The organism is Corynebacterium timonense (assembly GCF_900105305.1).
Taxonomy (GTDB): Bacteria; Actinomycetota; Actinomycetes; order Mycobacteriales; family Mycobacteriaceae; genus Corynebacterium; species Corynebacterium timonense.
In genome coordinates, this window is record NZ_LT629765.1 from 2,329,415 (window position 1) to 2,441,519 (window position 112,105).

At 66.5% G+C, this 112,105-nt stretch carries 98 protein-coding genes, 3 rRNA genes and 6 pseudogenes (2 of these 107 cut by a window edge); 59 read left to right on the forward strand and 48 right to left on the reverse strand.

Annotated features, from left to right (window positions below):
* The 3 genes in view from BLT81_RS11070 to BLT81_RS11080 are tightly spaced (each overlapping or abutting the next) and all read right to left on the reverse strand, a layout consistent with a single transcriptional unit that may run on beyond the window.
* Positions 1–1,997, reverse strand: partial view of an ATP-binding protein gene (locus tag BLT81_RS11070; protein ID WP_019193522.1) — the 5' portion only. Its footprint begins 1,354 nt before the window's first position; 1,997 of the gene's 3,351 nt are visible here — the first part of the coding sequence; it begins with the start codon at positions 1,995–1,997; the stop codon falls past the left edge of the window.
* Positions 1,994–2,581, reverse strand: coding sequence for a DUF4194 domain-containing protein (locus BLT81_RS11075; RefSeq protein WP_019193521.1), 588 nt, complete (start codon positions 2,579–2,581; stop codon positions 1,994–1,996). The genes BLT81_RS11070 and BLT81_RS11075 overlap by 4 nt, the downstream gene beginning before the upstream one ends.
* A complete protein-coding gene (locus BLT81_RS11080) occupies positions 2,582–4,054 on the reverse strand; it encodes a DUF3375 domain-containing protein (RefSeq protein ID WP_019193520.1) in 1,473 nt (490 codons plus the stop codon).
* 169 nt (positions 4,055–4,223) lie between these two features.
* Here BLT81_RS11080 and BLT81_RS13435 point away from each other — a divergent pair.
* A pseudogene (locus BLT81_RS13435) lies at positions 4,224–4,439 on the forward strand (hypothetical protein); the annotation flags it as partial.
* A 74-nt stretch (positions 4,440–4,513) separates the two neighbouring features.
* On the opposite strand, the gene BLT81_RS11090 reads toward BLT81_RS13435, so the two are convergent.
* On the reverse strand, positions 4,514–5,365 hold the full coding sequence (locus tag BLT81_RS11090) for a GDSL-type esterase/lipase family protein (protein WP_019193519.1): 852 nt from the start codon (positions 5,363–5,365) through the stop codon (positions 4,514–4,516).
* 138 nt (positions 5,366–5,503) lie between these two features.
* Between BLT81_RS11090 and BLT81_RS11095 the strand changes: the two genes are divergently transcribed.
* Positions 5,504–6,715 (forward strand): amidohydrolase, encoded by a 1,212-nt coding sequence (locus BLT81_RS11095; protein WP_019193518.1) that lies wholly within the window; start codon positions 5,504–5,506, stop codon positions 6,713–6,715.
* A 9-nt stretch (positions 6,716–6,724) separates the two neighbouring features.
* Here BLT81_RS11095 and dcuC read toward each other — a convergent pair whose 3' ends face one another.
* The gene (gene dcuC / locus BLT81_RS11100) at positions 6,725–8,134 is read right to left on the reverse strand and encodes a C4-dicarboxylate transporter DcuC (RefSeq protein WP_019193517.1); all 1,410 of its coding nucleotides are present in this window, start codon (positions 8,132–8,134) and stop codon (positions 6,725–6,727) included.
* 172 nt (positions 8,135–8,306) lie between these two features.
* On the opposite strand from dcuC, the gene BLT81_RS11105 reads away from it, so the two are divergent.
* On the forward strand, positions 8,307–8,681 hold the full coding sequence (locus BLT81_RS11105) for an ectoine synthase (RefSeq protein ID WP_019193516.1): 375 nt from the start codon (positions 8,307–8,309) through the stop codon (positions 8,679–8,681).
* Positions 8,682–8,713: 32 nt separating this feature from the next.
* Here BLT81_RS11105 and BLT81_RS11110 read toward each other — a convergent pair whose 3' ends face one another.
* Positions 8,714–9,955, reverse strand: coding sequence for an Nramp family divalent metal transporter (locus BLT81_RS11110; RefSeq protein WP_040420955.1), 1,242 nt, complete (start codon positions 9,953–9,955; stop codon positions 8,714–8,716).
* 136 nt (positions 9,956–10,091) lie between these two features.
* On the opposite strand from BLT81_RS11110, the gene BLT81_RS11115 reads away from it, so the two are divergent.
* Positions 10,092–10,655 carry a TetR/AcrR family transcriptional regulator gene (locus BLT81_RS11115; protein ID WP_019193514.1) on the forward strand — a complete coding sequence of 188 codons (564 nt, stop codon included), beginning with the start codon at positions 10,092–10,094 and terminating at the stop codon, positions 10,653–10,655.
* A 610-nt stretch (positions 10,656–11,265) separates the two neighbouring features.
* Here the strand turns inward: BLT81_RS11115 and BLT81_RS11120 are convergent.
* The 6 genes and pseudogenes from BLT81_RS11120 to BLT81_RS12965 all read right to left on the reverse strand — a co-directional run.
* On the reverse strand, positions 11,266–11,487 hold the full coding sequence (locus tag BLT81_RS11120) for a hypothetical protein (protein WP_081582889.1): 222 nt from the start codon (positions 11,485–11,487) through the stop codon (positions 11,266–11,268).
* Between the two features lie 11 nt (positions 11,488–11,498).
* The gene (locus BLT81_RS12815) at positions 11,499–12,062 is read right to left on the reverse strand and encodes a hypothetical protein (RefSeq protein WP_155860784.1); all 564 of its coding nucleotides are present in this window, start codon (positions 12,060–12,062) and stop codon (positions 11,499–11,501) included.
* Positions 12,063–12,408: 346 nt separating this feature from the next.
* Positions 12,409–12,630, reverse strand: a complete 222-nt coding sequence (locus BLT81_RS11125; RefSeq protein WP_040420953.1) for a hypothetical protein — start codon at positions 12,628–12,630, stop codon at positions 12,409–12,411.
* An 18-nt stretch (positions 12,631–12,648) separates the two neighbouring features.
* Positions 12,649–12,816 (reverse strand): annotated as a pseudogene (locus tag BLT81_RS11130) (transposase); the annotation flags it as partial.
* Positions 12,817–12,842: 26 nt separating this feature from the next.
* On the reverse strand, positions 12,843–13,178 hold the full coding sequence (locus BLT81_RS11135) for a DUF6968 family protein (RefSeq protein WP_081582855.1): 336 nt from the start codon (positions 13,176–13,178) through the stop codon (positions 12,843–12,845).
* A 399-nt stretch (positions 13,179–13,577) separates the two neighbouring features.
* A pseudogene (locus tag BLT81_RS12965) lies at positions 13,578–14,223 on the reverse strand (helix-turn-helix domain-containing protein); the annotation flags it as partial.
* 193 nt (positions 14,224–14,416) lie between these two features.
* On the opposite strand from BLT81_RS12965, the gene BLT81_RS11145 reads away from it, so the two are divergent.
* Positions 14,417–14,698 carry a hypothetical protein gene (locus BLT81_RS11145; RefSeq protein WP_019193512.1) on the forward strand — a complete coding sequence of 94 codons (282 nt, stop codon included), beginning with the start codon at positions 14,417–14,419 and terminating at the stop codon, positions 14,696–14,698.
* Here the strand turns inward: BLT81_RS11145 and BLT81_RS11150 are convergent.
* A complete protein-coding gene (locus BLT81_RS11150) occupies positions 14,695–15,816 on the reverse strand; it encodes a glycerol dehydrogenase (RefSeq protein ID WP_019193511.1) in 1,122 nt (373 codons plus the stop codon). The two genes, BLT81_RS11145 and BLT81_RS11150, sit on opposite strands and share 4 nt — an antisense overlap.
* 97 nt (positions 15,817–15,913) lie before the next feature.
* Between BLT81_RS11150 and BLT81_RS11155 the strand changes: the two genes are divergently transcribed.
* The 3 genes from BLT81_RS11155 to BLT81_RS11165 all read left to right on the forward strand — a co-directional run bounded on the left by BLT81_RS11155 (position 15,914) and on the right by BLT81_RS11165 (position 21,499).
* On the forward strand, positions 15,914–17,605 hold the full coding sequence (locus tag BLT81_RS11155) for a dihydroxyacetone kinase family protein (RefSeq protein ID WP_019193510.1): 1,692 nt from the start codon (positions 15,914–15,916) through the stop codon (positions 17,603–17,605).
* Complete coding sequence (gene leuS / locus BLT81_RS11160) at positions 17,598–20,426, forward strand: leucine--tRNA ligase (RefSeq protein ID WP_019193509.1); 2,829 nt, start codon at positions 17,598–17,600, stop codon at positions 20,424–20,426. The genes BLT81_RS11155 and leuS overlap by 8 nt, the downstream gene beginning before the upstream one ends.
* A 104-nt stretch (positions 20,427–20,530) precedes the next feature.
* Complete coding sequence (locus tag BLT81_RS11165; RefSeq protein WP_019193508.1) at positions 20,531–21,499, forward strand: hypothetical protein; 969 nt, start codon at positions 20,531–20,533, stop codon at positions 21,497–21,499.
* 7 nt (positions 21,500–21,506) lie between these two features.
* On the opposite strand, the gene BLT81_RS11170 is transcribed toward BLT81_RS11165, so the two are convergent.
* Complete coding sequence (locus tag BLT81_RS11170) at positions 21,507–22,484, reverse strand: acrylyl-CoA reductase family protein (protein ID WP_019193507.1); 978 nt, start codon at positions 22,482–22,484, stop codon at positions 21,507–21,509.
* 53 nt (positions 22,485–22,537) lie between these two features.
* On the opposite strand from BLT81_RS11170, the gene BLT81_RS11175 reads away from it, so the two are divergent.
* Genes BLT81_RS11175 through BLT81_RS11185 form a run of 3 tightly spaced genes read left to right on the forward strand, consistent with a single transcriptional unit; the run spans position 22,538 to position 23,669 of the window.
* Positions 22,538–23,002, forward strand: a complete 465-nt coding sequence (locus tag BLT81_RS11175; protein WP_172812400.1) for a VanZ family protein — start codon at positions 22,538–22,540, stop codon at positions 23,000–23,002.
* 20 nt (positions 23,003–23,022) lie between these two features.
* On the forward strand, positions 23,023–23,391 hold the full coding sequence (locus BLT81_RS11180; protein WP_019193505.1) for a YidH family protein: 369 nt from the start codon (positions 23,023–23,025) through the stop codon (positions 23,389–23,391).
* A gap of 2 nt (positions 23,392–23,393) precedes the next feature.
* The gene (locus tag BLT81_RS11185) at positions 23,394–23,669 is read left to right on the forward strand and encodes a DUF202 domain-containing protein (protein ID WP_019193504.1); all 276 of its coding nucleotides are present in this window, start codon (positions 23,394–23,396) and stop codon (positions 23,667–23,669) included.
* Positions 23,670–23,680: 11 nt separating this feature from the next.
* Here BLT81_RS11185 and BLT81_RS11190 read toward each other — a convergent pair whose 3' ends face one another.
* Positions 23,681–24,970 carry an IS1096 element passenger TnpR family protein gene (locus BLT81_RS11190; protein WP_019193503.1) on the reverse strand — a complete coding sequence of 430 codons (1,290 nt, stop codon included), beginning with the start codon at positions 24,968–24,970 and terminating at the stop codon, positions 23,681–23,683.
* A gap of 73 nt (positions 24,971–25,043) precedes the next feature.
* Between BLT81_RS11190 and BLT81_RS11195 the strand changes: the two genes are divergently transcribed.
* On the forward strand, positions 25,044–26,231 hold the full coding sequence (locus tag BLT81_RS11195) for a multidrug effflux MFS transporter (protein WP_019193502.1): 1,188 nt from the start codon (positions 25,044–25,046) through the stop codon (positions 26,229–26,231).
* Between the two features lie 740 nt (positions 26,232–26,971).
* On the opposite strand, the gene BLT81_RS11205 is transcribed toward BLT81_RS11195, so the two are convergent.
* The 3 genes from BLT81_RS11205 to BLT81_RS11215 are packed head-to-tail and all read right to left on the reverse strand — an operon-like array spanning position 26,972 to position 29,588.
* Positions 26,972–27,868 (reverse strand): ribokinase, encoded by an 897-nt coding sequence (locus tag BLT81_RS11205; protein WP_019193501.1) that lies wholly within the window; start codon positions 27,866–27,868, stop codon positions 26,972–26,974.
* A 10-nt stretch (positions 27,869–27,878) separates the two neighbouring features.
* Complete coding sequence (locus BLT81_RS11210) at positions 27,879–28,478, reverse strand: response regulator (protein WP_019193500.1); 600 nt, start codon at positions 28,476–28,478, stop codon at positions 27,879–27,881.
* Positions 28,479–29,588, reverse strand: coding sequence for a sensor histidine kinase (locus tag BLT81_RS11215; protein WP_019193499.1), 1,110 nt, complete (start codon positions 29,586–29,588; stop codon positions 28,479–28,481). It abuts the gene before it with no gap.
* A gap of 142 nt (positions 29,589–29,730) precedes the next feature.
* On the opposite strand from BLT81_RS11215, the gene BLT81_RS13440 reads away from it, so the two are divergent.
* From BLT81_RS13440 to BLT81_RS11230, 3 genes are all read left to right on the forward strand, one after another.
* Positions 29,731–29,937: a transposase gene (locus tag BLT81_RS13440; RefSeq protein ID WP_172812401.1), complete on the forward strand. Its 207-nt coding sequence runs from the start codon at positions 29,731–29,733 to the stop codon at positions 29,935–29,937.
* 752 nt (positions 29,938–30,689) lie between these two features.
* Positions 30,690–31,661, forward strand: coding sequence for an ABC transporter permease (locus BLT81_RS11225; protein WP_019193498.1), 972 nt, complete (start codon positions 30,690–30,692; stop codon positions 31,659–31,661).
* Positions 31,662–32,321, forward strand: coding sequence for an ABC transporter ATP-binding protein (locus BLT81_RS11230; RefSeq protein ID WP_019193497.1), 660 nt, complete (start codon positions 31,662–31,664; stop codon positions 32,319–32,321).
* On the opposite strand, the gene BLT81_RS11235 is transcribed toward BLT81_RS11230, so the two are convergent.
* Together BLT81_RS11235 and BLT81_RS11240 are read right to left on the reverse strand one after the other, a co-directional pair.
* Entirely contained in the window at positions 32,318–33,481 is a 1,164-nt protein-coding gene (locus tag BLT81_RS11235) for an LLM class flavin-dependent oxidoreductase (protein ID WP_019193496.1), read from the reverse strand. The genes BLT81_RS11230 and BLT81_RS11235 overlap by 4 nt on opposite strands.
* Positions 33,482–33,583: 102 nt before the next feature.
* Positions 33,584–34,705 (reverse strand): MFS transporter, encoded by a 1,122-nt coding sequence (locus BLT81_RS11240; protein ID WP_019193495.1) that lies wholly within the window; start codon positions 34,703–34,705, stop codon positions 33,584–33,586.
* Between the two features lie 187 nt (positions 34,706–34,892).
* Between BLT81_RS11240 and BLT81_RS11245 the strand changes: the two genes are divergently transcribed.
* Positions 34,893–35,633 (forward strand): YwaF family protein, encoded by a 741-nt coding sequence (locus BLT81_RS11245; RefSeq protein WP_040420949.1) that lies wholly within the window; start codon positions 34,893–34,895, stop codon positions 35,631–35,633.
* Here the strand turns inward: BLT81_RS11245 and BLT81_RS11250 are convergent.
* The 4 genes from BLT81_RS11250 to aceA form a co-directional block, all read right to left on the reverse strand.
* The gene (locus BLT81_RS11250; protein ID WP_019193493.1) at positions 35,587–37,074 is read right to left on the reverse strand and encodes a bifunctional ADP-dependent NAD(P)H-hydrate dehydratase/NAD(P)H-hydrate epimerase; all 1,488 of its coding nucleotides are present in this window, start codon (positions 37,072–37,074) and stop codon (positions 35,587–35,589) included. The two genes, BLT81_RS11245 and BLT81_RS11250, sit on opposite strands and share 47 nt — an antisense overlap.
* 9 nt (positions 37,075–37,083) lie before the next feature.
* Complete coding sequence (locus BLT81_RS11255) at positions 37,084–37,890, reverse strand: Fpg/Nei family DNA glycosylase (protein WP_019193492.1); 807 nt, start codon at positions 37,888–37,890, stop codon at positions 37,084–37,086.
* Positions 37,891–37,908: 18 nt separating this feature from the next.
* Positions 37,909–38,394, reverse strand: a complete 486-nt coding sequence (rraA, locus tag BLT81_RS11260; protein WP_019193491.1) for a ribonuclease E activity regulator RraA — start codon at positions 38,392–38,394, stop codon at positions 37,909–37,911.
* Between the two features lie 104 nt (positions 38,395–38,498).
* Positions 38,499–39,794 (reverse strand): isocitrate lyase, encoded by a 1,296-nt coding sequence (aceA, locus tag BLT81_RS11265; protein ID WP_019193490.1) that lies wholly within the window; start codon positions 39,792–39,794, stop codon positions 38,499–38,501.
* Positions 39,795–40,240: 446 nt separating this feature from the next.
* On the opposite strand from aceA, the gene BLT81_RS11270 reads away from it, so the two are divergent.
* The 5 genes from BLT81_RS11270 (at position 40,241) to trhO (ending at position 46,528) form a co-directional block, all read left to right on the forward strand.
* On the forward strand, positions 40,241–42,448 hold the full coding sequence (locus BLT81_RS11270) for a malate synthase G (protein WP_019193489.1): 2,208 nt from the start codon (positions 40,241–40,243) through the stop codon (positions 42,446–42,448).
* A gap of 64 nt (positions 42,449–42,512) precedes the next feature.
* Positions 42,513–44,006 carry a DUF1846 domain-containing protein gene (locus tag BLT81_RS11275; protein ID WP_019193488.1) on the forward strand — a complete coding sequence of 498 codons (1,494 nt, stop codon included), beginning with the start codon at positions 42,513–42,515 and terminating at the stop codon, positions 44,004–44,006.
* Between the two features lie 7 nt (positions 44,007–44,013).
* Positions 44,014–44,352 carry a hypothetical protein gene (locus BLT81_RS11280; RefSeq protein WP_019193487.1) on the forward strand — a complete coding sequence of 113 codons (339 nt, stop codon included), beginning with the start codon at positions 44,014–44,016 and terminating at the stop codon, positions 44,350–44,352.
* A 377-nt stretch (positions 44,353–44,729) separates the two neighbouring features.
* Positions 44,730–45,608, forward strand: coding sequence for a 3-hydroxyacyl-CoA dehydrogenase (locus BLT81_RS11285; RefSeq protein ID WP_019193486.1), 879 nt, complete (start codon positions 44,730–44,732; stop codon positions 45,606–45,608).
* A gap of 23 nt (positions 45,609–45,631) precedes the next feature.
* Positions 45,632–46,528: an oxygen-dependent tRNA uridine(34) hydroxylase TrhO gene (gene trhO / locus BLT81_RS11290; RefSeq protein WP_019193485.1), complete on the forward strand. Its 897-nt coding sequence runs from the start codon at positions 45,632–45,634 to the stop codon at positions 46,526–46,528.
* On the opposite strand, the gene BLT81_RS11295 is transcribed toward trhO, so the two are convergent.
* Genes BLT81_RS11295 through BLT81_RS11305 form a run of 3 tightly spaced genes read right to left on the reverse strand, consistent with a single transcriptional unit; the run spans position 46,525 to position 48,482 of the window.
* Positions 46,525–46,995, reverse strand: coding sequence for a hypothetical protein (locus tag BLT81_RS11295; protein WP_019193484.1), 471 nt, complete (start codon positions 46,993–46,995; stop codon positions 46,525–46,527). The genes trhO and BLT81_RS11295 overlap by 4 nt on opposite strands.
* Before the next feature lie 25 nt (positions 46,996–47,020).
* Positions 47,021–47,953: a universal stress protein gene (locus BLT81_RS11300; RefSeq protein ID WP_019193483.1), complete on the reverse strand. Its 933-nt coding sequence runs from the start codon at positions 47,951–47,953 to the stop codon at positions 47,021–47,023.
* 52 nt (positions 47,954–48,005) lie between these two features.
* Positions 48,006–48,482: a MarR family winged helix-turn-helix transcriptional regulator gene (locus tag BLT81_RS11305; RefSeq protein WP_019193482.1), complete on the reverse strand. Its 477-nt coding sequence runs from the start codon at positions 48,480–48,482 to the stop codon at positions 48,006–48,008.
* Between the two features lie 82 nt (positions 48,483–48,564).
* Here BLT81_RS11305 and BLT81_RS11310 point away from each other — a divergent pair, with 82 nt between their 5' ends.
* From BLT81_RS11310 to BLT81_RS11350, 9 genes are all read left to right on the forward strand, one after another.
* Positions 48,565–48,927 (forward strand): DUF5318 family protein, encoded by a 363-nt coding sequence (locus BLT81_RS11310; protein ID WP_019193481.1) that lies wholly within the window; start codon positions 48,565–48,567, stop codon positions 48,925–48,927.
* 83 nt (positions 48,928–49,010) lie between these two features.
* Positions 49,011–51,236 (forward strand): transglycosylase domain-containing protein, encoded by a 2,226-nt coding sequence (locus tag BLT81_RS11315; RefSeq protein ID WP_019193480.1) that lies wholly within the window; start codon positions 49,011–49,013, stop codon positions 51,234–51,236.
* Positions 51,237–51,255: 19 nt separating this feature from the next.
* Positions 51,256–52,683: a glycosyltransferase family 87 protein gene (locus BLT81_RS11320; RefSeq protein WP_019193479.1), complete on the forward strand. Its 1,428-nt coding sequence runs from the start codon at positions 51,256–51,258 to the stop codon at positions 52,681–52,683.
* Positions 52,680–52,874, forward strand: coding sequence for a hypothetical protein (locus tag BLT81_RS11325; RefSeq protein WP_040421059.1), 195 nt, complete (start codon positions 52,680–52,682; stop codon positions 52,872–52,874). Before BLT81_RS11320 ends, BLT81_RS11325 begins: the two co-directional genes overlap by 4 nt.
* 138 nt (positions 52,875–53,012) lie before the next feature.
* On the forward strand, positions 53,013–53,309 hold the full coding sequence (gene rpsF / locus BLT81_RS11330) for a 30S ribosomal protein S6 (RefSeq protein WP_040420945.1): 297 nt from the start codon (positions 53,013–53,015) through the stop codon (positions 53,307–53,309).
* Between the two features lie 86 nt (positions 53,310–53,395).
* Positions 53,396–53,983 carry a single-stranded DNA-binding protein gene (locus BLT81_RS11335; protein ID WP_019193476.1) on the forward strand — a complete coding sequence of 196 codons (588 nt, stop codon included), beginning with the start codon at positions 53,396–53,398 and terminating at the stop codon, positions 53,981–53,983.
* A 47-nt stretch (positions 53,984–54,030) separates the two neighbouring features.
* Positions 54,031–54,483, forward strand: coding sequence for a 50S ribosomal protein L9 (gene rplI / locus BLT81_RS11340; RefSeq protein ID WP_019193475.1), 453 nt, complete (start codon positions 54,031–54,033; stop codon positions 54,481–54,483).
* Between the two features lie 313 nt (positions 54,484–54,796).
* Positions 54,797–56,290, forward strand: coding sequence for a replicative DNA helicase (gene dnaB / locus BLT81_RS11345; protein WP_019193474.1), 1,494 nt, complete (start codon positions 54,797–54,799; stop codon positions 56,288–56,290).
* A 132-nt stretch (positions 56,291–56,422) separates the two neighbouring features.
* Positions 56,423–56,629, forward strand: a complete 207-nt coding sequence (locus tag BLT81_RS11350) for a hypothetical protein (RefSeq protein ID WP_019193473.1) — start codon at positions 56,423–56,425, stop codon at positions 56,627–56,629.
* Here BLT81_RS11350 and BLT81_RS11355 read toward each other — a convergent pair.
* The 4 genes from BLT81_RS11355 to BLT81_RS11370 form a co-directional block, all read right to left on the reverse strand.
* Positions 56,592–57,911, reverse strand: coding sequence for an MFS transporter (locus BLT81_RS11355; protein WP_019193472.1), 1,320 nt, complete (start codon positions 57,909–57,911; stop codon positions 56,592–56,594). The two genes, BLT81_RS11350 and BLT81_RS11355, sit on opposite strands and share 38 nt — an antisense overlap.
* Positions 57,912–57,922: 11 nt before the next feature.
* A complete protein-coding gene (locus tag BLT81_RS11360) occupies positions 57,923–60,154 on the reverse strand; it encodes a heavy metal translocating P-type ATPase (RefSeq protein WP_019193471.1) in 2,232 nt (743 codons plus the stop codon).
* A 40-nt stretch (positions 60,155–60,194) separates the two neighbouring features.
* Complete coding sequence (locus tag BLT81_RS11365; RefSeq protein ID WP_019193470.1) at positions 60,195–60,395, reverse strand: heavy-metal-associated domain-containing protein; 201 nt, start codon at positions 60,393–60,395, stop codon at positions 60,195–60,197.
* 67 nt (positions 60,396–60,462) lie between these two features.
* Positions 60,463–60,675, reverse strand: a complete 213-nt coding sequence (locus tag BLT81_RS11370; protein WP_019193469.1) for a hypothetical protein — start codon at positions 60,673–60,675, stop codon at positions 60,463–60,465.
* 103 nt (positions 60,676–60,778) lie between these two features.
* Between BLT81_RS11370 and trxA the strand changes: the two genes are divergently transcribed.
* Positions 60,779–61,147 (forward strand): thioredoxin, encoded by a 369-nt coding sequence (trxA, locus tag BLT81_RS11375; RefSeq protein ID WP_019193468.1) that lies wholly within the window; start codon positions 60,779–60,781, stop codon positions 61,145–61,147.
* Positions 61,148–61,276: 129 nt separating this feature from the next.
* Positions 61,277–62,176: a PspA/IM30 family protein gene (locus tag BLT81_RS11380; protein WP_019193467.1), complete on the forward strand. Its 900-nt coding sequence runs from the start codon at positions 61,277–61,279 to the stop codon at positions 62,174–62,176.
* Between the two features lie 27 nt (positions 62,177–62,203).
* On the opposite strand, the gene BLT81_RS11385 is transcribed toward BLT81_RS11380, so the two are convergent.
* A complete protein-coding gene (locus BLT81_RS11385; RefSeq protein ID WP_019193466.1) occupies positions 62,204–63,382 on the reverse strand; it encodes an NYN domain-containing protein in 1,179 nt (392 codons plus the stop codon).
* A gap of 214 nt (positions 63,383–63,596) precedes the next feature.
* Here BLT81_RS11385 and BLT81_RS11390 point away from each other — a divergent pair, with 214 nt between their 5' ends.
* From BLT81_RS11390 to rrf, 4 genes are all read left to right on the forward strand, one after another.
* Entirely contained in the window at positions 63,597–63,959 is a 363-nt protein-coding gene (locus tag BLT81_RS11390; RefSeq protein WP_019193465.1) for a GntR family transcriptional regulator, read from the forward strand.
* 557 nt (positions 63,960–64,516) lie between these two features.
* Positions 64,517–66,029 (forward strand): 16S ribosomal RNA (locus BLT81_RS11395).
* 336 nt (positions 66,030–66,365) lie between these two features.
* Positions 66,366–69,454, forward strand: a 23S ribosomal RNA gene (locus tag BLT81_RS11400).
* A 153-nt stretch (positions 69,455–69,607) separates the two neighbouring features.
* A 5S ribosomal RNA gene (rrf, locus tag BLT81_RS11405) occupies positions 69,608–69,725 on the forward strand.
* Together the 16S, 23S and 5S rRNA genes form the textbook arrangement of a ribosomal RNA operon.
* 391 nt (positions 69,726–70,116) lie before the next feature.
* Here rrf and BLT81_RS11410 read toward each other — a convergent pair.
* Positions 70,117–71,100 (reverse strand): pseudouridine synthase, encoded by a 984-nt coding sequence (locus BLT81_RS11410; RefSeq protein WP_019194887.1) that lies wholly within the window; start codon positions 71,098–71,100, stop codon positions 70,117–70,119.
* A 20-nt stretch (positions 71,101–71,120) separates the two neighbouring features.
* On the opposite strand from BLT81_RS11410, the gene BLT81_RS12970 reads away from it, so the two are divergent.
* The 3 genes from BLT81_RS12970 to BLT81_RS11420 all read left to right on the forward strand — a co-directional run bounded on the left by BLT81_RS12970 (position 71,121) and on the right by BLT81_RS11420 (position 72,652).
* On the forward strand, positions 71,121–71,267 hold the full coding sequence (locus BLT81_RS12970) for a hypothetical protein (RefSeq protein ID WP_172812402.1): 147 nt from the start codon (positions 71,121–71,123) through the stop codon (positions 71,265–71,267).
* Positions 71,268–71,394: 127 nt separating this feature from the next.
* Positions 71,395–72,288 (forward strand): universal stress protein, encoded by an 894-nt coding sequence (locus BLT81_RS11415; RefSeq protein WP_019194885.1) that lies wholly within the window; start codon positions 71,395–71,397, stop codon positions 72,286–72,288.
* A gap of 94 nt (positions 72,289–72,382) precedes the next feature.
* Positions 72,383–72,652 (forward strand): GlsB/YeaQ/YmgE family stress response membrane protein, encoded by a 270-nt coding sequence (locus BLT81_RS11420; RefSeq protein ID WP_019194884.1) that lies wholly within the window; start codon positions 72,383–72,385, stop codon positions 72,650–72,652.
* A 56-nt stretch (positions 72,653–72,708) separates the two neighbouring features.
* Here the strand turns inward: BLT81_RS11420 and BLT81_RS11425 are convergent.
* Positions 72,709–73,996 (reverse strand): annotated as a pseudogene (locus BLT81_RS11425) (IS3 family transposase).
* Positions 73,997–74,225: 229 nt separating this feature from the next.
* Here BLT81_RS11425 and BLT81_RS11435 point away from each other — a divergent pair.
* Positions 74,226–74,861 carry a TetR/AcrR family transcriptional regulator gene (locus tag BLT81_RS11435; RefSeq protein ID WP_019194883.1) on the forward strand — a complete coding sequence of 212 codons (636 nt, stop codon included), beginning with the start codon at positions 74,226–74,228 and terminating at the stop codon, positions 74,859–74,861.
* On the opposite strand, the gene yidC is transcribed toward BLT81_RS11435, so the two are convergent.
* The gene (gene yidC / locus BLT81_RS11440) at positions 74,849–75,979 is read right to left on the reverse strand and encodes a membrane protein insertase YidC (protein ID WP_019194882.1); all 1,131 of its coding nucleotides are present in this window, start codon (positions 75,977–75,979) and stop codon (positions 74,849–74,851) included. The two genes, BLT81_RS11435 and yidC, sit on opposite strands and share 13 nt — an antisense overlap.
* A gap of 49 nt (positions 75,980–76,028) precedes the next feature.
* Between yidC and BLT81_RS11445 the strand changes: the two genes are divergently transcribed.
* Complete coding sequence (locus BLT81_RS11445) at positions 76,029–76,838, forward strand: class E sortase (RefSeq protein WP_019194881.1); 810 nt, start codon at positions 76,029–76,031, stop codon at positions 76,836–76,838.
* The gene (locus tag BLT81_RS12975; RefSeq protein WP_019194880.1) at positions 76,839–76,991 is read left to right on the forward strand and encodes a hypothetical protein; all 153 of its coding nucleotides are present in this window, start codon (positions 76,839–76,841) and stop codon (positions 76,989–76,991) included.
* 37 nt (positions 76,992–77,028) lie between these two features.
* On the opposite strand, the gene BLT81_RS13140 is transcribed toward BLT81_RS12975, so the two are convergent.
* Both BLT81_RS13140 and BLT81_RS11455 read right to left on the reverse strand, forming a co-directional pair.
* On the reverse strand, positions 77,029–78,003 hold the full coding sequence (locus BLT81_RS13140) for a TIGR00730 family Rossman fold protein (protein ID WP_019194879.1): 975 nt from the start codon (positions 78,001–78,003) through the stop codon (positions 77,029–77,031).
* Positions 78,003–78,557, reverse strand: coding sequence for a DUF2020 domain-containing protein (locus BLT81_RS11455; protein ID WP_040421761.1), 555 nt, complete (start codon positions 78,555–78,557; stop codon positions 78,003–78,005). The genes BLT81_RS13140 and BLT81_RS11455 overlap by 1 nt, the downstream gene beginning before the upstream one ends.
* Here BLT81_RS11455 and BLT81_RS11460 point away from each other — a divergent pair.
* Together BLT81_RS11460 and BLT81_RS11465 are read left to right on the forward strand one after the other, a co-directional pair.
* Positions 78,556–79,794, forward strand: coding sequence for a sensor histidine kinase (locus tag BLT81_RS11460; protein ID WP_019194877.1), 1,239 nt, complete (start codon positions 78,556–78,558; stop codon positions 79,792–79,794). The two genes, BLT81_RS11455 and BLT81_RS11460, sit on opposite strands and share 2 nt — an antisense overlap.
* Entirely contained in the window at positions 79,791–80,429 is a 639-nt protein-coding gene (locus BLT81_RS11465) for a LuxR C-terminal-related transcriptional regulator (RefSeq protein ID WP_019194876.1), read from the forward strand. The genes BLT81_RS11460 and BLT81_RS11465 overlap by 4 nt, the downstream gene beginning before the upstream one ends.
* Here BLT81_RS11465 and BLT81_RS11470 read toward each other — a convergent pair.
* Complete coding sequence (locus BLT81_RS11470) at positions 80,426–81,061, reverse strand: DUF6474 family protein (RefSeq protein WP_019194875.1); 636 nt, start codon at positions 81,059–81,061, stop codon at positions 80,426–80,428. The genes BLT81_RS11465 and BLT81_RS11470 overlap by 4 nt on opposite strands.
* 79 nt (positions 81,062–81,140) lie before the next feature.
* Between BLT81_RS11470 and BLT81_RS11475 the strand changes: the two genes are divergently transcribed.
* The gene (locus tag BLT81_RS11475) at positions 81,141–82,637 is read left to right on the forward strand and encodes a TM0106 family RecB-like putative nuclease (RefSeq protein WP_019194874.1); all 1,497 of its coding nucleotides are present in this window, start codon (positions 81,141–81,143) and stop codon (positions 82,635–82,637) included.
* Here the strand turns inward: BLT81_RS11475 and BLT81_RS11480 are convergent.
* On the reverse strand, positions 82,634–83,827 hold the full coding sequence (locus tag BLT81_RS11480) for an MFS transporter (protein WP_019194873.1): 1,194 nt from the start codon (positions 83,825–83,827) through the stop codon (positions 82,634–82,636). The genes BLT81_RS11475 and BLT81_RS11480 overlap by 4 nt on opposite strands.
* Before the next feature lie 105 nt (positions 83,828–83,932).
* Entirely contained in the window at positions 83,933–84,535 is a 603-nt protein-coding gene (locus tag BLT81_RS11485; protein ID WP_019194872.1) for a superoxide dismutase, read from the reverse strand.
* Positions 84,536–84,655: 120 nt separating this feature from the next.
* Here BLT81_RS11485 and msrA point away from each other — a divergent pair, with 120 nt between their 5' ends.
* From msrA to BLT81_RS11525, 8 genes are all read left to right on the forward strand, one after another.
* Complete coding sequence (msrA, locus tag BLT81_RS11490; RefSeq protein WP_019194871.1) at positions 84,656–85,297, forward strand: peptide-methionine (S)-S-oxide reductase MsrA; 642 nt, start codon at positions 84,656–84,658, stop codon at positions 85,295–85,297.
* Positions 85,298–85,365: 68 nt separating this feature from the next.
* On the forward strand, positions 85,366–86,109 hold the full coding sequence (locus BLT81_RS11495) for an SDR family NAD(P)-dependent oxidoreductase (protein ID WP_019194870.1): 744 nt from the start codon (positions 85,366–85,368) through the stop codon (positions 86,107–86,109).
* Positions 86,110–86,142: 33 nt separating this feature from the next.
* On the forward strand, positions 86,143–86,889 hold the full coding sequence (locus tag BLT81_RS11500) for an SDR family NAD(P)-dependent oxidoreductase (protein WP_019194869.1): 747 nt from the start codon (positions 86,143–86,145) through the stop codon (positions 86,887–86,889).
* A 7-nt stretch (positions 86,890–86,896) separates the two neighbouring features.
* A complete protein-coding gene (locus BLT81_RS11505; protein ID WP_019194868.1) occupies positions 86,897–88,723 on the forward strand; it encodes a helix-turn-helix domain-containing protein in 1,827 nt (608 codons plus the stop codon).
* A 129-nt stretch (positions 88,724–88,852) separates the two neighbouring features.
* A complete protein-coding gene (locus tag BLT81_RS11510; protein WP_051011555.1) occupies positions 88,853–90,277 on the forward strand; it encodes an MFS transporter in 1,425 nt (474 codons plus the stop codon).
* A 2-nt stretch (positions 90,278–90,279) separates the two neighbouring features.
* The gene (locus BLT81_RS11515) at positions 90,280–91,434 is read left to right on the forward strand and encodes an alcohol dehydrogenase catalytic domain-containing protein (RefSeq protein WP_019194866.1); all 1,155 of its coding nucleotides are present in this window, start codon (positions 90,280–90,282) and stop codon (positions 91,432–91,434) included.
* Between the two features lie 6 nt (positions 91,435–91,440).
* Positions 91,441–92,937: a flavin-containing monooxygenase gene (locus tag BLT81_RS11520; RefSeq protein WP_019194865.1), complete on the forward strand. Its 1,497-nt coding sequence runs from the start codon at positions 91,441–91,443 to the stop codon at positions 92,935–92,937.
* Positions 92,937–93,935, forward strand: a complete 999-nt coding sequence (locus tag BLT81_RS11525; protein ID WP_019194864.1) for an alpha/beta hydrolase — start codon at positions 92,937–92,939, stop codon at positions 93,933–93,935. The genes BLT81_RS11520 and BLT81_RS11525 overlap by 1 nt, the downstream gene beginning before the upstream one ends.
* Here the strand turns inward: BLT81_RS11525 and BLT81_RS11530 are convergent.
* The 5 genes from BLT81_RS11530 to BLT81_RS11550 form a co-directional block, all read right to left on the reverse strand.
* The gene (locus BLT81_RS11530) at positions 93,932–95,569 is read right to left on the reverse strand and encodes a hypothetical protein (protein WP_019194863.1); all 1,638 of its coding nucleotides are present in this window, start codon (positions 95,567–95,569) and stop codon (positions 93,932–93,934) included. The two genes, BLT81_RS11525 and BLT81_RS11530, sit on opposite strands and share 4 nt — an antisense overlap.
* 114 nt (positions 95,570–95,683) lie before the next feature.
* Positions 95,684–96,271, reverse strand: a complete 588-nt coding sequence (locus BLT81_RS11535; protein ID WP_172812403.1) for a DUF3558 family protein — start codon at positions 96,269–96,271, stop codon at positions 95,684–95,686.
* Between the two features lie 942 nt (positions 96,272–97,213).
* Positions 97,214–98,476: an ABC transporter permease gene (locus tag BLT81_RS11540; protein WP_019194862.1), complete on the reverse strand. Its 1,263-nt coding sequence runs from the start codon at positions 98,474–98,476 to the stop codon at positions 97,214–97,216.
* Positions 98,476–100,059, reverse strand: a complete 1,584-nt coding sequence (locus tag BLT81_RS11545) for an HlyD family efflux transporter periplasmic adaptor subunit (RefSeq protein WP_019194861.1) — start codon at positions 100,057–100,059, stop codon at positions 98,476–98,478. Before BLT81_RS11545 ends, BLT81_RS11540 begins: the two co-directional genes overlap by 1 nt.
* A gap of 38 nt (positions 100,060–100,097) precedes the next feature.
* A complete protein-coding gene (locus BLT81_RS11550; RefSeq protein ID WP_081582993.1) occupies positions 100,098–102,053 on the reverse strand; it encodes an alpha/beta-hydrolase family protein in 1,956 nt (651 codons plus the stop codon).
* An 84-nt stretch (positions 102,054–102,137) separates the two neighbouring features.
* Here BLT81_RS11550 and BLT81_RS11555 point away from each other — a divergent pair, with 84 nt between their 5' ends.
* From BLT81_RS11555 to BLT81_RS11575, 4 genes are all read left to right on the forward strand, one after another.
* Entirely contained in the window at positions 102,138–102,950 is an 813-nt protein-coding gene (locus tag BLT81_RS11555; protein WP_019194859.1) for a glycerophosphodiester phosphodiesterase family protein, read from the forward strand.
* An 11-nt stretch (positions 102,951–102,961) separates the two neighbouring features.
* Positions 102,962–103,876 (forward strand): DUF5926 family protein, encoded by a 915-nt coding sequence (locus BLT81_RS11560; protein ID WP_019194858.1) that lies wholly within the window; start codon positions 102,962–102,964, stop codon positions 103,874–103,876.
* A gap of 640 nt (positions 103,877–104,516) precedes the next feature.
* Complete coding sequence (locus BLT81_RS12825; RefSeq protein ID WP_155860874.1) at positions 104,517–105,029, forward strand: hypothetical protein; 513 nt, start codon at positions 104,517–104,519, stop codon at positions 105,027–105,029.
* A 9-nt stretch (positions 105,030–105,038) separates the two neighbouring features.
* Entirely contained in the window at positions 105,039–105,308 is a 270-nt protein-coding gene (locus BLT81_RS11575) for a hypothetical protein (protein ID WP_019194855.1), read from the forward strand.
* Here the strand turns inward: BLT81_RS11575 and hutI are convergent.
* From hutI to hutH, 3 genes are all read right to left on the reverse strand, one after another.
* Positions 105,305–106,492, reverse strand: a complete 1,188-nt coding sequence (gene hutI / locus BLT81_RS11580) for an imidazolonepropionase (protein ID WP_019194854.1) — start codon at positions 106,490–106,492, stop codon at positions 105,305–105,307. The two genes, BLT81_RS11575 and hutI, sit on opposite strands and share 4 nt — an antisense overlap.
* 47 nt (positions 106,493–106,539) lie before the next feature.
* On the reverse strand, positions 106,540–108,234 hold the full coding sequence (locus BLT81_RS11585; protein ID WP_019194853.1) for a urocanate hydratase: 1,695 nt from the start codon (positions 108,232–108,234) through the stop codon (positions 106,540–106,542).
* A 176-nt stretch (positions 108,235–108,410) separates the two neighbouring features.
* On the reverse strand, positions 108,411–109,967 hold the full coding sequence (gene hutH / locus BLT81_RS11590; protein WP_019194852.1) for a histidine ammonia-lyase: 1,557 nt from the start codon (positions 109,965–109,967) through the stop codon (positions 108,411–108,413).
* A gap of 509 nt (positions 109,968–110,476) precedes the next feature.
* Here hutH and BLT81_RS11595 point away from each other — a divergent pair.
* Positions 110,477–111,408 (forward strand): annotated as a pseudogene (locus tag BLT81_RS11595) (IS256 family transposase); the annotation flags it as partial.
* Positions 111,409–111,789: 381 nt separating this feature from the next.
* Positions 111,790–112,105 (forward strand): annotated as a pseudogene (locus BLT81_RS11600) (IS3 family transposase) (its annotated part continues 660 nt past the right edge of the window); the annotation flags it as partial.

Sequence of the window (112,105 nt, forward strand, 5' to 3'; positions counted from 1 at the left end):
TCGAGCAGCCGCTCGATGGTGGATAGCTGGATGCGCTGTGTGTGCAGGGCATCTTTGATCAGGTCACGCGAGCGTGTGGCAGCGCCGAGTTTCTCCGTCACAGCGCGAACTGCCGCCTGGAGTTCGTCGATTTTGTCATCCAGGTTGCCCCACAGCACCCACCGCGACTTGTCCTCGACGCGGCTGCGGTCATCCTTGACGTGGTCGTGCGGGTTGTGTTTCACCAAGCCCTGGCGGGTGACGGCGCGCCGGGCGGCCCGGAATTCGTCCATGGTCTCGCAGCAGAGGTGGTCAAAGCTCTTGGAGAGCTGTGTTTGAATCCAGTCGTGGAACCGCCCCTCGGCGACTTCAATTTTCTGGCCCAGCGAGCCCTGCACAAACGAAGGCGGCCGCTGGTTCTCCAGCTGGGGGCTGAATCGGGTGTAGGATACCTTCGCCCCGAGGTGCGTCGCGTTGATCGCGGAGGAGACCTGTGCGTACAGCTCCTCCGGCACGATAAGTGTCCGGGCGAAGCCACCCATGACACGTTCTGCAGCACCCTGCCATGCGTCTTCGCCCGGTCTCATACTCATCAGGTCCGCGACGAAGGGAAGGTCCTTCTCCCTGACGCCCGCGACCTGCGAGATGAGTGACCGCGCACCAATCAACCGGCTGTCCATCGCGGAGCCGGACGAGCGCAGCGTCTCCAGCTCCTTGATGCGGTTGTTCTTGATGGTGACAAGCTCGTAGACACGCCCCTGCGCCTGCTCCAATTTGGTTTCGTTGTCAGCATGTCGCTGGCGTAGATTGTCCCGCTCTGCTTCGAGTTGCAGCCGGAGGTTGGAGAACTCGTCGACTGTTCCCGGCATCGCGGCGTTCAGAACCTTCAGCCTCTCCGTGTAGTCCGTCTCGGCCCGCGTCACCCTTTTCAGCTGCTCTCGCAGCGCATCGCGGCGTGCCTCTGCGGCGACAAGCGAGGAGTCCTGCGCGCCGTGAATGAGGGTGCGCAGTCGGTCCTGCTCCGCTGCATTCTCCTCGCGCCGGGTGTTTTCCGCGGTGATGGTTCCGTCGATGGCCGCAAGCTCGGACGTCAGTTGGGCCCGCTGCTTCTGGGCGAATCGTTGCTTCCATGTATTGATGAACAGCTCGAGGTGCTCGCGTTCCTCGTTGACGGTGAGCAGCTCGGTGGCCACGTCCGAGCGTTTTTCGGCCGCTACCCGCACCGGCAGCAGGTGCTCGATCTGCTCGCGGGCATCCACCACAGAGGAATACGCCGTGTGCAGGTCCGTGAAGTTCTCCGCCGCCTGCTCCGCGATGGCGAACGTCTCCGGCTCCGGAAGCATGAATGCGCGCATCAGGTGGTTGAGATCCCCGAGCGTTTTCGCGGACTGTGTGCGGTGCAGCAGATCCAAGGCCCCTTCGTCGGTGATTCCGACGGCACGGCGCAGCGCCGCAATGAACTGGGGGTGGTTGCGGCTCACGTGCAGCGCGGACGCGTACTGCTTTTTCGCCTCCGTCACAGGCAGGTTCTTCAGCGCCAGGGGCTCGAACTCCGTCAGGCTCGCCTCGCGGGGAAGGAGCAGGTAAAGGTCCACCATCTCCTGGCGCGAGTAGGCGTTCGCTGGCAGGAACATGAGCCGGCAGGCGGTGACCACGCCCTCGGCACCGTTGTCGTAGCGCAGCGCCACGCCGCTCCAGGTCGCTCCCTGGCGCAGGTAGGACTGGGTCAGTTCGTCGGCCTCGACAGAGTGTTCGCGGCGCCACGCCCCGCGGCAGTAGGTGACGAGGTTTCGTCCTGATTGGGAGTGACTGTCAGCAGCCGCGTTGAAGCGGACTTTGCTGGGTGGCACCAGGATGGTCGAGAGGGCGTCGATAAGCGTGGACTTGCCCGACCCCGATGGGCCCGTGATGAGGAAGCCTTCCCGCGCTACGTTCACCGTGTGCAGGTTGTCGAAGGTTCCCCAGTTGTACACCTGGACCTGGGACAGTCGAAATTGGCCTGGGATGATGGCGGTCACTGCTCGTCCTCCAGAAGTGCGCGGAATGATTCGGTGACGGCGGCGATTTCCTCGCCGGAGAAGATGATGCGCAGTACCGGGGAGACCTCGAAGCGGCCTTCGGTGGGGGTGGAGACGATGATGGAGTAGCTCTTCATCTTGTTCCACGAGGCAGTGAACCGCTTGCGCTGGTTGGTCTTGTCCGTGCCCCCGTGGCCCTGGTACGGCAGGGTCGCCTCGAACACCTCGCCCTCGTCCACGATGGTGCGCTCGTTGGGGTTGGTGGTTACCAGCTCGCGGCGCAGATGCAGGATGACCACCGTATCCATGAACGTCAGCGACTGTTTCCGCAGCAGAGCGCGTTTGTCAGGCACCTCCACGTCCCACGCCTTGGTGTAGGCGACACCTGCGTTGTCGTCGACGATGAGGGTGAGAAAGAGGTTGTCCAGCTGCTGCGCGAGCAGCTCCCGCGAACCCGACACAGTCTGGAACACCTCCGGTGCCTTGATGCTGGACACGTACGGGCCGCGGATGAGCTCCGCCAGCGCCCGGCGCTGCAGGCCGGTCAGGGTGCCGGTGTCGGTCTCATGAAGCTTGTTGTCCATCTAAACGTGTCCAATCTTTTCGCCGAATTCGAATCGTGCATACCTGGCGCGGAAACTCTTACCGCCTGGGCGCTGCCAGTGCAGGAACTCGGTGCCGTCGGCCCGCTCGCCGTGGTCGTGCGCAAGCTTGATCAGTCCCACGACGCTCGCCAAGCCTTGGGTTGCGGGGTGAGCGGAAAGCACCTCGCTTATCGACGCCCTCCCGCTCCTGCCCACCACATCATTGATTGCCCCGCGCAGCTCCTCCCAATCAATCTCGGATTCCCGGATCCTCGCGCGCATCGCCTCAAAGTCGATCTCCCCCGACTCGTTGACTTCCATGTTGGGCTCGATGCGGTACTCCATCGGGTCGTAGAGTTCCCAGCTCGACAGCGAGGTCGGCTGCCGGGTGGTCAGCTCCAGATCGAACTCGATGGACTCGTAGGGTTTGATGCCGCGCTGCGCGAGTTGGAGAGCGAGCTGCTGGGCGGTATTGATCGCCCTGGTCAATGCCTGCTGCGACTCCGCCTCGCGGGACTGCACGAACCTTCTCAGCGATCTGGACAGGCCCGTCATCGAGTCATGGACTTGCCCCGACGAGGTGTCCAGTGTGTCTACCAGCTGTGCCAGCTCCGTTCGCTCCAGCGGATCAAGCTTGTCCACGAAATCACGGGACAGTACGGAGCTGACAGTCGCGTCGAACTGCTTGGATCGCTCCGGGTCGAGGAAGACCTCGTAGAAGCCGTTGAAGGCTTTACCCGCCTCGGACTCGGTAATCAGATCCACACCCCGAAACACGTTGTCCAACACCTCGCCGGCGTTGAGTTGTTCATCGACTATCGATTCCCGCAGATCCCTGTCGACCTCCTCGATCTCCTCCCGTACACGGGAAAAGTCCGTCGGCAAATCGCTCGCCAGGGCCAGGATCTCGCGCGCCTTCTCCACGGCCTCCGCATCAGATATGATGCCGACCCCGTTCATACGGATCTGCTCGATGCGCGCCTGCAGCTGATCGCGCTGCTGCTCGAGGCGTCGAATAGCGGTCGCCTCATCGGGGTCCGTCTCTGCGGCCAGGCTGTGCAAGCCCGTGAAGAGGGTGTCCAGGCGGGACTTGGTTACCGAGCGCTGCGGGTTGACCAGCTGTCGGACATAGTCGATTGCCACGTGGGCGTCCGTAGTGAGCTCGTAGAACTCATCACGTGTTCCCTGCGGGCTGCGGCGGATGAGATAACCGGCCTTGACCCAATCGTTGATGTACGCCACGGCGGATTTGGGAAGCTCCATGTCGGTTTGCTCCCGAATATCAACGAGCAGCGAGTCGACCGCTAGCGTCAGTTCGGTGCCCGCGACCTGTCGGTTACTGGACTGAAACACCGCGCTGAGCACTGACAGTACAGCTGGCGCGTTTTTGGCGCGCAACATCACCCACGCCGGGACCGAGTCCGCAAGGCGGATCATGGTGAGGGTGTCGGCAACCGCCGTCGTTCGGTTCATGAACTCAACTTAGCAAGGGGCGCCGACACGGACCGGCCACCAATCGAACGGGTGGGCGCGTGGTGCTTATCGACGCCCCCCTCCTCACCCGGTTGATGATCCGCCACGTCCACGGAGTGCAGGTCACACTTCGAGTAGCGCCCGCTCACCCCCCGTTACACATGGCCCCATGTTCAAGGACACGAAGGAAGTCTCCACCGCGGCGGCCGCTTTCCTGCCGGCAGAGTTTGTCGGAAAGGCGCTGGCGTATCTCATCGAGGAAATCGGGGTGGAACCTGGTGGGGCCGCCGAGGTTCCTTTGGGTTCCTCGCGGGTTGGCGGTCTCCCCGACCTGCCGAAGGGCGCTGAATGGCCCGCAGGTCCGGGCGGTATGCCCTACGCATTCATCGCCCAGATCAGACACAGAAGCGCCGGGCACTCCGCCATCGTCGGCGGCAACGCCGCGCTCGAGCAGCGCCCTTACACCACCGGCGCGAGTCGCTGGGTGATGAACTCGCTACCAGCGTCGGAGGGGTGCAAAGCCATGGTCGTGTTGGGGGTCGTGGTGTCGATAAAACCTGCGACATGGCGCTGGGACGCGTCGCGGTTGCAGCTGGTGTGGCCGGCGGAGGGCAAGCGCATCTCCACGAACTCCGCGCCGATCGCGTCGGCGGCGGCGCGCTGGTTGTGCTCGTTGTCGTGCTCGACCGCCTGGAGGTGCGGGAGCGGGAACCCGATCGGGGCGCCCGGGATGACGTTGATCGGGCAGAACATGTGCGGCTGCGCCGGCTCGGACACCGCAAGGGAGCCGGACAGGACGATGCTGGCCTCCGGGGCCACCGCACGGATTTTATCAGCGGCGATCTGCATGTTGTGGACGAAGTCGTCGCGCATCGTCGACGGGAACCACGGCGTGAAGCCCTGAGCGATGCCGAAGGGGCCGTAGTCGTTCATGCCGACGGCGATGACGACGCTGCGCGTGCCGGGGTGGATGTCGCCATGCTCGATCGCGGCGTCGATGCGCCCGAGCACGCTCTGCGAGGTCTGCGCCGTGCACGACCAGTCAGCGACGGGCGCGCCGACCGCGTCGGAGAGCTTGCGCGGCCAGTTGTTCGGCGCCTGCAGACACCCGCCCGTCGAGGGGTAATCGTCGACGTACTCCTGCACGCTGCGTACCTCGATGCCGCGGAGAGCATTGCGAATCTCGTCTGGGTTGGCGGTGTAGGAGTCGCCGAAGGTGACGATGTTCCCGTTCTGCGCGGCCTGGGCAGCCGGGGCACCGACGAGCGAGAGCGCGGCAAGAACGCTCGCGGCGATGCGGGCGAGCTTCATAACGTATTTTCCCCTTCCATAAATAGATCCTTAATAGTGAAACCCTATGGGAAAGATGCGGGGAGCGCCAAAACATCGCACCAAATCCCTCGGAAGGGACGCGCCTAGGGTGGAGGCTGCGAGCACGAAAGGACCCCCATGACCCCCGAGAACATCCTCAACCACTACCCAGCCGTCAAAGACAGCCAGGAGGAGCTGTATATCGACCTGCACCGCCACCCGGAGCTGTCGATGAGGGAGGACAGGACGCGGGGGGTGATCGTCGACAAGCTCACTGCCCTGGGATACGACGTTGTCGAGGTCGGCGGCGGCGTCGTGGGCACCATGACCAACGGCGAGGGGCCGACGGTGATGCTGCGCGCCGACTTTGATGGGCTACCCGTCAAGGAGGAGACGGGGCTGCCCTACGCCTCGACGGACACCGCGACCGACGCCGACGGCAACACCGTGCCCGTCATGCACGCCTGCGGCCACGACGTGCACGTCGCGTCGCTCGTCGCCATGGGCGAGATGATGGCGGCCCACCGCGGTGACTGGTCCGGCACCCTGCAGCTGCTCTTCCAGCCCGGTGAGGAAAACGGCGCCGGCGCGCGGGCCATGGTGGCCGACGGCCTGGTGGACAAGGTGGCGCGCCCCGACGTGGTGTTGGGCCAGTACGTTTTCTGCGACCACGTGCCCGCCGGCCACGTTGCGCTCAGCGCAGGGCCCGTGATGGCTACCTCGGTTAACCTGGAGATCACGCTGTACGGCGAGGGCTCTCACGGCTCCATGCCGCACCTCGGGGTGGACCCGGTGGTCATGGCGTCGGCGGTCGTACAGAACCTGCAGACGATCGTCGCGCGCGTGCTTAGCCCCTTCGAGTTCGGCGTGGTCACCGTGGGCACCTTCCACGCGGGCACGCGCCCGAACGTCATTCCGGACTCGGCGCACCTGGGCCTCAACGTGCGGGCCTACGATGCAAAGGTGCGCGAACGGATCCTCGCGGCAATCGAGCGGATCGTGCGCGCAGAGGCCCGGGCGGCGGGGGCGAAGCGCGAGCCCGAGATTGTCACCCACACCACCTTCCCCGTCCTCGACAACGACGAGTGTGTGACTGAGCGAGTCCGCAAAGGCATCGCCGCGCGCCTCGGCGCCGAGCGCATCCACCCCGCGGACCCGCTCACCGGCTCCGAGGACTTCCCCGGCATCCCGGACGCCTTCAGGGCGCCCTACTGCTACTGGTACCTCGGCGGCGCGCCGGAGGGCGTTGTCATCCCCAACCACAGTCCCGCCTTCGCCCCGCTGCTCCAGCCGACGCTGGAAACGGGGGCGAAGGCACTGGCAGCAGCGGCGCTGGCGTACCTGGGTTAGATCAACAGACTAGATAAACAGGAACGCGCACAGCACCGCCACCGCGGCGCCGGCGAACATGGGCACGATCGTGCGGCGCACCAGCTCGATCGGGTTGACGCCGAGGGCGCCGGAGACGATGAGCACCGCCGCGTTCACCGGCGAGGCCTGGCGCATGGTGTTCGAGGTGGCCCAGATGGAGGCGAGCATCTGCGGCGCGTGGATCGTGGAGTTGGCGGCCAGGCCCGGCACCATCTCGGAGAAGGCGAAGTAGGGCGCCACGCCGGAGCCGGTGAGCATGGCCATGAGGGCGGTCGCCGCCACGAAGATGAGGACGATGACCACCGCGGCGCCGGAGGAGTCGCCAGCCAGCGAGGTCAGGGCCTCGATCACGCCCATCTGGGTAATGCCTTCGACGAGGATGGCGGCGGCGACGATGAGGGCCACGACGCTGCCCGCGCCCTCGCCGAGGCCGCGGAAGAAGTGGCTGAGGTCGTCGAGCGCCTCGGAGACGGTGCGGTGGCGGATCGCCTCGATGATCATCGTGATCATGAGGGAGACCACGGTGACCGGGAGGATGTCGGCCTCGAACTCGACCACGCCCGCGCGGTTGAGGATGGCGGAGATGATGATGAGCACCAGCGGCAGAAGCGGCAGGATGGCGTAGAAGCCGGGCAGGCCCTCGGCGCGCTTCATCGCCTCGGCGACGCGGTCGTCGGAGTCCGCGGGCGAGGTGGTCACGTCGGAATCGAGCGTCTCACGCGCCGCGTCCTTCTTATCGCAGCGCCACTGCCACCACATGTGGGCGAACGCCATGACCACCAGCGCCGGGATCGTCGCCTTGGCCACGTTGCCGAAGGTGAACTCGGTGACGGACATCCCCACCAGGTCCGCACCTTGGATCAGGCCGGCCTCGAGCGGCGTGGGCACGATTGTCGACGACGTCACGATGATGGCCCCCACAGTCAGCGGGCTCAACCCCGCCGCGATGAGGGCGGGCAGCAGCGTGGCCACCAGCAGCAGCGACAGCGCGCTCGCCGAGGGCACGACCAAGGACAGCAGCGTTCCCACCGTGAAGCCGAGCGGGACCAGCCAGTAGGAACCGTTGAAGCGCTGCAGGGGGCGCGACAGTGCCACGACCGTCTTCGCGTCCGCCCCGATGTGGCGCATGTAGCCCACGAAACCGAAGAGCACCATGATGGCCATGCCGGTGCCGGCGAAGCGGGACTTGAACAGCTCCTCGACCACGAGCAGCTCGTCGTAGAACGCGTTGCCGGTGAACTCGATATCCAGCTCGGTGTGGTCGACGCGGCCCGTCGCCGCGGCGATCATGAGAAGGAGGACGCCCACCGCGAAAATGGCCGATGCCGCGTGGACCCGTTTGTAGATGAAATACCCAACCGCAATAATCGCCGCGATGGCGATGGCTATGTATACCATAGTTCAAGTGTATTTCTAGCCTTCAGGTTGCGCTCGGCGAATCCACAGTTGAACGCCATGATGTGGCGAGTTTCATAGGCGCAACAGTTGGGCGTCGCTAAGCAAAAGCCCGCCCCGCGACATCTCTGTACCCTCGGGACCGTAAGGCACCTAAATCTAAGGAGGATTCAGAATGTTTACCCGTTCCCGTGAGGACGTCGAGACGGTTGAGTGGGGCGGCGGCACCAGCGAGCGCGTGTTGACGGCGAAGGACAACATGGGCTTCGCGGTCGCGCACACGGTTGTCAAGGCCGGCACCGAGTCGCGCCTGCAGTACCGCAACCACCTCGAGGCCTGCTACTGCATCGGCGGCTCCGGCGAGGTCGAAGACACCGAGGGCAACGTCTACCCGATCACCCCGGGCACCATCTACGTCCTCGACGAGCACGACGCGCACTACCTGCGCGGCGGCAAGGACGAAGACCTGATCCTGGTGAGCGTCTTCAACCCGGCGATCACCGGCGACGAGAAGCACGAGCTGACCGACGACGGGTTCAGCTCGTACTAAGACCCGGCCTCAAAACCGGCCTCACAACCGGCCTAGAACAGGTCGAACAGCGAGATGCCTCCGAGGACGAGCGTGACCAGGAAGACGGCGCCGCCAAGGACGTTGGCGACGACGCCGTTGGCGTGCTCCCCGAGGAGGCGTTTGTTGTTCATGATGGCCAGCAGGAAGCCCGCGATGATGGGCAGCAGGATGCCGTTGGCGGCCTGCGCCAGGATGATCACCTGCACCGGGTCGGCGCCCGTAATCGCGATGATCGCGCCGATGATGACGACGGTGAGGAACAAGGCGCGGAACTTCGGGTCCTTGAGGTCCGAGGACCAGCCGAGCACGCCGCTGATGGCGTAGGCAGCGCCCAGCGGGCCCGCGATGGCGGACGTCAGACCGGCGGCGAACAGGCCGATGGCTAGCGCCCACGGTGCGAAGTCGCCGAGCGTGGGGCGCAGCGGCTCGGCGAGGTCTCCCGCGGACTCCGCGCTCAGGCCCTGCGTGAACATGACGGCGGCGGCCGTGGACATGATCGACAGCGTGATCAGGCCACCGACGGAGATCGAGACCGCGGTGTCCGTCCGCCCCTTCTTCAGCGCCACGTCCGGCCTCTCGTCGCCCCACTTTTCCTGCACGAGGTTCGAGTGCAGGAAGACGTTGTAGGGCACGACCGTGGTACCCACGAGCGCGATCGCCGTCAGCCCGGCGGCTTCCGGGATGCTCGGCTGGAAGATGCCGCGCATGAGCTCCCCGAGGTCGGGGCGGACCGCGATGAACGTGATGACGAACACCGCGGCCAGGATGGCGACAAGCACCGACATGAAACGCTCGAGGACCTTGTAGCTGCCGGTGAGGAACAGCGCGATGATGACCGCGGCGATGATGCCTGCCAGCACCGGGATGGGCAGCCCGGTGACGCTGTTAATCGCTAGCGAGGTGCCGGTGGTGTCGCCGCCGGCGTAGGCCGCGCCGCCGATACCGATGGCGGCGACAACCAGCGCCGTCACCAACCCCCGGCTGACCGGGTGCTCGAAGGTCTTGCGCAGCGCCTCGCCGGTGCTGAGCCTGGCGGACAGCCCGAGGCGCACCGACATCTCCTGCAGGATGATCGTGGCGAGGACGGAAAAGACGACCGCCCACGCCAGGGCGAAGCCGAAGCTCGCCCCCGTCACTGTTGCCGTGGTGACGGTGCCGGGGCCGATGAAGGAGGCGCTGATGACCAAGCCAGGCCCGACCCAGCCTGCCCTGCGGAGCCCCTCCCCTCCACTGACGGACGTACTGCCAGACATGTTTGCTCCACTTCGGTTGGGGACGAGATATGAACTATCGTAAGCCCTTTTCCAGATACGTTGGCGCGGACGCGTGTTCTGGGTCACAATGGCTGCACCCTGTTTCACAGAGTTTCACAGATACAAGGTGGTTACCATGTCCCCCCAACGCTCCCGCGGACGGCCGACGAAGGCCATCGTGACCTGCGATAAGATCACGAAGGCGGCCCTCGAAATCGCCGCCCAGCAGGGCTACTCCAAGCTCACGATGTCCGCCGTCGCCCGCGCCCTCGGTGTCTCCCCCAGCGCCCTGTACAACCACGTGTCGGGCAAGGAGGAGCTGCTCTTCATCGTCGAAGACGCCGTGATGGCGCAGGTTGACACCGCCGCCCTCGAGGCCTGCCTGGCGGGCACGATCGAGCCCGCCGAGGCGCTGACCGCTTGGGGCTCATCCTACCGGGACGTCCTGTCGCGCCACTGCGCCCTCATCGCGCACCTGGGCACGATGCCCACATTCGGCGCGCGCGGGACGGTGGAGATGTACGAGCTGGTCGTCGCGGTGGTGCGTCGGGCGGGCGTCGATGAGCGCGAGGCGATGGACGTCGTCGCGGTCCTCGAGTCCTTCATCTTCGGTGCGTCGTTCAACGTGCTTATCGACGCCCACAATCCCCACCACATCTTCGACCTCGGCCTGCGCACCCTGCTGGCGGGGCTCGTGTGACCTGCGAGCTCTGAAGAAGACTCGAACAGTCACCGCCGGGCGTTTGCGGGTCGATGTGCTGTCGTGCTTTCTGTAGGAGGTATGTACTAAAGGGGCGCGACAGGTACATTGTGGGCGCGCCTCATTTTTCCGGGATGCCGCCTGGCACGTCTGGGACGAGGGCGACGAGCGCAGCCGGTACATCCCCGAAAATGACGCTTCTGGCGGCGACGAGCCGGCCCCTGAGCGGGTTGTTGGACTACGACCCAGTCGGAGAATAATGGAAATCAAGGCGCACAACTAGGAAAAAACTGGGGCACTTCACCTCTCGCAACGTAAGTGGAGGCCGCCGGGAATAGTAGAGATAGTCCTGAAACCGATAATGGGCCTTTGGGGTTCGACAACGTGGTACGCGCTCCCCAATGCACGAGCGCGCTGCTGATTACTAGTTAGTTACTAGTTATGAGCTGACTTTCCAACGTCGACGCCTTTATCTTTTCTCTTCCAGATATCTATGAGAGCGTGGCCCGCTCGATCTGGAGTCGGGCCCTGACAACAAGCCCTCAAACATCACCAAGATCCGAAACCAGATACACCACTACCCGGGACTTGACCGCATAGAATCACGATCCTATGCTTCAGATTTCTTTTTGGCGATCAGGAACCACACGGCTCCCACAAAAAGCGCCGCAATCGTAAACCCAATGCCGATATCTTTTGTTTTCTCTAACGCCACGCTGGCGTAGCTACCGTCAGAGAACAGTGGTGCCACGATCAGGCAGTAAGCCCATATTCCAGCGATGACACAGACAAATGATGTAGCGACTGTTTTCGGGTTACGGAAATTAGACATCTTCGCCCTCACTAACACACAGAATCAAAGTTAATATTGTCTTCCGCCCATGTTGCGCCGAGCCCGCATGCTCCCCCTGCAACGCCTCCAGTCGCAGCGCCAAGCGCTCCACATACTCCAGCGGCACCTATGCGGTACGTCCACTTACCTACTGTGGCTTTGGTGCATGCATCACGGGTTGAAGGCCCTGTTTCAGCGAGAATAAGCATGTCTTCGTATTGAGCAAAACGTGCGGATAGCTCGTTACCGTCAGCGTCATAGATTTGTGGCGCGGTAAATGAACCTACGACATCGCCGTCTTTATTGACCAAATCAGCGGTTTGGCCATCAGCGCTGATCTCGATTCTGTCGCCAGGTTGCAGCTCTATATGCCGACCTTGGACACCCGGCTGTTCAACAGGCGAGGTTGATCGAGTCAGGCCATCAGCGCCTTGCAGGATGAAGGAATCATCTCCTACCTGGCTTCCCGCATGGGCTCCCTCTTGCGCGACCGTTGGCGTAGCTGGCGCAAGCGCTAGCCCCACCCCCACCAGAGCGGCCCCTGCTACTCTTCCGAAAGCTCTCTTGCAGATCATCTTTCCTCCAATCCTTGGGTTTACGTTCATCTTCCATGCTTGTGCAAACAGCGGTTGCACTTCAACCTCAGCAGTACGGTGTTACCCGATAGTTATCCGGTTTGCGCACGACCGTCATATAAGAAAACTGTTGAACAATACCTCTTGGCGCTGCCGCTCATTGGTGAGCTTGCGTGGCGCTCCCATCGCCTCATCGGCTTCCCGGTCTAGATCATCGTGCGTCTTGCTTGAAGAGGCCCGTGCGCGCGGCACTAACCCCGAAGCAGGCGAGGAAGTTCGCCTAGAAGCTGTGGGCGTGTTTCTTCTCGATGGCTCTTAGGTGGTGTCTGTTCACGAGTCGAGGCGTTCACGCCAGTGGAGTTTGAAGGGGCAAATCCACGGTGGTGGCGTATCTTCCTGTCGATAAAACAAGCAGCATGACGGCGTCAGGAGCCATCACGCGCTTGGCGTTGGCGCGGGCTCCTACACCGCCCTCCTGAGTCGATTCACCGACGTCAATGACGGCGGGTGTCATTGACGTCGTGGACTGTTCCAGGCTGGTGAGCGGCATGCAGGTTTTCTGGTGCATCTTTCTTACTCGGGCTTACTCGGGCTGTCCGGCGACGACCGCCCCGTTAACCCTGACGACGGCGTCACGGTCGGGGAAGGCCCCGACGAGGTCGGGGCGGCGCCTGATCTCCCGGTTGCGCCTTTCGGCGGGGTTGTTTGACCACGCCTTCGTCCGCGCTGTCTTTGGCACATTCCTAAACGCCAAAGATACCGAAGCAAGCGCTGGAGACTCTAAGCTATAGGAGCTTGCACAGACGCCGACCAAAGATCAGGCTCGATAGGTGGCGCAGTCCTGAGAAGTTGTAGATATTCGCTTCCCAGGAACAACAGTTCTTGCTGCTCAGCAGCAATACGATCGCCAATCGCCGATAATGCGAACATCATCGATTGCATTGAATCGACTCCACCCGAACTCAGGTGTACATCGCCGTCTTCCAAGCCTTTTATAGACCACTTCGTAAACCAGTCGTGCCCCTCTAGGACAGGGGCACTAACAAGGATCTCAATGCTGCTTCCATCAAGTTTTTGAAGAACGCGTTGAAGCACTGAGGTTTCGATAAAAGCCATGAGAGCTCTTCCTAGCGCAAGCGGCCAGCATACGTAGCAGCAGGTGCTGCCCAGCAAAGCGCACGGCCTGCTGGATGTGGAACCACTCGACACTTTCGGGAAAGACCTTCATACAACGTCTCGCAATTTTCCTTATGGCCATCGTGACCATAAGGAATCACGTTTGGATGAGCAACCAGCGAAATGTGTGAAACGGGCGCAGCGCCTGCTGTGTGCATTCCGACGAAGGGAGTTGCGGCGCTGGTTGCGCAAATGGTGAGAACACGCAGTTTGTGTCCCATGGCAGGGAAGCCTCCAAAAATAGGTTGAGTGGATACCTGCATCGTTAGCCGATCGCAGCAATTCCCGCTACCGGAGCAGCATGGTTTGACGGAGTTCCCCTTCTCAGGGGCATCACCGGTTACCCGTCATCACCCGTGTGACCTCGACGCCGTGGCCGGAAAAGAACTGTAAGGCGCGCCGCATAAACCCGGCCGCGGTGTGCTTCTTCGTATCGGTCAGGATCTCCGAATACACCGTCCGTGAGTAGTCATCCACGGCGTGATGCAGGTAGGAATATACCCGCCCCGCGGGCGCGGCCCGCCCGGCGATCCTGTGCAGAGCCACGCCCGTGTACACGCCAGCCGCCACCGTCGGGGATGCGGCCGAGCTTTTTAATGTCGACATGGATCATGCCCCCGGCCTGGCTGTGTTCGTAGCGCACTGGTGGTGCTGTGCGCACAGCAAGCCCTGTTGCCTGGTCGATGCAGGCTAGTTTCGGCATGGTGTAGCGCGCCAGCACCCGACGGACCGTGGACCGGGGAATTCCGAGGTGGTAGCTAATACGGTGTGGGCCCCACTGGCGAGTCAACCGCAGTGTGATGATGCGGCGCTGGGTGCGCACCGGCGGCTGGTGCGGGCAGCTGCGGGGCTGGCTGGAGCGGTCGGTGAGAGCCTCGCCATTGCGGGCGCGTGTGACCCACAGGTTGACCGTGGCCGCCGAAATCTGCAGCCGCTCGGCCACCCGGCGCTGGGAGTAGCCGTCGACGAGAACCACATCGACGATCTTCTACCTACCGGCCGGGGTCAAAGGTGCGTTACGGTGTGCCATGGAAGCCCTCGGGATCGGTGTTCGTGGGGATACCTCCACCACTACCGGGGGCTCCCCCTTTTCGTTCACAACCTCCCACGGAAGTACAGCTAGGTGTTCATGCTCCAGCGGGAGCCCGCCGCCTCACAATCTCCGTATTGTGGTCCGCATGAGCGAACGCAACGACCACGACGACACGATCCCGGAAACGGTGCGCCTCACGGTGACGGGCGACAGCGCCCGCCAGGCCGCCCTGGAATGGCTCGAAGACCTGCCCGCCGACCCCCTGGGTACCCGTGGGCGCGACGGGTGGATGGTCAAGGAAATCGCCACCACCCAGGACACCGTCGTGCTCGACATCAGGAGCGCCGACAGGCTCGACGAGGCGACGACGGAAGCCGTCGACGTCCTCGAAGCCCTGGGGTGTGACGTGCAGTGGGAGCGTGTTTAGCGCTCTCGGAACGAACGCGCGTAGCGGTCCGCAGCGCGGATCGCCTGCACGACGTCGGTGGGCGTGTACTCGCCCGGCAGCTGCTTGAGCGTTTCGTCGCTGGAGCAGGCGAGCTCGGCGATCTTGTACAGGTCCTCGTCCGTCGCGTCCTCGAGGTGCATCTCCTCGAGCGTCGTGGGCAGGCCCACGGACTGGAGGAAACCGAAGTAGCGGTCCGCTTCCTCCTTCGGCGCAGCCGTGAGCATCAGCTGGACGCCGATGCCGAAGGACACCTTTTCGCCGTGCGACATCGAGTGGACCTCACCGTCGAGCGCGGTGAAGCCGTTGTGGATCGCGTGGATCGCCGCGAGGCCGCCGTTTTCGAAGCCCAGGCCCGACAGGAGGGTGTTCGCCTCGCAGATGGCCTCGAGGGCCGGGGAAACGATGTGCTCCTCCGCGTCCTTCAGCGCCTGGTGGGCGTAGGCGAAGAGGGTTTCTTCGCACTTTTCGGCCAAAGCCAGCCCGGCGAGCGTGGGGCGGGAGGCGTCGTCCATGCGTCGGCCGTTTGCCTGGTGCACGGCCCGTGCCTCGACGAGGGTGGCGAGCGCGTCGCCGAGACCAGAGCGCAGCGTATTCACGGGCGCGTTGGCGATCACGCGCGTGTCCACGGCAACGAGGTCGGGGTTGCGGTCGTAAAAGAGGTAGGAGTCGAAGACCCCGTCGTCGGTGTAGATGACGGAGACGCGCGCGGTCGGCGCGTCGGCGGAGACGGCGGTGGGGAAGATGGCAACGGGCGCGTCGAGCTTGTCCGCTACCCCGCGGGCGGTGTCGATGGTCTTGCCGCCGCCGAGGCCGATGATGACGTCGCTGTCGCCAGATCGGGCCTTGTCGGCGATGCGCTCGATCTCGTTGAGGGAGGCCTCTCCGCCGAAAACCTCGTGCGTGGCTTCCATGCCGTCGTTACGCAGGCTCTCCTGCAGCTGCTTGCCCGCGATGTCCCATACGACCTCGTCGGCGATGATCAGCGGTGCCGTGCCAAGAGGCTTGAGGTAGTGGGCGGCGCGGTCGATCAGGTCGATGCCTTGGACGTAGCGGGAGGGGCCGGTGTAGGTCTTATCGCGGGTGTATGCCTCGGTCATGAGTATTCCTTTCCTATGGTGAATGAACTGGGGTTTTGCCCCGTGGCGTCCATGCTAGGCCGGCATCGGGCGCCGCGGTGTGGGCTAGTCTTGGCGCATGGCTGACAACGCACCCATCATCCGTTCCTTCCGCAACGACCCACACGATTTTTCCGCCCAAGCGTTCGGGGGCACGGTCGCCGCCCACCCCGATGCCGAGTGGGACACGTCCGGCTTTATCCGCCAGGCCTCGCCGGTGGTGACCGGCGACGGTGAGCCCGCCGTCGCCGTGATCTCCGGCGGCGGCTCGGGACACGAGCCGATGCACGCCGGGTTCGTCGGGCCTGGGATGCTCGCCGCTGCCTGCCCCGGCCACCTGTTCACCTCCCCCAACGCGGTGCAGATCTCGGAGGCGACGAAGTGGGCAGACCAGGGGCGCGGGGTGCTCCACGTGGTGAAGAACTACACGGGTGACGTCATGAACTTCTCCGTGGCGCGCAACATGAACCCCGACGTGGAGACGGCGTTCGTGGTGGTCAAGGAGGACATTGCCACTGAGGCCGGGGAGAAGTCGGGGCCGGGTCGGCGGGGAACCGCGGCGACCATCCTCGTCGAAAAGGTGGCCGGGGCCGCCGCACGGCGCGGCGACGACCTCGAGGCGGTCCGTGACATCGCGCAGTGGGTGGCCGACAACTCCCGGAGCATGGCGGTCGCGCTCGCGCCGGGCCACCTGCCCACGTCGGGCCGGGACACGTTCGACCTCGGCGAAGGCGACATGGAAGTCGGCGTGGGCATCCACGGCGAGCGTGGCGTCGCCCGGGTCGACGTCGCCCCGGCGCGCGACATTGTCACGGCGATCCTGCCTGGCATCGTGCACGCGTTGGGCCTGACGGAGGGCGACGAGGTCGCTTGCGTCATCAACGGCCTCGGCGGGACCACGCTGCTCGAGATCCACCTGGTGTTCGGCGAGGTGCTGTCGTGGCTTCGCGAGCGCGGCATCACGGTGCGTCGCAGCCTCACCGGCACCTTCGTCACCTCGGTGAACATGCACGGCGTCTCCGTCACGCTCACCCGCCTGACGGACGAGGTCGCCGAGCTTCTCGACGCCCCGACGACCGCCCCGGCCTGGCCCCGCGCCCTCGGCGGCGAGGCCGAGTACCGCCCGGCGGAGACGTCGTTCGACGACACGCTGCCCACGGAAGGGGAGGAAAACGGCTGGCTGACGGAGTTCGTGCGGCGCGCGCAGGAGGGCTCGGACGACCTGACGGAGCTGGACCGCCTCGCCGGTGACGGCGACTTTGGGGAGAACGTGGACGCGGCGTTCGGGGACATTGCCCTGCCCCTGCGCGGCAGCGACAGCGACGTCCTCGACGGCCTCGCCCACCGTTTCTTGGTCCGCTCCGGCGGCACCTCGGGCGCGGTGTTCGGCACCCTGTTCACCGAGCTCGCAAGGGCGTGCGACGGTGAGATGACCACGGGCGCCCTGGCGGCGGGCCTTAAGGCAGCGTACGAGGCGATTCGCGAGCTCGGCGGCGCGGAGCTCGGCGACAAGACCATGATCGACGCGCTCTACCCAGCGGCGCAGGCCGTCGCCGAGCGCGACAGCTCCGCCGACTTCGGCGAGACGCTCGCGGTGGCACTCGAGGCGGCGGCAGAGGGGGTGGACAGCACCCGCGAGCTGTCGGCGAAGAAGGGGCGCGCCTCCTACCTCGGAGAGAGCGCGAAGGATGTGCCCGATCCGGGCGCGATCCTCATCACCTGGCTGTTCGGAGATACCGACTACCCCACTACACTGTCTAACCATGACTAACGCGACCGAGGGGCCGGCGTTTCGCTACACGGCGCGCCTGGCAAACGAGATTGAGCAGAAGTGGCAGCGCTACTGGGTGGACAACGGCACGTTCAACGCGCCGAACCCGGTGGGCGACCTCGCGACGGGCACGCAGCTGCCCGAGGACAAGCTCAATGTCCAAGACATGTTCCCCTACCCCTCGGGCGCGGGCCTGCACGTGGGGCACCCGCTGGGCTACATCGCCACCGACGTCTACGCCCGCTACAACCGCATGCTGGGCAAGAACGTGCTGCACACCCTCGGCTACGACGCCTTCGGCCTGCCGGCGGAGCAGTACGCCATCCAGACGGGCACGCACCCGCGCACGACGACGGAGGCGAACATCGCCAACATGACCCGCCAGCTCGACGCGCTGGGGTTGGGCCATGACCGCCGCCGGTCCGTGGCCACGACGGACCCGGAGTTCTACCGCTGGACGCAGTGGATCTTCCTGCAGATTTACAACGCCTGGTTCGATGAGGAGCAGCAGAGGGCCCGCCCCATCGAGGACCTCGTGCGCGAGCTCATGACGGGCGAGCGCACCTGCAAGGACGGCCGCGCCTTCCGCGACCTGAGCACGGAGGAGAAGTACGCGGCGATCGACGAGTTCCGCCTCGTCTACCTCTCGGAGTCGATGGTGAACTGGTGCCCGGGCCTGGGCACGGTGCTCGCGAACGAGGAGGTCACCGCCGACGGCCGCTCGGAGCGCGGGAACTTCCCGGTCTTCCGCAAGCGCCTGCGCCAGTGGATGATGCGCATCACCGCCTACTCGGACCGCCTCCTCGACGACCTCGAGCTTCTCGACTGGCCGGAGAAGGTCAAGTCCATGCAGCGCAACTGGATCGGCCGCTCCCGCGGCGCGCAGGTCGCCTTCGCCTCGGAGGCGGGCGACATCGAGGTCTTTACCACCCGCCCCGACACGCTCTTCGGCGCCAGCTACGTCGTCCTCGCGCCCGAGCACGAGCTCGTTGGCGTGCTGACGGCCGATGCGTACCCCGAGGGCGTCGATACGCGGTGGACGAATGACGCCGCAACCCCGGCGGAGGCTGTCGCCTCCTACAAGCGCGCCATCGCGGCGAAGTCGGACGTGGAGCGCCAGGAAAATAAGGAAAAGACGGGTGTATTCCTCGGCTCCTACGCCACGAATCCCGTCAGCGGCGAGCAGGTGCCCATCTTCATCGCGGACTACGTGCTCACCGGCTACGGCACGGGCGCCATCATGGCGGTGCCGGCGCACGACGAGCGCGACCACGAGTTCGCGACCGTTTTTGGCCTTCCCATCGTGGAGGTGCTCGAAGGCGGCGACGTCTCCCAGGAGGCGTTCACGGGCGACGGCCCCCACGTCAACTCCGCGAACTCCGCGGGCCTGGACCTGGACGGCCTGGGCAAGGAAGACGCGATCGCACGGACGATCGCGTGGCTGGAAGACAACGGCTCGGGCACCGAGAAAATCCAGTACAAGCTGCGCGATTGGCTCTTCGCCCGCCAGCGCTACTGGGGTGAGCCCTTCCCCATCGTCTACGACGAAAACGGCCAGGCGCACTCCCTGCCGGAGGACATGCTGCCGGTGGAGCTGCCGGAGGTGGAGGACTACAAGCCCGTCTCCTTCGACCCGGACGATGCCGACTCCGAGCCCTCTCCCCCGCTGGCGAAGGCCACCGACTGGGTGGAGGTGGAGCTCGACCTGGGCCACGGTACGCAGACGTACTGGCGCGACACCAATGTGATGCCGCAGTGGGCGGGGTCCTCCTGGTATCAGCTGCGCTACATTGACCCGACGAACGCGGACGAGTTCTGCAACATCGAGAACGAGCGCTACTGGACGGGCCCGCGCGGCGAGAACGACCCGGGCGGCGTGGACCTCTACGTCGGCGGCGTCGAGCACGCCGTGCTGCACCTGCTCTACGCCCGTTTCTGGCACAAGGTGCTCTACGACCTGGGCTTTGTCACCTCGCGCGAGCCGTATCGGCGCCTCTACAACCAGGGCTACATCCAGGCCTACGCTTACACCGACGCCCGCGGCGTGTACGTGCCCGCCGCCGAGGTGGAGGAGAAGGACGGCAGGTTCTACCACCACGGCGAGGAGGTCACGCAGGAGTACGGCAAGATGGGCAAGTCCCTGAAGAACGCCGTCGCCCCGGACGAGATCGCCCGCGACTTCGGCGCGGATACCCTGCGCGTCTACGAGATGTCGATGGGCCCGCTGGACACCTCCCGCCCGTGGGCCACGAAGGACGTCGTCGGCGCGCACCGCTTCCTGCAGCGCCTGTGGCGCCTCGTCGTCGACGAGGAGACCGGCGAGCTGCGCGTGGACGAGGCCGCGCTGACCGACGAGGACGCGAAGCAGCTGCACCGCACCATCGCCGGCGTGCGCGAGGACTACGAGAACCTGCGCGACAACACCGTGGTGGCCAAGCTCATCGAGTACGTCAACCACCTCACCAAGGCGTACTCGGGCGCGGTGCCGCGGGCCGCGGTCGAGCCGCTCGTGCAGATGGTCTCCCCGCTCGCCCCGCACATTGCGGAGGAGCTGTGGTCCACGCTCGGCCACGCCGACACGGTCACCTTCGAGCCCTTCCCCACCTTCGACGAGTCGCTGCTCGTTGACGAGACCGTGGAGGTCCCCGTGCAGATCAACGGCAAGGTCCGCGCCCGCATCCAGGTCGCGCCCGACGCCACCCCGCAGGAGATGGAGGCCGCCGCGCGTGGCGACGCCCGCGTCGCCGAGCTCACCGAGGGCAAGAACGTGGTCAAGGTCATCGCCGTGCCGGGACGCATGGTCAACTTGGTGGTGAAGTAGCACCGCCACAGTCTGATAAATTTTTAGCCGCCCGGGCCGGGGCGCTGCTAGCCTCGCGTGTGTACCTATTGTTTCGAAACCACGTGATGGAAAAGGTGTGACGCATGAGCAACAGCGACAACTACGGCTCGGGGAGTTATGACCCCAACAGCTACGGCGACAGCTTTGGCGACAGCTATGGCGACAGCTACGGCAACTACAGCCCCGACCCCTTCAACGTCAACGCGCCCCGCGGTGCGCTGAGCCTCCACGGCACCAGGATCGTCGACGGCGCGTACGGCGACGGCGATCAGCTCCACCCGATCAACGACCCGGAGGCCAACGGCTGGGTGCACCGCCGCGGCACCGGCAAGATGAACCCCTTCGAGGCGTGGGCCTTCGGCTTCAAGGCGACCTTTGCCAATTGGCAGCTGTGGATCAGCGTGGGCCTCATCTTCTTCCTGGTCTTGGTCGTCGTGGGGTTCTTCGTCCCGCTGGCGGGTAACCTGCTCTCCTTCGCCACGCTGTTCTTCTACCCGGTGCTGTTCTCCCTGGCGCTGATGAACACCCTGGCCGCCAAGTGGAAGTTCGATGGCTTGCGCGCGCCTCACTACGGGCCTTCTCTGGGCATGCTTTTCGTGGTGATCGTGATCTCGACTCTCGTCAGCCTTCTCCTGCTCCTCCTCGCCAGCGCGCTGTTTGGTGAGGAGTTCGTCCGGGGCGTGAACATGGTGGACTTCAACTCGCTGGAGCAGGGAGAGCTCGCTGGCGTGACAGAGATACTCGGCGCTATGGGCAAGATGCTCGCTGTCGTGGTCCTAGGCATGTTCCTGGTCTCCCCGTTCCTGATCTTCCCGATGCTCTACGCAGCAGATAACGCCGCCGATTTCGGCACCTGCTTCAAGGAGGGCCTCGCGGCCGGCGCCCGCAACTACGGGTGGGGCCTGCTGTTCGTGCTCATCGGTGGCGTTCTCGGCGTCCTCGGCACGCTCCTGCTGGGCTTGGGCTTGATCATCGTGCTGCCCGCCTCCTTCCTGGCCAACGCCTACGCGTACCGCCAGGTCTCCGGCGGGCCGGTTCCCTACCCCGCCTAAACCGGGGCTAGATCTCGACGACCGTGCGGCCGTGCCCCGTGCCCGCGAGGAGCTCACGGCCGACGTCGATCGCCCCCTCCACAGAGACGGTGCGCACGCTCAGCTTGTCCACGTCCAACGACTCCGCTAGGAGATCCCACGCGACCTTCCGCAGCGCAACCGGCGTGTCCACCGAGTTCACGCCGATGAGCTGCACGCCCCGCAGGATGAACGGCACGACGCTGGCGGGCAGATCGACGCCGGCGGCCCGGCCGCAGGCGGTGACCACGCCGCCCCACGTCACCTGGGAGACAGCGTTGGCCAGCGGCACCCCGCCAAGGGCGTCGACCACGGCGCCGTAGCGCGCCTTCTGCAGGGGCTTGCCGGGCTCGGAGAGCTCCGCTCGGTCCACCACCTCGCTCGCGCCGAGGGAGCGCAGCCAGTCGCCGTGCTCGGCGACGCGGCCGGTGAGGGCGTGGACGGTGAAGCCGCGGTCGGACAGGAGCTGCACGGCGATGGAGCCGACGCCGCCGGTCGCGCCGGTGACGAGGACGGGGCCGCGCTCGGCGGCCTCGAGGGTGTCCAGGGGGTACAGGGCGCGCTCGAGGGCCGCCACGGACAGAGCTGCGGTGTAGCCGGCGGTGCCGATGGCGGCGGCGGTGGGGGCGTCGAAACGCGAGGGCACCCGGGTGATACGGGAGGCGTCGATACGCAGCTGGGGGGTGTACCCGCCGTGGCGGTGCTCCCCGATGCCGAAGCCGTTGACGGTGACGAGGGTGCCCTCGGGAAGCGAGGGCGAGGAGACGACCCGGCCGACGGCATCGATGCCGGGGACGGTCGGCAGGGTGCGCAGGACCGCGCGGTTGCCGTCGAGTGCCATCGCGTCCTTGTAATTGACGGAGGAGTGGCTGACCTCAATGAGCGTGTCGCCCTCGCCCGCGTGCTCGGGGGCCGTGTCGATGGTCTCGGGGCCGTTGTCGGTAACAATCAAAGTGCGCTGTGTCATGAGCGCCAGGGTACGCGCGAATGCGGCCGCCGCGTGCGTATAAGCTCGGCCCGGTGCGAAACACGATTCCGGCGTGGGTCCTCGTGCTCGCCGCGGTCTTCTGCATCACGGTGGGCAAGGCATACGTCGACGGGCCGCTGTGGAATGCCAGCGTCCAATCGCTGCGCGAGATCCGGCTCATCCCGCTACAGGAGTTCTACCAGCCGACGGTGTGGTACGGCCCGTGGCTGAACTTCCTCGGCAACGTCGCGCTCTTCGTCCCCGTCGGCCTCCTCGCGCGGCGGCGCGCCGTCCCCGTCGGCGTCGGCCTGAGCGTGGCCATCGAGCTGACCCAGTTCGCCACCGCGACCGGCTACACCGACATCGACGACCTCATCTTCAATACCCTCGGAGCCGCCCTCGGCGGGTGGCTGGCCGGGCGGCTTACCCGGCGCAGCTACCGCGCGGCGGTGGCGGCGTGCGTCGCCGGCTCGCTGGCCGTCGTGGCGGCCTTCGCCGGGCTGTGGCTGGTGCAGTAAGGAAGTTAGAATGGGCCACCATGACGCAGCAGCCGCGCGGGTGGTTCACCCGCCAGGTCTTCCCTGACGGGGACGAGCCCGACCCGCGCTTTACCCTCGCCAACGAACGCACCTTCCTCGCGTGGACCCGCACCGCCCTCGCCTTCCTCGCCGGCGGCATCGCGCTCGAGGCGATCGGGCTGCCGGGCCTAGCGGAGGGGCCGCGCTCCGTGGCGGCCGCGCTGCTCGTGCTCACCTCGATGGCGATCTCCCTCGGCGCTGCCGTGCGCTGGGTGCGCATCGAGCGGGCGCTACGGCACTCCCGCCCCCTGCCCGCCCCGGCGATCGCGCCGCTGCTCGGCGTCGGCATCGTCGTCGCCGGCCTGGCCTTGTTCGTGGGGGTGCTGTAGGGGTGCGCGAAACGCAGCCGGAGCGCACCACCCTGTCGTGGACGCGCACCGCGCTGGCCACGATGGTGGTCTCCATGGTGTTGCTGCGCTGGTCCGAGGCCTACCCCGCGCTGGTCACACCGGCGATCCTCGTCATCGTCGCGTTCGGGGCAGGCCTCATGGTGTCGAACGGGACGCGCTACAGCGTCCAGCCGCGCGCGGGGGCGGTCGCGCTGACCACGCTCATGATGCTCCTGTTCGGGGCGGTTGGGCTGGTGCTGGTGCTAATCAGCGACTGATCAGCGACTGATCAGTCGGTGATCATGTGCGCGAGGAAGTTCTGCCCGCTGGGGGTCAGCGCAATACCGCTGGGCTCCAGCACGCCGAGGGCCACCATGAGCTCCCGGGCGGCGTCGGTGTCCCGCGGCACCAGCTCGGGTTCCTCGCCGAGGCCGTAGACGTCGACAAGCCAGGCGATGATCTTTCGCCACTCGTCCGTGCCCACGGCGCGCTCGAACCCGGAGCGCAGCTCGTTGTTCATCGTGCACACACTGTACGGGTCGTCCAGGAATGACTCGCCGCGCGGTGTCGCCTCGAGCCAGCCGCCCGACTCCCGCAGCAGGCCGCCTTCCACCATCGCGCGGCGGATCGTGCGCACCGAGGGCATCGAGCTCTCGCGCGGACGGGGCGAGAACAGATCAACGCCGAGCTCGACGGCGATGCGCGACACGTGGGCCGGGGGCAGTGCGCCTGTCGACGTCAACTTAATCCGCTGCCCCGGCTGCGCCAGCACCTCCCACAGGAACACGCACAGCGACTCGCGCACCTCGTCCTCCTCGAACGGCTCCCCGCCCAGCGTCTCCTCGAAGAACTGCGACATCGCCGCGATCAGCGCCGGGTTGCGCTCCGGGTTGGGGTCCATCGCGAGGATGTCGCGCAGGTCGGGGCGCGTATCCAGGAACTGCTCGAACTCCTCCGCGAACTGGGGCGTGTTCGGGTCGTCTCCGATCATGTCGGCGGCGTCGAGGAAGAGGTCCTCGGCGACGTAGCTGATCCGCTCGGCCACCGTCACCGGGTCGGCCTGCGCGAGGCGCTGCAGCAGGCGGTCCGGGCTCATCACCGGCAGGAAGCTCAGCAGCAGCGGGGCGACGTCCATCTCGGGGGTCAGGCCCGCGGTGATGCGGCGCGCCTCGGCGTGGAAGCGGGTCATCATCGCCGGGCCGTTGCACGCTTCGACTACGTCGGGCCCGAGGGCGTCGATAAGCAGCGGCGTGGGGCCGTCAAGGTGCGAGCTGCCCAGCACCTCGACGGTGATGTTCCAATTGGCGCTGGGGTCGTAGACGTAGGTCATCTCCTTGATGTCGGCGACCCGCACCTCCTCCTCCGCGCGCTCGCCCGGCCCCGGCGTCGCGGACAGCACCTCCCGGCCCGCGCCGCGGCGTTCCGGGCCCATGTAGAGGTGGCTGGCCGCGCCCGAGAAGCCGAACGCGGCGTCAATGACTTGCGAAAGCTCGCCCAAGTTCATCGAATCATCAACGTTGACCAGCCGAGACATCAAAGGCTCGGACTTTTCGACGGTCACAAGAAGCGAGACGATCATAACTTAAACAATAGTGTCTGGGCCCCGCCCGCGCGTCTTGCGTTGCAACGACCGCCGGGCTACACATGAACAAATGACTTCTCTGACGGGTGGGCTCCTTGTCGCCCTCGCTGTGCTCACGGCTACGGGCCCGCTCGGAATCGACATGTACCTGCCGGGCCTACCCGCCCTCGCCGAGGACCTGAACACCACGCCCGCAATGGCGCAACTGACCATCACCGGCTTCATGGTCGGCATGGCCGCCGGCAACCTCCTCTTCGGAGCCATCTCCGACTCCACCGGCCGCAAACCGCCGATCCTCATCGGCTCCGCCGCCTTTTTCGTCGCGTCCGTGGGGTGCGCGCTGGCTCCCACGATCGAGGCGCTCATCGCCGGGCGCGTCGCCCAGGGCCTCGCCGGCGGCGCGGCCATGGTCGTCGCGCGCGCCATCATCCCGGACGTCGCCCACGGCAGGCAGGCCGCGCGCGCGTTTTCCGGCCTCATGGCCATTACCGGCTTCGCGCCTGCGATCGCCCCCGTCCTCGGCAGCCTCCTGCTTCCCGCCTTCGGCTGGCGCGGAGTCTTCTGGACGCTCGCCGCCGTCAACGCCGCCCAGTTCCTCCTCGCCGCCCTCGTCATCCCCGAGACGCTGCCCGCTTCTCGACGCTCCAACAGCGCCCTCCGCGGCCTCTTCCCCCGCATCGGCCGCTGCCTGCAGCGCCCCACCTTCATCGGCTACATGCTCGCCTCCAGCCTCGGCTTCGGCTCGTTGTTTTCCTACATCGCCGCCTCCCCCCTCGTCCTGCAAAACCAACTCGGCGCCTCGCCCTCCGTCTACGCCCTCCTCTTCGGATCGATGGCCCTGCTCCTGCCCGTCTCCAACGCGCTGAACATGCGGGCGGTCACCAACGTCCACCCGGGCGTCCTCCTGCGCGCCGCGCTCACGATCAACCTCGCCACCGGCGCCGTGCTCTTCGCCCTGTCGCACTTCACCCCCACGCTGCCCATCGTGGTACCCGTCCTGGCCGTCCTCTCGCTGACCTCCGGGTTCGTCATGGCCAACGCCACAGCCCTCGGCGTGGAAACCGTCCGCGACGTCGGCGCCGGTGCCGGCTCCGGAACGATGGGCTTCGTGCAGTTCCTCGTCTCCGCCACCGTCGCGCCACTCGTCGCCACAGGAGCAAACCACCTCCAGACCGTGTCTATCTCCGTCATGGCGTGCGCCGGGGTCGCGCTTGTCGCGCTCCTGGTGCTGGCGCCGCGCGTGCGGGAGAGGGGCTGAGGGCGCTGGCGCGGGGCTGGCTTGCGTTGAGGTCGACTAGGCGGGGTGTGCTGGTCGACGTCAGCGAAATCTCGCGCGTAAAACCCCAGGTGGCGTGAGCGTGGAATGTGTTGAGGTCGACTAGGCGGGGTGTGCTGGTCGACCTCAGCGAAAACCTGGGCGTAAAATCCCAGGTCGCGAGAGGTTGGAATGCGTTGAGGTCGACTAGGCGGGGTGTGCTGGTCGACCTCAACGAAATCTTGCGCGTAAAACCCCAGGTGGCGAAACCCCGAAATACCTTGAGGTCGACTAGGCCGGGCGCCCTGGTCGACCTCAGCGAAATCCCGCGCGTAAAACCCCAGGTGGCGGAACCCCGAAATACCTTGAGGTCGACTAGCCTGTCGCCCTGGTCGACCTCAGCGAGATCCCGCGTGCAAAACCCCAGGTGGCGAAACCCCGAAATACCTTGAGGTCGACTAGCCCCAGCGCCCTGGTCGACCTCAACGAAATCCCGCGCGTAAAACCCCAGGTGGCGAAACCCCGGAACACCTTGAGGTCGACTAGCCCCAGCGCCCTGGTCGACCTCAGCGAAATCCCGCGCGCAAAACCCCAGGTGGCGAAACCCCGCAACACCTTGAGGTCGACTAGCGCCAAAAACCTGGTCGACCTCAGCGAAAACCCACACGCAAAACCCCAGGTCGCCTAACCCCGCAACACCTTGAGGTCGACGAGGCCGGGAGACCTCAACGGCCCGCAATACCCTATTCCGGCAGCGCGTCCCCCGCGTGTGGGTAGGAGGTCTGAGCGCCACGCCGGGTGGCGGCGAACGCGCCGACCCGCCCGGCGAAGCGGGCGGCGGGGACGAGTTCGTCGCCGGCGGCGAGACGGTGCACGAGCGCGCCGACGAAGGCGTCGCCGGCGCCGGTGGAGTCGACGGATTCGACGATGGCCGGCGGGATGGCCACCACCTGGTTGCCCTCAGCGACGACGGCGCCGCGCGCCCCGCGGGTGACCACGACTGACGCGAAGCCCAGCTCGATGAGCCGGGCAGCCATGCGCTCTTCCGATTCGGCGGGGGCCGCGCCGAACATCGTCAGCACGAGGCCCGCCTCGTGCTCGTTGACCACCAGCGGGTCGGCGCGCAGCAGGTCGTCGCGGTCCACGGGGACCACCGGGGCGAGGTTGACCACGACGCGACCGGTGGCGGCGCGCACCGCGGCGGAAAAGCCGGAGGCGGGGATCTCGCCCTGCAGCAGCACGATGTCGGCGGCGGCGATGGGGTCGGCGGAGGCGGTGACGCGGGCGTCGTCAAGCGAGGCGTTCGCGCCGGGCACGACGATGATGGTGTTCTCCCCGTCGTCGGACACGGTGATCACGGCCAGGCCGGTCGCGCCGGGTTCGGCGGTGACGGCGCTGAGGTCCACGCCGGCCGCGCGTAGGTGCTCGAGCGCGGTGTCCGCGTAGGCGTCGGAGCCGACGGCGCCGACCATGCGCACGTCGGAGCCGAGGCGGGCGGCCGCGACTGCTTGGTTGGCGCCTTTGCCTCCGGCTGAGACTCCCCCGTCGGCGCCGATGAGGGTTTCACCGGGCAGCGGGTGGCGCTCGACGAGCACGAACAGGTCTGCGTTGATGGAGCCGACGACGGCGATGGCGCTCATGGGGTCCACGTTAGATGATGCGCCGCTCGCGGGCCTTATCGACGGCCGCCGTCCTGTTGTCCACACCGAGCTTGCTGTAGATGTGGATCAGGTGCGTCTTCACGGTCGCCTCCGAGATGAACAGCCGGGCGGCGATCTCCCGGTTGGACGCACCGGTCTGCAACGCCTGGAGGATCTCGATCTCGCGGGAGGACAGCGCCTCGTCGGGGCGCATGACGCGTTCCGCGAGAACGCCCGCGACCTGGGGCGACAGGACGCGCTCGCGGCGAGAGGCGGACACGACGGCGTCGTGAAGCTCCTGCTCTGGGGCGTCCTTGAGCAGGTAGCCGAGCGCGCCCGCCTCGACGGCGGCGACGACGTCGGCCTGCGTGTCGTAGGTGGTGAGGATGAGCACTGGCGGCCCGCTCGCGGCGACGAGGCGGCGCGTGACCTCGATGCCGTCCGCGCCGGGCATCTGGATGTCGGTGACCACGACGTCGACCCCATCCGGCACCTCCACGTCCCCGGAGGCGCCCTCGGCGACGACCTCGATGTCGCCGAAGGAATCGAGCACGGCGCGCAGGCCGGCGCGGACGACGGGGTGGTCGTCGATGAGCATGACGCGGATCATCTAACGCTCCTTCAGCGGGATCGTTGCGGCGAGCACGTTGCCCTCCACGGTCAGTTCGCCGCCGGCCTCCTCCACGCGCGCCCGCAGGCCTGTCAGGCCGAAGCCCTCGGGCCCGGTGATGCCGCGCCCGTTGTCGAAGACGTCGACGGTGACAACGTCACCCAGCATATCCACGGTGACCACGGCCTCGGTGGCGTTGGCGTGCTGCACCACGTTGCTCAAACCTTCGCGCACGACGCGCTCGCTTATCGACGCCCCCGGCTCCCCCACATCCACAGCGTTGACGCGCACGTCAAGCGGCGCCCCGAGCGCCCGCTGGCGCTCCTCCGCGGCCCGCGCCAGCCTCCCGATGCGCTGCGGCAGCGGCTCGCGCGGGCCCGCGTTGACGGCGACGAAGCGGCGCGCCTCCGCGAGGTTGTCCGCGGCCGTCCGGCGGATGGTGTCGAGGGTGCGCCGCGCGTCGTCGTCCGTGATCTGCTTATCCAGCGCGCGGCCGAGCAAGACGATGGAGCTCAACCCCTGCGCCATCGTGTCGTGCACCTCGCGCGACAGGCGCGCGCGCTCTTGGTTGACGCCCGCCTCGTGCTCCGCGGCGGCGAGCTCCAGCTGGGCAGCCTGGAGCTCGTGCACGAGCTCCTTGTAGTGCTCCACCTCGGCACGCAAGGCCTTGTAGGACAGGACGATGAGGATGGCCAGAAGGGTGCCGATGGTTGGGCCGATCACTCCCCCGGCGCCACTCATTGGGTAGGTGATCGAGACCGTGAACGCGAGGACCGCCGCCGACACGAGAACGCCGACCGCGCGGGGCAGAAGATAGATAGCGAGGATGACCAGGGGGAACTCCAGCCACACGAAGGCCGGGGAGGCCAGAGCCAGCGCCACCCACAGCGCGCACACCACCGCCAGCCAGGCCCAGGAGGCGGGTTTGGTGTACGGGCGGTTCTCCTTGTGCCACACCGTGCCCGCCAGGTACACCACAAAGAAGACGCCGGCGAGGACCACCAGCCAGGGCGAGCGCCATGCGGTGGCCAGCCCCACCACGAGCAGAACCGCGACGAGCACGTGCAGGCTCACGCGGAGGAAGACGAGGATGCGGCTGGTGTGGGTCATAGTTTCCCAACGTAGCCGGGTTATGCCGTGGGGTGCGTGGCGCCTACCAAGGCCCGCGCCCATGCAAGAACGAGCGAGTTACCGTCGTTTGGTGGACACCTGGTGTGTACGGATTGTGTGTCCGTAGGAGAGGGCGTTCATTGTGAGTCAATCGCGGAAGAAGTTCACACCCGAGTACGGGCGTGAGGCTGCGAAGCTCGTGATCGAGTTGGATCTCCCAATCGCGCATGTAGCCGGGGAAATTGGTGTCCGCCCAGCCCTTTTGGGCACGTGGGTCAAAAACGAACGCGAGCGACGAGGCTCATCCGACGGGATTGGAGTGGGCGGGTCTAGCCATCCCGTTCGTTGACTCACCCATCGTCCGAGCAGACGGTCATAATCTTCCTTTTGGTCATCGATAATGGCTCAGAGTAGGAAACATCATTTTTCCACCGGGGGTTAGCACATGTCGCGAGCGGTTTTCGCAACTAAGCGAATGGCGCCCAAGAGCCGCGCCTGACCCTATGCCCAAAGCCTGAAAGCTGATCGACCGCAAAAATGGATATCGTGAATACAGTCAGGATCACTGTTTTAGATTCTCCGTGCAGCACGAAAGAGAGAATCGCCAGACACGTCAGCGCGACAAGAAAACTTATCAATACGGACAGTATTGTCGTGTTTCTTTCTGGTCTGAGTTTGGTCATCGTCTTCCCTCTAGCAGTGTCTGTGCCAGTCAGCGTTATCGTCGGCAATGGCAGCTCCTATTCCACACGGGGCCGCGAAAGGTCCTGTCAGTCCGCAGTAGAAACCCGTCACGGTGGTGTATGCGGCAATTCCGACGTATCCTTTCTAACACTTATCGCCAGCCTTCTATGCGTCGGGGCGCGAATCTCACTCTCGAAAAGCGACCAGGGAAATTAGCAGCCTCGTAGGCTTATCGTCGTTGATCGCGAGCTATGGCCTTTCCTCTCGTCTGATCGGAAAGCTTGACGTTGTCATGTGGTGTCTTCTCGCGCCCTTTTTTCGGAATCGTAGACGGCGCGCTCATCAACCAATCGGTTGATCCCAGGTTCAACCTCCCGCCCGATGTGTCAAGGCCCTGCTCAGGCCCACAATTGGGGCATGTTCGTAGGAATCAGAGAAATCGCGTCCGCCAAGGGCCGCTTCAGCCTGATCGTGGGTGTCGTCGGGCTGATCACTCTGCTCGTCGTGATGCTGACGGGTCTGACCGCAGGCCTGGGTAAGCAAAACACGTCCGCGCTCGAGGCGCTCAACCCCGCCTCGGTGACATTCGCGGATATGGAGGAGCCCTCGTACACGACTTCGCGCGTCGAGGAGCGCCCCGGGTCCGTCGCGCTGGGCACGGGCCAGACGCTCATGCAGCGCGCCGACGGCTCCGAGGAGTCCGTCGCCGTCCTCGGCCTTCCCGAGGGCACGACGCTTCCCGACGGCCAAATTCTCGGCGCCGAGGCCATCGCCTCGAACGGCCTTCACCTCGCGGAGGGGGAGACGGTGCAGCTAGGTGGGGCGTCGATTAGCGTGGGCTCGCTGAGCGAGGACCTCTACTACTCGCACTCACCCGTCCTGTGGGTGCCCACCGCGACGTGGCAGGAGGCGATGCACACAGACGCCGACGGAACGGTGCTGCTCAACAGCGACGACGACGGCATGATGCTCCCCCAGTCCTTCATGGCGCTTCCGGCGTACGGCTCGGAGCAGGGCTCCTTGCTCATGATCCAGGGCTTCCTCTACGCCATCGCCGCGCTGGTCACGGTCGCCTTCCTGACCGTGTGGACCATTCAGCGCACCCGCGACCTGGCCATCTTGAAGGCCATTGGCGCGTCGAACTCCTACCTGCGCAAGGACGCCCTCGGCCAGGCCGGACTGATCCTCGCGGCCGGCGTCGTTGCCGGAACGGCCATCGCGTACGGGCTCGGCCAGGCGGCGGCGAACGTTGTCCCCTTCGAGCTCAGCGTGGTCTCCATCGTCGGCCCGCCGCTGGCCCTGTGGGCCCTCGGCATGGTCGGCGCGTGGCTGGCCACCCGTTCCATCACGAAAATTGAACCGCAGCTCGCACTCGGAGGTATCGCCTAAATGCTCACCATGAACAACGTCACCGTCACCTTCCAGGACGGCCGGGAGCGCCTCACCGCCTTGGACTCCATCTCCTTTGAAGCCAACCCCGGCCACCTCACCTTCATCGTCGGCGAGTCGGGCTCCGGCAAGTCCACCCTGCTCTTGGTGGCGGCCGGGCTGCTCACCCCCGACGCGGGCGAGGTGCTCGTGGGCGGCGCCCCGGTCAGCGACGCGGTGCGCCTGGAGAAGATCGGCATGATTTTCCAGCAGGCCAACCTCATCGGGGCGCTCAACGTGCGCGACCAGCTGCTGGTCACCGACCATATCCGCGGGATCACTCCCCGCCGGGAGCGCGCCGACGAGCTGCTCGCCGCCGTCGGCCTCGAGGGCCTTGGCGGCAGGAAAATGCAGCAGCTTTCGGGCGGGCAGCGCCAGCGCGTCGGCATCGCCCGTGCGCTCATGGGCGAGCCCTCGCTCATTCTTGCCGACGAGCCCACCGCCGCCCTCGACAGCGAGCGCAGCCACGAGATCGTGTCCCTGCTGCGCACGCTCGTCACCGAGCGCGGCATCGCCTGCGCCTTTGTCACCCACGACCGTTCCCTCATCTCACACGCCGACGAGGTCGTCGAGGTCAAGGACGGCCGCGTGCGCGAGGCGGCGCCGGCGCGGGTTGGCTAGTCGACGGCAGCGACCGGCCGCTCCGGCCGGGCAGCGGGGGCGTCGTGGTTGGCCACCGCCACGCCGCGGCGCAGCAGCTCGGGGATGAGGCCCTCGCCCACGTGGTACGTCTCCTCCAGGTTGGGGTAGCCGGAGAGGATGAAGTGCTCGAAGCCCGCGCCGGCGTACTCCTGGACCAGGTCGGCGACCTCGCTGTGCGAGCCCACCAGCGCGGTGCCGGCGCCGCCGCGCACAAGGCCGACCCCAGACCACAGGTTGGGGTAGATCTCGAAGTCGCGCTCCGAGGCGCCCGCGGTGAAGGCGCTGCCTCGGCCGTGCAGCTCCGCCATGCGGCGCTGCCCCTCGGAGGCGGAGCGCGCCAGCCCCGCCTGGGCCTTCGCCACCTGCTCCGGGGAGATGTCAGCGAGGAGGGTACGGGCCACCCCCCACGCTTCTTCGGAGGTGCCGCGCGTGATGATGTGTAAGCGGATACCGGAGGAGACGCGGCGCGCGCGTTCGGCGGCGAGCGTGCTGATCCACTCGATCTTCTTCTGCGCCTGAGCCGGAGGCTCGCCCCAGGTGAGGTAGATGTCCGCGAAGCGGGAGGCAACATCGCCGGCGGGTGCGGAGGAGCCACCGAACATCACCGTCGGCGCTACCTCCGGCGGGCGCGGCAAGCTGGCGTTCTCGACGCGCAGGTGCTCGCCGTCGAGGGACACTGTCTCGCCGCGCCACAGGGAGGTAACAATGTCGAGGAACTCCGCGCAGCGGGCGTAGCGCTGCTCCTTGGTCAGGAAATCGCCGTAGGCGCGCTGCTCGGAGTCTTCGCCGCCGGTGACGACGTTGATGAGGAGGCGGTTGCGGGACAGCTTCTGAAAGGTGGTCGCCATCTGCGCCGAGAGGGTGGGGCCGATCTGGCCGGGGCGCAGCGCGATGAGGAACTTGAGGCGCTCTGTGGCGTCGATAAGCGATGCCCCCGCGAGCCACGCATCCTCGCACTCGCGGCCGGTGGGGATCAGCATGGATTCAAAGCCGTTCTGCTCCGCGGCGAGCGCGGTTTGCGTCAGGTAGCTGAGGCTGAGTGGGCGGGGGGTGCCGGAGGCGGCGGCGCCGTGGCCGCCGCCGACGATCGTGCGGGCGTCACCTGCGGTGGGAAGGAACCAGTGGAATGTGAGAGCCATGCGCCTTACCTAAGCAGACAGAACTGTCCAACCTCAACCGCTCTATGCATGGCGAATTAAATAATGTCACCAGCGCAAAGGCAAAGAAAGTGACCGCTCGGTCTACCGCAGCAATGGCCGCGACCACAGCGTAAGCACCGCGCCCGCCCCGAGGGCGAGGGCGGCCGTGGCGAGCAGGGTGCCGGGCAGGAAACCCGCGTCGACGGTCAGCGCCCCGAGCGCCGAGCCCGAGGCGATGCCCACCTGGAACGTGACCACGTAGATCGCCGAGGCGCGGTCCTGGTTCTCGCGGCCCGCGAAGAGGAACAGCGTGGTCGCCGACGTCGGCTGCGCCCCCGCGCCCGTGCCAATCGCCGCCACGAGCAGGAACACCAGCACCAGGGCGGCGACCCCCTGCGCCGCGAGCGCCCCCAGCCCCGCGGCCGCCGCCAACAGCAGCAACACCTGGGCGAGCCCGTTCATCCGCAGCATGCGCTTGTCCACACGCCGCCCGGCCACCACCACACCGACAATGCCGAACAGCCCGTAGAGCGACAGCCCCGGCGCCACGAGCTCGGGCGCGGTGACGCGCTCGATGATGAGGCCCAGGTAGGTGTAGGTGGCAAACACCGAAGTGACCGCGAGCAGAAGGAACACGATGAGGGAGGGCAGCGCGGAGCGGGTCCGGGCCTCCTCGTCGCCCGCCTGTGCCCGCACCGCCGGCATCGGTGGCAGCGTGGCCAACAGCACCACGACCGACAGGGCCACGCCCGCCCCGATCGCCCACGTGGCCGCCCGCCACCCGACGCTGGTGCCGAGGAACGTGGCCAGAGGGGAGCCCGCCACCAGCGCCATCGTCGAGCCCATCGACACCACCGCGATCGCCTTGCCCGTGCGCCCCGGCCCGGCCAGGCGCGCCGCCATGGGGTTGACCAGCGACCAGAACACCCCGTGCGTGAGCGCGGCGGTGACGCGGGCAGCCACGAGCATGGCGTAGTTCACCGCGGTGGCCTGCAGAATCACGCCCGCGGCGAGGAAGAAGAGGGTGGCGATGTAGACGGGCCGCCGGTCGAGGCGGCTCGTCCACGAGATCAGCGGGATGGTCACGACGGCGACGACGCCCGCGTAGACCGTCATGAGGAGCCCGATGCTGCCCTCCGTGACGCCGAGGTCCGCGGCCATGGGTGTGATGAGCCCCACGACGAACATCTCGTATGTGACGTAGACGAAGGCGGCGAAGCCCATCGCCGTGAGTGGCACGAACGGGAACCTGTCGGGAGCGGCGGTGGGGGCTGTGGGGGCTGTGGAGGGCACAGCCACAAACTAGCCCCCCGCGCTAGCCCGTGCGAACCTGTGGCGCCGCTGGGAGTGTGTGATAGTGTGCCTTATCACTCATCAGCACTCTGGAATGCATCGGGAATAACAGCGAGCCATGCCCTATACCCCGCCTGATTGGACCTCGAGAAACGGCAGGTCCTACCGCACGATCACCCAGTTTGATCGGCGTCACCTTGGCGTACTCGTCCTCGTGATCGTCCTGTGCGGCGTCCTCGTCGTGGCGGTGCGCTCCCTGCCGCGTTCGACCGCGAAGGCCGCCCGGAAGGTCGCCGGCGCGGTCCTCGGCGTCTGCTCCTTCGCCTACTACCTGTGGGTCCTTGCGCCCTCGCGCATCGTGTGGGACGAGACCGCCCCCTTCCACATCACCGACATCTTGCGGGTGATCACGCCGCTCGCCTTAGCGACGTCCAACCCAACCGCCTCCGCACTGTCCTATTACTGGGGTTTCCTGCTCAACCCCATGGCCCTGCTGTTTCCCGACATGGCCTACGTGCTCGACCGGCCGCGCCTGCAGGAGCTCGCCTACTGGTTTTTCCATACCGCGGCCTTTGTCGTGCCCACCGTGCTCACCTTCGCGCTCGGCTACCGCCCGACGTGGCGCGACTTCCGCGTGACCACGGCCATCACCCTCGCCTGGGCGGCCTTTGCCACGCAGGTCAACCGCGTCACGGGTGGCAACTACGTCTTCCTCTCCGGCTACCCGCGCGGCTGGTCCATCCTGCAGCTCATGGGCCGCTGGCCCTACTACATCCCCGTCGCCGCCGTCGGCGTGATCGGTGGGTGGGCGATCATGACGTGGCTGTGGCCCCACAACCGCCAGCCAGCAGCGCGGTAGCCGGCCTGATGTGCGCGGCGATCACGCTCGCGCTCGTCGGTGCTTCGCCGTAGGCAGTGGCCGCCGCTAGCTTCGCCGCCGCCGCGTGGACCTGCACGGCCTGGGCCACCTCGTCGCCGCGGGCCATCCGGGCGCCCGCTACGCCGGCCAAGACGTCCCCGGACCCCGGGGTCGCCGCCCACGAGTTGCCGGCGTCAACGATTGTGCAACGCCCACCGTTGGGCTCAGCGATGATGGTGGAGCGCCCCTTGAGCAGTACGGTGCAGCCGAGCAGGTCAGCGAGCTCCCGAGCCGTGGCAAGCCGGTCCTTGTCCTCGAGACCGACGGCGTCAGCCAGGCGCTTCGCCTCCCCGTCGTGCGGGGTGACCACCGTGGCGGCAGTGCGCTCGCGCAGCGCGCGGCGCAGGTGCGCGTGGGTGGCCAGGAGGGTGAGCCCGTCGGCGTCGATAAGCAGCGGCTCCTCGCGGGCGATGAGCCACGCGAGCTCGTCGGCGGCAGCCTCATCGGTGCCCGCGCCGGGGCCGTACACCCACGCCTGGACGCGGCCGGTCCGCTCTAGGTCGGGCGCCGCCACGACCTCGGGGTGCGCGCGGACGACCTCCGCGGCCTGCGGCCCCGCGTAGCGCACCATCGCCGGGGTCGCCGCCACCGCCCCCGCCACGCACAGCAGCGCCGCCCCCGGGTACGTCGAGCTCCCAGCGCGGATGCCCACGACGCCGCCCGAGTACTTGTCGTCGCGCGCGCCGGGCTCGAGCGAGGGGGCCGGCAGCGGGCCGAGGGGGACGAGCCCGTCCGGCCACGCGCGCTCCGGACAGACCGCGCGGGCGATTGTCACGTCCGCGGCGCGGCTGAGCTCGCCGGCCACGCCGCCGATGTCCGCCACCAGGGCCGTGCCGCACTCCGGGGCGAGCGCATGTGCCACGCGCCAGCCGCCGAACGTGACGGTGACGTCGGCGTCGACGCGCACCTCGCCCGCCACACCCGTGTCCGCCTCGACGCCGCTGGGGACGTCGACGGCGAGGACCTGGCGGGCGGCGGTGAGGGGACTGGCCAGTGAGGAGGGCAGGCCGCCGGACCCGCTGAGGCCGAGGATGCCGTCGATAAGCAGGTCGTAGCCCGTCTCGGGCGGGCCGCTGAGAAGCTGCCCCCCGGCGTTGCGGAACGCCTCGAGGGCGGGGGAGTGGGCGGTGCCGAACACGCACCACGCGTCGACGCGGTGGCCGCCGAGCGCGAGCTCCGCCCCGGCGTAGAGCGCGTCCCCGCCGTTGCCGCCTGTGCCCACGAGCAGCACCACCCTCGAGGGGTGCCCGAGCATCTCCTCGGCGGCGCGGAACACAGCGTGAGCCGCCTTCTTCATCAGCTCATCCGGGGCGTCCTGCGCCTCAAGCAGCGGCTTTTCGGCCGCGCGGATCTGGTCTGCGGTGTAGGCCTCGTGGAACATAGCGCCATGCTACGCGGGGGCTGCCCCCTGGCACCCGGGGCACCAGAACAGGTTGCGCCCCTCCACCTTCTTTGTGGCGATGGGCGTGCCGCACACAAAGCACGGTTCGCCGGCGCGGCGGTAGACGTAGACCTCGCCGCCGTGGTCGTCGGCGCGGGCAGGGCGCCCCATCGCCTCGGGGGAGTGCTCGTCGCGCACGGTGTCGATCCGCCCGTGGGCGACGCCGTAGCGCATGAGCTGGACAAGGTCGCCCCAGAGCGCATCGAACTGCGCGCGCGTGAGCTCGCGCCCAGGCAGGAAGGGGGAGATACCCAGGCGGAACAGCGGTTCGGCGCGGTAGATGTTGCCCACTCCGGCGAAGAGCTTCTGGTCCATCATGAGAGAGCCGATGGAACGCCGGGAGGCGTGCACGCGCTCCCACAGAGCGTCAGGGTCGGCGTCCTCGCGCAGCGGGTCCTCGCCGGCGCGGTCGATGATCCCCTGCAGCTCGGCGGGGGAGAGGTAGCGGCAGTACTGCGGGCCGCGCAGGTGGGCGGCCCCGGTGCCGTTGCTCAGGCGGAGGCGGATCTGCCCCCACACATCCCCGACGGGTTCGAAGCGCAGGGAGCCGATGAGCCCGAGGTGGATGTGGACGGTGTGGCCGGAAGAAAACGCCAAAAAGAGGTGTTTTCCCAGGGCTTCGGCCTGAAGCAGGAGGGAGGCGTCGATAAGCGATGCCTCGAAGCGCCCCTGAGGCGAGGTGGCCTCGAGGGGCGCGTCGCGGTAGTGCGCGTTGAGGTGGCGGGCAAGCCGGTGCAGAACGTGGCCTTCGGGCATCCCCCCACCTTAGGGCGGCTAGTGGTGGTCGATGGGCTCCGGGGTGACCACGATGCCGTCGGCGTCCGCGTAGAGGAAGTGGCCGGGGTGGAACTCCACCCCGCCGATGACCACGCGGGAGTTCACGGAGCCGACGCCGTCCTTGGAGGACTTGCGCGGGTTAGTGCCCAGCGCCTTGCAGCCGAACTGCATCGTTGCCACCTCGGCGGAGTCGCGGATCGCGCCGTTGATGACCACACCGGCCCAGCCGTTGTCCACGCCGGCCTGCGCGATCTTGTCGCCCATGAGCGCGGTGTGCACGCTGCCGTGGCCGTCGACGACGAGGACCTTGCCGCGGCCGGGGGAATTGAGCATCTTCTTCACCAGGCCGTTGTCCTCGAAGCAGGTAATGGTGACGATCTCCCCGCAGAACGAGGTGACGCCGCCAAAGTCAGTGAACTGAGTGTCGCAGCTGGCCAGCTGCTCCTGGTCGCCGTAGAGGTCGGCGATGTCTGCTGTTGCCATGCAGGAAGGCATGTTGTTTCTCCTCGTTGTGGTGCGGCGGGGCCGGTACGCAAAAAGGGGAAACCCGGAGGTTTCCCCCTAGCGCTTAGCCAGTTCGTTGCCGGTTAGAACTGAGACTCCTCGGTGGAGCCCTTCAGGGCGGCGGTGGAGGTGTTCGGGTCGACGGTGGTGGCGATGGTGTCGAAGTAGCCGGCGCCGACCTCGCGCTGGTGCTTCACGGCGGTGAAGCCGCGCTCCTCGGCGGCCTTGAACTCGCGGTTCTGCAGGTCCACGAAGGCGGTCATGCCCTCGCGCGCGTAGCCGTGAGCCAGGTCGAACATGCCGTAGTTGAGGGCGTGGAAGCCGGCCAGGGTGATGAACTGGAAGGCGAAGCCCATGGCGCCGAGCTCCTTCTGGAACGTGGCGATCTCCTCCGGGGAGAGGTGCTTGGACCAGTTGAAGGACGGGGAGCAGTTGTAGGCGAGCAGCTGGTCCGGGAACTCGGCCTTGACGGCCTCGGCGAACTTCTTGGCCAGCTCGAGGTCCGGGGTGCCGGTCTCCATCCAGATCAGGTCCGCGTACGGGGCGTAGGACTTCGCGCGGGCGATGCACGGCTCGATGCCGTTCTTGACGTAGTAGTAGCCTTCGGCGGACTTCTCGCCGGTGAGGAACTCGCGGTCGCGCTCGTCGACGTCGGAGGTGATGAGGGTCGCGGCCTCGGCGTCGGTGCGGGCGACGATGAGGGTCGGGGTGTTGGCAACGTCGGCGGCCAGGCGGGCCGAGGTCAGGGTGCGGATGTGCTGCTGGGTCGGGATGAGCACCTTGCCGCCGAGGTGGCCGCACTTCTTCTCGGACGCGAGCTGGTCCTCCCAGTGGGTGCCGGCGGCGCCGGCGGCGATCATGGCCTTCTGCAGCTCGTAGACGTTGAGGGCGCCGCCGAAGCCGGCCTCACCGTCGGCGACGATCGGGACAACCCAGTTGTCCACGGAGGTGTCGCCCTCGACGCGGGCGATCTCGTCGGCGCGGAGCAGAGCGTTGTTGATGCGGCGGACAACGTTCGGCACGGAGTTCGCCGGGTAGAGGGACTGGTCCGGGTAGGTGTGGCCCGCCAGGTTGGCGTCGCCAGCGACCTGCCAGCCGGAGAGGTAGACGGCCTTCAGGCCGCCGCGGACCTGCTGGACCGCCTGGTTACCGGTCAGAGCGCCGAGGGCGTGGATGTAGGAGCCGTCGCGCTTGGACACGCCCTCCCACAGGATCTCGGCGCCGCGCTTTGCCAGCGTGTGCTCCTCGATCACGGTGCCCTGCAGCTTCTCAACCTGCTCGGCGGTGTAGTCGCGGCGGATGCCTTCCCAGCGCGGGTTCTCGTCCCAGTCCTTCTGGATCTCCGCTGCGGTACGCGCCTTACCGGTGTTGGTCGTCATGGTGAAGTAGCCCCTTTCGCTGGACTTCCGTGCCTGCATGCACTCAGGCCCATCAATGTGAAGTGCGCCACGATGAATTGGCGTTGCCCGCTAGTATTGCGAGTTCCGCCACATGAGTCAACACCCTGGGATTGTTAGGTTTCGCGTGGGGGGATGGGGTCACACTGCTAATTTTGCGAACCTTAGCGAACCGATCTTTTCGGCACGCCCAGGGCTCGCGCAGCTCGCGGGCTGTTTGCGGCGGCGGCCCAGGGGGTGATGGCGGGGGGAGGAAAGCGAGATAGGCAGACCATCCAATGTTGCTCGCGGGGGTGGAAACGGTTGTTTCATTGGAAAATCTGTTTACTTCCGTGACCTCCATCACTAACCTCAATCGAGTACGTCCAGCTAACAGAGGCAGGCGCGTAGCGACGCCCCGCACCCTCCAACGAAAGGATCCCGCCCTCATGACCGCACCTCGTTTCGACGGCTCCAGCGACCCCACGGAACGCGTCGAGGTGGCGGGCCTCCAGGTGGCCCGCCCGCTGCACGACTTCGTCGCCGAGCAGCTGCTCCCGGAGATCGGCATCGACGCCGCCGAGTTCTGGGAGAAGACCGCGGCCTACTTCGCCGAGCTGACGCCGAAGAACAAGGCGCTGCTCGAGCGCCGCGACGAGCTGCAGCGCCAGCTCGACGACTACTACCGCGCGCACCCCGGCCAGCCCGACCCGGCCGAGCACGAGGCGTTCCTGCGCGAGATCGGCTACCTGGTGGAGCAGCCCCGCGAGGAAAAGATCCGCACCGCCAACGTCGACACGGAGTTCGCCGAGGTCGCCGGCCCGCAGCTCGTGGTCCCCATCACCAACGCCCGCTTCGCCATCAACGCGGCCAACGCCCGCTACGGCTCGCTGTACGACGCGCTCTACGGCACCGACGTCATCTCCGAGGAGGGCGGCGCCGAGCCGGGCACGAGCTACAACCCGGTCCGCGGCGACAAGGTGATCGCTTGGGCGCGCGACTTCCTCGACCGCGGCGTGCCGCTCGAGGGGGCGCGCCACGCGGACGTCGAGAAGTACTCCGTGGCCGGCGGGCGCTTCGCGGCGACGGTCAACGGCGAGGAGCGCGGCCTGGCGCAGCCCGAGCTCTACGTCGGCTACCAGGGCTCCGAGGACGCCCCGGAGGGCATCGTGCTGCGCCACAACGGGCTGCACATCATCATCCAGATCGACCCCGAGCACCCGGTGGGTAAGACGGACAAGGCCAACGTCAAGGACGTGCTGCTTGAGGCGGCCGTCAGCTCCATCATGGACTTCGAAGACTCCGCCGCGGCCGTCGACGGCGCCGACAAGGCCGCCGCCTACGCCACGTGGTTCGGCCTGAACAAGGGCGATATTTCGGAGACCGTCACCAAGGGCGACAGGACCTTCGAGCGCACCCAGGCCGACGACCTCACCTACACCGCCGCCGACGGCAGCGGCGAGGCCCGCCTGCACGGCCGCGCGATGATGCTGTGCCGCAACGTCGGCCACCTCATGACCACCCCCGCCATCCTCGTCGACGGCGAGGAGGTGCCCGAGGGGCTTCTCGACGGCCTGCTCACCGTCGCCGCCGCCATCCCCGGCCTGCGGGAGGACAACCCGCGCCGCAACTCGCGCACGGGCTCGATGTACATCGTCAAGCCCAAGCAGCACGGCCCGGAGGAAGTCGCCTTCACCAACGAGATCTTCGACCGGGTCGAGGAGATCCTCGGCCTGCCGGCGCACACCGTCAAGGTCGGCGTGATGGATGAGGAGCGCCGCACCTCCGTCAACCTCGACGCCTGCATCGCGGGCGCCGCCGACCGCCTCGTGTTCATCAACACGGGCTTCCTCGACCGCACGGGCGACGAGATCCACACCTCCATGTACGCCGGGCCCTTCGTGCGCAAGGCCGACCTGCAGACCGCCCCGTGGAAGCAGGCCTACGAGGACAACAACGTCGACGCCGGCATCGAGCACGGCCTGCCCGGCCGCGCCCAGATTGGCAAGGGCATGTGGGCGGAGACCGAACACATGGCCGCGATGGTGGAAAAGAAGGTGGGCCAGCCGAAGGAAGGCGCGAACACCGCGTGGGTGCCCTCGCCGACGGGCGCGACGCTGCACGCCACTCACTACCACGAGGTCGACGTCGCAGCCGTCCAGGAGCAGCTGCGCTCCGCCGGGCGCCGCGACAGCCTCGCCGCGCTGCTCACCGTCCCCGTCGCCGAGGGCGACACCTGGTCGGAGGAGGAAAAGCGCGAGGAGGTGGACAACAACTGCCAGTCCATCCTCGGCTACGTCATCCGCTGGGTCGAGCAGGGCGTCGGCTGCTCCAAGGTGCCCGACATCCACAACGTCGACCTCATGGAGGACCGCGCCACCCTGCGCATCTCCTCGCAGCTTCTGGCCAACTGGATCGCCCACGGCGTTGTCACGAAGGAACAGGTGCTCGAGTCCCTCCAGCGCATGGCGAAGGTCGTCGATAAGCAAAACGAGGGCGACGCGAACTACCGGCCCATGGCCCCGGACTACGACGCGTCCATCGGCTTCCAGGCGGCGAAGGACCTCATCTTCGAGGGCACGACCTCCCCGGCCGGCTACACGGAGCCGATCCTCCACGCCCGCCGCCGCGAGTTCAAGCAGGCGCACGGCCTGTAGGCACCACTGATGGCGGCGTGGGCGCGCTAGACTTTCTTCGTTCTCACGCGAAAGGACGGCGCCCATGCCCTATTCCATCGGTTTCGACCGAGACACGTACATCAAAATGCAGTCGGAGCACATCAGTGCCCGGCGCAGCGCGATCGGCGGCACGCTCTACCTCGAGATGGGGGGCAAGCTTTTCGACGACCACCACGCGTCCCGGGTCCTGCCCGGCTTCACCCCGGACAACAAGATCGCCATGCTCGAGCGCATCAAGGACGAGGTCGAAATCATGGTGTGCGTCAACGCGGGTGACATCCTGCGCCAGAAGGTCCGCGCCGACCTCGGCATCACCTACGAAGACGACGTGCTCAGGCTTGTCGACGCCTTCCGTGACCTCGGGTTCCTCGTCGACAACATCGTGGTCACCCAGGTGGAGGACGGCACACCGCAGGTCGAGGCGTTCATCAGCCGCCTGCAGCGCCTCGGGCTTAAGGTCGCGCGCCACCGCGTCATCCCCGGCTACCCCAACGACACGGCCCGCATCGTCTCCGACGAGGGCTTCGGCCTTAACGAGTACGCCGAAACCAGCCGCGACCTCATTGTCATGACCGCGCCGGGGCCCGGCTCCGGCAAGCTGGCCACCTGCCTGAGCCAGGTCTACCACGAGCACAAGCGCGGCAAAAAGGCTGGCTACGCCAAGTTCGAAACCTTCCCCATCTGGAACCTCCCGCTCAGCCACCCCGTCAACCTGGCCTACGAGGCCGCCACCGCGGACCTCGACGACATCAACGTCATCGACCAGTACCACCTCGAGGCCTACGGCGAGAAGGTCTCCAGCTACAACCGCGACATCGAGGTCTTCCCGCTCCTGCGTTCCCTGCTGCGCGAAGTCACCGGCGAAGAGCCCTACCAGTCGCCCACCGACATGGGCGTGAACATGGCGGGCCACTGCATCTCCGACGACGCCGCCTGCCGCCACGCCGCCGAGCAGGAAATTATCCGCCGCTACTACAAGGCCCTCGTCGACGAGCGCCGCGCCGAGGCCGACTCCACCATCTCCGACCGGATCGCCACCGTCATGCGCAAGGCCGACTGCACCGTCAGCGACCGCGCCGTCGTCGCCCCCGCCCTCGAGGTCGCCGAGCGCACCGGCAACCCCGGGGTCGCCCTCGAGCTTGCCGACGGCCGCATCGTCACCGGCAAGACCTCCGACCTGCTCGGCCCTTCCGCCGCCGTCGTCCTCAACGCCCTCAAACTCCTGGCCGGTATCCCCGACGACATCCACCTGCTGTCCCCGGCCTCCATCGAGCCGATCCAGTCACTCAAGACCGTCTACCTCGGTTCCTCCAACCCACGGCTGCACACCGACGAGGTTCTCATCGCCCTCTCCGCCTCCGCCGCCGCCAACCCCGACGCCCGCCGCGCCCTCGACATGCTGCCCCAGCTGCGCGGCTGTGACGCCCACGCCACCACCATCCTCGGCTCCGTCGACGAGGGCATCTTCCGCAGCCTCGGCGTTATGGTGACCTCGGAGCCGCAGTACTGGAAGAAGTCGCTCTACCACAAGCACTAGGCCTGGTGTGCTGGTCGACCTCAGCGACATCCGGGGCGTAAAGGGCCTGGTCGTGTTGGGCTGGATTGTGTCGACGTCGACCACGGTCGACCTCACGGGTTTTCCGGGGGTAGAACCGCAGGTCGCGTTGGGCTGGATTGCGCTGAGGTCGACCACGGTCGACCTCACGGGTTTTCCGGGTGTAAAACCCCTGGACGCGTTGGGCTGGATTGTGTTGAGGTCGACCACGGTCGACCTCACGGGTTTTCCGGGTGCAAAACCGCAGGTCGCGTTGGGCTGGGTTGCGCTGAGGTCGACCACGGTCGACCTCACGGGTTTTCCGGGTGTAGAACCCCTGGTCGCGTAACCCTGGATTGCGCTGAGGTCGACCACGGTCGACCTCAAGGGTTTTCCGGGTGCAAAACCGCAGGTCGCGTAACCCTGAAAGGCGTTGACGTCGACCACGGTCGACCTCACGGGTTTTCCGGGTGTAAAACCGCAGGTCGCGTAACCCTGATTTGCGTTGACGTCGACCACGGTCGACCTCAAGGGTTTAGCGTGTGTAAAACTCCAGGTCGCGTAACCCCACAAGCACTGGCCCGCCCGCCCCAGTCGACCTCAGCGAAAACCAACACGCACGAACCCCTGTCAGCGCTCGCACCGGAGGCCGAACGCCGTGAGTGCTCACGCACCGGCCGCACAAAACACGTAGTTCGATCGAGAAAACTACGTATAGTGGGCAGCATGAGTATCACAAATGTCACTGTGTTGGGCGCCGGTGTCCTCGGCGCCCAGATTGCGCTGGTCACCGCGTTTCGCGGGTTCAATGTCGTGTCCTGGGATATCAACGAGGAGGCCCTCGAGGCCGCGAGCAAGCGCTTCGACACGTTCGGCGCGCAGATGATTGCCGAGCTGGAGGACGCAACCGAGGAGTCCATGGCGCAGGCGCGCGGACGCCTGCGCCAGACCACCGATGTGGAGGCGGCGGTCCGCGAGGCGGATCTCGTTATTGAGGCGGTGCCGGAGAAGCTGGAGATCAAGAAGGACGTGTGGTCCCGCGTGGGCAAGGCCGCGCCGGCCGAGACGATCTTTGCCACGAACACCTCGACGCTGCTGCCCAGCAGCTTCGCCGAGGCGACCGGTTCTCCGGAGCGCTTCCTGGCGCTGCACTTTGCCAACCACATCTGGCTGCAGAACACGGCGGAGATCATGCCGCACGCGGGCACGGACCTGAAGTACGTCGATGTTCTGGTGGAGTTTGCGAAGAACATTGGCATGGTGCCGGTGGAGCTGAAGAAGGAGCAGCCTGGCTACATCCTGAACACGCTGCTCGTTCCGCTGCTCAACGCGGGCAAGTACCTCTATGCCAACGACATCGCCGAGCCGGCGGACATTGACTTGGACTGGCGCAACTCCTCGGGCGCTCCGCGTGGTCCCTTCGAGATCATGGACGTGATTGGCCTGCGCACGATGCTGGCCGTCGCAAAGCTCAAGGAGAACCCGGGGGACTGGGAGCGGAAGTTCATGGGCATCCTCGAAGGGATGATTGAGGAGGGCCGCATCGGTCTCGAGGCTGGCCGGGGCTTTTTCACCTACGACGACAACGGCAAGCGGGTCGACTAACACCCTGCCTTTAGAATCGAGGTATGACCAGCAAGATCCTCCTGTACTACAAGTTCCAGCCCGTCGCTGACCCGGAGGCGGTGCGCTTGTGGCAGCGCGACCTCTGCGAGGGGCTGGACCTGCGCGGAAGGATCATCGTGTCCCCGCACGGCATCAACGGCACGGTCGGCGGGGACATCGACGCGTGCAAGGCGTACGCGCGCAAGACCCGCGAGTACTTCCGCGGCATCGAGTACAAGTGGTCGGAGGGCGGCAAGGAGGACTTCCCGAAGCTCAGCGTCAAGGCACGCGAGGAGATCGTCTCCTTCGGCGCGCCCGAAGAGCTGCGTGTCGACGAGCACGGGGTCGTCGGCGGCGGCACGCACCTGAGCCCGGAGGAGGTCAATACGCTTATCGACGCCCGCCCAGACGCCGTCTTCTTCGACGGCCGCAACACCCGCGAGGCGCAGATCGGCCGCTTCAAAAACGCCGTCGTCCCGGACGTGGACACCACCCATGACTTCATCGCCGAGCTCGACAGCGGCAAGTACGACTGGATGAAGGACAAGCCCGTCATCTCCTACTGCACCGGCGGGATCCGCTGCGAGGTGCTGTCGAGCCTCATGATCAACCGCGGCTTCCGCGAGGTGTACCAGATCGACGGCGGCATCGTGCGCTACGGCGAAAAGTACGGCAACGACGGCCTCTGGGAAGGCTCGCTCTACGTCTTTGACAAGCGCATGCACACCGAGTTCGGCGCGCCCGACGACCCGAACTTCGTCCAGCTCGGCCACTGCGTGCACTGCGGGGAGGCGACCAACCAGTTCTACAACTGCGCCAACGAGCCCGAGTGCCGCGCCCAGTACCTGAGCTGCCCCGCCTGCCGCGACGAGAAGCCGCTGTGCGGGGAGTGCGCGAAAGAGGGACAGGCGGAGCGTTAGATGGTGTCCCGGGCGAGGATGCCCACCGTCACGGTGAGCCACCACATGGTGAACGGCACGATGGGGATCCAGAACACGCCCATCCACGGCACCCAGCGTTCGTAGCGGTTGAGCTTGCGCACCATGATCACCGCGCAGCCGATGAGGCCGGCGACCGGGGGCACCGTGTTGATGGCGGCCCACCACAGGCGGGCGTCGCGGGTGCATAGCCAGGTGGCGGGGCCGTCGTCGCACAGCGGGCCGCCCGCGAGGCGAAAGGCGAGGGCCGTGACGAACCCGATGAGTGAGGTGAGCGCGACGGTGCCGATGGCGTAGAAAATCGCCTGGCGCGTCGAGGTGCGGTTGCGCTCCGCTACCTCGAGCGGGTCGGGCTCGTCCGCGAGGTCGTCGAAGCTTTGGGGCTCGGGACGGGGGCGGTTGTAGTAGTCGGACCTGCCGTGCAGGTCGTTCTCTGGGTGGTCGCGCATGCCACCACCATAGGCGCCGCGGCGGCTACCCCTCGACGCGGGGGAAGATGACCACCGGAGCTGGGGCGTAGCGCAGGAACTCGCTAGCGCGCGAACCCGCGAGCACCCGCTGCTGCGCCGCGCTGGGGTGGGAGCCGAGGCAGATGAGGTCGCCCTTTTTCCATTTCACCGAGCTCACCGCCTTCTCCCAGCCGTTGCCGTACGCCAGGGTGGTCTCCACCTCGAGGGGCGGCTCTGGCTCGGCGGTGGTCTCGTCCGCAGTCTCCTCGGCGACGAGTTTAAAGGCTTCGTCGCGGGCGCGGTCCAACAGCGACAACGCCGCCTCGTAGGACTCGGCGGGCTCGGAGCCCAGGCTGTCCACGTCGGGCATTTCGGGCAGCACCGAGACGAGCCGCAACGGCACCTCGAGGAGCAGGGCGAGGCGCACAGCGCAGCGCAGGCCCGTGGTGTCCTCGCGGCCGGAGTGCAAAAGCGCCAGGTTGACGCGCGTGACCCCTTTCTTGGAGAGCTTCAGCCCTGTGGGCACGAGGCCCAGGGACACTGGGGAGGAATGCATGAGGGCGTCGGCAGTGGGGGAGGCCAAAAAGCGCGCTTGCTTGAGGGTCGCGCTGGAGCTCAGCACAATAATGTCCGCGCCGGCGGACTGCGCGGCCGAGGTGAGCGCGGCGGGCTCGCTGGTGGCGTCGACAAGCGTGCAGGGCTCCGACGCCCACTGGTTCCGGGGGAGGTGGTCGGCGAGTGCGGCCAGTGCCTTCGAGGTGACGCTTTCCTTTTCCGCGGCAAGCCACTTCTTGTACTTCTTCGGCGCGAGAGACTTCGTCCACGAGCGCGGGGACGCCGAGAAGCGGCCCAGCCACGCTGCGAACTCCAAGCCGGCGAGGCTGGTGGTGTCCCAGCCGACTGTCAGGCGCAGCACCGAGGGGGTCTCGCTGCCGCGCTGTGGAAGATCGAGAGTCATGATCGGTTCAGGAAAGGGGTAGGGGTATGGACAACAGTCCCATTATCCCCAATTAGTCCCGCTTCCCGTGAATCGGGTTGTTCACGTAGGCCTCCGCCAAGGCGTTGACCACGTCCGCGAGCTCGCTCGCCTTGCGCAGGTTCTCCTCGGAGAGGGTCGAAATCATGTCCGCGAGGTAGGCGGTGCGCTCCTCGCCCACCCGCTCGAGCTCGTCGCGGCCCTTCGTGGTCAGCTCTACGGTGACGCCGCGCCGGTCCGCTTCGTCGCGAGTGCGGTGCACGAGGCCGCGCTTTTCCAGCTGGTTGACGGTGTTGGAGGCGGTTGGCATGCGCACGCCCTCGGCTTCGGCGATCTTGCTGATGCGAGAGGGGCCGTACTCATCGAGGCGGGCCAAGATGGACAGCTGCGGGCCGGTCAGGTCGGACTGCTCCGCGATGCGGAAGTACGTGACGTACAGGCTCGTCATCGAGGGGCGGATGCGCTCGGCGATCTCGCGGGGAGTGGGGGTAGTGCCGGAGTTTTCAGTCATCTCCTACCTTCTTTATATTCCAAAACTAAAGAGGAATCATACCACCAGCGGCCCAAAACCCAACCACGTTAGGATGGCCGGGATGATCGCCTACAGCCAAGAGATCTCGCACGAGTGGCAGCGGCGCACCCTTCTGCGGGACTTCGCCCACGGCAAAGTGCCTATCGACGCCATCTGCGACGCCGACTTCCTCCTCCGTGCGGCCGCTCAGTTCCACGGCACGGACTCTGCTCGGCCGTGCCCCGTGTGCGAGCGTACTATGCAAGAAGTGTTGTGGGTCTACGGCGACAAACTGGGGCGTAGGTCGGGCACGGCGCGCAGCGTCGACGAGGTCGAAGCGCTGGCCAACGAGGTCGGGCCGATTTCGGTTCATGTCGTCGAAGTGTGCCAACACTGCAGCTGGAACCACCTTTTGCGCGAAGTCACAGCGTCGCCGATGGTGTGATTCGTTGACAGAGGACGTAGGGTATCACCTAGTAATTGACACGCACTCGCGGGAGCGATGCCGGGACGATGCAGGAATAATTCGTGACAGATAAAGAAGACCGCACGCCCGAGGGGCAAGTAGCACACAGTACGAAGGCGGGCCAGGGTACCCGCAAGCGGAGCAAAGCCACGCAGTGGATCCTCGCGATCCTGCTCGGCCTCGCCCTGCTCGCGGCGATCCCGCTGGGCTGGTTCGTCTGGCAGTACGCCCGCGCTGAGATCCCCCAGCCGGAGGAGATCAACGCCGCTCAGGTGTCCAACATCTACTTCAACGACGGCCAGACAGAGCTCGCCCGTGTTGTCCCGGCGGAGGGCAACCGCGTCCAGATCCCGCTCGAGGAGGTCCCCGAGGACGTGCAGAACGCGGTGCTCGCTGCGGAGGACCGCGACTTCTGGACGAACTCCGGCTTCTCCTTCACGGGCTTCGCGCGCGCCGTCATCGGCCAGATCACCGGCAACCCGTCCGCCGGCGGCGGCTCGACGGTGACCCAGCAGTACGTGAAGAACGCCCTGGTCGGCGACGAGTACTCCTACGAGCGCAAGGCAAAGGAGCTGGTCTACTCCATCAAGATGACCAACTCGTGGAGCAAAGAGGAGATCCTCAACGCCTACCTCAACACCGTCTACTTCGGCCGCAACGCTTACGGCATCGAGGCGGCCGCCCACGCCTTCTTTGACAAGCCCGCCAGCGAGCTCACCGTGGAGGAGGGCGGCGTGCTCGCCGCCTCCATCCAGCTGCCGAGCCAGCTCGACCCCTGGACCAACCCGGACGGCGCCCGCGCGCGCTGGGACTACGTCATGGACGGCCTGGTCGAAATGAACGTGATGGACGTCGAGGAGCGCCAGCAGCTGACCTACCCCGAGACGCGCGATCCGGTCACCTACTCGGCCTACACCGAGGCGACCGGCCCGAACGGCTTGATCAAGAACCAGGTGATGGAGGAGCTCGAGCGCATCGGCATCACCGAAGACGACCTGACCAACCGCGGCCTGCAGATCACGACGACCGTCAACCCCTCCCTCCAGGACGACGTCGAGCGCATCTCCAAGGAGCGCCTGTCGGTCCTGCAGGACGACGCCCGGACCGGCGTCGTGGCCATCGAACCCGCGACCGGCGCCGTCCGCGCGTACTACGGCGGCGACGATCCGAGCGGCTGGGACTACGCCAACGCCGGACTGCAGACCGGCTCCGTGTTCAAGATCTTCGCCCTTGCGGCGGCGTTGCAGCAGGGCATCCCGCTTACCGCGACGTTCTCCGACGCGCCGGTGCCGCTGCCCGGCGGCATCACCGTGAACAACTGGGACGGCGGCAACGCCGGCATGATCTCGATGGCGGAGGCGACCCGTGTCTCCTCCAACACCGCGTTCCTGCGTATCCAAAACGAGCTGGAGAACACCACCCAGGACACCGCCGACATGGCGCACGCGCTCGGCGTCGCGCGCTCCATCCCGGGCATCCCGGTGACCCTGCGCGAAAACGGAGGCCAGCCCTACGAAGGCATCGTGCTGGGCCAGTACCAGTCGCGTGTCCTCGATATGGCCACCGCGATGACGACGTTGACCAACCGCGGCATCTACAAGCCGACGCACTTCGTCGAGCGTGTCACCGACGCGCGGGGGGAGGTCCTCTACGAGGTAGACCGTAGCTACGAGGAGCGCCGCGTGTCCGAACAGGTCGCCGACAACGTCATGCAGGCGCTGGGCCCCGTGATCCCCTACTCCAACGCGACCCTCGCCGGTGGGCGCCCCTCCGCCGGCAAGACAGGCACCGCCCAGATGGGCGACACCGGCACCAACAAGGACGCCTGGATGGTCGGCTCTACCCCGCAGCTCGCCATGGCTGTGTGGGTCGGCACTGCCGACAACACCTCCCCGATCTTCAACCAGTGGGGCGGCATCATGTACGGCTCCGACACCCCTGCCAAGATCTGGAAGGACGTCCTGGATACCGGCCTTGAAGGCCAGGAGTTCGAGTCCTTCCCCGAGGCGGCACCGGTGACGTGGGGCGTCAATGCTTACAAGGGTGGCCTTGGCCTCAGCGGATCCTACGGTGGGTCGTACGGCGGATCCGGCCGTGGCACGGGCGGCGGGGGCTACGCCCCGGCGCCCCAGCCTGCCCCGGCCCCAGCCCCCGCCCCGGCACCTGCCCCCGAGCCGGCCCCGGCCCCTGCACCCGCTCCGGCACCCGCCCCGGCGCCCGCCGTGCCCGAGCCCCCGGCGCCCGTGCAGGACGCGCTCGACGCGATCGGCGAACTGCTGGGCGGCTAGGGTGGCGGTCACGGAGCACATGGCACCCGACCCGGCGGCGCGCGTTCAGCCGGGCCGCACCGAGCCGCTCGCCCAGGGCTGGGTGGGCTTCCTCGGGGGCCCGCTCGGCCGTTTCGCTGTGCCCGGCCGGGCGTCCTTCTGGACGCCGCTGCGCGCGATCCTGGCGCTGGCCTGGGTGTTTTTGTCGCTCGGCGTGCTCAGCAAGGCGAACTGCGCCGGAGGTAGCCCCGACGAGAACGGGGTGCTCCAGCTGGACTGGTCGGGAGCGCGCCAGTACACCTCGTTCTGCTACAACGACATCGTCCCGCTCTACCACGGGCGCGGCCTCGACCAGCCCGGATTCGCCTACGACTACTCCTGGGTCGAGGACGGCGTCACCCGGTACATGGAGTACCCGGTGCTTGCCGGCGTCTTCCAAAACATCATGGGCGCCATTGCCCGCTCGACCTCCGGCCTCGTCGCCGGCGTGCTCCCGGAGGTGGGCTGGTACTTCTATCTCACCGCCTTCGTCATGGCGGTGCTGTGGGTGGCCACGGCCCGGATGGTCGCCGAGCTGGCCGGTAACCGAGTGTGGGACACGCTGCTTGTCGTCGGCAGCCCGCTGCTGATCACCCACGCGTTCACCAACTGGGACATCCCCTCAATCTTCTTCCTGGTCGCGGCCCTCCTCGCGGCGCGGAACCGGCGCTTCTGGCTCGCCGGCGTGCTGATCGGGCTGGGCACCGCGTTCAAGCTGTGGCCCCTGTTTGTCCTCGGCGCGTACGTCACGTTGGCGCTGCGCACACGCCAGTGGCTGCCCTTCGCAAAGATGGCCGGCGCTGCGGCGCTGACGTGGGTTGCCGTCAACCTCCCCGTCTACCTGCGCAACCCCGAGGGGTGGGCCGAGTTCAACCGGCTCAATACCGAGCGCGGCTGGGAGTGGACGACGATCTACGCGGTGATTTCCCGCATCACCGGCTGGGGCGGCTTCGACGGGGAGGGGACCCCGGTGATCCTCAACATGGTGACGCTCGTGCTCTTCGCCTCGGGCTGCGTGTTCACGCTCATCCTCGGGCTGAGGGCACCGCGGGACCCTCGGGTGGCCGAGCTGCTTTTTCTCATCGTGGCGTTCTTCCTGCTGTTCAACAAGGTGTGGAGCCCCCAGTACTCGCTGTGGCTTGTCGTCCCCGCGGTGCTCGCCCTGCCTCGCTGGCGGCTGCTTTTGGCGTGGATGACGATGGATATGATGGTGTGGCCCATCCTCATGTGGCACCTGCTTGGCGTGGACAACAACGGCCTACCCGGGGAGGCCGTCAACGTCATCGTCATCGCCCGCGACGCCTTCGTCGTTGCGATGGTCATCCTCGTGGTGCGCCAGATGCTAGGCCGGTCGAAGGACGCGGTCGCGGCGGCCCACGGCGGCCACGACCCGCTCCTGACCACCCCAGCGCAGTGGGGGCGGCCATGACCACCCCCACCATCGTCGGCATCGTGTCCATCGTGATCGGGTTTGCGCTGATCGGGGCCTCCTTCTACGTCACGTCGCGCACGCGCAACGTCCCGCTCGCCGTCGGTCTGGGCATCGCGGCGTTCGTCTTCATCACCGTGATCCCCGTGGTCCTCGCGGTGTTTATCGCCGCGCCGAACCCGGGGGTGTGAGGCGCTGCTCGGGCGTCGATAAGCATTTTGCCCTGTCATAGCGGTGGGGTACGCTGGAAAAGTTGCTTGACGCAACGACCCTCCTGCCACCGCGAGGTGCGGTGGCCGAAACCGTAAATTTTGAGACCATAGGAGGTGATGAGGTCCGTGCGTCACTACGAAGTAATGATCATCCTCGACCCGCAGCAGGATGAGCGCACCGTTGCCCCGTCCCTGGACAAGTTCCTGGAGATCGTCCGCAAGGACAACGGCACGGTAGAGAAGGTTGATGTCTGGGGCAAGCGCCGTCTGGCCTACCCGATCAACAAGAAGGAAGAGGGCTTCTACGCTGTTGTGAACCTCGAGTGCGAGGCCGACACCGTGGGCGAGTTCGACCGTGTCCTGAACCTGAACGACAACATCCTGCGCACCAAGGTTCTGCGCACCGACAAGTAAGAACGGTTAGGCTCGTTCCCACAGCGCCGAATACGGGCGTGACAGGCACAATCGAGCCGAGCGTCGTGCGAGGAAGGTAGAAGACCATGGCCCAAGGAGAAACCCCCATCACCGTTATCGGCAACCTCGTTGCCGACCCGGAGTTGCGGTTCACCGCGGCGGGGGCCCCGGTGGCGAACTTCCGTGTCGCCTCCACCCCCCGTACATTCAACCGCGACACGAACCAGTGGGAGGACGGCGAGTCCCTGTTTTTGACGTGCAACGTGTGGCGTCAGACAGCGGAAAACGTCGCCGAGTCCCTCACCAAGGGCATGCGCGTGATCGTGCAGGGCCGCCTGCGCCAGCGTTCCTTCCAGACCCGCGAGGGCGAAAACCGCACCGTGTTCGAGGTGGAGGTCGACGAGGTCGGCCCCTCCCTGAAGTACGCGACCGCGTCCGTGACCCGCACGCCGCGTGAGGGCGGCCAAGGCGGGTACGGCGGCGGCCAGCAGCAGTCGCGCCCGCAGCAGGGCGGCGGTTTCGGTGGCGGCCAGCAGCAGTCGCGCCCGCAGCAGGGCGGCGGTTTCAGCGGCGGCCAGCAGCAGGGCGGCAACCGGCAGCCTGAGAACGACCCGTGGAATTCTGCACCCCCCGCCGGCGGCTTCGGCGGGATGGACGACGAGCCCCCGTTCTAAACGTTTTCACAGACCAGAATTTTTCAACTCAAGGAAGGTTAGGATTCATGAAGCTGATCCTCACCGCTGCCGTTGATAACCTTGGCGAACCCGGCGACGTTGTCGAGGTCAAGGACGGCTACGGACGTAACTTCCTGCTCCCGCGCGGCCTGGCGATCCCGGCCACCCGCGGCGCAGAGAAGCAGATCGAAGACATCAAGCGCGTTCAGACTGAGCGCCAGGTCCGCGACCTGGACCACGCCAAGGAGCTGCGCGACCAGCTTGACCAGCTGACCGGCGTGAAGGTCACGGTTCGCACCGCGAACAACGGCAAGCTGTTCGGCTCCGTCAAGCCGGGCGACATCGCCGACGCGGTCAAGGCCGCCGGCGGCCCCTCGCTGGACAAGCGCCGCATCGATGTGCCGAAGGGCCTCATCACCAAGACCGGCGGCTACCAGGTGAAGGTGAACCTCCACGACGACGTGGAGGGCAAGGTGAACTTCGAGGTCGCAGGCGCCTAAGACGCCGCGACGGCCCGCGTAGGGCCCAACGACAACAGCTTTTCGCGCTGGCCCCACTTGTGAGGAGTGGGGCCAGCGCTTTTTGCACATGCTTATCGACGCCCACCCCTGTGGATAACTCATCGACCTGTGTATTTCTCTCCCACGTCCCGCAACATCGCAGGTCACACGGGCCTGCGAGCAGCGACCGGCGTCGCTCGCGAGCACTACGTTATCCACAGGGTTGTGGGTGTGTGTGGACAACCCCGCGTGTGCCGACGAGTTATCCACAGCGCGCTACGATAGGCGCAATTGACCACAACGGAGGTATCACATGGCAGGCGCACACGCGGCGGGCTCCGCGAACTCGGGCGATTTCGGGGCGTTCGCGGACACCGACGACGACTACGTCCTTCCGCCGGAGCCGGCGGAGCCGGGCTACTCGCGCGACCGCTCTGACAGTGGCCGCTTCGACCGTTTCGACCGTGACCGGGGAGACCTGCGCGAGTACAGGCAGCCGCCGCACGACGAGCGCGCCGAGCGCGGCGTCCTCGGCGCCATGCTGCTCAGCCCCGACACGGTTGTCGACGTGACCGACACGCTGCGCGCCGAGGACTTCTACTACCCGGCGCACCAGCTCATCTTTGGCGCGGTCGTCGAACTGTTTTCCCAGGGCAGCGACATCGACGTCCTCATTGTCGTCGGCCGCCTCGACCGCCTCAACCAGCTGGAACGCGTCGGCGGTGCGCCCTACCTGCATACCCTCATCTCAGAGGTGCCCACCGCCGCGAACGCGCGCTACTACGCGGACATCGTGGCGGAGAAGTCGTTGCTGCGCCAGCTGGTCAACGCCGGCACCCGCGTCGTGCAGTACGGCTACGAGGGCGACGAGGGCATGGAGGTCGAGCAGATCGTCGACCGCGCCCAGCAGGAGGTCTTTGCCGTCTCCCGCAAGAAGGCGGGGGAGGACTATAAATCCCTGTCGGAGCTGCTCAAGCCCACCATCGACGAGCTGGCGCTCATCGAACAGGGCGGCGGGCTGGAGCAGGGCGTGCCCACGGGCTTCCTCGATCTCGACCGTCTGACCAACGGCCTTCACGCAGGGCAGATGGTCATCATCGCCGCGCGACCCGGCGTGGGCAAGTCCACACTGGCGCTCGATTTCATGCGCTCCTGCTCGATCGCTCACGGCAAGACCTCGGTCATTTTTTCGCTGGAGATGAGCGCCTCCGAGATCATCATGCGCATGCTGTCGGCCGAGACGGAGATCAAGCTCGCCGCCATGCGCTCGGGCCAGATGGCGGAGGCGGACTGGGAGAAGCTGACGCAGCGGCTCACCGAGATCCAGGACGCGCCGCTGTTTATCGACGACTCGCCGAACCTGACCATGATGGAGATCCGCAAAAAGGCCCGCGACCTCAAGCGCAGCCACGGTCTCGACCTCATCGTGCTGGACTACCTGCAGCTCATGAGCTCCGGGCGCAAGGTGGAGTCGCGCCAGCAGGAGGTGTCGGAGTTCTCCCGCAGCCTCAAGCTGCTGGCCAAGGAGCTTGAGGTCCCGGTCATCGCTATTTCCCAGCTCAACCGTGGCCCGGAGGCGCGCACCGACAAGAAACCGCAGCTGGCTGACCTGCGCGAATCGGGCTCGCTCGAGCAGGACGCGGACATGGTGTTCCTTCTCTACCGCCCGGACTCGCAGAACCAAGACGACGAGCGCGCAGGCGAGGCCGACATCATCGTGGCGAAGCACCGCGGCGGGCCGATCGACACCATACCGGTCGCGCACCAGCTGCACTACTCGCGCTTTGTCAACATGGCCCACGGCTAAAGCATGACATCTCAACCCCAGCTCAAAGGCTTAGGGAAGCCTCGCCAACGGTGACAGCGTCGCGGCGTCCGCATATTATGCCAGATAAGAGCGTTTTTCGCCGTCTGCCGTGATCATTCTGGGAGGGCCACCATGACTGTCCGATCCATCAAAGCTACCGAGCCGTGCGCGCACACCGTGGCGCGCCTCGACGGGTCCATCACCGTCGCGCGTACCGACACCTCTACGGTTCTCTACAACCTGCCCCGCGACATTGGGGAGCTCGACGACAAGGTGGGCAAACCCTCGTGGCGCGCGCGCCTTAGCGCAGCGCTACGCCGCGCTGCTCCGGAAGAGTAAAAGCAGCGACGCACGCGACCGCAAAAGCCGCCGCGAATAGCCCGAAGGCCAAGAACGGCCCGCCCGCCGCGACGAGCGGCGGGACCACCAGCGGAGCGATGATCGAGCCGATGCGCCCGAACGCCGCGCCGGCCCCCGTGCCCGTGGCCCGCACGGAGGTTGGGTAGAGCTCCGGCCCGATGGCATAGAACGCGCCCCACGCCCCCAGGTTGAAAAAGGAAAGCAAGCAGCCCGCGGCGATGATCTGCCAGGGCGCACCAGCCATGCCGTAAAGGAACGCTGCGACAGCGGAACCCGCGAGAAAGACGGACAGCGTCACGCGGCGGCCCCAGCGCTCGATGAGCCAGGCCGCGGCGGCGTAGCCCGGGAGCTGCGCCAGGGTAATCACGAGGGTGAAGGAGAAGGACCTCACGAGGGTGAAGCCTTGGCCCACGAGGAGCGAGGGGATCCAGGTGAAGGCGCCGTAGTAGGACAACGAGACGCAGAACCACACCACCCAAAACGGCAGCGTGCGGCGCCACAGATCGGGGCCCCAGATGCCGCCGCGCGGCTCGTCGTGGTGGGCGGGCGGCGGGGCGTCGTCACGCGACTGCGGGGCGGATTCCTCGAAGGAGCGGACGACGGCCTCGGCTTCCTCGTGGCGCCCTTTTGACTCCAGGAAGCGGACGGATTCCGGCAGCCCGAGGCGAACGACGATGGCGTAGGCCGCGGGGACGGCGCCGAGGGCGAGGCCCCACCGCCAGCCGTTCTCTCCCTGCGAGACGACGAACGTGCCGATCACCGCGGCCAGGATCCAGCCCACCGCCCAGAAGGCTTCGAGCACGACGACGAGGCGCCCGCGCACGCGCCGCGGAGAAAACTCGCTGACCAGCGTGGAGGCGACGGGAAGCTCCCCGCCGAGCCCGAGGCCTGTGAGGAAACGCAGCGCGATAAGCACCGCAACGGACCCGGCGAGCGCGGAGGCGCCGGTGGCCAGGCCGTAGACCACAAGCGTCAGCGCGAAGACGTGGCGCCGGCCCAGTTTGTCGGCGGCAAGCCCGGCGAGCGAGGCGCCTACCGCCATGCCGATGAAACCGGCAGAGGCGATCCACGAGGTCGTGGTGGCCTCCAGGTTCCAGTGCACCGCGAGGGCTGCGATGACGAAGGAGACGAGGCCGACGTCCATCGCGTCGAGGGCCCATCCGATGCCCGAGCCGAACAGGACTCGGCGGTGCTTCGCGGTGACGGGGAGGCGGTCCAGGCGCTCGGTGCGGGTGAGCGCCGGGGAGGCAGGTTCGTGCATGAGAGCAGATCCTACCGGGATTCGGCGGCCTCGCTCGGCGCGGACGGGGTGGAGCTGCGGGCGCGGAAGCCGCGCAGGCGCAGCGAGTTGGTGACCACGAAGACGGAGGAAAACGCCATGGCGATCCCCGCGAGCATCGGACTGAGCAGGCCGATCGCCGCCACCGGGATGAGCACGGTGTTGTAGGCGAAGGCCCAGAACAGGTTGCCCTTGATAGTCGACAGGGTCGACCGGGCGAGGCGCACCGCGTCGACCGCCGCGTTGAGCGAGTTGTTCATCAAGGTGATGTCGGAGGCCTCGATGGCGACGTCGGTGCCGGCGCCCATGGCGAGGCCGAGGTCGGCCTGGGCGAGCGCGGCAGCGTCGTTGATGCCGTCGCCGACCATGGCCACCCGCGCGCCCTCGTCCTGCAGGCGCTCGACGGCGCGCACCTTGTCCTCGGGCAGAACGCCCGAGGCGACGTTGGCGGCGTCGATCCCGACCTCTCGGGCCACGGCCTGCGCGGCCTGCGCGTTGTCGCCGGTGAGCAGATGAGGTGTCAGGCCTAGGCCGCGGAACGCCTCGATCGCGGAGGCCGCGTCGGGCTTGAGGGTGTCGCGCACGGCGATCACGCCCGCCGCCTCCCCGTCGATCTCGATGGCGACGGCGGTCGCGCCCGCGGACTCCGCGGCCGTGAAATCACGCTCGAGCGCGCCGAGCGCCGCGGAGGGCCGGCCGACGCGCACGGTGCGGCCCGCGACGGTAGCTTCTGCGCCGCGCCCGGGCAGCGCGCGGAACCCTTCCGCCTCCGCGTGCTCGGCTGGGGGAGCAGCCGCGACGATGGCGCGGGCGATCGGGTGCTCGGACCCGGCCTCCACGGCGGCTGCGGCGCGGAGCACCTCGTCCTCGCTCACACCGTCGGCCGCGGACACGGAGGTGACGCTCATCTCCCCGAGCGTGAGCGTGCCGGTCTTGTCCAGCACGACGGCGTCGACGCGGCGGGCCAGCTCGAGCACCTCGGGGCCCCGAATGAGCAGGCCTAGCTGGGCGCCGCGGCCGGTGCCGACGAGGATCGCCGTCGGCGTGGCCAACCCGAGCGCGCAGGGGCACGCGATGATGAGCACGGCGACGGCCGCGCTGAACGCCTCGCTCGCGGGCGAGCCCGCCAGCAGGTGCACCGCGAGCGTGACCACGGAAACCGCGATGACGGTGGGCACGAAGATCCGGGAGACGCGGTCAACGAGCCTTTCGACGGGCGCCTTCCCGGCCTGCGCCCGAGTAACCAGCTCCGCCATCGCCGCGAGCGTGGTCGCGTCGCGCACTCGGGTCGCCTCGACGGTGAGGCGCCCGGCGGTGTTGAGCGTCGCCCCTGTCACCGCGTCGCCCTCGCCGACGTCGACGGGGAGGGATTCGCCGGTGAGCATGGACTCGTCTACGGACGAGGATCCGCTGACCACACGGCCGTCGGTGGCGATCTTCTCGCCGGGCCGGACGACAAACACGTCGCCCACCGCGAGCTGAGAGATGGGGACGCGCACCTCGTTGCCGTCGCGAAGCAGCGTGGCCTCCTTCGCCCCCATGTCGAGCAGGTCACGCATGGCGCGGGAGCTGCGGCCCTTGGCGCGGACCTCGATCCACCGTCCGAGCAGCAGGAACGTGATGATGACGCAGACGGTCTCGAGGTAGATGTCCTCGCCGGGCGGGCCGCCGAACAGTGCGACGGCCGACCACACGTAGGCGGCCGTGGTGCCGAGGCTGATGAGCGTGTCCATCGTCGTCGCGCCGTGGCGCAGGTTCGCCAACGTCGCTCGGTGGAACTCCGCGCCGGCGGAGAAGAATACGAGCGTCGTTGCGGCGAACACGGCCCACTGCCAGTTGGGAAACTGCAGCGCGGGGATCATGGAAACGAGCACGACGGGCACCGTGATCAGCGCGGACCATGCAGTCGTGCGGCCGAGCCGGGCGGCTTCCTTGTCGCGGGCGTCGTCGAGCTGTGTGCTTGGCGACGCCTCCTCGCCCCGCCCCGGCCCCGCCAGCGGGAAGGCGTCGTAGCCCGCGCCGCGGACGGCCTCGATGAGGTCCTCCTGGGTAGAGCGCGCCGAGTCGTAGGACACCGAAGCGGTCTCGGTGGAGTAGTTCACGGTTGCGTCGACGCCCTCGAGCTTATTGAGCTTGCGCTGGACGCGCGCGGAGCACGACGTGCAGGTCATCCCCGTGACGCCCAGGTCAACGCGGGAGAGCGTAGTAGTGTCTGGAGCGGTCATAGCTCCATCCTATACCCCCTACGGGTATGTCCTATAGGGCTTAGCTGAGCGAATACCCAGCCTCGTGGACCGCCTTGGCGACTTCCTCCGCGGAGAAACCCTCGCCCTCGACCTTCACGACGCCGGTCGTGTGGTCGGCGCTCACGCCCGTCACGCCGGGGATCTCGGAGACCTCCTCTTTGATGCTCGCCTCGCAGTGCTCGCAGGACATGCCTTCGACGGTGAACTGTCGGACAGCCATGGTGGCTCCTTTCTGTCGGGGGTGTGCCCCCATGGTACGACGCGCACAGGGTGCTCGAGGGGCGCTTTTACAGCGCAAGGTCTCCGACTAGCCGGAAGCCTGCGGCCTCCGCGGCGTCGAGAATGTGTTGGTCAGCGAAGTTCTCCCCGGTCACGGTCATCGTGTTGGCGGAGATATCCACGTCGACGCCCTGAGTTCCCACGACGGCGCCGACCTCGTCCACGAGGGAATCGACCGCAGCCTCGTGCGAGGGTCCGCTGATGAGGTAGTTCTTGCGCATAGCAGCTCCTTCGGGCTCCGCCGGGAATGATCCGGCAGTTGGTACTGTTGAACCTCACGGACAAGCTAACAAAACCAACGGAAACACGGTAGGGAGCACTCTAGTGAGCACAGTTGATGTTACCGAGGACACGTTTGAGAAGACCGTCACTGGCGAGGGCATTGTCTTCGTCGATGCCTGGGCTGACTGGTGCGGCCCCTGCAAGGCCTTCGCTCCGACCTACGAGAAGGCCTCCGAGGACCACCAGGACGTCACCTTTGCCAAGCTGGACACCGAGGCGAACCAGCAGCTTGCGTCCGCGCTGGAAATCCAGGCGATCCCGACCCTGATGGCGTTCCGTGACGGCATCATGGTCTTCCGCAACGCGGGCGCCCTCCCGCCCGCCGCCTTCGAGGACCTGATCCAGCAGGTGAAGGGCCTCGACATGGACGAGGTACGCCGCCAGGTCGCGGACCAGAATCAGCAGGGCTAGAAGCCTCATGGATAAAGAAGCGCTCACCGGAAGGTGGGCGCTTTTTTGCGTAGGCTGTGGTTCTACGGGGCCGTGAGCGCGCACTCCGACCGCGCAGACCGTTGAACGCAGCTTAGAAAGGACCTCCCCATGGCAAATCCCTTCCAGAAGGGCTGGAAGTACCTGATGCAGTCCCTTGACGCGAAGATTGACGAAAACGCTGATCCTAAGGTGCAGATCCAGCAAGCCGTCGCGGAGGCGAAGAAGCGTCACCAGGAGATCAGCAAGCAGGCTGCCTCCATCATCGGCAACCGCAACCAGCTGCAGATGAAGCTGGACAGGCTGATCAAGTCGCAGGAGGACCTGCAGAACAAGGCGCGCACCGCGATCCAGGCCTCGGACAAGGCAGCCGCCTCCGGCGATGCCCAGAAGGCGCAGGAGTTTGGCAGTGCCGCCGAGGTCATCGCTAGCCAGCTCGTCTCCGTCGAGCAAGAGCTTGAGCAGACGAAGACCGCGTATAGCGCCGCGGAAAAGGCCGCCGCCGAGGCCCAGCAGCAGCAAAAGCAGTCCGAGGCGCGCCTGCAGGAGCAGCTCAGCGAGGTCTCCAAGCTGGAAAGCCAGATCGACCAGACCCTCATGCAGGAGCAGACGGCTCGGACGATGGACTCGATCAACCAGTTCGGCGGCGACGACAACGTCCCCACCCTCGATGGAGTGCGCGAAAAGATCGAGCGCCGGTACGCCAGCGCTCTCGGCGCCCAGGAGCTCGCGCAGGACTCGGTATCCGGGCGCATGGCGGAGATCGAAACGTCCGGCACCGACATCGCCGCGTCGAACCGCCTCGCCGAGATCCGTGCGTCGATGGGCGGCGGCGAGATCGAGGCGGGGGCCGCGGCCGGTGAGCTAGACAGTGGCGAGGACTCCACGCAGGAGCGCCCCCACAACTCCGCCCAAGATTCCGCCCACAAAGAGGAGGCGGGGCGCGTCGACGACGCGCTCGCCGAGGCGGAGGCCTACATCGAAGCCGACAAAGACGAGGACGGCAAGTAGCCCCCAGGCTCGGGCGATAGGCCCGGGCTAGTGGGAATTACGCAGGTTAAGCAGCACCCCGCGGATGCCCGCGTGGAACCCGTCGCGCAGGCTCACGCGCTGGTGCTCGCTCAGCGTGTATTCGTGCAGGGTTTCGCAGGCGAACTGCAGGAGGGGCCTGTCGATCTCGGGGGGCAACCCGCCGCCCGAGAGCATGTGCGCGTTGTCGCGCTGCTCGGAGGACGCGGCATTTTCGTACCACCACGTCGCGTACTGCTGGCCGACGTCAAAGGGCGTTTGAAATCCCGCGGAGGACCAGACTTCCTCGGGGAGCGGGACGTAACGCGAGCGCAACTTCCGGCGCGGCGCCATCATCGATGGCTTCGGCGCCGGCTTCGACGCGGGCGGCGCCGGCTTCGGGTGCGGCACCTGCCGGTTGACCTCTGCTTCCGCCTCGCTGGGCTCCTCCTCAGGCTCGGTGGCCGGGGCAGGGTGCGTCGTCTCGCTTGGCGCGGGGCGCTCGGAACCCGTGTCGCCCGCGGACGGCTCGGGGTGGTGTTCCTCGTCGGGCTCTCGCGGTGCGAGCGGGTTGCCCATGGGGACAGGCGCTGGGCCTTCGTCGGCGTCGAGCGGTTCGGCGTCGCCAAGCGGGCGCTCGCGGATCGTGGGGGGAAGGGGGCCTTCGAGGACCTGCAGCTGCATGGAGCAAGCGAAGTCTTCCCGGGGGTCGAGGATGGTCGTGGTGTCGCACGCGTGGCGCAGGGCTGAGGACATGGAGTCCCAGCCGAAGCCGTAGAGGTGGACGCGGACGCCGTAGTTGGCGGCCTCTTCGACGCCGGGAATCATGTCGGCGTCGCCGGAGACGAGCACGAAGTCGCTGAAGTTGCCCTGGCTGGCCTGGATGACAAGGTCGGCGACGAGCCTGGTGTCCACTCCCTTCTGCGTGCGGCGCTCGCCCCACTCGATGAGCTGGCCGGTGCGCAGCTGAACGCCGTCGCAGGTGCGCAGCGCGCGCTGGTACCGGTGGGGGCCCGATTCGGGGATCCCGTCATACCAAAACTGGCGGTGGATGGGTTGGTTGAGCTGGTGAGTAACCATCTCCCGGAGCGTGGCGACGACTTCAGGCAGGTCAATCTCTAATTGCGATCGCGCACCGATTTCCCACGAATTGTAAAAGCTGGCGAGCAGGTATGACGTGTCGACAAATACAAGGGTGCGTTCAAGCATGGCTCCTAGAATCCGTATCTTCGTTATCTAATGACGTTCGTTGTACACCTCCAGTGTGCACGACTAGCCCGGCGTCGTCACGGTCCATCCCCGTAACCAGCGGGTTCGGTACACACTTGGGCGCTCGTCCCAGTTTAGACGGTCTGCCTTGCCGCGTCCGGTGAACGCTTATACGCTTAGTTAATTAACTAACGAACCAACGGAGGGAGTGCCTATGGAACCGCTCTTTACCCAAGTGGCCTGGTTTCTCGAGGACCTCATCGTCGACGGCAGCCTCGCCGCCGGCGCGCGCACCCCGTCCACCAACGAACTCGCCGCGTTCCACGGCATCAACGCCGCCACGGCACGCAGGGGCATCGCATTGCTTGTCGACGACGGCGTGCTGCATACCCGCCGCGGCCTTGGCACCTTCGTCACCCCGGACGCCCGCGACATCATCGTGAAGCGCCGGCGCGAGCTTCTGCCGGAGGACTTCGTTGCCCCGCTTATCGACGAATCCCTGCGCCTCGGTTACGACCGCGGGGCCCTCGTGACGCTCGTGGAAAAGGTCGCGGAAAGCCGCGGTATGTACCGCTGAAAAAAGGCCCGTTTTGGCGGGTTGTGCTGGGGGTTTGTGTTTGGTTGTGGGTGTGTGTAGTTTTATGTGAGTCAGCGAGACCGACAGCGCCCCGCCGCAGTGAGTGTGGTGAGTTGGCGGATAGGAAAACGTGTGCTGGCTAGCCGCTTTGATTGCCTGGTGTTGTGCTGGGTGGTTGGGGTGTGCGTGTGTTGTGTGAGAACTCGATAGTGTGCCAATGCATTTTTTGTTTGTGGGTTGGTTGTGTGCTGCGTGTGCTGGCTGCTGCTGTTGTTTGTGATGGTGGTGGTTGGTGTGTGCCGGTGGGTGGTGTCTGAACCTTTGATGGGATGCTGCTTGTTGGTGTTTGTGGTGCGTGATTGATTCGCGGATTGTGGATGCTGTTTTTTGGTTGCCCCCCTTTTTTTGCCCTCGTCGGGTGGGGGGTGGCTGTTTTGTAATTTGAGGATTGGCCAGTTTGCTGCGTCATGCTGCATGTTTTTTGTGTGGTGTGGTGTGGTGGTTGGTTTGTTTTTGGTTGGGTTTGGGCTTTTCACGGCCTGTTTCTGCTGAAACTTTTTGTGGAGAGTTTGATCCTGGCTCAGGATGAACGCTGGCGGCGTGCTTAACACATGCAAGTCGAACGGAAAGGCTCCTGCTTGCAGGAGTACTCGAGTGGCGAACGGGTGAGTAACACGTGGGTGATCTGCCCTGTACTTCGGGATAAGCTTGGGAAACTGGGTCTAATACTGGATAGGACCATCGTTTAGTGTCGGTGGTGGAAAGCTTTTGCGGTATGGGATGAGCTCGCGGCCTATCAGCTTGTTGGTGGGGTAATGGCCTACCAAGGCGTCGACGGGTAGCCGGCCTGAGAGGGTGTACGGCCACATTGGGACTGAGATACGGCCCAGACTCCTACGGGAGGCAGCAGTGGGGAATATTGCACAATGGGCGCAAGCCTGATGCAGCGACGCCGCGTGGGGGATGAAGGCCTTCGGGTTGTAAACTCCTTTCGCCAGGGACGAAGCTTTTGTGACGGTACCTGGATAAGAAGCACCGGCTAACTACGTGCCAGCAGCCGCGGTAATACGTAGGGTGCGAGCGTTGTCCGGAATTACTGGGCGTAAAGAGCTCGTAGGTGGTTTGTCGCGTCGTTTGTGTAAGTCCATGGCTTAACTGTGGGACTGCAGGCGATACGGGCATAACTTGAGTGCTGTAGGGGAGACTGGAATTCCTGGTGTAGCGGTGAAATGCGCAGATATCAGGAGGAACACCGATGGCGAAGGCAGGTCTCTGGGCAGTAACTGACGCTGAGGAGCGAAAGCATGGGTAGCGAACAGGATTAGATACCCTGGTAGTCCATGCCGTAAACGGTGGGCGCTAGGTGTGAGTCCCTTCCATGGGGTTCGTGCCGTAGCTAACGCATTAAGCGCCCCGCCTGGGGAGTACGGCCGCAAGGCTAAAACTCAAAGGAATTGACGGGGGCCCGCACAAGCGGCGGAGCATGTGGATTAATTCGATGCAACGCGAAGAACCTTACCTGGGCTTGACATGCATCAGATCGCTGCAGAGATGTAGTTTCCCTTGTGGCTGGTGTACAGGTGGTGCATGGTTGTCGTCAGCTCGTATCGTGAGATGTTGGGTTAAGTCCCGCAACGAGCGCAACCCTTGTCTTATGTTGCCAGCATTTGGTTGGGGACTCATGAGAGACTGCCGGGGTTAACTCGGAGGAAGGTGGGGATGACGTCAAATCATCATGCCCCTTATGTCCAGGGCTTCACACATGCTACAATGGTCGGTACAGCGCGTGTGCGATACTGTGAGGTGGAGCTAATCGCTGAAAGCCGGTCGTAGTTCGGATTGGGGTCTGCAACTCGACCCCATGAAGTCGGAGTCGCTAGTAATCGCAGATCAGCAACGCTGCGGTGAATACGTTCCCGGGCCTTGTACACACCGCCCGTCACGTCATGAAAGTTGGTAACACCCGAAGCCGGTGGCCTTAAGTGGGAGCCGTCGAAGGTGGGATCGGCGATTGGGACGAAGTCGTAACAAGGTAGCCGTACCGGAAGGTGCGGCTGGATCACCTCCTTTCTAAGGAGCTTTTGTTTTGTGTGCCTGCGGTTGCAGGTGTGGTGGTTGAGTGCCCGTGTGTGGTGCTGCCACTGTGTTGTTTAAAATCCGGGTGGATGCATGCCGGCATGACGTGTGGTTGTTGTGCTTTGTGCGTGTGGTATGTGGCCTTTTTCCTGCGAGCAAATGTTGTGTTGGTGCGCTGTTGGGTGTCTGGGATGGCACATGTGTGTTGTTCTGTGGCTTGCATGCTTGCTGCTGCTGCTTTGTTGTGGTGGTGGTTGGGTGTGTGGGTGTGGTGTGTGAGAACTGTATAGTGGACGCGAGCATCTTTATTCTTGTGTGTTTTTTGTGTTGTGTTTTTTGGTCAAGGGCGTACGGTGGATGCCTTGGCATGCTGAGCCGATGAAGGACGTGTGAGGCTGCGTTAAGCCTCGGGGAGTTGCCAACTAAGCGTTGATCCGAGGATGTCCGAATGGGGAAACCTGGCACCGGTTGTGTGGTGTTACCTGCAGGTGAATTCATAGTCTGTGTGGGGGTTGACGCGGGGAAGTGAAACATCTCAGTACCCGTAGGAGAAGAAAACAAGTGTGATTCCGTGAGTAGTGGCGAGCGAAAGTGGATGAGGCTAAACCATGTGTGTGTGATACTTGGCAGAGGTTGCGCATGTGGGGTTGTGGGGATGCATTGTTCAGGCACTGTCATGTCTGTGCGTTTGTGTGTGTGTTAGCGGAAGTTGCCTGGGATGGTGCGCCGTAGTGGGTGAGAGCCCCTGTACGTGAAGGCATATGCATGAATGTTGGTGTGTTTCCCGAGTAGCAGCGGGCTCGTGGAATCTGTTGTGAATCTGCCGGGACCACCCGGTAAGCCTAAATACTCAGTGTGACCGATAGTGGATAGTACCGTGAGGGAATGGTGAAAAGTACCCCGGGAGGGGAGTGAAATAGTTCCTGAAACCGTGCGCTTACAATCCGTCAGAGCACCTTCGTGTGTGTGATGGCGTGCCTTTTGAAGAATGAGCCTGCGAGTTAGCGGCATGTCGCGAGGTTAACCCGTTGGTGGGGTAGTCGTAGCGAAAGCGAATCCTAATTGGGTGTTGTTAGTGGCATGTCCTAGACCCGAAGCGGGGTGATCTACCCATGGCCAGTGTGAAGCAGCTGTAAGAGGTTGTGGAGGCGCGAACCCACTTAGGTTGAAAACTGAGGGGATGAGTTGTGGGTAGGGGTGAAAGGCCAATCAAACTCCGTGATAGCTGGTTCTCCCCGAAATGCATTTAGGTGCAGCGTCATGTTAGCTTGCCGGAGGTAGAGCTACTGGTTGGTTGAGCGGGACTATCATCTTAGCAATGTCAGCCAAACTCCGAATGCCGGTGAAGTGGTGCATGGCAGTGAGACTGTGGGGGATAAGCTTCATAGTCGAGAGGGAAACAGCCCAGATCGCCGGTTAAGGCCCCTAAGGGTGTACTAAGTGGAAAAGGATGTGGGATCGCGAAGACAGCCAGGAGGTTGGCTTAGAAGCAGCCATCCTTGAAAGAGTGCGTAATAGCTCACTGGTCGAGTGGTTCCGCGCCGACAATTTAGTGGGGCTCAAGTACACCGCCGAAGCCGCGGCAAGCACACTGAGTGTGTGTTTGGGTAGGGGAGCGTCGTGCATGGGGTGAAGCAGTACCGTAAGGGGTTGTGGACTGTGTGCGAGTGAGAATGCAGGCATGAGTAACGAGTGGTAAGTGAGAATCTTATCCGCCGGATGACTAAGGGTTCCTGGGTCAAGTTCGTCTTCCCAGGGTGAGTCGGGTCCTAAGGCGAGGCCGACAGGCGTAGTCGATGGTTAACGGGTTGATATTCCCGTACCCGTGTACATGCGCCCAGGTGCGAGGCGGTGATACTAACCGCCCTTTATGCCGCTACTGTTGTGGTCTTTGGGCCACTGGTGGTGGTGTGTGGGGTGGGGCCTGATCCGTAGTAGTGCAGTGATGGGGTGACGCAGGAAGGTAGCCACGCCGTTTAATGGATTGCGGTGTAAGCGTGTGGCACGGGTTGGTGTGAAATGCATCGGCCCTTGTGTGTGAGGCGTGATGCGTAGCCCTTTTGTGGGTGATGGTGGTGATCCTATGCTGTCGAGAAAAGCCTCTAGCGAGTGTGTACACGGCCCGTACCCGAAACCGACACAGGTAGTCAGGTAGAGAATACTAAGGCGGTCGGGTGAACTGTGGTTAAGGAACTCGGCAAATTGCCCCCGTAACTTCGGGAGAAGGGGGACCTTACATGGTGCGCCACCCTTTTGCGGTGGTTGTTGCTGTGTGGGGTCGCAGAGAATAGAGGGGAGCGACTGTTTATCAAAAACACAGGTCCGTGCGAAGACTTTTACGTTGATGTATACGGACTGACGCCTGCCCGGTGCTGGAAGGTTAAGAGGACCTGTTAGACCCTTTGGGTCGAAGCGGAGAATTTAAGCCCCAGTAAACGGCGGTGGTAACTATAACCATCCTAAGGTAGCGAAATTCCTTGTCGGGTAAGTTCCGACCTGCACGAATGGCGTAACGACTCCCCTGCTGTCTCAACCACAGGCCCGGTGAAATTGCAGTACGAGTAAAGATGCTCGTTTCGCGCGGCAGGACGAAAAGACCCCGGGACCTTCACTATAGCTTGGTATTGGTGTTCGGTGCGGTTTGTGTAGGATAGGTGGGAGACGTTGATGCGGCCACGCTAGTGGTTGTGGAGTCGTTGTTGAAATACCACTCTGACCGTAGTGGATACCTTAACCTTGGCCCATGATCTGGGTTGGGGACAGTGCCTGGTGGGTAGTTTAACTGGGGCGGTTGCCTCCCAAAGAGTAACGGAGGCGCCCAAAGGTTCCCTCAGCCTGGTTGGCAATCAGGTGGCGAGTCTAAGTGCACAAGGGAGCTTGACTGTGAGACTTACTAGTCGAGCAGGGACGAAAGTCGGGACTAGTGATCCGGCACCTACTTGTGGATGTGGTGTCGCTCAACGGATAAAAGGTACCCCGGGGATAACAGGCTGATCTTCCCCAAGAGTCCATATCGACGGGATGGTTTGGCACCTCGATGTCGGCTCGTCGCATCCTGGGGCTGGAGTAGGTCCCAAGGGTTGGGCTGTTCGCCCATTAAAGCGGCACGCGAGCTGGGTTCAGAACGTCGTGAGACAGTTCGGTCTCTATCCGCCGCGCGCGTTGAAACTTGAAGAAGGCTGTCCCTAGTACGAGAGGACCGGGACGGACGTACCTCTGGTGTGCCAGTTGTTCCGCCAGGAGCATCGCTGGTTGGCTACGTACGGGAGGGATAACCGCTGAAAGCATCTAAGCGGGAAGCCTGTTTTAAGATGAGGTTTCATTCGAGGTTCCCTACAGACGATAGGGTTGATAGGCCGGATCTGGAAGCGTAGCAATACGTGAAGGTGACCGGTACTAATACACCAACAAAAAACAAAACAAACCAACAAGAAGCACCGTAAAGACCGTGTGTTCGCGTCCACTATGCAGTATCTGACACACCACACCACCCCCCGCTTTATTCATGGTGTGTGAGCCAGTACCAGAATCGAATACAGTACACAGTTTGTGCTGCCTGTCCCGATGAATGTGTCGGTGGTTGATGGCGGCGGGGAAACGCCCGGTCCCATTCCGAACCCGGAAGCTAAGCCCGCCCGCGCTGATGGTACTGCCCCCGGGAGGGGGTGGGAGAGTAAGTTACCGCCGACCCAACAACTCAACAACAACAAAATAAAAACCCTAAAGGGGGGTGACCAGCCCCACCACCACACCCACCCCAAGCGGGCAGGGAACAAGGTGGAACGGCTGGCCACCCCCCCCTTGTTTTTTGTGTGTGCCCCCCAACAACACGCGCGCGGGCACCACCATGCTTAACTGCGGGGGTGCCCACACAGGGGGTGTGTGCACCACCGCCTGCCATTCATGTTCCGCACTGCGGACTTTTCTTAACAACGGCGAATGTGCAACTGGTAGCGGCGCTCGAGAAGTATTCCGCCCGATGACGGCAGGGCTTTGGAGCAGCGGGCAGAATGTTCCGCTGCAGAAGTAGCCCGCGCGAATTTCCCTTACGGACTTTTCTGACATAAAGCGAGCGCGCGGGTCACCCGCCGTACTCTAGGCCAAGGGCGTAGTGGTCGGCGGCGTAGCCGGGCGTCGAGAAGCGGCGGTGCTGGCCGTTAAGTGGGTCGGTGAACTCGAGGCCGACGGCGCACAGAAGCATGGGGGCGGTGAAGTCCTCGTGGCCGAACGGGAGGATGCGCGGGTAGACGCTGTCGTTGATGATCGGCGCGCCGGCGGCGTTCATGTGCACGCGCAGCTGGTGGGTTTTGCCGGTGATGGGCTCGAGAAGGTACCGTGCGGCGCCCGCGCCCCACAGGGGATCGGGCGGGAGCGGGGTGACATCGCGGACGAAGGTGACGGAGTTGGGGGTGGCTCCTTCGATCAGATGGGCGGCGACCTGGCCGGGGTTTTTCACGAGGTGGTGCTCCCAGCGGGCCGGGGCGCGCAGGCCCGTGTCGGCGCCGATGGCCTCGTAGAGCTTGTGTACGGAGCGGCTGGCAAAAAGCTGCTGGTACGCGCCGCGTATGTCGCGCCGCTTGGTCAGCAGGAGGAGCCCAGTGGTGAGCCTGTCGAGGCGGTGCGCGGGTGTGAGTTCCTCGTTGCCGGTCGCTCGGCGCAGGCGCACCGTCGCGGTCTCTGTGATGTGCGCGGCGCGCGGCATCGTGGCCAGAAAGGGAGGTTTGCGCACAACGAGGATGGCGTCGTCCTCGTAGATGGTCTCGATGTCGAAGGGGACGGGGATTTCGGGGGCGGGCCGACGGTAAAAGAAGACGTCCGTGCCCGGGGCGATGACGGTGGTGGGGGCGAGGGGTGTGCCGTCGCGAAGCACGACCTCGCCGACGGCGAAGCGGTCGCGGATTGCGGCGGCATCGTCGTCAGGGTGGCGGTGGCGCTGCTGCCCGATGACGAGGGTGAGAAATTCGAAGGCTTCGAGCGGTTCGGGTCCGGGGAGACGGACGCGCGAGGCGCCGAGCCCACCCCGCGGGGGTAGCGGGGGAGCGTTTTTCGCTTTTCTTCGAGCCATGGGGTGTAAAGTCTACCGCTATGGATTTTGCAGCACTTTTGGAACCGCTGATCCGGTTCTTCTCCGAGGGCATCGGCAAGGTCATCGCCGACGTCGCCCGCGCTCTCTACGCTATTTTGTACCCGGCCAACGCGGAGGCGGCACACCCGGTTCCACTGCCTGATTAAGCCTCCCCTACCTGCCCCGAGCGTCCGTCGCGCGCGCTAAGGTTGAACTGTACATAGCGGACCGGCAGGTGCGACACGGCGCACAATGCGCGTGCCCGGCCGGTCGACGAACCGGAAAGGGCTCACTATGACTAAGGAAGACATCGTCGTCGTCGCAGTCGACGGCAGCCCCGCCTCCGAGGCGGCAGTGCGCTGGGCGGCGAACACCGCCCACAAGCGGAACATTCCGCTCCGTCTGGCGGCAAGTTACACGATGCCGCAGTTCCTCTATGCCGAGGGAATGGTCCCTCCGCAAGAGCTTTTCGACGACCTCCAGCGCGAAACGGTCGAGACCGTTGACGCGGCGCGTGAGATCGCGCTCGAGGTGGCCCCGCAGCTGAAAATCGGCCACGCCGTGGCGGAGGGCTCGCCCATCGACATGCTCCTCGAGATGTCCAAGGAAGCGACCATGATCGTCATGGGCTCCCGCGGTCTCGGCGGGCTGTCCGGCATGGTGTTGGGCTCCGTCTCGGGCGCCGTGGTCTCGCACGCGCACTGCCCTGTCGTCGTCGTCCGCGAGGACAGCGCGGTCACTGAGGACACCAAGTACGGGCCCGTCGTCGTCGGCATCGACGGTTCGGATGTATCCAAGGAGGCCACCGAGGTCGCCTTCCAGGAGGCCGAGGCTCGCGGCGCGGAGCTCGTGGCCGTGCACACCTGGATGGACACCCAGGTGCAGGGCCCCGGCGCCGGATTCACCGTGACGGACGACTACTGGGAGGCCGTGCAGAAGGAGAAGAGCGAGGTACTCGAGGACTACCTCGCCGAGGGCCGCGAGGCGCACCCAGACGTGACGGTGCGCACCATCATCGCGCGCGACCGGCCGGTGCGAGCGCTCACCGAAGCAGCGCAGGACGCGCAGCTCCTGGTGACCGGCTCCCACGGCCGCGGCGGTTTCAAGGGCATGCTGCTCGGCTCCACGTCGCGCGCCCTTCTGCAGTCGGCGCCGTGCCCGATGATGGTGGTGCGCCCCGCGGACTGATCTGACGGGGCATAGACAAGGGGCGTGGCAAAGGAGCGTGGTTTCAAGCACAATAGATGTGTAAGAACATCCGCATATATGAAGGGATATAACCATGACCCCCACCCTCGGTATCTTCGGCTGGATCATCATCGGCGGCCTGGCCGGCTGGATCGGCTCCAAGATCACCAGCCGCGACGCGTCCATGGGCGTGTTCGCCAACATCATTGTCGGTATTATTGGCGGCCTGATCGGCGGCTGGCTTCTCAGCCTCTTCGGCGTTGACGTTGCCGGCGGCGGCTTCTTCTTCAGCTTCCTCACCTGCCTGCTGGGCGCGGTGGTCCTGCTGTGGATCGTGAACATGGTCGCGGGGCGCAGGCCCTAACGCTCACCCCCGGCACCGGCAGTGAACTAGCCCCCGAAAGTTGGACTGGTTTAATTCTAGGCGGTTAGGGTTTCCAGGGTCTGATTCCGGTATTGCATCGGGGTCAGGCCCTTGAGTCGTTGTTGGAGTCGTTGCGTGTTGTACCACTGGATGTACTCGTCGAGCGCGGCGGTGAATTGCTCAATGGTGTCGAAGACTTCTCCGTGGAACATTTCGGTTTTCAGGTGGCCGAAGAAGTTCTCCATGACTGCGTTGTCGTAGCAATTGCCTTTGCGTGACATTGACTGGACTCCATGGTGCTGGCTAATCAGGGTGCGCCAGGATGAGTGCTGGTACTGGAATCCTTGATCGGTGTGGATCATCCAGCCCGGCTCTGGAGCACACGCTTCGATCGCCTGCGCCAACGAGGCCGAGGTCAACGCTGTGGTTGGCGATGTGGCCACTGTGTGGGCGACGATTGCGCGGTCGAACAGGTCCATCACCGGTGAGAGATACACCTTGCGGCCGGCGACCTTGAACTCGGTGACGTCGCTGACGAAAACAGAGTTGGGCTTATCCGGGGTGAAGTTGCGCTCGAGTGTGTTCTCGGCGATGTGACTGGTTGTGCCTGTGTAGGAGATGTAGGGCCTGCGCTGGCGGATCTTGGCCTTCAAGCCCATCTCACGCATGAGCTTTAAGACAAGTTTGTGGTTAACTATCCAGCCCTGGTTACGAAGGTCGAGCAGTACCCGCCGGTAGCCGTAGCGGTGTTTGTTGCGCTCGAAACTGTCCCGGATCGCCTGTTTGAGCTCGGCATGTTTATCCGGTGCGGTGAGTCGTTTCTGGTGGTAGAAGAATGTCGAGCGTGCCATGCCGGCCGCATCCAGGAGGTACTCCAAGCGGTGGTGTGACTTGAGGATGACGATCGCCTGGGCTTTTAGGCGTGTCCCTGGTTCCTCAAGTCCCGCAATTTTTTTAAGTAGGCGATTTCCGCTTCCAGCCGTTCAACCTGGCAGCGAAGCTTTTCTTCCTCAGAAAGCACCTTCGGTTTGCCTGAACCTTTCGGCCTGCCCTTCGGCTTCGGGCGCAGAGCCTCGTCGCCGCCTTTGCGCCACTTAATCACCCAGTCCTTGACGAGTTGATCGGATGAAAGATTGAACTCTCGGGCAAGATCCATCTTCGACTCACCGGCCAGATGACGTTCCACAACCTCCTTCTTCGTCTCGAAGGAGTAGCGCTGCTTGTTCGGTTTCTCCACGAGACATAGCCTGCCACGCAGTTGGAAACGGCGATAGAGGCAGCGCGCTGCATCCCTCGAGACACCGACAACACGAGAAGCGGCGTGGGAACCCATTCCCTGCTCAAAAAGGTCGACTAACTGCTCACGCTGAACTTCACTCAGCGAACTACGTGCTCTCAAAGAACATGCTCCCCACTAGTTGTTAGCAACTGATTTCTCAGTCCAACTAATGGGGAGCAGTTCACAGGTGCCGGGGTTTTTTCGTACCTCGGGGCGGGGGCTGGTATAAACATACCGGTTTGTCTATATTGAATTCAGATACAAAAGCCCATGTCGTGAGGGAGTGAACAATTAGTGGCTAGCCCCAGCGCGAGCAAGAAGAAATCTACCGGGACACGCCGCCGCAACCGCCCCAGCCCCAGGCAGAGGCTTCTCGACGCCGCAACGAAGCTCTTCACGGAAGAAGGCATCCGCGTCATCGGCATCGACCGCATCCTCCGCGAGGCGGACGTCGCAAAGGCGTCGCTCTACTCTCTGCTCGGCTCCAAGGACAACCTCGTCGTGGCCTACCTAGAGCGCCTTGACGAGGTGTACCGGGAGCGCTGGGAGGCGCGGGCGGCGCAGCTGACGGAGATCGACGACAAGGTCCTCGCCTTCTTTGACCTCGCCATCGAGGAGGAGCCGGGCAAAGACTTCCGCGGCTCTCCCTTCCTCAACGCCGCGAACGAGTACCCGCGCCCGGAGAGCGAGTCGGAGGAGCGCATCGTGGCCACCTGCCTGAACCACAGGACGTGGATGCGCACGACGATGTCGCAGCTTTTGCGCCGCAAGAACGGCTACGACTCGGCCCGGGAAGCGGACCAGCTGCTCATCTTCCTCGACGGCGGTCTCGCGGGGGCGCGCTTCCTGCGCGACGTTTCGCCCCTCGAGACGGCGCGTGAGCTGGCGGTCGGCCTGCTCGGGGAGCCCCCCGCGGACTACTCCATCTGATCCTCTGGCTGATCTGCGTCCTTCGCGGCGCTCCGCTCGCGGCGCGACGCCTCCCTGCGCGCCGTCTGCCGCTTGCGGGCCAGCTCCTTCTTCTGGAGCTTTGCTTCGGCCTTTTCGCGCTTCGCCTCGGCCTTCTCCGCGGCGATCTCTCGCCGCACCGCCGGGATTGTCGAGGGCCGCGCGAGCGCCTTCAGCCGGCGGCTGCGGCGGGAACGCTTCGTCTCCTTCTTCGCCGCGAGCTGCTCGTCGAGCGCCGCGCGGGACGCGGCGATGTGCTCGCGGGCATCCTCGCCGAGCGGGTGGACGCGCACGACGAGCCACCACAAGACGATGGTCTGGCCCAGCGTCCAGAGGTTGCCGGTGAACCAGTACAGAAGGAGGGCCACCGGAACCAGCCCCGTCAGGCCGGCCATGCCGATGAGCAGCGGCACGAAGGGGACGGCCACCCAGATGAGGCGGTAGATGGTGCGGGCGGCGCGGTCGTTCCATTCCAGGGTGGAGCGCGTGCGCAGCTGAGAGAGCACCATGTTGAAGGTGGTGAAGAACAGAGCGCAGGCGAGCATGGGGATGGCGACGGATCGGACGTCGTCAAGCGTTGTGCCTAGGAGCGCGAACTGCTCGGGCGACATGGCGACGTAGGCGGGAAGCGGGACCCCGAAGAAGGATGCCTGCTGGAAGGAGGCGACGTCTTCGGGGGTGAGCAGGCCGAGCGAGTGGCCCTCGGCGCGGTCGGGCACGGCCATCCACAGCAACAGGCGGTACAGGCCGAGGAAGAAAGGGAGCTGGATGAGCAGCGGGAGGCAGCCCGTGAACGGGTTGTAGCGGTGCTCCTTGTGCACCTCGCGGCGCGCCTGTTCGTGCTCGCGCACGCCCTCGGGGGTGGTGTCCGTGCCGTACTGCTCTTCCAGCGCCGCGAGCTGCGGGCGCATGAGCACGATCACGCGGCTCGTGCGGAAGCTCATCCAGGTCAGCGGGGCGACGAGAGCGCGGATCGTGACCACGAGAAGAATGACCGACGCCACCCACGCCCCAGAGCTGGGGACGCCGAGCACGGGGCCCAGCAGCCAATGCCACAGCTTCATCACTGCCGACACGGGGTAGACGAAGGCCTCGATCATGCACCAACCACCTGTTCCTCCGACGCTTTCACCGCGTTAATGTTAGGCCATGTCTACCGCCGCGCCCAGAACACGCCCGCGCTCGAGCCCAAGCCCGAGACCTCGCCCGAGCCCGAGCCAGGTTGTCGGCGAGATCCTGCTCACGGCTGGCGCGCTGCTGCTCCTCTTCGCGTTCTACGAGGCCTTCTGGACCAACCTGCACTCGCGCGGCTTGCAAAACGACGCCCAAGAGGCGCTCGAGGAGCAGTGGGTCAACCGCGCGTCGACGGTGCCGGAGCTTGGCGACGCCTTCGCCCGCATGTACATCCCCGCCTTCGGCGCCGACTACCAGTTCGCCATCATCGAGGGAGTCGACGAGGAAGAGCTCCGCGCGGGCCCGGGCCGCTACCCCGACACCCAGCTGCCCGGGCAGCCCGGCAACTTCGCGGTGGCCGGACACCGCGTGGGCAAGGGGGCGCCCTTCAACGACCTGGGGCGCCTGCGGTCCTGTGACGCCATCGTCGTGGAGACGCAGACGCACTGGCTCACCTACCGCGTCATGCCGATGTCGGACGACCCCCTCGAGCGGGCCGCCGAGGCGGCGCCCTGCATGCCCACAGAGCTGGCGCAGCGGGTCGCGGCCGGCGACTACGCGCACGTGGCCGGGCGCCACATCACGCTGCCCGAGGACGTGAGCGTGATCAACCCCATGCCCGGCTTGGCGCGCGCGGAGGTCGCCGAGGGGCTCGCGGGCGTGATGACGCTGACGACGTGCCACCCGCAGTTCTCCAACGCCGAGCGCATGATTGTCCACGCCGTGTACACGGACGTGGCGGACAAGTCGGCGGGGCCGCCCGCCGCGATGACGGAGGTGTCGTAGATGTACACGTGGTTCTGGCACGCGCTGCCCGGGAAGCCCTGGGTGAAAGGGATCATCGTCGCCGTCCTGGCGGTGGTCGTGTTTCTCCTGCTCATGGAGGTCGTCTTCCCCTGGGTGTCGTCGCAGATGCCCTACAACGACGTCGTGGTGTAGCGCTGGCCCCGGCGCATCGGGTCAACCCCAGCGCTTGTCAACCCCAGCGCGGGGGCGGGGCGACCCAGGCGCAGAGGGCGTCGAGGAGCTCGTTGGGGTCGTCGGCAAGCACGAGCGATTCGCGGTCCTCGCGGCGGATGAAGCCCTCGGCGACCATGTGATCGACCATGGCGACGAAGGGCGCCCAGAAGCGCACCCCGAGAAGGCCGATCGGGCTGCGGCGCAGCCCGAGCTGCTGGCCGGTCCACTCGGCGAAAAGCTCGTCGAGGGTGCCGGCGCCCCCGGGCAGGGCGACGACGGCGTCGCTGAGCTCACTCATGCGTTCCTTGCGCTGCGCCATCGTCTCAACCAGCTCGAGGCGGGTCAGGCCCTCGAAGCGCAGCTCGTAGTTGGCGAGGTGGTGGGTGAGCACGCCGACGGAGTCTCCGCCGGCCTCCATCGCCGAGGCGGCGACGCGCCCCATCACGCCGAGGCGGCTGCCGCCGTAGACGAGCGTGATGCCGCGCCGGGCGAGCGCCGCCCCGAAGCGGTCGGCCAGTTCCAGGTTCGCGGGGTTGGAGCCCGGGTTCGCGCCCGCGTAGACCGCCACCGCGCTCAGCGAGCGCGGCGCGAGCGCCGGAAAGATCTCCCTGGAGAGCAGGGGAGCCAGCTCGCGGCCGTCAACGTGGTCCGAGGCGAGTGTCGGGTGGATCCACGCGACCTCGGCGATCTCTGCGGCGGCGCAGGGCGTGGCAGGGAGAACACCGCGGTGGAGGTAGACGTGCGCGCGGACGGCCATGCCGGGCTCGTTGGACGCCGGGGCGGTGAACGTCCCCAGCGGGGTGAGCTCGTGGGCGTCGAGACGCAGCCCGACCTCCTCTTCCACTTCGCGCCGCGCGGCGTGCTGCGGGCTCTCCTCGCCCTCGATCTTCCCGCCGGGCAGCTGGAAGCGCGGGCTGGTGGCTTTGCGCACGCACAGCACCGCCCCGGACGCATCCCGGAGCACGACGGCGGCGACGGGGATCTCGTTCATCACAGCCCCAGCGCGGCGATGACCTGCTCGGCCACCGCCTGTGCCTTGACGGATTCGTTCTGGTTGGTCCACACGCTCACCGCCACGGGGCCTTTGGCCACGGCGTAGACCGCGCCGACGCTGCCCGGCACCGCCCCGCCGCCGGCGCGGCCGCCGTTCCACCCCGCGGGTTGGTCGGCGGGCTCGGTCGCGTCGATCGGGGCGGCCCAGTCGACCACCGCCATCGCCTCCTCGGGGCTGGGCATGTGGCGCACGAGCACCGTCAGCTGCGGTTCCTCCTGGTAGGACCAGAACTGGCAGGCAGGCGGGTCGAAGCGCTCGTCGACGCCGATATCGGTGACGCGCTGGCCGTTGGTCTCCGCCACCCACTGCGTGTCCAGGTAGGGGCACGCGGCGGCGGAACCCCGCGCGGCGGCGGGGGCGGCGTCGTGAGGCGGGCCTTCGGGCGCGGGCGCTGGCTCCGGCGCTGGCGACGGCGCTGGCTCCGGCGCCCCCGCCGAGCACCCGGCCAGCAGCAGGGCGGCCGCGCAGGCGGTGGGTAGGGTAATGCGCATGACCACCAGAGTAGCGGCGCCGGACGAACCCTCCCCCGAGGTGCCCGACAACAAGGCGCTGGACATCGGCATCACGGTGCTCAGCCTGACGCTGCTGCTGATCTCGCTCGGCGCGCTCATCAACATGCCGCTCGACCTCGCTCTGCTGCACATCGTTGTGGTCTCGGTGTTCTCCTTCCTCCTGTTCTACGGGATGGTCGAGATGCACCGGTGGGGTCACCTCGGCCGCTCGCTCTGGCTGGCGTCGCTGACGGTTCTGTGGATCGGCGACTCCCTCGTCACGCCGGTGGCGGTGTACTGGGTGTTCATCCTCTTCTTCGTCTACCTGCGCGCCTTTAACAACTGGGTAGGGCTGGTGTGGGTCGCCCTCGGCCTGGGCGTGGCCATCGGCGTGCAGCTGCCCAGCGGGGTGACCCTGGGCGGCATCCTCGGCCCGGTCCTGTCCGCGCTGGTGGTGGTGGCCTCCAACTACGCCTTCACCACCATCGCTCGCGTGAGCAGGGAGCGCGAGCAGCTTATCGACGAACTCCTGGCCACCCGGAAACAGCTCGCCGACACGGAGCGCGCCGCCGGCATCTCGCAGGAACGCGAGCGCCTCGCCCACGAGATCCACGACACGGTGGCGCAGGGCCTGTCGAGCATCCAGATGCTCCTGCACGCCGCGGAGCGCGACCTCGAAGCTACCGGCCTGACGGAGCGGGAGCTGCAGGCCCCGAAGAGAAGGATGGAGACGGCGCGCAGGGCGGCGTCGAATAGCCTCGCGGAGACGAGGGCGATGATCGCGGCGCTCGCGCCCGCGCCGCTGACGGAGACCTCGCTCGGCGAGGCGCTCAACCGGATCGCCGGCGACTTCGCGCAGGCCGGGGGCATGCAGATCGAGGTGGCCACCGACGGCGAGGTCGCCCAGCTGCCCATGCGCACCGAGGCGGGGCTGCTGCGCATCGCCCAGGGCGCGATGTCGAACGCGGTGAAGCACTCGGGGGCAAGCCGGGTCCGGGTGACGCTGACGTACAACCCGGAGGAGGTCCGCCTCGACGTCGTGGACAACGGGCGCGGCTTCGACCCCGCGGCCCAGGGAACGACGCCGACCGGGATGGGGCACCTGGGCCTCGACGCGATGCGCACCCGCGCCCACGAGCTGGGCGGCAGCCTGGATGTGGAATCCGCGCCGGGCGGGCCGACGGCTGTTTCTGTTGTTCTGCCGGGTACCATCATCCGAAAGGAGGAGGAAACATGATTCGGGTTTTGCTCGCTGACGACCACGAGATCGTGCGGCTCGGGCTGCGCGCCGTGCTGGAAGAGGCCGAGGACATCATGGTCGTCGGCGAGGTGGCCACCGCGGAGGGGGCGATTTCCACAGCTCAGGCCGGGGGCATCGACGTGATCCTCATGGACCTCCGCTTCGGCGCCGGGCCCCACGGCACCCGCGTGACCACCGGGGCCGAGGCGACCGCCGAAATCCGCCGCACCATGGCCCACCCGCCGAAGGTGTTGGTGGTGACCAACTACGACACCGACGCCGACATCCTCGGCGCCATCGAGGCCGGCGCCATCGGCTACCTGCTCAAGGACGCACCGCCGGAGGAGCTGCTCGCGGCGGTGCGCTCCTGCGCGAAGGGCGACACGGCGATGAGCCCCGGGGTGAAAAACCGTCTAGAGACGCGGGATCGGACGCCGCGCTCCTCGCTCACGCCGCGCGAACTCGAGGTGCTCCAGCTCGTGGCGGGCGGGGCGTCGAACCGCGAGATCGGCCGCGAGCTCATGCTCTCGGAGGCGACGGTGAAGTCCCACCTCGTCCACATCTACGACAAGCTGGGGGTGCGCTCCCGCACCTCCGCCGTGGCCTCGGCGCGGGAGCAGGGCGTGCTTTAGTCGCTGAGCTTCTCCTGCACTTCGCGGGAGACGGCGTCGACTTCCTTGCCGATGGAGTCGTGCGCCAAACGCTGCTGCTCCGCGTTAAGGTGCTCGGCGTTGCGCACCGCCTGGGCGAGCTCGTCGAGGCGCACGTCGAGGTCCTTGAGGTAGCTGGAGCTCAGGTCGTCGCTCGCCGTGGCCTGCTCGCGGATCGCCTCCACGCGGGCCTTCAGCTCCGCGCCGCGGCCGGAGAACCGCGCCAGGTCTTGGGTGCTCAGGCCCAGCGAGTGAGCCCGGTTGCTGATGCTGCGCTGCTGCGCCGCGGTGATCGCGCGGTAGACAAGGGGGATGAGCACGGGGATAAGAACGCGCGCCGCGCCGACCCAGTTCTTGGCCTTTTTCTTGGTGATGCCGGACTGCTCAATGCGCTTCAGGTGTGCCTCCGCGAGCTGCTTTTCGTGCTTGCGCTTGCGCTTGAGCCCCTTCTTCTCCTCCTTCAACAGGCGCTTTTCCGCCTTGTCCAGCAGCTCGGCCGTGCGGCGATCGTTCTTCGCCTCTTCCTTGGCGGCCTGGCGGGCGCGTGCCTGGGCGGCCTTGATCTCCGCCTTCGTCGCGGCGCGTGACTTGCGAATCGTCTCGATGATTCCCATGGTCGTCTCCTAAAAAGTTCACGTCTATGCTTGTGCAGCCCCACCTTACCTGTGCGGAGGCGATAGGCTTGGCAGAGTTGTGAGCACCCCGGCTGATTTCCCCCTCGCTGTTCGCGCGTCCGACCTCGTCGGCTGCCGCTACCGGCTGCGCCAGCGCCTCGCCCACCCGGACGTTCCCCAGCCCCCCGAGGCGCTGGCGCGGCAGCCGCAGGTCGACGCCGCGCGCGCGGCCGTCCTCGACGCCCTGCCGGTGAAGCGCGCACTCGGCGACGGCAGCGCCCGCCGCTTCCGGCGCGTGGACCTCGACCCGGCCTTCCCAGAGGCCTCCGTCGAGGAGACCCGCGCGGCGCTGCGCGCAGGCGCCGACCTTGTGACCAACGCGGTGCTGACCGGCGAGGTCGCGGGCGTTCAGCTCGTCGCGGAGGCGGACATCCTCGCCCGCACCCCGGAGGGTTACATGCCGGTGATGATCTCCAACCACCGCGTCGCCCGCCCGGCCGACGTGCCGCCGGGCTCCGGCCTTCCCTTCATCCCGACGGGCCGGCTCAGCCTGGGCACGCCGGTGGAGGCGGCGGCGCGCCCGCGCCACCACACCGTCGACGGGTATCGGCTGGCGCTCGCCCACCTGCTGCTGGGGCCGCGCTCCGCGGGTACGGCCGCCGTGATCGGCCAGGACCGCTCGCGCGCCTACCTCGCCGACCCGAGCCGCTACGTCGCCCCGCTGCTCAGCGCCCTCGACGCGCCCACCCCCACCGAGCCGCGCCGCCTGAAGCAGTGCGCGTCCTGCCGCTTCTGGCCGCTGTGCGAGCCGCGGCTGCGCGAGCTCGACGACATTTCCCTGCTCCTGCCGGGCGGGCGGGCGGACGCGTACCGCGCGCGCGGCATCGACACGGTGCAGGCGCTTATCGACGCCAACCTTGGCGAACCCTCCCGCCTCGCCGCGGCCTGGCGAGAGGGCGTGCCGGTGCTCAGGCGCCGTGGTGCCCCGCCGGTGCCGCGCGCCGACGTCGAGGTGGACGTGGACATGGAGGCCTACCTCGACCAGGGCGCGTACCTGTGGGGCGCCTTCGACGGCGAGGCCTACCACCCCTTCGCCGTGTGGGAGGACGTCGGCGGCGCCGCCGAGGAGGCGAACTTCACGGCGTTTTGGTCGTGGCTGATGGGCGTGCGCGACGCGGCGCGCGCCCAGGGCAAGAGCTTCCGCGCCTACTGCTACGCGGCGGGCGGGGAGAACCATTGGCTGCGTGTATCGGCGCGTCGATTCGCGTCGGTGCCGAGCGACGAGGTGCACAGCTTCATCGCCTCGGAGGAGTGGGTCGACGTCTTCGCCTACGCCAAGCGCCACCTCGTGGGCACCGACGGCCTGGGGCTGAAGGTGCTCGGCCCCGTCGCGGGCTTCGAATGGGAGGACGACGACGTCGACGGGGAACGCTCCGTCGCCCTGCGGTTGGCGGCGCGCCGCGGCGACGAGAGGGCACGGGCGATGCTGCTGCGCTACAACGAGGACGACTGCCGCGGCACCCGCGCGGTGCGCGACTTCCTCACCGCGGGCGCGCCGGGCGTGCCGGAGCTTTAGCTGCGCTTGTCGGCGGCCGCCAGCGCGGCGGCGACGGCCACGAGGAGGGCAAGCAGCCCGCCGAGCAGTGCGGTGAACCCGGCCCAGGGCAGCGCCTCGAAGGCGGCGCCGGTGGCGGCGCCGACGATGGAGGAGCCCATGTAGTAGCAGAAGACGTAGAGCGAGGATGCCTCCGCGCGGTCGCGCTCCGGGATGCGCCCCACCCACCCGGAGGCGGTGGAGTGCATGGCGAAGAAGCTCGCGGTGAACACGAGCAGCCCGGCCAGAGCCACCCCCAGGGTCGCGCTGGCGGTGACGAGGACGCCCGCGAGCATGAGCGCGGCGCCGGCGAGCACGACGCGCCCGCGCCCGAAGCGGCCGACGTAGACGCCCGCGCGCGCGGAGGACCACGTGCCGGACAGGTACATGACAAACACCAGCCCGGCGAGCGCAGGCGGCAGGCCGAAATGGCCGATGGCGCGGTAGCCGAAGTAGTTGTACAAGGAGACGAACACGCCCATGCCGATGAAGGCGGTGGCGTACAGCCCGAGGAGGCGCGGGTTGGCCAGGTGCGCGGCGATGGACCGCAGCTCGGCGCCGGGGCGGATGCTCTCCTTGGGCACGAAGCGGCGCTGCCGGGGCAGGAGCGCGCTCGCGGCGAGCGCGAGCGCCAGCGCCACGACGGAGTTGGCCATGAGCGCCCAGCGCCACGAGGCGACCTCGAGGGCGACGGCGGGGATGAGACGCCCGCTGAGCCCGCCGATGGTGTTTCCGGCGATGTAGAGGCCCATCGCGCCGGCGAGGTCGCGCTCGTCGAGCTCCTCGGCGAGCCAGGCCATGGCGGTGGCGGGGGTGCCGGCGATCATGGCGCCCTGGAGGGCGCGCAGCGCGATGAGCTGCCCGGCACTCTGGGCGAGGGGGAGCGCCACGCCGAGGGCGGTGGCGGCGAGCGAGGAGAGGATGATGATCCGCCCGCGTCCGTACTTCTCTGAGAGGATGGAAAAGGGCACTACGAACAGGGCGAGCGCCCCGGTGGTGGCGGAGACGGTGAGCGCCGCCGTGGACGGAGCGACGTCGAGCTCGGCGGACAGGGTGGGCAGGAGCGCTTGGGTGGCGTACATGGAGTTGAACACGGCCAAGCCCACGGCGAGCATCGCCAGCTGGGCGCGGCGAAACGGCGCGCTGCCCTGGCGCAGTCCCGGTGTGGCCATTGCGTACCCCTTACACCCCGTGTGGTCTCCCGCGTACAGACGCGAAAAGGCGAGGCCCCCGTTGCCGGAAGGCCCCGCCTGGCGTGGCGCTGTGCCGTGCTGTGCTTACTTGGAAGCGGCCGCGAGGCGCTCGTTGACGTCGTCCCAGTTGACGACGTTCCAGAATGCCTTGGCGTAGTCCGCCTTCACATTCTTGTACTGCAGGTAGTACGCGTGCTCCCACATGTCCAGCATGAGCAGCGGGGTGAAATCAACGGAGATGTTGCCCTGCTGGTCGGTCATCTGCTGGATGATGAGGCGGTCCGCGATGTGGTCGTAGCCCAGAACGGCCCAGCCGGAGCCTTGCAGGGAGGTGGCCACGCCCTCGAACTGCGCCTGGAACTTCTCAAAGGAGCCGAAGTCGCGGTCGATGGCGGAGGCGATCTCGCCGGTCGGGGCGCCGCCGGCTTTCGGGGCCATGTTCTTCCAGAAGATGGAGTGGTTGGTGTGGCCACCCAGGTTGAAGGCAAGGTTCTTGCTCAGGGCACGAAGCTTGTCCGGGTTGGCCTCGCCGTTGCGCTCCTCCTCGAGGGCCTCGAGTGCGGCGTTAGCGCCCTTGACGTAGGTCGCGTGGTGCTTGTCGTGGTGCAGCTCCATGATCTCGGCCGAGATGTGCGGCTCGAGAGCGTCGTACGCGTAGGGGAGGTCGGGAAGGGTGTACACAGCCATGTTTATCTACCGTCCTTTCATCAAGAAGTTGTGACGTGGGCCCCATGATAGACAGTTTTGGCGTGCCCGCAATGATGGTCCGCGGGGAACAAACGCGCCGGGGCGGGCGTTGGAACGCACATGGGTTTTCTCTTCGGACGCACGCCGGAACTTGTCGACGCCGACCGCGCCCTGCCTGGCCGCAGCCAGCCGGTCTTGCCCGCCCCGCGCCCCCACGCCGTGTTGGGCACCCCGATCACGGGACCGTGGCGCGAGGGGCAGAAGCGCCTGCTCGTGGGGCTGGGGTGCTTCTGGGGCGCGGAGAAGATGTTCTGGCAGATGGAGGGCGTGGAATCGACCTCGGTGGGCTACGGCGGCGGCGTGACCGCGAACCCGACCTACGGCGAGGTGTGCTCGGGCTCGACGAACCACGTCGAGCTGGTCGAGGTGGTCTACGACCCCGAGCGGGTGAGCCTGAAGGATCTGGTGCGCGCGAGCCTGGAGGCGCACGACCCGACGCAGGGCTTCCGCCAAGGCAACGACGTGGGCACGCAGTACCGTTCGGCGTTCTACACCGACACGGAGGGCGAGGCGGAGCAGATCCGCGAGTGGGTCGCGGAGTACGGCCGCCAGCTTGCTGGCGCCGGGTTCGGCGACATCACCACGGAGATCCGCTCCGAGGTGGACTACTACCTCGCCGAGGACGAGCACCAGCAGTACCTGCACAAGGTGCCCAACGGGTACTGCCCGCACCACTCCACGGGCGTCGCCTGCGGGATTTAGCCCCGTCGGTAGTTTTGTCCCGCTAAGGTAGAAGGAGTTAGGCTCAAGCACCGAAGAAGGGGGCAACAATGCGGGTTCTAGTGGTCACGGGCGCGGCGTCCGGGATCGGTCTCGAGACCGCCCGGCAGTGGGTCCGTGAGGGCGGGCAGGCGGTCCTGCTGGACGTCGATAGTGACAAGCTCGAGCAGGCCCGCGAGGAGCTTGGGGGCAACGCGACGATCCTGCGTGTCGACGTCGGGGATGCCGCCTCGGTCGACGGGGCCTTCGCGCGGATCGCCGAGGAGTTCGGCCGCGTCGACGCGCTGGTCACCTCGGCGGGCGGGACGCGCCCGCGGCCGAGCGCCGAGATGAGCGACGAGGACTGGGCGGCGGTGATGGACATCCACGTCACCGGCGCGCTGCGGGCGTGCCGGGCGGCGTACCCGCTGCTCAAGGAGGCAGGCGGGGCGGTGGTGAACCTGGCGTCGGTCGCCGCCGTGCTGGGCATGCCGGGGCGCGCGAACTACAACGCCGCGAAGCACGCGATCGTGGGGCTGACCAAGTCCCTCGCCGTGGAGTGGGCGCCCGACGGGATCCGCGTCAACGCGGTGGGCCCCGGCTACGTGGAGACGCAGCTGACCCGCACACTCGTCGACGAGGGCGCGCTCGACCCCGAGCCGACCATCGCGCGCACGCCGCTGAAGCGCTGGGCGCAGACGGCGGAGATCGCCGACGGTATCCTCTTCCTGCTGAGCGCGCGGGCGAGCTACATCACCGGCCACACGCTCATGATCGACGGCGGGATGAGCATCGACGGCGCCTGGTACCGCTAAAGGCTCTGGTACCGCTAACGGCGAAGGACACCCATGAACCACTCTCACCCGTTTTCCCCGAGCGCGTTCGCTGGCCAGCGCGCGCTGATCACCGGCGCCGCGGGCGGCATCGGCGCGGCCTGCGCGGAGCTGTTCGCGGCGGCCGGCGCCGATCTGATCCTTGCGGACGTGGACGCCGAGCGCGTCGACACGCTCGCCGCCGAGCTCGGCGCGCGGGCTGCCGCCGGCGACCTGACGGATCCCGCCGCCCGCGCGGAGCTCGTCGGCCTCGTTGAGGCGGCCGGCGGCGTGGACCTCCTCGTGCCCGCGGCCGGGGTCTACCCCGAGGCACCCGTCACGGAGATGAGCGACGAGGCGTGGGAGCGCGTCTTCGCGGTCAACCTCGGTGCCGTGTTCGCGTTGACCCGCGACCTCGCCGCGCACGTGCGCGACGGCGGGGCGGTGGTCACCTTCGGGTCGATCGCGGGCGCGCGCGGCAGCCGCAACCACAGCGCCTACGCGGCGACGAAGGGGGCGATCGCCTCCTTCACCCGCAGCATCGCCCTCGAGTTCGCCGGGCGCGCGATCCGCGCGAACGCGGTGGCGCCGGGGATCATCGAGACGGCGATGTCGGCCGACTTAGTCGCGGGAAGCGGCGAGTCTCTCCTGGCCAACACGCCCCTGGGTCGGCTGGGCACGGCGCGGGAGGTGGCGGGCGTCGTTGCCTTCCTGTGCTCGGACGCGGCCTCCTTCATTACCGGCGAGGTGATCCACGTCAACGGTGGTTTGCACATGGGATGATGAACCCATGAGCATGCTGGTCAAGGTCCTCGAGCACACGCAGCGCGGGAGGACGGTGCCCCGCGAGCTTTTCGACGCCCTCTCGCCCGACGAGCAGGAGGCGGTCCGGGCCTTCGAACACAGCCGTCGCATCGAGTACGGCTGGCGCACCATCACGCTCTCGATCCTGCGCACGGCCACGGATCTCTCCCGGGGCCGCGACCCCATGCAGGTGCTCGAGGAGCTGGTGCACAGCAGCCGGCAGATCATTAACGCGGACGTGGCCTACATCAGCGTCAACGACGAGGAGACGGCGACCACCTCCGTGTTTATGACCTCCGGGGTGGTCACCGAGAAGTTCCGCACCATCCGTATCCCGTTCGGGGTGGGGGTGTTGGGCAACGTGGCGGCGAAGAAGAGGGCCTCGTGGACCTACGACCACGGCAAGGACCCCGAGGTCACCCACGTCCCGGACGTGGACGAGGCGGTGCAGGCCGAGGGGATCCGGGGGATCCTCGGCGCCCCGCTGACCAATAACGGAAAGGTGGTCGGCGCGCTGATGGTGGGGGACCGCCGGCCGCGCTTCTACACCGCCGACGAGATTGTCGTGCTCGATTCCTTGGCGTCGCTCGCCTCGGTGGCGTTTGAGACCTCGCAGCTCATCGAGGAGCTGGAGGAGGCGGTGGCGACGCTGCAGGAGGCGCAGGGGCAGAGCGAGCGCCAGATCCGCCAGCTCGAGGCGTTGTCTGAGGCGGACGCGATGCTCATGGACGCGCTGACGAACGGCGCCCAGCTCACCAGGGTGCACGAGGTGATCACCGAGACGCTGGGGTGCTCGGCGTGGTTCTTCCGCGACCGCGAGCTGCTGCCGCTGGCGGCGGGGCGCGCCCCGGTCGCCGAGGAGACGATGCGGGAGCTGATCGCCGCCTCGGAGGCCGCAGGGGGCATCGTCACAGGTGAGGGGGTGTCGGCGCTGGCGATCTCGGTGAATCAGCGGCACGTGGGGGCGATCTGCGTGGACCGAGTGGTGGACGACTCGGAGGCGCGGATCCTCCACCGCGCCTCGCTCACCTTCGCGGCGATGGTGCTGTTCCGCGAGGCGCTCGTTGCCGCGGAGAGCCGCCAGGCCACCGACCTCGTGCGCAAGATCTTCGCGGGGACGGCGGCGGACGAGGACGTGGCCCGCCTGAAAAGGATGACGGGGCTGGACGTGAAGGAGGATGCGGGGCTGTACGTGGCCGTCGTCACGCCTGGCCGGCGGCCGCTGAGCGCGGTGACCTTGGACCGGCTGCTCGCCGACCGCGGCCTCATCGTCGAGCACGGCGACCACCTGTGCGCGGTGGTGCGCGCCCCGGCCGGGCCGGAGAAGGCGCTCGACCCGATCCTCGCGCTCGCTGCGGAGGAGAAAAGCGAGGTCTACGCGGGGGCGGTGCGCCTGCCGGCGGACGTCGGGGAGTTCGTCGGAGCGCATTCGCAGGCGGTGCTGCTGGCCGCGGGGATGCGCAGCCTTGACCTGGCCAACCGGGTGGCCACGCCCTCGACCTTCGGCTCCTTCGGGCTGCTGCTCAACGCGGGCAGCGAGACCATCGACGCGATTATCGACGACACACTCGGGCCGCTCGTGCGTTACGACGCCCAGAATCGCACCGAGCTGACCCGCACCGCCGCAGAGTTTTTCGACAACGGGCGCAACATCGGCGCCACCGCCAAGGCCCTGTTTATCCACGACAACACGGTGCGGCAGAGGGTGGACAGGATCGCGAGCGTGCTGGGGGAGGACTGGACCACGGGGCCGCACGCCTTCGACATCCACCTGGCGCTGCGGGCGTGGCAGATCCGCGGACGCTCTGTTTGATGTGTGAAACTATATATCCCGTCGGGGGATAGTAGGGAGATCTACATAAAGTAGCCCTTGTCATAGAATTATCCGAAAGTAACCTAAGTCTCACGCTGTCTTCCCCCATCGGCAGAAAGTGAGATCCCGATGTCAAGCGCTCTTCGGGCCCCCGGCGCCCAGGACGCGACGGATAGGTCGACCCTCCGTCGTGCTGTCACCGGCTCCATGGCCGGCACCATCATCGAGTGGTACGAATTTTTCATCTACGGCACCGCTGCTGCCCTCGTCTTCAGCGTGACGTTCTTCCCGGGCGGGGATAACCCGCTCGACGCGGTCATCGCAGCCTTCTTGACCTACGCCATCGGCTTCATCGCCCGCCCCCTCGGCGGCTTCGTCTTTGGCCAGCTCGGCGACCGCTTCGGCCGCAAGAGCCTGCTCCAGGTCTCGCTCATCATGATCGGCGTGGCCACCTTCCTCATGGGCTGCCTGCCGGACTTCAGCGTCTGGGGCTACTGGGCGCCGATCGCCCTGGCCACCCTGCGCTTTATCCAGGGCTTCGCCGTGGGCGGCGAGTGGGGCGGGGCGATCCTGCTTGTCGGCGAGCACAGCCCGCCCGAGCAGCGCGGCTTCTGGGCGTCCTTCCCGCAGGCCGCGGCCTGCGTGGGCAACGTCCTGGCCAGCATCGTCCTGCTCAGCGCGAACATCTTGCTGCCGGAGGAGGACTTCCTGGACTGGGGGTGGCGCGTCGCCTTCTGGCTCTCCGCCGTCGTGGTCTTCATCGGCTACTACATCCGCAAGAAGGTCGAGGACGCCCCGATCTTCAAAGAGGCCCTCAAGCAGCAGGAGGAAAACGCCCACGCCTCCTCCGGCCTGCGCGCCGTCATCACGCAGTACCCGAAGGAACTGCTGGTGGCCACGGCCGTGCGCATCGGCGAGAACGCGATGTACTACCTCATCATCGCGTTCACCCTGACGTACCTGACCATCTTTGACACGATGAGCCGCCAGGACGTGCTGCTCATCATGTTCATCGCCAACATCATCCAGTTCTTCGCCATGATTTACGGCGGCTACCTCTCCGACAGGATCGGGCGGCGCAAAACCTACCTGCTCGGCGGCATCCTCTCGCTCATCTGGGCGCCGTTCTACTTCCCGCTGCTCAACACCGGGGACTTCACCATCATCCTCGCGGCTGTCGTGTTCGGCCTCGTGGCGCAGTCCTTCATGTACGGACCCGAGGGCGCGCTGTTCGGGGAGCTCTTTCCCACCCGCGCCCGCTACTCCGGCATCTCCGCCGCCTACCAGATGGGCTCCATCCTCGGCGGCTCCCTCGCCCCCATCCTGGCGACCTACCTGTGGGGCGTGTTCGACAGCTGGGTGCCCATCGCCATCTACCTCGTGGCCATCCTTGCCTTCTCCGTGTTCAGCCTCGTCGTCGGGGTGAAGGAGACCCGTGGCGCCCGCCTCGAGGACATCGACGCCGCCGACTACCACAAGCACGTCAACGTCTCCGCGGCCCGCGCTGCCGCAGAGGCGGAGACCGAAGAAGCACTGAAAGTGAGGACGCATTAATTATGACGACAACCGTTGCCCGCACCATCCAGGCCGCCGTCCTGGAACACCCCGGCGCTGAGCGCCCCTACGCGGAATCGAAGCCCATCGTGGTCGACGAGCTCGAGCTGGACGCCCCGGAAGGCGACGAGCTGCTCGTGCGCATTACCGCCGCCGGCGTGTGCCACTCTGACCTCTCCGTGGTCAACAACGACCGCCCGCGCCCAGTGCCGATGGTCCTGGGCCACGAAGCAACCGGCGTGGTCGAGCAGGTCGGCCCCGACGTCGAGGACCTTAAGGTGGGCGACACCGTGGTGATGACCTTCCTGCCGCGCTGCGGGCACTGCCCGGGCTGCCGCTCCGAGGGGAAGATCCCCTGCGAGAACGGCGCCCGCGCTAACGAGGCCGGCACCCTGCTCAGCGGCGGGCGCCGCCTGAGCAGGAACGGCGAGGTGGTGCAGCACCACATCGGCGTCTCCGGCTTTGCCACCCACGCCGTCGTCTCCCGCCGCTCCGTCGTGCCCGTCGGCAGCGACGTCCCGCCGGAGATCGCCGCGATCTTCGGCTGCGCCATCCTGACGGGTGGGGGCGCTGTGTTAAACGTCGCTAAGCCTGAGCCCGATGACACGCTCGCCGTCGTCGGACTCGGCGGCGTGGGCATGGCCGCGATCATCACCGCCGCGGCGGTGGGCGTGAAGGACATCATCGGCATCGACCTGCAGGAGGGCAAGCGCGCCCAGGCGCTCGAGCTCGGCGCGACCGAGGTCATGTCCCCGGACGAGGCGCAGGCCTCCGGGAAGCGCTTCGCCGCCGTCATCGAGGCGGCGGGGCACCCGGCCGCCCTGCAGACGGCGTGGGAGATCACCGCCCCCGGCGGCGTGACCTGCACCGTCGGCTTGCCCGCGCCGGGCAACGAGATTCGCATCGACCCGCTGAAGGTCACGACGGAGGCCCGCCACCTGGTGGGCAGCTACCTCGGCTCCGCCGTGCCCAGCGTGGATATTCCCAAGTACGAGAAGCTGTGGCGCGACGGCAAGCTCAACGCCGAAGGACTCATCTCCTCGCGCATCGAGCTCACCGACATCAACGAAGCCATGGACCGCCTGCAGGACGCCAGCGTCTTGCGGCAGATCATCATGTTCCCGGACCCCGCTGACACAGACGCAGATAAGGAGTAACACCCAATGACCAACGACCACATCTACAATGCCATCATCGTCGGGGCCGGCTTCTCCGGCCTCGGCCAGGGCGCCCAGTTCGTGCAGGACGGGGTGGACAACTTCCTCATCCTGGAAAAGGGCGAGCGCCTCGGCGGCGTCTGGCGCGACAACACCTACCCGGGCGCGGCGTGCGACACCCAGTCCGTCATCTACTGCTTTAGCTACTTCCTCCACCTCGGCGCCTCCCGCATGTTCTGCAGCCACGACGAGCTGCTGCGCTACCTGGACAACCTGGCAGCCACCTTCGGCCTGGAGAAGTACCTGCGCACCAACCAGCACGTCACCCGCGCGGCGTGGGACGAGGCCGAGAAAGTGTGGCGCGTGAGCACCGCCGACGGAAACGAGTACCTCACCCGCATGCTCATCCCGGCGTGGGGCCAGCTGGGCACCCCCAGCATCCCCAACTTCGAGGGCCTGGACAGCTTCGAGGGCGACTACTTCCACTCCGCGCGCTGGAACCACGACGTGGACCTGAAGGGCAAGCGCGTCGCCTCCATCGGCGCGGCGGCCTCCGCGGTGCAGTACATCCCCGAGATCGCCCCCGAGGTCGGGCAGCTGACCGTCTTCCAGCGCTCGGCGAACTACATCCTGCCGCGCAACCAGCGCATCTTCACCGAGGAGGAACTCGCGGAGTTCCAGCGCGACCCGGACGTGTACCGCGAGCTGCGCCATTCCATCCACGACGAGCGCGAGGCCGGCTTCGAGCGCACCCGCCGCCAGACGGACGCCGCCGCGGAGGGCATGAAGCTGGCCAAGGAGCACCTGGAGAACCAGATCCAGGACCCGGAGCTGCGCGAGAAGTTCACCCCGCACTTCGACTTCGGCTGCAAGAGGATCCTGCGCACCGACGACTACTACCCCACGTTCAACCGCGACAATGTCTCGCTGGTCACTGAGGGCATCGAACGCATCACGCCGAAGGGCATTGTCACCAGCGATGGCGTTGAGCGCGAGTTCGACGTGATCATCTTCGGCACCGGATTCCACAGCCAGGCCTTCCAGGCCGGCACGGAGATCATCGGCCGCGACGGCCTGACCCTCGACGAGCGGTGGGGCAACTCCCCGGAGGCCTACCTCGGCATGACCGTCGACGGCTTCCCCAACCTGTTCATCCTCTACGGGCCGAACACGAACCTCAACCACCACTCCATCGTGACCATGCTCGAGGCGCAGAACCGCTACGTCCGGCAGGCACTCACCCAGCTTCTCGACGGCTCCGAGACCGAGTTCGAAGTCCTCCCCGAAACCCTGCGCACCTTCAACGAGAAGGTGCAAGAGGACCTGGAAAACTCCGCCTACTCCTCCGACTGCTCCTCCTGGTACAAGAACGAGGACGGCAAGGTGATCAACAACTGGTCCGGCACCGTCGCGGAGTACCACGCGCTGACCGCCGAGTTCAACCCGGAGGATTTCGGCTTGTCCCGCAGTGACTCCGAGCTCGCAGGTCAGGGGGCACAGTAATGGCAACGGAGCAGACTATCGACGACTACACCAAGCGCCCCGTCGCCGCCGACGCGCTGCCGACGCTGCAGGCCTTCCGCGAGGGCGGCGCGAAGCCCTTCCACGAGTTCGCCGTGGAGGACGTGCGCGACACCTACGTGGCCAACACCGAGGCGGCGCCCCTGACGGAGCACCGCGAGCCCGAGCACACCGACTTCGAGGTGGGGCAGTTCCGCGTCCGGCTCTACGAGCCGCGCGACACGGACCAGCGCTCCGAGCCGACCGCCGGCATCCTGTTCATGCACGGCGGCGGCTGGGTGATGGGTGATCTGCGCACCCACCACTCCGTGGCCCGCCGCCTCGCCGCGCGCACGTGCCTGCCCGTCCTCGCGGTGGACTACCGCCTCGCGCCCGAGCACCGCTACCCCGCCGCCGTCGACGACTGCCGGGAGGCCCTGCAGTGGTTCATCGAGTGCAGCGACGTCCACGGCGTCACCCTGACCTCCGTCAGCTTCGCGGGCGACAGCGCGGGCGGCCAGCTTGCCGCCATCCTGACCAACGAGACCGTGGCGGGCGCCTCCAGCATCCCCGTCGACTGCCAGGTGCTGCTCTACCCGGCCGTGGACCTCACGGAGGAGAACATGGCCACTTCCACGTCGTACCAGCGCCTGACGGAGGGCTTCCCGCTGGTCGCCGACACGATGAAGTGGTTTGTGGACACCTACATCGAGGACGGCGTGGACCGCACCGCGGCCGACATTAGCCCGCTGCGCGCCGAGCTGCCCGAGAACCTTCCGGCGTCCTTCGTGATCACGGTGGACAACGACCCGCTCGCCGAGGAAGGCGCCCGCTACGCCGCCAAGCTCGCCGCGGCGGGCGCGCCGGTGCACTACGAGCACCTGTCCGGCTACGCCCACGGGCTGTTCACGTCGGCGGCGAAGATCCCGACCGGCGAGCGCTACCTGAACAAGGCCGCCGACTTCATCGTCGACAGCGCCGGGGCGCGCACGCAGGACTAGCGGGGCTGCGGCTGCGTGACGTTGTAACCGATCACGCCCGGCAGCACCGCGGGAGCCTGCCCGAGCAACGCCCTCAGGTTGCCCTCGCGCTCGACCGCGCTGGTGACAGCCGTCACGCGGGCGCCCTTGCGGGTGGTCTCGCTGCCGCGGCGCGGCGCAGCACCGCCAGCAGGTCCACTGACAGGTCCGCCGACAGGTACAGCGCGGCTGGCGGCTGTGCTTGTCGACGTCGCCACCGGGCCGATGCTGGTGGCATGACCGCCGGTGCCGCTGAAGCCGCGGTTGAGGCCCCCGCCCGGGGATCCGACTAGGGCGCCGCCGCGGCTTTCGCCGTTCTGAACGCCAGCGGACGGACCCCTCACAGCAGCGCCCGCGGGTGCCGCCCCGGCGCCAAGGCTGAGCGGGACACCCGCCGCTCCCGTCAAGCGTGGCGCGGCGTGGGCACCGGAACCAGCGGCCGGGAGAAGAGGATCCGCGATACCGCCCGCGCTCGCGATTCCGGGGGCCAGCGTTGCTGGCATGCTTGCCGCGGCGAGCGACGCGGCCTGTGTCGGCGTCGCTCCCTCCGAGATCGCCCGCACCACCTCGGGGGTGACCTCGCCGAACTGCGAGACAACCTCGTGCGGCGACATCGGCTCGGCCAACTGGCCGTAGCCGTGCTGGCGCAGGGCTTCCGACACGACCCGTGGCAAGGAGATTGCGTCGAACGCCGGGACCGTCGGTGCCTGCGGGGCCCCGGGAGTGACGCTCCCGCCAGGCATCGCATTGAGCCCGGGAAGCAGCTGGTTGAACACGGGGTTCGTGGGCACCAAGCCGGACGTCAGCGTTGTCGGGAACGGAACGAGAAACGCCTGCTCGAACGCGAGTTTGTGCTCTAGGGATGGAAGAGCCACCCACGTCGCGTGAGCTGCGGCCGTGAGTATTTGGTTCGCCGCAGCGACCGCGGCAAGGTTCGCTGTGTGCGCCGCCAGCGCGGTGGCGTGGCCAGCGTAGGTCCCCCCGGCCCACTGGATGCGACTGAGGCGCTCGAGCGCTGCCTGCACCCAGCTCGTCGACGCCGACGAGGCCAGTGCCGCTTTCGCTCCGTCGAGCGCGGCGACGGTCTGGCTGAGGAGGCCAGCCGTTTTCGACCATTGCCCAGAAGCTGAGGTGGCTTCGGCGGGGTTGGTCGTCGAAAATAAGCTATTGAGCCCCGGCAGCGACACCTGCGGCCCCGCCACCGGTGCGGCATTGGCGAAGCGGCCTGTCGTCGCGTTCACCAACGGCGGCGCAGGTGCCGGCGATCGCAGAGCGTTCGCGGCCGACACCATACCGAGCCCCCGCGCCACCCCGATGTGGGATACCAGCCGAGAAAAATCGACGTCCGCCCGCACTGTGTTGTCGAGGTTGGACTCGAGGAGCACGGCGGCGTCGCGGATGTGCGAGGCGAGGGCGCCTGTCGCCTGTGGCTCGTAGGTTCCCGCGATCGTGCCGTGCGTCCGGCCCGCCATGTCCAGGCCCGAGACGGGGGAGAAGGTGGCGAGCGAGACGAAGCGGTTCTGCGTGCTCGAACCCGACAACAGCCTCGCTGTATGGTCGAGCTGCGAAACAGCGTCACGAACTGCGACGACATCCAGCAATAATTGGTTGCCCACCTTGCTCCCCCTTGTTTATCCCCCGAGGCACTAGCACGTACTGTATCGCTGCTGTCCTATAGCCGTCGTGCTCCCAGTGCGCACCTTAGTGGGCACGTGACTGGAACCGCGGCGCTAGAGGCTGTAAAGAGCTTGCAGGGCTCGGCTGGCTTGCTCGCATAGCGAGGTGACGTCCTCATCGGGAAAATACGATGTCGCCGAAGCCCCGAAAGCACCGCGCACTGTATCGACAACGGCAAAGCACACGCCGCCGCCGGCGGGCGGTTCGTAGAAATAAACATGTGGGATGTCCCCGGGGTCAATTCCTTCGATGAAGCGGGCTTGCTGCGAAGATGCAGCGCGGTCCGCGGCGGTGCTGAGAAAACCGACGTGAATGTCGGGGTTGTCGGTTTCGAAAAAACACGACGCTCTCTGCATTGTTGAGTCGTAACCAAGGTCGATCTTCCCGACGAACCCCGCTGCCGCGAATTCTTCGTCGGAGATCTCGGCGCATGGATTAAAAAGGTCGGAGCCGATGGTGTGCGGATCAAATTCACCGATAACTAGGTCTCCGCTACGGAAATGGAACGCAGAAACCTCCCCGGCTTGTACCGGCCCAGTCGTCGTTGGTTCTGCTCCGGTGAGCGGTTCATTGGCAGGCGCGCTACCGCATGCTGCCAGTCCTGCAACCACACAGACAACGAGACTTCGAAGTGCGTTCATGGCATACCCCCACAATCGAAAACCGTACAGTTCTGCTGCCGGTTGCCCCCTTGGCCGCGAGCTAAGCGGCCGTTCTATTGCGTCAGATGGTACTGCACGCAATTCTTCGATGCTCAAAATCGATGAAATCGACCGCGACATCGCGGCTTAACCCAGAGACTATGCATTGCATAGTTTTGCGGGACACGGAGAACTTCGCGTGCGTACTTTTGGGTGGGGAAGCTGGCGCGGCAACTATGCATTGCATAGTGCTTCGGCTTGTGGGCTGGCCCGAGGGGCTCCGCGTTGTCGCGGCTCAACCCGCAGCCTATGCAGTGCATAGCTTTGGCGGGGGGGGAGCGCCGTGTCGCGAGAGTCCGCAATGTCGGAGGTGCCGGTCGTATGGGTATGCATTGCATAGTTCGAAAGAGTCCGCACTGCGGACTTTTGGGTGGGGAAGCTGGCGCGGCAACTATGCATTGCATAGTTTTGCCGGGGGGGAAGCGCCGTGTAGCGAAAGTCTGCAATGTCGCAGCTGCAGGTCTTATGGGTATGCATTGCATAGTTCGAAAGAGCCCGCACCGCGGACTTTGGGGCGCGGCAACTATGCAACGCATAGTTCTGCGTTGCGCGCGGGCGGCTCGGGGACTTGACCCTTGGTGCTGGTCACGCTGAAACCAGCGTGGTGCTGGGGAAAATGAGGTATTTTTCGCCGCCTCACCAACCACCTTCGCCGAGTAGTCCAAGGGTGTGGCTGTCTCGCTTTGGGGTCGACCCCGCGGCCGCGATCAGCGCGATCGTCTCCGAGCTCGGGGTCAATCGCAACGCCTGTGCTCGACCCACGCCGCCGACGAGAAAGCTGCCGGCCGAATTGCGGCGGTGGGCAGCGAGCGCGCACCCGACGGCGCGCTCGAGTGAACTCCCGTGCCCGGTGAACTGAGCCCCAGAACGACGCTAAAAAGGCTATTCGTAGCGCAGCGCCTCGATGGGACGCATTCTCGCTGCGCGGCTGGCGGGGTACCAGCCGAAGAACAGGCCAATGGCGAGCGAAAACAAGAGCGCGATGAGCGCGGCCCCGACCGGTGGAAGAACCATCGCTCCTATGAATGATGTGCCGAGCATGCCAATAGCCGTGCCGAGCGCAACGCCGAGCGCTCCGCCGAGAAGGCAGATCATCATGGCTTCGGTGACAAACTGGGTGCGAATGGCGCGCCGGGTGGCGCCGAGGGCCATGCGAATGCCGATCTCGCGGGTGCGTTCGGTGACGGAGACGAGCATGATGTTCATGACGCCGATGCCGCCGACGAGGAGGGAGATGCCGCCGATGGCGGAGATCACCATGCTCACGAGCGCCATCGTTTGGTTGAGACGGTCGACGTCACTCTTGGTGTCTTGAGCTGCGGCGTGGTAGTCGGGATCGTCGGCGTAGGCCCTGTCGGCCCACGTGGTAATGTTTTCGCGTATCTCGTCGGTGGTGGTTCCCTCCGCGGCCCGGATCTGCAGCCCGCGGAACCCTTCGACGGGCTCTTGGCCGAGGCGGGCCTGCGCCGGGTAGGGCACGTACATCGATGCGTCCTCGAACGTGCCGACGAGCGGGGAGGACACGTCGGCGCGGCCGTACGCGCCGACCACTTGGAGGGAGACGAAGCGGCCGTTGACGTCGGCGTCGATGAACTGGCCAATCGCGGATTGCGGGTCGCCGTTGAAATAGGTGGCGACGATTTCCGGCGAAATGATGGTGACGTTGCGGTCGCCGTCGATGTCTTCGGGGGTGAGGAGGCGTCCGGCGGTGATGGGGTGGTGCTGCATCTCCACGTAGTCGGAGTTGGTGTACATGAGGCGGGCGTGCCCTTCGTTGAGGCCCCGGGTGATGCGCCCGTTGTCGCTTCCCGCGTCTAGGGCGATGCCGCTTATCGACGCCCCGAGGTAGCCTCGCAGGTCATCCACCATCGCGGGGGTGATAAGCGCTGACGGGGGCACGTCACCGAGGCCCCCTGTGAAGGCCGGGCCGTCGTCGTTCGTGCGGGTTGACACCTCGACGAAGACGTCGTTAATGCCGAACTGCTCGAGGTCGTTGAGGAGCTGCTTTTGCATGCCCTTGCCTAGGGTCATGATGGCCACGACTGCTGCGATGCCGATGATGACGCCCATGAGGGTCAGCACGGCGCGCATCTTGTTCACGCGGAGGCTCGTGGCGGCGAGCCGGATGGATTCGCGAAGGCTCACTACGGTTCCTGCGTCGCTTCCGGAACCTGCACCCGCTGGCCCGTCATGGGGCGGTAGGTGCCCGGGTTCTTCAGCACCCGAGTGCCCTCGGCGAGACCGCGAACTTCGGCCTCGAGGTCGGTGATGATGCCGAGGGTGACGTCCTGCTCGGTGACCTCAAACTCGCCGGGCGAGCCGTCGACCTCTCGGAGGGTGAGAACAGAGTAGGAGCCGTTGTCGTCGATGACTGCCTCGCGCGGCACGGTGAGTGCCCCCTGCGCGCTGTCGGTGGTGATCTGCAGCTTCGCCGAGCCGCCGATGCGGAGCCCCTCGGTGTCGCCGAAAACGTCGATGGTGACGGGGAACTCGGGGCGTGCCGGCGTCTGGGGGGCGCCTTCCGCGGGGCGTGGGGTGGCCGCCACGGAGGACACATCTGCGATGCGGCCCTTGTACTGCTTCAGCCCGGTGCTGGGGGTAGTGAATGTGACCTCGTCGCCGACGTTCACGCGGCCGGAATCCACCTCGTTGACGTTGGCGGTGAGCGTGAGGCGATCCGGGTTGGCCACGGTCAGAAGATGCCCGGAGGAGGGCTGGCCGCGTTGGGCGACGACCTCGGTGACCACGCCCTTGATCGGGGAGCGCACGTCGCCTGAGGCGATGTCCACGCGCAGCTGGGCCTGGCCCACCTCCGCGGCGATCCGCTGCGCCTCGAGGCCGCGCTGCGCGGCGTCGACGCTGGTGCCGGCGGCCTGCAGCTCGTGCTGCACGGCCAGTTGTGTGGCGTCGCGGGCGATGGCGGCGTCGTTCATCGCGGCGAAGGCCTCGGCGACGGCGCCCTGTTTCTCTCCGAGGCTTGCGTCGACGGCGTGGAGCGCGCTCTCGTACGCCTGCTGCGCGGCCTTGAGCTCCCGCTGGGCCCCCGCGTAGCGCTCGTCTGCCTCCAGGATGCCCACGATGGGTGAGAGCGTATCTGGCTGCTCGGTGAGCGCGTTGATGTAGGTGTTCAGGTCCGCCCGCACCGTGTCCAGGCCCGCCAGGTTGACGTTGCGGCGCGCAGTATCGACCGCGTTGGCCCGCTGCACAGTCTCCGGGTCGCGGCCGACGTTGACCTGGTCCTGTCGCGCGGTGAAGTCCGCGACTGCCTTCTCGTAGCGGGCAGTGGCTTCGCGCAACTGCGCATCGGCGGCGGTGATGCGGGAGTTCAGGCCGGCGTTGTTCGCCTCCTGTTGCTGCGCGAGCTGCTGCTGTGTGCGTTCGATCTCGTTAAGCATCGTCACATCCGACGCTATCTGCTGTGCGCGTTGTGAATCCAGCTGGCGCTGCGCGTTCGAGGTGTCGATGCGTGCGACAATTTGGCCCTCGTTGACGGGTTGGCCAACGCGGACCGGTATGTCCGTGACGGGGCTGGTCAGAGTGGTGGTCAGTGCCACCGTCTCCCGCGACGACACCGTCCCCGAGACAGACACGCGCGACGTGAGGTCTTTCGCTGCGAGTTCCACCACGTCGGCCGGGGGGATCTGTTCGCCTCCTCCTGCGCAGGCGGCGAGTGTGGTCGAAAGGAACGCGGCGGCGGCAAGGGGGATAAGGGTGAACTTATTTTTCACCGGTTCAGATTAGCAAAAACTCATCTACATGCCACTGGCTAATAGCTGAGCTTCCTGCCCCGTCCACCGGCGGGGTGGCGCAGCTTGGTGGCGTCGCGGTGGATCCACAAGCTGATGCGGTGCAGGGTGGCGGGGGAGATCTCGGTGTCCATCACGGCGGCCCAGTAGGCCACGGTCTCGTCGTGGTAGTTGTGCCCGTGGGGCGAGGGGCAGTTCTGGGAGGTCAGCTGGTCGATGCCCACCTGCCAGAAGGTGATGAAGGGCGCCCACCGCATGGTGTCCGGCACGTCGAGGCGCTGCGCCGCGGGGGCGGGCCGGCTGCGCGAACCGGGCTCTTTCAGCCAGTCCGGGGCGCGCCAGGCAAGGGACCAGTCCCACCAGACGACGGGGTCGGAGGCGTGCTGGGCGAAGACGGCGCGCGGCGTTTCCCACTCGTTGGCGTAGGTGTCGCCGGAGAAGTCGTGGTCGAGGTGGTCGGGGTGGGCGCAGAAGCGGATGTGGCGCCCGCCGTCGACGACGGGGAGCCGCTGGGGGCTGCCGTAGTCGCGGCCCCGGGTGAGTTCGCCGTGGACGCGGGTGAAGCCGGGCGCGCCGGAGAACACGGCGCCGGTGACGCCGTTGAGGAAGTCCTCGGCGCTGTCGGAGGCGTCGCAGACGCCGTAGGCGCCGAGGGATTCGCCGCCGAGGTAGAGCTTGGGTCGCTTGTGTTTCGGAAGGGTGGAAAGGCGCGCTTGGATGGCGTCGATAAGCAGGCGGGCGGACCGCGTGGGGGATTCGCGGTCGGCGAGGTAGGAGTAGACGGAGGGCAGGTAGGAGTACTGCATGGCTACGATGGCGGTGTCGCCGCGGCCGACGAACTCGAAGCCGGAGGTGTGGAAGTCGTTGATCCAGCCGGTGCCGGCCGCCGACATGATGGCCAGGTGCGAGCGCTCCCACGCGCGGGTGCGGTCGAGCTCGGCGAGCGCGAGCTGAACCATGTCCTCGGTGGTGCGGCCCTCGTCGAGGCCGATGAAGACGCGGATGGGTTCGCGGGCCTCGCCGCCGTCGTCGAAAAGAAGCTCGATGTCGCGCTTGCGCGGGCCGCCGGAGACGACGGCGCGGCCCTGGCGGCCCATCGTGGACCACGGCTCCAGCGAGGCGGGGGAGCCGGAGCGCTCGCGCTCGCGCGGGCGGGGCGCGCCGACGAGGAACTCGCGGTCGAGCTTCTCGGCCTTGCGGTAGACGCGGGACAAGAAGTTGCGCACCACGACGCGGTCGGTGAGCAGGATGGAGACGGCAGCGCCGCCGGCGATGGCGAGCGGCCAGGAAGCGAGTGCCGGGAGGCGTTTGCCGAGGACGATATTGAAGACGTCGATAAGCACTTGCAACGCCTCCCCGACGGCGAGGAGGGCGCCGTAGCCGAGGGTGCCCACTGTGATGCCGGCGAGGGATTTCGCGAGCTCGAGCTCCTCGCGGCCCTCGACGAGCTCGACCTGCGCGTTGTGGCGGCGCCGCGAGCTGACGAAGGTAGCCACCGTAACAGCGCTCATGCCGAGGTGAAGAACGCTGTTGACCGTGCGATGAGCGCGCGGGTGGGCCGGAAGCGGCGACAGGGCGCGGACCCCGCGCAGCAACTCGCTGATCGCGGTGCCCGCCACATGGCCCACGCCCTGGCAGATGGCTACGTTCGCGGCGACGACCGGCCAGGTGTGGGGCAGAAGCGACGGTGAGATCGCGCCCCACGTGGCGGCTTCCGCGCCGATGACGCCCGCGCCGAAGTTCTCGGGCAGGCGGCGCAACCCGCCCATCCGCACCACCGGCGTCAGGTCCGCCCACACCTCCACCACGAACAGGGGGACGGCGAGGATGCCGTGGCGGCGGACATCGTAGCGCCCCTTCGCTTTGGCCACCGCCCGGCCGACCTGCAGGCGGGTCTCCGAGTCCTCGGCAGGCCGGTTGAGCCAAGCGAACAAGTCCCGGAAACGAGGGCGGGGGGTGGGCCCGTGAAGCGACATGCAGACCATTGTTGCAAACCCCGCCCCGGCGCGCAGGGCGCTTCCGGTCGCGCAACCGCGCGGGTCGTTGTAGGTTTGGGACACGTGACAACACTGCTGGGCAGCACCGGAAGCAAAGGCAACACGTCAGGCTCGCGCACCGAGGCGGATGCGCCGAAGATCGTCGCCCACCGCGGCGCGTCGGGCCTGTACCCCGAGCTCACCTTCGCCGCCTTCGACGCGGCGTTGAAGATGGACATCCACGGCATCGAGTGCGACGTGCGGCTGACCCGCGACGGCAAGCTCGTCGTCTTCCACGACCCCGTGCTGGAGCGCACCTCCGACGGCAAGGGCCGCGTCTCCGCCACCGACTACGCGGACCTGCGCGAGCTCAACGTGGGTACGGAGGATAGCCCGCAGCGCATCATGCTGCTCGAGGAACTCCTCGAGCTCATGCAGGACTACCCCGACAAGCACATCTACATTGAGACGAAGCACCCCACCCGCTACGGCCCGGAGGTGGACGAGCAGACCCTGCGTATTCTCACCTACGCGCGAATGCGCACCTCGGAGCGCGTGCACCTGATCTCCTTCTCCCACCGCGCGATGCGCTACTTCACCCACTTCGCCCCCGAGCTGGAGACGTTTTACCTGTTCCGCCTCCGCGAGAAGAAGTGGAACAAGAACAACTGCATGCTCTCGCGCCCCTACGGCGTCGGTCCGGCCCTGAGCCACCTCAAGGCGCGCCCGAAGCTGCTCGGATACAAGGGGCTGAAGACCTACACGTGGACGGTGAACACCCCGCGCGACATGCTGTGGTGCCGCGACAACGGCGTCGACGTGGTTGCCACGGACATGCCCCACCTGGCCGTGGAGACCTTCGCGCGCGCCGCGGTTGGGGGCTCGACCGTCGGGTAACATGTGGCCCCATGGCCAAGAAGAACCGCAGACAGCAGGACGACCTTCCCGAGGGCATGAGCCGCCGCCAGGCGAAGCTCGCCGCTCGCGCCGCCGAGCGCGAGGCGCTGAAAAAGGACCCGCGCCCCTACGGCGGGCTCGCCGCCGAGACCGATCTCATCGCTCTGCAGGAGTTCGTCCCCTCCGCCGTCGCCGAGTTCGACGTCGCGGGCGAAAAGGTCAACGTGGTCACGGTCCTGCCGGGCGCCGGCGCGGCCCTTGTGCGCGCCGCGGACCAGGGCGGGGAGCGTTTCGTCGCTCTCCAGGTCGCCTCGCACTCCGCGAACCCGGGCCGCGACCTCGCCTACGCGCTCAGCTGGGTGCTCGAGGCGGAGCCGGGGCAGACCCTCCAGTCCACGGCGGCCGACGGCAGCCAGCCCGAGCTTTCTTCGCTTATCGACGCCACCGCGGTCCCCACCATCACCGAGCACCAGGACTTCTCGTGGTGGTTCCCGTCGGGCGCCCAGGTCCCGGCTGACGTGCAGCAGGCGCTCGCCCGCGCCAACGACGCCGTGATCCCCTCCACCCAGGTGCGCGCCGACGTGCCCGGGTCGGTGTGGTGGGTCAACCCCGGCGGCGGCAAGGCCCACATCCGGTGGGTGCGCCCGGAGGAGAGCGAGAACCGCGTCCTCGCGGCGCTGGCCCGGGTGGCCGCCCGCGGGGAGCTCCACCTGGGAGAGGGCACGAAGTTCGCCGGGGTCTTCCGCACCCACGGCGTCGCGGTGCCGGTGTGGGACCTCGACCCCGCGGTCGAGCCCTCCTCCTACGCGGACGCGCTGGTGAACCTGAACGCGATGATCGAGGCCGAGTACGCCAACGAGGCGCAGCTCAGCGCCGAGGAGCGCAAGCAGCTGGATAACATCAAGTCGCGCCAGGTGACCATCTAGGTACGTGCGGGCGAAAGGGGTTCGCGGGATGTTCGCCGGGTGGGTATGAGGTCTCGTCCGTGTCTGCTGCGACAACGCCCCGCCCCGCCCGCTCCGGCACCGCCACCCTCGGCCCGGTCGAGGTGGCGCTACCCACCAACGAGGCCGAGGACTGGGCGATCAACTACGCCTACTTCTAAACTGCGCCACCCTCTCGGGGCGTGGTGGGGGAGGAACACCGCGACGAAGGCGGCCAGCGCGAACGCGAGCTGCGCCCAGTAGGGCCAGTCGTGCAATCCCGCGGTGAGTAGGAGCAGGACGAACAGGGCGGCGATGATCTTGCGCTCCATGGTGGTGTCTTTTCCGTTGAGGCCTCCGCTGGGAATACCTTTTCCCCGGCCACCCAGGTCTGCCACGTAATCGGCATGCCAGGGCGGTAGGCTAGGTTGATGGCGTTGGCCGCGCCAGATAGCTGAAGAAGTGGAGCTGGTCATTCTTGCCCCAAAAGGGTGTGCACGAAAGTACCCAGTATTCCTGCAGGCAGGAAGCGGTGATTCGCGGCACGTAATGTCGTTGACGAGCGAAACCTCGCTCAATCGATCTGAAGAAGGGGTACCAACATGGAGAACATGCGTTCCTTGGGGGGGCATTGCTAGCTTTGATGATGGGATTCAGCTCAGCAATCCCTACTGCACAGGCAGCTGATTCCGTCAACTTCGGAAGTGATCAGGCAGCAGCTTCTGATAAATCCACTCCTGAAGCGTTCCTGTTCGGAGAATTCGGGGAGATGGAACGAAAAGTTGAGGTCATTCCGAATGCCCACGGGCTAAGGTTCGAACTCCATAAAGACGACCAGCTCAAAGTCGTGGATGAAAGAGTCGTTGTTGCCGATGGGGAGGGCAAAGCGCTTGTGGAGCTGGATCCAGACCTCCCGGAAGGGATGACACTTTGGATGGATGAAGAGAAAAATGAAGTCTTCGCCGTGCAGGAGGGTCCTTCTTTTCGAGGCTGTACCGACAACAAGTGGGTGAAGTGGGGAATTCAAACAGCCTGGGACGGCCTGGTGTGCGTACCAGCCACGATCGCTACCGCTCCCGGCGTTGTTACGGGTGCTCTAACCGCGGCTGGTTGTCACGCAGCGGGAGGCGCACTGACCACCGCCGCAAGTTGTTAGGAGGAAGTAGTGGCTTCTACGTCAACTAACTCAAAAGAAGGGTTTAGCTGGGCGCTGTCCGCGATTCTCGCGGCAATTATGACAGTTGACCCCGCGCTGTTGAGCGACGATCACGTTCCTTACTGGGCGTACGGGGCTAAGTTCCTCGCGATCCTTTTTGCGGTGCGCGCGATCAGCCAGCTTGCGCAAGATCCCGGTGACAAGAAACGGATGATCACCTTTGCGCTGGTCTCGGCGGTCTTCATCCTCCTACTCGTCGTCGCCTTCGCACTCGCTTAGGCCGAGTACACCTTTTCCCCGCCCACCCAGGTCTGCCACGTGATCGGCATGCCGGGGCGGTAGGCGAGGTTGATGGCGCTGGCTGCGTCGAGGACGTGCAGGTCGGCGGCCGCGCCGGGCACGAGTGTGCCCTTGGCGGGGCGGCCCTGCGGGTCCTTCCCGGCGCCGACGTTGTGGCGTCGCAAAGCCTTTGCCCCGCCTGTGGTGGCGGCGGCGATGGCCTCGTCGAGGGTGAGGCGCTGCTGCAGCACCGCGGTGGTGACGCAGAAGTTCATCGAGCTGGTGAACGAGGTGCCCGGGTTGAGGTTCGAGGCGATGGCGACGGTGGCGCCGGCGTCGATAAGCGCACGGCCGGGGGCGAGCTGCTCGCGGGTGGACAGGTCGCAGGCCGGCAGGAGCGTGGCCACGGTGTCCGAGCCGGCGAGGAGCTCGATGTCGGCGTCGCTGAGGTAGTTGACGTGGTCGACGCTCGCGGCGCCCATCTCCACGGCGAGGCGCACGCCTGGGCCCTCGCCGAGCTGGTTGCCGTGCACGCGCACGCCCAAGCCGGCGTTCTTTCCGGCCTCCAGGACGCGGCGCGACTGCTCCTCGGTGAAGGCGCCGCGCTCGCAGAACACGTCGATCCACTGCACGTGGTCTTTCACCGCGTCGAGCATCGGGCCGACGACCTCGGTGACGTACTCCTCGGCGTCGGCGCCCGGCGGGACGAGGTGAGCGCCGAGGAAGGTGACGTCGTCGACGTGGGAGGCAGCGACGCGGGCGGCCTCCGCCTCGGAGGCGACGTTGAGGCCGTAGCCGGTCTTCGTTTCAAAGGTGGTGGTGCCGCCTGCGCGGCCGGCGGCGACGCGCTCGGCCACGAGCTGGTGCAGGCGCTCGGTGGACGCCGAGCGGGTGGCCTCCATCGTCACGGCGATGCCGCCGGCGGCGTAGGACTCCCCCGCCATGCGGGCCTCGAATTCCGCGGCTCGGTCGCCGTCGAAGACCATGTGGGTGTGGGAGTCGACCCAGCCGGGCAGCACGGCGCGCCCGCCCAGGTCCACGGTGTCGTCGGCGCCGGCTGGGGCGCCGGCCGCGACACCCACCCACTCGATGACGCCGCCGTCCATCAGAAGGGCCGCGTCTTTGATGGTGCCGAGCTCCGAGACGGTGCGCAGTTCGGAGATTCCGGTGAGAAGAGTGCTCATGGGTGCCTTTCTACCTGGGGGGATGCGGGGCGTCGCTAAGCGCGCGTTTAGTCGCGCGCCGTGAAACGCATCGGGATGCGCACGCCGCGCTCCTCGGCCACCTCGTGGGCGCGGGTGTAGCCGGCGTCGACGTGGCGGATGACGCCCATGCCCGGGTCGTTGGTGAGCACCGCCTTCAGCTTGGCCTCGGCGAGCTCGGTGCCGTCGGCGACGGTGACCTGGCCGGTGTGGATGGAGCGGCCCATGCCCACGCCGCCGCCGTGGTGGATGGACACCCAGGTTGCGCCGCCGGAGACGGCGGTCATGGCGTTGAGCAGCGGCCAGTCCGCGACCGCATCGGTGCCGTCGAGCATGGACTCGGTCTCGCGGTAGGGCGAGGCGACGGAGCCGGAGTCGAGGTGGTCGCGGCCGATGACGATCGGCGCCTTGACCTTGCCCTCCTTGACCAGGTTGTTGAAGATCACGCCGGCCTTGGCGCGCTCGCCGTAGCCGAGCCAGCAGATGCGGGCGGGCAGGCCCTCGAACTCGACGTACTCCTCGGCGGCGTCGAGCCAGTGGTGCAGGTGCTCGTTGTCGGGGAAGGCCTCCTTGATGGCCTGGTCGGTGACCTTGATGTCCTCCGGGTCGCCGGAGAGAGCCACCCAGCGGAACGGGCCGAGGCCCTCGCAGAACAGCGGGCGGATGTAGGCGGGCACGAAGCCGGGGAACTCGAAGGCGCGGGTGTAGCCGGCCTTGCGGGCCTCGTCGCGGATGGAGTTGCCGTAGTCGAAGACCTCGGCGCCTTCGTCCTGGAACTCGACCATCGCCTGGACCTGGGCGGCCATGGATTCGCGGGCCTTCTTGGTAAAGGTCACTGGGTCGGCGGCCGCCTCGGTGCGCCACTCGTCGACGGTGATCTCGGTGGGGAGGTAGGACAGCGGGTCGTGCGCGGAGGTCTGGTCGGTGACGATGTCCACGGTGACCTCGCCGGCGCGGTGGCGGCGCAGCATCTCCGGGAAGACCTCGGCGGCGTTGCCCACCAGGCCGACGGACAGGGCCTTCTTCTGCTCTTTCGCCTCGGTGACCAGGCGGATCGCCTCGTCGATGTCGGTGGTGACCTCGTCGAGGTAGCGCTTTGCTTGACGACGCCTCAGGCGCGTCTCGTCCACATCGACGATGAGGCAGGCGCCGCCGTTGAGGGTGACCGCCAGCGGCTGGGCGCCGCCCATGCCGCCGCAGCCGCCGGTGAGGGTCAGCGTGCCGGCGAGGGTGTCGCCGAAGCGCTTCTTCGCCACCGCGTAGAAGGTCTCAAACGTGCCCTGCAGGATGCCCTGGGTGGCGATGTAGATCCAGGAGCCGGCCGTCATCTGGCCGTACATCATGAGGCCCTCGTCCTCGAGGGAGCGGAAGTGCTCCCAGTTGGCCCAGTCGCCGACGAGGTTGGAGTTGGCGATGAGCACGCGCGGCGCCCACTCGTTGGTGCGGAACACGCCGACGGGCTTGCCGGACTGGACCAGCAGGGTCTCGTCGGACTCGAGGTCTGTCAGCGTGTCGATGATCGCGTCGAAGGCCTCCCAGCTGCGGGCGGCGCGGCCGGTGCCGCCGTAGACGACGAGGGTGTCGGGGTGCTCGGCGACCTCGGGGTCGAGGTTGTTCTGCAGCATGCGCAGCGGCGCTTCGGTCTGCCAGGACTTGGCGGTCAGCTCGGTGCCGCGGGGTGCGCGCACCTCGCGGGCGCCTTCGGCCCAGTTCTTCTCGGTCATGAGTTCCTCCTTACAGGTAGGGTGTCACGCGCTGCGGGCCGGTGTCCCGGGGCTGTCCCCGCCAACGGTGGGCTGCGTTTCGTTCAGCGCCGATGGTAACGCGCGCCACACCAGGGGCACGACACAAAAAAGAACCCGGGTGTCTCGAATTCGAGACGACCGGGCGTTACCGCTGCTTATCGAAGGGTTCCGACGCGCTTTTCGACGCCCTCCACGTACGCCCCGCCCTTCACCAGCGCCACGGAGTGCTCGATCTCCGGGGAGAGGAAGCGGTCCGTTCCCGGGCCCTCGACCACGGAGCGCAGGACGTCGATCGCCGCCTGCGTGCCGGGCGCCGCAGCGCCCTCGCGCATGTCGATGGCACGGGCCGCCGTGAGGATCTCGATGGCGAGCACGCGCTGCAGGCCGTCGATGCTGCGGCGCAGCTTGCGCGCCGCCGACCACCCGAGCGAGACGTGGTCCTCCTGCATCGCCGACGACGGGATCGAATCCGCCGACGCCGGGGTGGCGTTGCGCTTCAGTTCGCTGACGATGCCCGCCTGCGTGTACTGCGCGATCATGTGCCCGGAGTCCACGCCCGGGTCGTCCGCAAGGAAGGCGGTGAGCCCGCGGTTGCGCGCGGTGTCCAGGAAGCGGTCCGTGCGGCGCTCGCTCATCGACGCCACATCGGCCACCACAATGGCCAGGAAGTCCAACACGTAGGCCACCGGCGCCCCGTGGAAGTTGCCGTTGGAGGCGACGCGCCCGTCCAGCGCCACCACTGGGTTGTCTACCGCCGCGGCCAGCTCGCGGCCCGCCACCAGCTCGGCGTGGGCGAGCGTGTCGCGGAAACCGCCAGCCACCTGCGGGGAGCAGCGCACCGAGTACGCGTCCTGCACCTGCTTTTCCTTGAATTCCTCCGCGGCCGCGGCGAGGATCTCCGAGCCGGCGGCGACGGCGCGGATGTTCGCCGCGGCGTCCGCCTGTCCCGGGTGGGGGCGCAGCTGCTGCAGGTCGTCGGCGAAGACGGTGAGTGTCCCGTTAAGCCCTTCGACCGTCATAGCGGTGGCGATGTCGGCGACCTTCGCCGCCTCGCGCAGGTCGGCGATGGCCAGGCAGAGCTGGCCGAGCATGCCGTCGGTGCCGTTGATGAGCGCCAGGCCCTCCTTCTCCTCGAGTGCCAGCGGCTCGATGCCCGCGGCGGCCAGCGCGTCTGAGGAGGCGACGACCTCGCCGCCGTCCACGCGCACCTCGCCCTCGCCGAGCAGCGCCAGGGCGCAGTGGGCCAGTGGGGCCAGGTCGCCGGAGCAGCCCAGCGAGCCGTACTCGCGCACCACCGGGGTGATGTGCGCGTTGAGCACCTGTGCGTAGGTCTCGGCCACGACCGGGCGCACGCCGGTGCGGCCGGTGCACAGCGTGGACAAGCGAAGGAGCATCAACGCGCGGATGACCTCCTCTTCGACCTCCGGGCCGGAGCCAGCCGCGTGCGAACGGACCAGCGAGAGCTGCAGCTGTGCGCGCAGGTGCTCGGGGATGTGGCGGCGGGCGAGTGCGCCGAAACCGGTGGAGATGCCGTAGACGGGCGTCGGGTCGTTCGCCAGCTCCTCGACGCGCTGGCGGGTCGCGGCGACCTCGTCGAGCGCGGCCGGGTCGATCTCGACGGTTGCGCCGTGGCGGGCGACGGCGACGACCTCCTCGACGCTGAGCGCGCCGATGCCGACGGTGACGGTGGCAGGGGAGGTGGAGGTGGTCATAGCTGTCCTTTCTGCGGGGTGCATGCGTGATCGGAGCCCCTGCGAGGGCTCGAGTGGGTACAGCGCGCGACAGCCAGACGCGACGGGGGTAAGTGTAGCGGGTGAGTGCGGTGGGGCGCTACGGGTGGGGTGGCGGGCACGTGCAACCATGGCGTCGTGGGGGTGCGTAGGGACTTGCTTGAGCGCGAGGTGCTCGGGGGGTTGGACAAGCATTACCAGCTACGTCGGCCAGTAGCGTTCCTGTAGGGTACCGCCCTCCGTGGTACTGCATGTGGTACTGGTTGTCCATGGACGGCTGCATTGGCGACATTGTGGCGAAAATGGGGAGAGCCTCCGCCGGCATAAGGTTCACCGAGCTGGAAAGAGTGTGTGACCACTACTTTGAGAAGGTTGCGTCCGTTAGCGTGGTGTATCTGTGACTGTCGGTGAGGGGCCTCATGAATGTGTGAGGCGGTAACCGCAGTACCTTTCGAATCAATTCCAACATCTCCTCGAAAGGAACCAACGCGATGGCCGCTGGACCCAATCATATCGACCCGACCGCCTATCTTGATGAGCTGCTCGCCCACACATCCCCGGGTCTGATGCGTCAGATGCTGCAGGATGTCATCAACCAGATCCTTGTCCACCCAAGCAGACAGCGTCTGCGGGGCTGACTACGCCACCGTCAGCGACACCCGCACCAACCACCGAAACGGCTACCGCCACCGCGACCTGGACCTTCGTGTGGGCACCATCGACGTGAGAATCCCGAAACTTCGCCACGGATCATTCTTCCCCGACTGGTTGCCCCCGCGCCGCTTAAGAGCAGAACGCGCCCTGGCTACCGTCGTAGCCACCTGCTACCTCAAGGGGGTCTCCACCCGCCGCATGAATGACCTGGTCGCCACCTGCGGGATCACCAACCTGTCGAAGTCGCAGGTGTCTACCATGGCCAAAGAACTCGACGTGATGGTCGACAACTTCCGCACCCGCCCGTTGGGCACCGGCCCCTACCTCTATTTTTCCTGCGACGCGCTGACGATGAAGGTGCGTGAAGGTGGGCGCGTCGTGAAAACCAGCGTGCTGCTGGCCACCGGGGTTAACGCCGACGGGTACCGGGAGTTGTGTGGTATGCAGGTCGCCACCGCCGAATCGGTCGCGTCGTGGACCGGGTTCTTCCGCGACCTGAAAGCCCGGGGCCTGGATCAGGTGTACCTGGTCACCAGCGACGCCCACCTAGGCATCCAAGCCGCTGTGGGTGACTGCCTACCCAACGCGTCCTGGCAGCGGTGCCGCACCCATTTCGCGAAGAATCTGTCATCGATGGTGCCGAAAACTTAAGTGGCCGACATTGTCGGCGATGTTTCACACGATCTTCCAGCAACCCGACGCCCACACCGTGTGGGACCAGGCCCGAGACGTTGTCGAGTTTTGCCAGCAGACATTCCCCCATGTGGCGCATTCACCTGGAGGAATGTGTCTGATCTGATGTAGTTGGTCCGGTTCGGTTTGGGAAGTAGGCCGTGTTGGCGGCCTGTTTTGGTACGTTTCAGCGCGGAAAATTAGGCCACTTCTCCATGTGGCTGTGACTGGTGTGGCCCCTTTTTTGGATAGGGAAAGGGCCATGCCGATAACGATCCCCCAGTAGGTTTCTGTTCCTGAGAAATGTCCCGCCTTCGTTTGTCCGCGAGGTCTGAACTGCTCCCCATTAGTTGGACTGAGAAATCAGTTGCTAACAACTAGTGGGGAGCATGTTCTTTGAGAGCACGTAGTTCGCTGAGTGAAGTTCAGCGTGAGCAGTTAGTCGACCTTTTCGAGCAGGGAATGGGTTCCAGAGCCGCTGCTCGTGTTGTCGGTGTCTCGAGGGATGCAGCGCGCTGCCTCTATCGCCGTTTCCAACTGCGTGGCAGGCTATGTCTCGTGGAGAAACCGAACAAGCAGCGCTACTCCTTCGAGACGAAGAAGGAGGTTGTGGAACGTCATCTGGCCGGTGAGTCGAAGATGGATCTTGCCCGAGAGTTCAATCTTTCATCCGACCAACTCGTCAAGGACTGGGTGATTAAGTGGCGCAAAGGCGGCGACGAGGCTCTGCGCCCGAAGCCGAAGGGCAGGCCGAAAGGTTCAGGCAAACCGAAGGTGCTTTCTGAGGAAGAAAA

What these genes read in the sequence shown, in the direction of transcription:
- BLT81_RS11485 (WP_019194872.1), bottom strand. Translation starts at nt 84,535, where the DNA reads ATGGCTGTGTACACCCTTCCCGACCTCCCCTACGCGTACGACGCTCTC.
- BLT81_RS11165 (WP_019193508.1), top strand. Translation starts at nt 20,531, where the DNA reads ATGAGCAACAGCGACAACTACGGCTCGGGGAGTTATGACCCCAACAGC.
- BLT81_RS11550 (WP_081582993.1), bottom strand. Translation starts at nt 102,053, where the DNA reads ATGTCGCTTCACGGGCCCACCCCCCGCCCTCGTTTCCGGGACTTGTTC.
- BLT81_RS11380 (WP_019193467.1), top strand. Translation starts at nt 61,277, where the DNA reads ATGGCAAATCCCTTCCAGAAGGGCTGGAAGTACCTGATGCAGTCCCTT.
- BLT81_RS11335 (WP_019193476.1), top strand. Translation starts at nt 53,396, where the DNA reads ATGGCCCAAGGAGAAACCCCCATCACCGTTATCGGCAACCTCGTTGCC.
- BLT81_RS12970 (WP_172812402.1), top strand. Translation starts at nt 71,121, where the DNA reads ATGGATTTTGCAGCACTTTTGGAACCGCTGATCCGGTTCTTCTCCGAG.
- BLT81_RS11145 (WP_019193512.1), top strand. Translation starts at nt 14,417, where the DNA reads ATGAGCGAACGCAACGACCACGACGACACGATCCCGGAAACGGTGCGC.
- BLT81_RS11190 (WP_019193503.1), bottom strand. Translation starts at nt 24,970, where the DNA reads ATGATCGTCTCGCTTCTTGTGACCGTCGAAAAGTCCGAGCCTTTGATG.
- BLT81_RS11585 (WP_019194853.1), bottom strand. Translation starts at nt 108,234, where the DNA reads ATGACCGAGAAGAACTGGGCCGAAGGCGCCCGCGAGGTGCGCGCACCC.
- BLT81_RS11525 (WP_019194864.1), top strand. Translation starts at nt 92,937, where the DNA reads ATGGCAACGGAGCAGACTATCGACGACTACACCAAGCGCCCCGTCGCC.
- BLT81_RS11095 (WP_019193518.1), top strand. Translation starts at nt 5,504, where the DNA reads ATGACCCCCGAGAACATCCTCAACCACTACCCAGCCGTCAAAGACAGC.
- BLT81_RS11480 (WP_019194873.1), bottom strand. Translation starts at nt 83,827, where the DNA reads ATGGCCACACCGGGACTGCGCCAGGGCAGCGCGCCGTTTCGCCGCGCC.
- BLT81_RS11105 (WP_019193516.1), top strand. Translation starts at nt 8,307, where the DNA reads ATGTTTACCCGTTCCCGTGAGGACGTCGAGACGGTTGAGTGGGGCGGC.
- BLT81_RS11295 (WP_019193484.1), bottom strand. Translation starts at nt 46,995, where the DNA reads ATGCGCGACCACCCAGAGAACGACCTGCACGGCAGGTCCGACTACTAC.
- yidC (WP_019194882.1), bottom strand. Translation starts at nt 75,979, where the DNA reads ATGATCGAGGCCTTCGTCTACCCCGTGTCGGCAGTGATGAAGCTGTGG.
- BLT81_RS11385 (WP_019193466.1), bottom strand. Translation starts at nt 63,382, where the DNA reads ATGCTTGAACGCACCCTTGTATTTGTCGACACGTCATACCTGCTCGCC.
- BLT81_RS11075 (WP_019193521.1), bottom strand. Translation starts at nt 2,581, where the DNA reads ATGGACAACAAGCTTCATGAGACCGACACCGGCACCCTGACCGGCCTG.
- BLT81_RS11355 (WP_019193472.1), bottom strand. Translation starts at nt 57,911, where the DNA reads ATGCACGAACCTGCCTCCCCGGCGCTCACCCGCACCGAGCGCCTGGAC.
- BLT81_RS11560 (WP_019194858.1), top strand. Translation starts at nt 102,962, where the DNA reads ATGGCCAAGAAGAACCGCAGACAGCAGGACGACCTTCCCGAGGGCATG.
- BLT81_RS11300 (WP_019193483.1), bottom strand. Translation starts at nt 47,953, where the DNA reads ATGACTCTCGATCTTCCACAGCGCGGCAGCGAGACCCCCTCGGTGCTG.
- BLT81_RS11170 (WP_019193507.1), bottom strand. Translation starts at nt 22,484, where the DNA reads ATGACACAGCGCACTTTGATTGTTACCGACAACGGCCCCGAGACCATC.
- BLT81_RS11325 (WP_040421059.1), top strand. Translation starts at nt 52,680, where the DNA reads ATGACCACCCCCACCATCGTCGGCATCGTGTCCATCGTGATCGGGTTT.
- BLT81_RS11455 (WP_040421761.1), bottom strand. Translation starts at nt 78,557, where the DNA reads ATGCGCATTACCCTACCCACCGCCTGCGCGGCCGCCCTGCTGCTGGCC.
- dnaB (WP_019193474.1), top strand. Translation starts at nt 54,797, where the DNA reads ATGGCAGGCGCACACGCGGCGGGCTCCGCGAACTCGGGCGATTTCGGG.
- BLT81_RS11275 (WP_019193488.1), top strand. Translation starts at nt 42,513, where the DNA reads ATGCCCTATTCCATCGGTTTCGACCGAGACACGTACATCAAAATGCAG.
- BLT81_RS11505 (WP_019194868.1), top strand. Translation starts at nt 86,897, where the DNA reads ATGAGCATGCTGGTCAAGGTCCTCGAGCACACGCAGCGCGGGAGGACG.
- BLT81_RS11245 (WP_040420949.1), top strand. Translation starts at nt 34,893, where the DNA reads ATGCCCTATACCCCGCCTGATTGGACCTCGAGAAACGGCAGGTCCTAC.
- BLT81_RS11215 (WP_019193499.1), bottom strand. Translation starts at nt 29,588, where the DNA reads ATGACCCACACCAGCCGCATCCTCGTCTTCCTCCGCGTGAGCCTGCAC.
- BLT81_RS11370 (WP_019193469.1), bottom strand. Translation starts at nt 60,675, where the DNA reads ATGCGCAAGAACTACCTCATCAGCGGACCCTCGCACGAGGCTGCGGTC.
- BLT81_RS11500 (WP_019194869.1), top strand. Translation starts at nt 86,143, where the DNA reads ATGAACCACTCTCACCCGTTTTCCCCGAGCGCGTTCGCTGGCCAGCGC.
- BLT81_RS13140 (WP_019194879.1), bottom strand. Translation starts at nt 78,003, where the DNA reads ATGAACGAGATCCCCGTCGCCGCCGTCGTGCTCCGGGATGCGTCCGGG.
- BLT81_RS11120 (WP_081582889.1), bottom strand. Translation starts at nt 11,487, where the DNA reads ATGTCTAATTTCCGTAACCCGAAAACAGTCGCTACATCATTTGTCTGT.
- BLT81_RS12825 (WP_155860874.1), top strand. Translation starts at nt 104,517, where the DNA reads ATGATGGGATTCAGCTCAGCAATCCCTACTGCACAGGCAGCTGATTCC.
- BLT81_RS11210 (WP_019193500.1), bottom strand. Translation starts at nt 28,478, where the DNA reads ATGATCCGCGTCATGCTCATCGACGACCACCCCGTCGTCCGCGCCGGC.
- BLT81_RS11270 (WP_019193489.1), top strand. Translation starts at nt 40,241, where the DNA reads ATGACCGCACCTCGTTTCGACGGCTCCAGCGACCCCACGGAACGCGTC.
- BLT81_RS11420 (WP_019194884.1), top strand. Translation starts at nt 72,383, where the DNA reads ATGACCCCCACCCTCGGTATCTTCGGCTGGATCATCATCGGCGGCCTG.
- rplI (WP_019193475.1), top strand. Translation starts at nt 54,031, where the DNA reads ATGAAGCTGATCCTCACCGCTGCCGTTGATAACCTTGGCGAACCCGGC.
- BLT81_RS11470 (WP_019194875.1), bottom strand. Translation starts at nt 81,061, where the DNA reads ATGGGAATCATCGAGACGATTCGCAAGTCACGCGCCGCGACGAAGGCG.
- BLT81_RS11255 (WP_019193492.1), bottom strand. Translation starts at nt 37,890, where the DNA reads ATGCCCGAAGGCCACGTTCTGCACCGGCTTGCCCGCCACCTCAACGCG.
- BLT81_RS11510 (WP_051011555.1), top strand. Translation starts at nt 88,853, where the DNA reads ATGTCAAGCGCTCTTCGGGCCCCCGGCGCCCAGGACGCGACGGATAGG.
- rraA (WP_019193491.1), bottom strand. Translation starts at nt 38,394, where the DNA reads ATGGCAACAGCAGACATCGCCGACCTCTACGGCGACCAGGAGCAGCTG.
- BLT81_RS11205 (WP_019193501.1), bottom strand. Translation starts at nt 27,868, where the DNA reads ATGAGCGCCATCGCCGTCGTCGGCTCCATCAACGCAGACCTGTTCGTG.
- BLT81_RS11350 (WP_019193473.1), top strand. Translation starts at nt 56,423, where the DNA reads ATGACTGTCCGATCCATCAAAGCTACCGAGCCGTGCGCGCACACCGTG.
- BLT81_RS11150 (WP_019193511.1), bottom strand. Translation starts at nt 15,816, where the DNA reads ATGACCGAGGCATACACCCGCGATAAGACCTACACCGGCCCCTCCCGC.
- BLT81_RS11180 (WP_019193505.1), top strand. Translation starts at nt 23,023, where the DNA reads ATGACGCAGCAGCCGCGCGGGTGGTTCACCCGCCAGGTCTTCCCTGAC.
- BLT81_RS11285 (WP_019193486.1), top strand. Translation starts at nt 44,730, where the DNA reads ATGAGTATCACAAATGTCACTGTGTTGGGCGCCGGTGTCCTCGGCGCC.
- rpsF (WP_040420945.1), top strand. Translation starts at nt 53,013, where the DNA reads ATGAGGTCCGTGCGTCACTACGAAGTAATGATCATCCTCGACCCGCAG.
- BLT81_RS11390 (WP_019193465.1), top strand. Translation starts at nt 63,597, where the DNA reads ATGGAACCGCTCTTTACCCAAGTGGCCTGGTTTCTCGAGGACCTCATC.
- aceA (WP_019193490.1), bottom strand. Translation starts at nt 39,794, where the DNA reads ATGACGACCAACACCGGTAAGGCGCGTACCGCAGCGGAGATCCAGAAG.
- BLT81_RS11110 (WP_040420955.1), bottom strand. Translation starts at nt 9,955, where the DNA reads ATGTCTGGCAGTACGTCCGTCAGTGGAGGGGAGGGGCTCCGCAGGGCA.
- BLT81_RS11080 (WP_019193520.1), bottom strand. Translation starts at nt 4,054, where the DNA reads ATGAACCGAACGACGGCGGTTGCCGACACCCTCACCATGATCCGCCTT.
- BLT81_RS11310 (WP_019193481.1), top strand. Translation starts at nt 48,565, where the DNA reads ATGATCGCCTACAGCCAAGAGATCTCGCACGAGTGGCAGCGGCGCACC.
- BLT81_RS11515 (WP_019194866.1), top strand. Translation starts at nt 90,280, where the DNA reads ATGACGACAACCGTTGCCCGCACCATCCAGGCCGCCGTCCTGGAACAC.
- BLT81_RS11125 (WP_040420953.1), bottom strand. Translation starts at nt 12,630, where the DNA reads ATGCACCAGAAAACCTGCATGCCGCTCACCAGCCTGGAACAGTCCACG.
- hutI (WP_019194854.1), bottom strand. Translation starts at nt 106,492, where the DNA reads ATGAGCACTCTTCTCACCGGAATCTCCGAACTGCGCACCGTCTCGGAG.
- hutH (WP_019194852.1), bottom strand. Translation starts at nt 109,967, where the DNA reads ATGACCACCTCCACCTCCCCTGCCACCGTCACCGTCGGCATCGGCGCG.
- BLT81_RS11460 (WP_019194877.1), top strand. Translation starts at nt 78,556, where the DNA reads ATGACCACCAGAGTAGCGGCGCCGGACGAACCCTCCCCCGAGGTGCCC.
- msrA (WP_019194871.1), top strand. Translation starts at nt 84,656, where the DNA reads ATGGGTTTTCTCTTCGGACGCACGCCGGAACTTGTCGACGCCGACCGC.
- BLT81_RS11520 (WP_019194865.1), top strand. Translation starts at nt 91,441, where the DNA reads ATGACCAACGACCACATCTACAATGCCATCATCGTCGGGGCCGGCTTC.
- BLT81_RS11305 (WP_019193482.1), bottom strand. Translation starts at nt 48,482, where the DNA reads ATGACTGAAAACTCCGGCACTACCCCCACTCCCCGCGAGATCGCCGAG.
- BLT81_RS11365 (WP_019193470.1), bottom strand. Translation starts at nt 60,395, where the DNA reads ATGGCTGTCCGACAGTTCACCGTCGAAGGCATGTCCTGCGAGCACTGC.
- BLT81_RS11090 (WP_019193519.1), bottom strand. Translation starts at nt 5,365, where the DNA reads ATGAAGCTCGCCCGCATCGCCGCGAGCGTTCTTGCCGCGCTCTCGCTC.
- BLT81_RS11495 (WP_019194870.1), top strand. Translation starts at nt 85,366, where the DNA reads ATGCGGGTTCTAGTGGTCACGGGCGCGGCGTCCGGGATCGGTCTCGAG.
- BLT81_RS11135 (WP_081582855.1), bottom strand. Translation starts at nt 13,178, where the DNA reads ATGGCTTTTATCGAAACCTCAGTGCTTCAACGCGTTCTTCAAAAACTT.
- leuS (WP_019193509.1), top strand. Translation starts at nt 17,598, where the DNA reads ATGACTAACGCGACCGAGGGGCCGGCGTTTCGCTACACGGCGCGCCTG.
- BLT81_RS11535 (WP_172812403.1), bottom strand. Translation starts at nt 96,271, where the DNA reads ATGAACGCACTTCGAAGTCTCGTTGTCTGTGTGGTTGCAGGACTGGCA.
- BLT81_RS11225 (WP_019193498.1), top strand. Translation starts at nt 30,690, where the DNA reads ATGTTCGTAGGAATCAGAGAAATCGCGTCCGCCAAGGGCCGCTTCAGC.
- BLT81_RS11240 (WP_019193495.1), bottom strand. Translation starts at nt 34,705, where the DNA reads ATGGGCTTCGCCGCCTTCGTCTACGTCACATACGAGATGTTCGTCGTG.
- BLT81_RS11320 (WP_019193479.1), top strand. Translation starts at nt 51,256, where the DNA reads ATGGCACCCGACCCGGCGGCGCGCGTTCAGCCGGGCCGCACCGAGCCG.
- BLT81_RS11445 (WP_019194881.1), top strand. Translation starts at nt 76,029, where the DNA reads ATGTCTACCGCCGCGCCCAGAACACGCCCGCGCTCGAGCCCAAGCCCG.
- BLT81_RS11415 (WP_019194885.1), top strand. Translation starts at nt 71,395, where the DNA reads ATGACTAAGGAAGACATCGTCGTCGTCGCAGTCGACGGCAGCCCCGCC.
- BLT81_RS11410 (WP_019194887.1), bottom strand. Translation starts at nt 71,100, where the DNA reads ATGGCTCGAAGAAAAGCGAAAAACGCTCCCCCGCTACCCCCGCGGGGT.
- BLT81_RS11250 (WP_019193493.1), bottom strand. Translation starts at nt 37,074, where the DNA reads ATGTTCCACGAGGCCTACACCGCAGACCAGATCCGCGCGGCCGAAAAG.
- dcuC (WP_019193517.1), bottom strand. Translation starts at nt 8,134, where the DNA reads ATGGTATACATAGCCATCGCCATCGCGGCGATTATTGCGGTTGGGTAT.
- BLT81_RS11465 (WP_019194876.1), top strand. Translation starts at nt 79,791, where the DNA reads ATGATTCGGGTTTTGCTCGCTGACGACCACGAGATCGTGCGGCTCGGG.
- BLT81_RS11155 (WP_019193510.1), top strand. Translation starts at nt 15,914, where the DNA reads ATGGCTGACAACGCACCCATCATCCGTTCCTTCCGCAACGACCCACAC.
- BLT81_RS11230 (WP_019193497.1), top strand. Translation starts at nt 31,662, where the DNA reads ATGCTCACCATGAACAACGTCACCGTCACCTTCCAGGACGGCCGGGAG.
- BLT81_RS11195 (WP_019193502.1), top strand. Translation starts at nt 25,044, where the DNA reads ATGACTTCTCTGACGGGTGGGCTCCTTGTCGCCCTCGCTGTGCTCACG.
- BLT81_RS11360 (WP_019193471.1), bottom strand. Translation starts at nt 60,154, where the DNA reads ATGACCGCTCCAGACACTACTACGCTCTCCCGCGTTGACCTGGGCGTC.
- BLT81_RS11115 (WP_019193514.1), top strand. Translation starts at nt 10,092, where the DNA reads ATGTCCCCCCAACGCTCCCGCGGACGGCCGACGAAGGCCATCGTGACC.
- BLT81_RS11235 (WP_019193496.1), bottom strand. Translation starts at nt 33,481, where the DNA reads ATGGCTCTCACATTCCACTGGTTCCTTCCCACCGCAGGTGACGCCCGC.
- trhO (WP_019193485.1), top strand. Translation starts at nt 45,632, where the DNA reads ATGACCAGCAAGATCCTCCTGTACTACAAGTTCCAGCCCGTCGCTGAC.
- BLT81_RS12975 (WP_019194880.1), top strand. Translation starts at nt 76,839, where the DNA reads ATGTACACGTGGTTCTGGCACGCGCTGCCCGGGAAGCCCTGGGTGAAA.
- BLT81_RS12815 (WP_155860784.1), bottom strand. Translation starts at nt 12,062, where the DNA reads ATGATCTGCAAGAGAGCTTTCGGAAGAGTAGCAGGGGCCGCTCTGGTG.